Annotated in this window: 94 protein-coding genes, 4 tRNA genes and 1 pseudogene (1 of these 99 cut by a window edge); 47 read left to right on the top strand and 52 right to left on the bottom strand. The window is 59.6% G+C overall.

The features are described 5' to 3' along the window. The 6 genes from prfA to ACVWXZ_RS03375 form a co-directional block, all read left to right on the top strand. Positions 1–689, top strand: partial view of a peptide chain release factor 1 gene (prfA, locus tag ACVWXZ_RS03400; RefSeq protein WP_457482156.1) — the 3' portion only. Its footprint begins 394 nt before the window's first position; the window shows 689 of its 1,083 coding nt (coding positions 395–1,083); its start codon lies beyond the left edge, outside the window; its stop codon occupies positions 687–689. A 102-nt stretch (positions 690–791) separates the two neighbouring features. After that, positions 792–3,416, top strand: a complete 2,625-nt coding sequence (acnB, locus tag ACVWXZ_RS03395) for a bifunctional aconitate hydratase 2/2-methylisocitrate dehydratase (RefSeq protein ID WP_457482155.1) — start codon at positions 792–794, stop codon at positions 3,414–3,416. A gap of 67 nt (positions 3,417–3,483) precedes the next feature. Then, positions 3,484–3,795 carry a PepSY domain-containing protein gene (locus ACVWXZ_RS03390; protein WP_414383494.1) on the top strand — a complete coding sequence of 104 codons (312 nt, stop codon included), beginning with the start codon at positions 3,484–3,486 and terminating at the stop codon, positions 3,793–3,795. Between the two features lie 175 nt (positions 3,796–3,970). Next, positions 3,971–4,411, top strand: a complete 441-nt coding sequence (locus ACVWXZ_RS03385; RefSeq protein WP_011433199.1) for an Hsp20/alpha crystallin family protein — start codon at positions 3,971–3,973, stop codon at positions 4,409–4,411. Between the two features lie 280 nt (positions 4,412–4,691). Then, entirely contained in the window at positions 4,692–5,813 is a 1,122-nt protein-coding gene (locus tag ACVWXZ_RS03380; RefSeq protein WP_457442842.1) for an ABC transporter ATP-binding protein, read from the top strand. A 51-nt stretch (positions 5,814–5,864) separates the two neighbouring features. After that, complete coding sequence (locus tag ACVWXZ_RS03375) at positions 5,865–7,136, top strand: class I SAM-dependent methyltransferase (RefSeq protein ID WP_457482154.1); 1,272 nt, start codon at positions 5,865–5,867, stop codon at positions 7,134–7,136. A 129-nt stretch (positions 7,137–7,265) separates the two neighbouring features. Here the strand turns inward: ACVWXZ_RS03375 and ACVWXZ_RS03370 are convergent, their stop codons facing one another. Next, a complete protein-coding gene (locus ACVWXZ_RS03370; RefSeq protein WP_457482153.1) occupies positions 7,266–8,132 on the bottom strand; it encodes a hypothetical protein in 867 nt (288 codons plus the stop codon). Between the two features lie 31 nt (positions 8,133–8,163). Beyond that, on the bottom strand, positions 8,164–8,760 hold the full coding sequence (locus tag ACVWXZ_RS03365; RefSeq protein WP_143597107.1) for a hypothetical protein: 597 nt from the start codon (positions 8,758–8,760) through the stop codon (positions 8,164–8,166). A 138-nt stretch (positions 8,761–8,898) separates the two neighbouring features. Here ACVWXZ_RS03365 and ACVWXZ_RS03360 point away from each other — a divergent pair, with 138 nt between their 5' ends. The 3 genes from ACVWXZ_RS03360 to ACVWXZ_RS03350 are packed head-to-tail and all read left to right on the top strand — an operon-like array spanning position 8,899 to position 12,480. After that, on the top strand, positions 8,899–10,413 hold the full coding sequence (locus ACVWXZ_RS03360; protein ID WP_457482152.1) for an FkbM family methyltransferase: 1,515 nt from the start codon (positions 8,899–8,901) through the stop codon (positions 10,411–10,413). Positions 10,414–10,434: 21 nt separating this feature from the next. Further along, positions 10,435–11,304 carry an FkbM family methyltransferase gene (locus ACVWXZ_RS03355; RefSeq protein WP_457482151.1) on the top strand — a complete coding sequence of 290 codons (870 nt, stop codon included), beginning with the start codon at positions 10,435–10,437 and terminating at the stop codon, positions 11,302–11,304. Positions 11,305–11,325: 21 nt separating this feature from the next. Continuing rightward, positions 11,326–12,480, top strand: a complete 1,155-nt coding sequence (locus ACVWXZ_RS03350) for a hypothetical protein (RefSeq protein WP_457482150.1) — start codon at positions 11,326–11,328, stop codon at positions 12,478–12,480. Here ACVWXZ_RS03350 and ACVWXZ_RS03345 read toward each other — a convergent pair. Both ACVWXZ_RS03345 and ACVWXZ_RS03340 read right to left on the bottom strand, forming a co-directional pair. Next, positions 12,467–15,310: a tetratricopeptide repeat protein gene (locus tag ACVWXZ_RS03345; RefSeq protein WP_457482149.1), complete on the bottom strand. Its 2,844-nt coding sequence runs from the start codon at positions 15,308–15,310 to the stop codon at positions 12,467–12,469. The genes ACVWXZ_RS03350 and ACVWXZ_RS03345 overlap by 14 nt on opposite strands. 88 nt (positions 15,311–15,398) lie before the next feature. Further along, positions 15,399–16,832: a hypothetical protein gene (locus ACVWXZ_RS03340; protein ID WP_457482148.1), complete on the bottom strand. Its 1,434-nt coding sequence runs from the start codon at positions 16,830–16,832 to the stop codon at positions 15,399–15,401. A gap of 454 nt (positions 16,833–17,286) precedes the next feature. Between ACVWXZ_RS03340 and ACVWXZ_RS03335 the strand changes: the two genes are divergently transcribed. The 8 genes from ACVWXZ_RS03335 to gatA all read left to right on the top strand — a co-directional run bounded on the left by ACVWXZ_RS03335 (position 17,287) and on the right by gatA (position 21,912). After that, a complete protein-coding gene (locus tag ACVWXZ_RS03335) occupies positions 17,287–17,586 on the top strand; it encodes a ferredoxin (RefSeq protein WP_011433206.1) in 300 nt (99 codons plus the stop codon). A 173-nt stretch (positions 17,587–17,759) separates the two neighbouring features. Further along, positions 17,760–18,140 (top strand): hypothetical protein, encoded by a 381-nt coding sequence (locus tag ACVWXZ_RS03330; RefSeq protein WP_414357119.1) that lies wholly within the window; start codon positions 17,760–17,762, stop codon positions 18,138–18,140. 97 nt (positions 18,141–18,237) lie between these two features. Beyond that, positions 18,238–18,555: a hypothetical protein gene (locus ACVWXZ_RS03325; RefSeq protein ID WP_457402581.1), complete on the top strand. Its 318-nt coding sequence runs from the start codon at positions 18,238–18,240 to the stop codon at positions 18,553–18,555. 66 nt (positions 18,556–18,621) lie between these two features. Next, entirely contained in the window at positions 18,622–19,311 is a 690-nt protein-coding gene (locus tag ACVWXZ_RS03320; protein ID WP_457482147.1) for a Uma2 family endonuclease, read from the top strand. Then, positions 19,302–19,374 (top strand) — tRNA-Ala (locus ACVWXZ_RS03315). Before ACVWXZ_RS03320 ends, ACVWXZ_RS03315 begins: the two co-directional genes overlap by 10 nt. 102 nt (positions 19,375–19,476) lie before the next feature. After that, positions 19,477–19,794, top strand: a complete 318-nt coding sequence (locus ACVWXZ_RS03310; RefSeq protein ID WP_457387240.1) for a hypothetical protein — start codon at positions 19,477–19,479, stop codon at positions 19,792–19,794. A 107-nt stretch (positions 19,795–19,901) separates the two neighbouring features. Next, positions 19,902–20,198 (top strand): hypothetical protein, encoded by a 297-nt coding sequence (locus ACVWXZ_RS03305; protein ID WP_457385995.1) that lies wholly within the window; start codon positions 19,902–19,904, stop codon positions 20,196–20,198. A 181-nt stretch (positions 20,199–20,379) separates the two neighbouring features. Then, the gene (gene gatA, locus ACVWXZ_RS03300; protein WP_457402577.1) at positions 20,380–21,912 is read left to right on the top strand and encodes an Asp-tRNA(Asn)/Glu-tRNA(Gln) amidotransferase subunit GatA; all 1,533 of its coding nucleotides are present in this window, start codon (positions 20,380–20,382) and stop codon (positions 21,910–21,912) included. 17 nt (positions 21,913–21,929) lie between these two features. Here gatA and psb28 read toward each other — a convergent pair whose 3' ends face one another. The 4 genes from psb28 to gyrA form a co-directional block, all read right to left on the bottom strand. After that, positions 21,930–22,244, bottom strand: a complete 315-nt coding sequence (gene psb28 / locus ACVWXZ_RS03295; protein WP_011433213.1) for a photosystem II reaction center protein Psb28 — start codon at positions 22,242–22,244, stop codon at positions 21,930–21,932. A gap of 31 nt (positions 22,245–22,275) precedes the next feature. Then, the gene (locus ACVWXZ_RS03290) at positions 22,276–23,475 is read right to left on the bottom strand and encodes a glycerate kinase family protein (protein ID WP_457482146.1); all 1,200 of its coding nucleotides are present in this window, start codon (positions 23,473–23,475) and stop codon (positions 22,276–22,278) included. A 38-nt stretch (positions 23,476–23,513) separates the two neighbouring features. Beyond that, entirely contained in the window at positions 23,514–23,885 is a 372-nt protein-coding gene (locus tag ACVWXZ_RS03285) for a DUF760 domain-containing protein (protein ID WP_011433215.1), read from the bottom strand. 186 nt (positions 23,886–24,071) lie between these two features. After that, a complete protein-coding gene (gene gyrA / locus ACVWXZ_RS03280) occupies positions 24,072–26,600 on the bottom strand; it encodes a DNA gyrase subunit A (protein ID WP_414383942.1) in 2,529 nt (842 codons plus the stop codon). A gap of 184 nt (positions 26,601–26,784) precedes the next feature. Here gyrA and ACVWXZ_RS03275 point away from each other — a divergent pair, with 184 nt between their 5' ends. The 3 genes from ACVWXZ_RS03275 to ACVWXZ_RS03265 all read left to right on the top strand — a co-directional run bounded on the left by ACVWXZ_RS03275 (position 26,785) and on the right by ACVWXZ_RS03265 (position 30,426). Continuing rightward, positions 26,785–27,720 (top strand): ion channel, encoded by a 936-nt coding sequence (locus ACVWXZ_RS03275; RefSeq protein WP_457402571.1) that lies wholly within the window; start codon positions 26,785–26,787, stop codon positions 27,718–27,720. Positions 27,721–27,810: 90 nt separating this feature from the next. Then, positions 27,811–29,517, top strand: a complete 1,707-nt coding sequence (locus tag ACVWXZ_RS03270) for a SulP family inorganic anion transporter (RefSeq protein WP_414342307.1) — start codon at positions 27,811–27,813, stop codon at positions 29,515–29,517. A 69-nt stretch (positions 29,518–29,586) separates the two neighbouring features. Beyond that, positions 29,587–30,426 carry a DUF6671 family protein gene (locus ACVWXZ_RS03265; RefSeq protein ID WP_457482145.1) on the top strand — a complete coding sequence of 280 codons (840 nt, stop codon included), beginning with the start codon at positions 29,587–29,589 and terminating at the stop codon, positions 30,424–30,426. 127 nt (positions 30,427–30,553) lie between these two features. Here ACVWXZ_RS03265 and ACVWXZ_RS03260 read toward each other — a convergent pair whose 3' ends face one another. The 8 genes from ACVWXZ_RS03260 to groES form a co-directional block, all read right to left on the bottom strand. Then, the gene (locus ACVWXZ_RS03260; protein ID WP_457482144.1) at positions 30,554–32,137 is read right to left on the bottom strand and encodes an iron uptake porin; all 1,584 of its coding nucleotides are present in this window, start codon (positions 32,135–32,137) and stop codon (positions 30,554–30,556) included. 445 nt (positions 32,138–32,582) lie between these two features. Beyond that, on the bottom strand, positions 32,583–34,163 hold the full coding sequence (locus ACVWXZ_RS03255) for an iron uptake porin (protein ID WP_457402565.1): 1,581 nt from the start codon (positions 34,161–34,163) through the stop codon (positions 32,583–32,585). Positions 34,164–34,462: 299 nt separating this feature from the next. Beyond that, a tRNA-Val gene (locus tag ACVWXZ_RS03250) sits at positions 34,463–34,534 on the bottom strand. A 41-nt stretch (positions 34,535–34,575) separates the two neighbouring features. Beyond that, positions 34,576–35,739 carry a GuaB3 family IMP dehydrogenase-related protein gene (locus tag ACVWXZ_RS03245; RefSeq protein ID WP_457482143.1) on the bottom strand — a complete coding sequence of 388 codons (1,164 nt, stop codon included), beginning with the start codon at positions 35,737–35,739 and terminating at the stop codon, positions 34,576–34,578. 102 nt (positions 35,740–35,841) lie between these two features. Continuing rightward, a complete protein-coding gene (locus ACVWXZ_RS03240; protein ID WP_457482142.1) occupies positions 35,842–36,636 on the bottom strand; it encodes a DUF429 domain-containing protein in 795 nt (264 codons plus the stop codon). Between the two features lie 91 nt (positions 36,637–36,727). Further along, positions 36,728–36,922 (bottom strand): hypothetical protein, encoded by a 195-nt coding sequence (locus ACVWXZ_RS03235; RefSeq protein ID WP_414400084.1) that lies wholly within the window; start codon positions 36,920–36,922, stop codon positions 36,728–36,730. A gap of 50 nt (positions 36,923–36,972) precedes the next feature. Next, positions 36,973–38,607: a chaperonin GroEL gene (groL, locus tag ACVWXZ_RS03230; protein ID WP_011433224.1), complete on the bottom strand. Its 1,635-nt coding sequence runs from the start codon at positions 38,605–38,607 to the stop codon at positions 36,973–36,975. Positions 38,608–38,697: 90 nt separating this feature from the next. Beyond that, positions 38,698–39,009 carry a co-chaperone GroES gene (gene groES / locus ACVWXZ_RS03225; protein WP_011433225.1) on the bottom strand — a complete coding sequence of 104 codons (312 nt, stop codon included), beginning with the start codon at positions 39,007–39,009 and terminating at the stop codon, positions 38,698–38,700. Positions 39,010–39,223: 214 nt separating this feature from the next. Here groES and ACVWXZ_RS03220 point away from each other — a divergent pair, with 214 nt between their 5' ends. Further along, positions 39,224–40,036, top strand: coding sequence for a PhzF family phenazine biosynthesis protein (locus tag ACVWXZ_RS03220; RefSeq protein WP_457402613.1), 813 nt, complete (start codon positions 39,224–39,226; stop codon positions 40,034–40,036). Positions 40,037–40,197: 161 nt separating this feature from the next. Here ACVWXZ_RS03220 and ACVWXZ_RS03215 read toward each other — a convergent pair whose 3' ends face one another. Together ACVWXZ_RS03215 and ACVWXZ_RS03210 are read right to left on the bottom strand one after the other, a co-directional pair. After that, a complete protein-coding gene (locus tag ACVWXZ_RS03215; RefSeq protein WP_457402560.1) occupies positions 40,198–41,181 on the bottom strand; it encodes an apocytochrome f in 984 nt (327 codons plus the stop codon). 122 nt (positions 41,182–41,303) lie between these two features. Beyond that, complete coding sequence (locus ACVWXZ_RS03210) at positions 41,304–41,822, bottom strand: cytochrome b6-f complex iron-sulfur subunit (RefSeq protein ID WP_414351678.1); 519 nt, start codon at positions 41,820–41,822, stop codon at positions 41,304–41,306. 183 nt (positions 41,823–42,005) lie between these two features. Here ACVWXZ_RS03210 and ACVWXZ_RS03205 point away from each other — a divergent pair, with 183 nt between their 5' ends. Continuing rightward, positions 42,006–42,323, top strand: coding sequence for a DUF3067 family protein (locus ACVWXZ_RS03205; protein ID WP_414421662.1), 318 nt, complete (start codon positions 42,006–42,008; stop codon positions 42,321–42,323). A gap of 123 nt (positions 42,324–42,446) precedes the next feature. Here the strand turns inward: ACVWXZ_RS03205 and ACVWXZ_RS03200 are convergent, their stop codons facing one another. The 4 genes from ACVWXZ_RS03200 to ACVWXZ_RS03185 all read right to left on the bottom strand — a co-directional run bounded on the left by ACVWXZ_RS03200 (position 42,447) and on the right by ACVWXZ_RS03185 (position 46,835). Continuing rightward, entirely contained in the window at positions 42,447–43,787 is a 1,341-nt protein-coding gene (locus ACVWXZ_RS03200; protein WP_457482141.1) for a hypothetical protein, read from the bottom strand. Between the two features lie 437 nt (positions 43,788–44,224). Next, positions 44,225–44,749, bottom strand: a complete 525-nt coding sequence (locus tag ACVWXZ_RS03195; protein ID WP_414389191.1) for a hypothetical protein — start codon at positions 44,747–44,749, stop codon at positions 44,225–44,227. 98 nt (positions 44,750–44,847) lie between these two features. Further along, positions 44,848–45,402, bottom strand: a complete 555-nt coding sequence (locus ACVWXZ_RS03190) for a phycobiliprotein lyase (RefSeq protein ID WP_414400675.1) — start codon at positions 45,400–45,402, stop codon at positions 44,848–44,850. Positions 45,403–45,557: 155 nt separating this feature from the next. Beyond that, positions 45,558–46,835, bottom strand: a complete 1,278-nt coding sequence (locus ACVWXZ_RS03185) for a S41 family peptidase (protein ID WP_457402556.1) — start codon at positions 46,833–46,835, stop codon at positions 45,558–45,560. 189 nt (positions 46,836–47,024) lie between these two features. Between ACVWXZ_RS03185 and petB the strand changes: the two genes are divergently transcribed. The 3 genes from petB to leuB all read left to right on the top strand — a co-directional run bounded on the left by petB (position 47,025) and on the right by leuB (position 49,606). Continuing rightward, positions 47,025–47,672 (top strand): cytochrome b6, encoded by a 648-nt coding sequence (petB, locus tag ACVWXZ_RS03180; RefSeq protein ID WP_041436518.1) that lies wholly within the window; start codon positions 47,025–47,027, stop codon positions 47,670–47,672. Positions 47,673–47,770: 98 nt separating this feature from the next. Then, a complete protein-coding gene (gene petD / locus ACVWXZ_RS03175; protein WP_011433236.1) occupies positions 47,771–48,283 on the top strand; it encodes a cytochrome b6-f complex subunit IV in 513 nt (170 codons plus the stop codon). Between the two features lie 207 nt (positions 48,284–48,490). Continuing rightward, entirely contained in the window at positions 48,491–49,606 is a 1,116-nt protein-coding gene (gene leuB / locus ACVWXZ_RS03170; RefSeq protein WP_457402554.1) for a 3-isopropylmalate dehydrogenase, read from the top strand. A gap of 81 nt (positions 49,607–49,687) precedes the next feature. Here the strand turns inward: leuB and dusB are convergent, their stop codons facing one another. The 6 genes and pseudogenes from dusB to ACVWXZ_RS03140 form a co-directional block, all read right to left on the bottom strand. Beyond that, on the bottom strand, positions 49,688–50,773 hold the full coding sequence (dusB, locus tag ACVWXZ_RS03165) for a tRNA dihydrouridine synthase DusB (protein WP_414417759.1): 1,086 nt from the start codon (positions 50,771–50,773) through the stop codon (positions 49,688–49,690). A 16-nt stretch (positions 50,774–50,789) separates the two neighbouring features. Next, positions 50,790–51,005 (bottom strand): 30S ribosomal protein S18, encoded by a 216-nt coding sequence (gene rpsR, locus ACVWXZ_RS03160; RefSeq protein ID WP_011433239.1) that lies wholly within the window; start codon positions 51,003–51,005, stop codon positions 50,790–50,792. A gap of 29 nt (positions 51,006–51,034) precedes the next feature. Then, the gene (gene rpmG, locus ACVWXZ_RS03155) at positions 51,035–51,229 is read right to left on the bottom strand and encodes a 50S ribosomal protein L33 (RefSeq protein WP_011433240.1); all 195 of its coding nucleotides are present in this window, start codon (positions 51,227–51,229) and stop codon (positions 51,035–51,037) included. Positions 51,230–51,320: 91 nt separating this feature from the next. Then, complete coding sequence (locus tag ACVWXZ_RS03150) at positions 51,321–52,184, bottom strand: RDD family protein (RefSeq protein ID WP_457441735.1); 864 nt, start codon at positions 52,182–52,184, stop codon at positions 51,321–51,323. A gap of 29 nt (positions 52,185–52,213) precedes the next feature. After that, the gene (gene rnz, locus ACVWXZ_RS03145; RefSeq protein WP_457385202.1) at positions 52,214–53,200 is read right to left on the bottom strand and encodes a ribonuclease Z; all 987 of its coding nucleotides are present in this window, start codon (positions 53,198–53,200) and stop codon (positions 52,214–52,216) included. A gap of 85 nt (positions 53,201–53,285) precedes the next feature. Beyond that, a pseudogene (locus ACVWXZ_RS03140) lies at positions 53,286–53,469 on the bottom strand (hypothetical protein); the annotation flags it as partial. Between the two features lie 120 nt (positions 53,470–53,589). On the opposite strand from ACVWXZ_RS03140, the gene ACVWXZ_RS03135 reads away from it, so the two are divergent. Then, positions 53,590–53,946: a HesB/IscA family protein gene (locus ACVWXZ_RS03135; protein ID WP_457439701.1), complete on the top strand. Its 357-nt coding sequence runs from the start codon at positions 53,590–53,592 to the stop codon at positions 53,944–53,946. 35 nt (positions 53,947–53,981) lie between these two features. Here ACVWXZ_RS03135 and ACVWXZ_RS03130 read toward each other — a convergent pair whose 3' ends face one another. The 3 genes from ACVWXZ_RS03130 to ACVWXZ_RS03120 all read right to left on the bottom strand — a co-directional run bounded on the left by ACVWXZ_RS03130 (position 53,982) and on the right by ACVWXZ_RS03120 (position 62,608). Continuing rightward, complete coding sequence (locus ACVWXZ_RS03130; RefSeq protein ID WP_457482140.1) at positions 53,982–55,214, bottom strand: hybrid sensor histidine kinase/response regulator; 1,233 nt, start codon at positions 55,212–55,214, stop codon at positions 53,982–53,984. A gap of 34 nt (positions 55,215–55,248) precedes the next feature. Beyond that, complete coding sequence (locus ACVWXZ_RS03125; RefSeq protein WP_457482139.1) at positions 55,249–59,577, bottom strand: PAS domain S-box protein; 4,329 nt, start codon at positions 59,575–59,577, stop codon at positions 55,249–55,251. Between the two features lie 241 nt (positions 59,578–59,818). Further along, positions 59,819–62,608, bottom strand: coding sequence for a cation-translocating P-type ATPase (locus ACVWXZ_RS03120; RefSeq protein ID WP_457402545.1), 2,790 nt, complete (start codon positions 62,606–62,608; stop codon positions 59,819–59,821). Positions 62,609–62,809: 201 nt separating this feature from the next. On the opposite strand from ACVWXZ_RS03120, the gene ACVWXZ_RS03115 reads away from it, so the two are divergent. After that, positions 62,810–64,003 (top strand): RNA-guided endonuclease InsQ/TnpB family protein, encoded by a 1,194-nt coding sequence (locus ACVWXZ_RS03115; protein WP_457482138.1) that lies wholly within the window; start codon positions 62,810–62,812, stop codon positions 64,001–64,003. 12 nt (positions 64,004–64,015) lie between these two features. Here the strand turns inward: ACVWXZ_RS03115 and ACVWXZ_RS03110 are convergent. After that, a tRNA-Thr gene (locus ACVWXZ_RS03110) sits at positions 64,016–64,087 on the bottom strand. A gap of 8 nt (positions 64,088–64,095) precedes the next feature. Further along, positions 64,096–64,181, bottom strand: a tRNA-Tyr gene (locus ACVWXZ_RS03105). A gap of 221 nt (positions 64,182–64,402) precedes the next feature. Between ACVWXZ_RS03105 and lysA the strand changes: the two genes are divergently transcribed. The 3 genes from lysA (at position 64,403) to ACVWXZ_RS03090 (ending at position 67,677) form a co-directional block, all read left to right on the top strand. Then, positions 64,403–65,782, top strand: a complete 1,380-nt coding sequence (gene lysA, locus ACVWXZ_RS03100; RefSeq protein ID WP_414412578.1) for a diaminopimelate decarboxylase — start codon at positions 64,403–64,405, stop codon at positions 65,780–65,782. Between the two features lie 218 nt (positions 65,783–66,000). Beyond that, a complete protein-coding gene (cdaA, locus tag ACVWXZ_RS03095) occupies positions 66,001–66,924 on the top strand; it encodes a diadenylate cyclase CdaA (RefSeq protein WP_414328940.1) in 924 nt (307 codons plus the stop codon). Positions 66,925–66,930: 6 nt separating this feature from the next. After that, complete coding sequence (locus ACVWXZ_RS03090; protein WP_011433250.1) at positions 66,931–67,677, top strand: isoprenyl transferase; 747 nt, start codon at positions 66,931–66,933, stop codon at positions 67,675–67,677. 38 nt (positions 67,678–67,715) lie between these two features. On the opposite strand, the gene ACVWXZ_RS03085 is transcribed toward ACVWXZ_RS03090, so the two are convergent. The 5 genes from ACVWXZ_RS03085 to ACVWXZ_RS03065 all read right to left on the bottom strand — a co-directional run bounded on the left by ACVWXZ_RS03085 (position 67,716) and on the right by ACVWXZ_RS03065 (position 77,421). After that, on the bottom strand, positions 67,716–68,324 hold the full coding sequence (locus ACVWXZ_RS03085) for a CPP1-like family protein (RefSeq protein ID WP_041436527.1): 609 nt from the start codon (positions 68,322–68,324) through the stop codon (positions 67,716–67,718). Between the two features lie 59 nt (positions 68,325–68,383). After that, entirely contained in the window at positions 68,384–69,589 is a 1,206-nt protein-coding gene (locus ACVWXZ_RS03080; RefSeq protein ID WP_457482137.1) for a cysteine desulfurase family protein, read from the bottom strand. 120 nt (positions 69,590–69,709) lie between these two features. Beyond that, positions 69,710–71,020 (bottom strand): rod shape-determining protein RodA, encoded by a 1,311-nt coding sequence (rodA, locus tag ACVWXZ_RS03075; protein WP_414419476.1) that lies wholly within the window; start codon positions 71,018–71,020, stop codon positions 69,710–69,712. A 90-nt stretch (positions 71,021–71,110) separates the two neighbouring features. Continuing rightward, positions 71,111–75,766, bottom strand: coding sequence for an NINE protein (locus tag ACVWXZ_RS03070; protein WP_457482136.1), 4,656 nt, complete (start codon positions 75,764–75,766; stop codon positions 71,111–71,113). Between the two features lie 131 nt (positions 75,767–75,897). Continuing rightward, a complete protein-coding gene (locus tag ACVWXZ_RS03065) occupies positions 75,898–77,421 on the bottom strand; it encodes an ABC transporter ATP-binding protein (protein ID WP_457402535.1) in 1,524 nt (507 codons plus the stop codon). 133 nt (positions 77,422–77,554) lie between these two features. Between ACVWXZ_RS03065 and ACVWXZ_RS03060 the strand changes: the two genes are divergently transcribed. The 3 genes from ACVWXZ_RS03060 (at position 77,555) to ACVWXZ_RS03050 (ending at position 82,781) form a co-directional block, all read left to right on the top strand. After that, positions 77,555–78,553 (top strand): ribose-phosphate pyrophosphokinase, encoded by a 999-nt coding sequence (locus tag ACVWXZ_RS03060; protein WP_011433256.1) that lies wholly within the window; start codon positions 77,555–77,557, stop codon positions 78,551–78,553. A gap of 158 nt (positions 78,554–78,711) precedes the next feature. Further along, positions 78,712–81,774 carry a PAS domain S-box protein gene (locus ACVWXZ_RS03055; RefSeq protein WP_457482135.1) on the top strand — a complete coding sequence of 1,021 codons (3,063 nt, stop codon included), beginning with the start codon at positions 78,712–78,714 and terminating at the stop codon, positions 81,772–81,774. Further along, a complete protein-coding gene (locus ACVWXZ_RS03050) occupies positions 81,771–82,781 on the top strand; it encodes a response regulator (protein WP_457384780.1) in 1,011 nt (336 codons plus the stop codon). Before ACVWXZ_RS03055 ends, ACVWXZ_RS03050 begins: the two co-directional genes overlap by 4 nt. Here ACVWXZ_RS03050 and ACVWXZ_RS03045 read toward each other — a convergent pair whose 3' ends face one another. Further along, positions 82,782–83,948, bottom strand: a complete 1,167-nt coding sequence (locus ACVWXZ_RS03045; protein WP_457482134.1) for a septal ring lytic transglycosylase RlpA family protein — start codon at positions 83,946–83,948, stop codon at positions 82,782–82,784. A gap of 144 nt (positions 83,949–84,092) precedes the next feature. Between ACVWXZ_RS03045 and purM the strand changes: the two genes are divergently transcribed. From purM to ACVWXZ_RS03020, 5 genes are all read left to right on the top strand, one after another. Then, positions 84,093–85,157 (top strand): phosphoribosylformylglycinamidine cyclo-ligase, encoded by a 1,065-nt coding sequence (gene purM, locus ACVWXZ_RS03040; RefSeq protein ID WP_457482133.1) that lies wholly within the window; start codon positions 84,093–84,095, stop codon positions 85,155–85,157. 215 nt (positions 85,158–85,372) lie between these two features. After that, positions 85,373–86,383: an ABC transporter ATP-binding protein gene (locus ACVWXZ_RS03035; protein WP_414343290.1), complete on the top strand. Its 1,011-nt coding sequence runs from the start codon at positions 85,373–85,375 to the stop codon at positions 86,381–86,383. Beyond that, the gene (locus ACVWXZ_RS03030) at positions 86,380–87,165 is read left to right on the top strand and encodes an ABC transporter permease (RefSeq protein ID WP_011433262.1); all 786 of its coding nucleotides are present in this window, start codon (positions 86,380–86,382) and stop codon (positions 87,163–87,165) included. Before ACVWXZ_RS03035 ends, ACVWXZ_RS03030 begins: the two co-directional genes overlap by 4 nt. A gap of 47 nt (positions 87,166–87,212) precedes the next feature. Continuing rightward, positions 87,213–88,775 carry a GldG family protein gene (locus tag ACVWXZ_RS03025; protein ID WP_457482132.1) on the top strand — a complete coding sequence of 521 codons (1,563 nt, stop codon included), beginning with the start codon at positions 87,213–87,215 and terminating at the stop codon, positions 88,773–88,775. An 18-nt stretch (positions 88,776–88,793) separates the two neighbouring features. Next, the gene (locus ACVWXZ_RS03020; protein ID WP_457482131.1) at positions 88,794–90,269 is read left to right on the top strand and encodes a DUF4340 domain-containing protein; all 1,476 of its coding nucleotides are present in this window, start codon (positions 88,794–88,796) and stop codon (positions 90,267–90,269) included. A gap of 13 nt (positions 90,270–90,282) precedes the next feature. Here the strand turns inward: ACVWXZ_RS03020 and ACVWXZ_RS03015 are convergent, their stop codons facing one another. The 4 genes from ACVWXZ_RS03015 to rpsF all read right to left on the bottom strand — a co-directional run bounded on the left by ACVWXZ_RS03015 (position 90,283) and on the right by rpsF (position 92,514). Further along, entirely contained in the window at positions 90,283–90,816 is a 534-nt protein-coding gene (locus ACVWXZ_RS03015; RefSeq protein ID WP_414343284.1) for a universal stress protein, read from the bottom strand. A 209-nt stretch (positions 90,817–91,025) separates the two neighbouring features. Beyond that, a complete protein-coding gene (locus ACVWXZ_RS03010; protein WP_457482130.1) occupies positions 91,026–91,724 on the bottom strand; it encodes a M14 family zinc carboxypeptidase in 699 nt (232 codons plus the stop codon). 27 nt (positions 91,725–91,751) lie between these two features. Next, positions 91,752–92,150, bottom strand: a complete 399-nt coding sequence (locus tag ACVWXZ_RS03005) for a single-stranded DNA-binding protein (RefSeq protein ID WP_414332102.1) — start codon at positions 92,148–92,150, stop codon at positions 91,752–91,754. A gap of 73 nt (positions 92,151–92,223) precedes the next feature. Beyond that, a complete protein-coding gene (gene rpsF, locus ACVWXZ_RS03000) occupies positions 92,224–92,514 on the bottom strand; it encodes a 30S ribosomal protein S6 (protein WP_011433268.1) in 291 nt (96 codons plus the stop codon). A 240-nt stretch (positions 92,515–92,754) separates the two neighbouring features. Here rpsF and ACVWXZ_RS02995 point away from each other — a divergent pair, with 240 nt between their 5' ends. The 4 genes from ACVWXZ_RS02995 (at position 92,755) to ACVWXZ_RS02980 (ending at position 95,491) form a co-directional block, all read left to right on the top strand. Beyond that, positions 92,755–93,000, top strand: a complete 246-nt coding sequence (locus tag ACVWXZ_RS02995; RefSeq protein WP_041436540.1) for an acyl carrier protein — start codon at positions 92,755–92,757, stop codon at positions 92,998–93,000. Positions 93,001–93,045: 45 nt separating this feature from the next. Continuing rightward, entirely contained in the window at positions 93,046–94,326 is a 1,281-nt protein-coding gene (fabF, locus tag ACVWXZ_RS02990; protein ID WP_414419164.1) for a beta-ketoacyl-ACP synthase II, read from the top strand. 12 nt (positions 94,327–94,338) lie between these two features. After that, positions 94,339–94,608 carry a hypothetical protein gene (locus ACVWXZ_RS02985; protein ID WP_414350639.1) on the top strand — a complete coding sequence of 90 codons (270 nt, stop codon included), beginning with the start codon at positions 94,339–94,341 and terminating at the stop codon, positions 94,606–94,608. Positions 94,609–94,669: 61 nt separating this feature from the next. After that, a complete protein-coding gene (locus ACVWXZ_RS02980) occupies positions 94,670–95,491 on the top strand; it encodes an HAD family hydrolase (RefSeq protein ID WP_457402519.1) in 822 nt (273 codons plus the stop codon). Here the strand turns inward: ACVWXZ_RS02980 and queA are convergent. From queA to ACVWXZ_RS02960, 4 genes are all read right to left on the bottom strand, one after another. Then, complete coding sequence (queA, locus tag ACVWXZ_RS02975; protein WP_457441714.1) at positions 95,488–96,651, bottom strand: tRNA preQ1(34) S-adenosylmethionine ribosyltransferase-isomerase QueA; 1,164 nt, start codon at positions 96,649–96,651, stop codon at positions 95,488–95,490. The two genes, ACVWXZ_RS02980 and queA, sit on opposite strands and share 4 nt — an antisense overlap. A gap of 83 nt (positions 96,652–96,734) precedes the next feature. Beyond that, positions 96,735–97,316, bottom strand: a complete 582-nt coding sequence (gene dcd, locus ACVWXZ_RS02970; RefSeq protein WP_011433274.1) for a dCTP deaminase — start codon at positions 97,314–97,316, stop codon at positions 96,735–96,737. 73 nt (positions 97,317–97,389) lie between these two features. Then, positions 97,390–98,097, bottom strand: coding sequence for a cob(I)yrinic acid a,c-diamide adenosyltransferase (locus ACVWXZ_RS02965; protein ID WP_457441716.1), 708 nt, complete (start codon positions 98,095–98,097; stop codon positions 97,390–97,392). A 1,093-nt stretch (positions 98,098–99,190) separates the two neighbouring features. Beyond that, the gene (locus tag ACVWXZ_RS02960; protein ID WP_457441718.1) at positions 99,191–100,402 is read right to left on the bottom strand and encodes a phosphodiester glycosidase family protein; all 1,212 of its coding nucleotides are present in this window, start codon (positions 100,400–100,402) and stop codon (positions 99,191–99,193) included. 336 nt (positions 100,403–100,738) lie between these two features. Here ACVWXZ_RS02960 and ACVWXZ_RS02955 point away from each other — a divergent pair, with 336 nt between their 5' ends. Next, on the top strand, positions 100,739–101,665 hold the full coding sequence (locus ACVWXZ_RS02955; protein ID WP_457441720.1) for a D-isomer specific 2-hydroxyacid dehydrogenase family protein: 927 nt from the start codon (positions 100,739–100,741) through the stop codon (positions 101,663–101,665). Between the two features lie 57 nt (positions 101,666–101,722). Here ACVWXZ_RS02955 and ACVWXZ_RS02950 read toward each other — a convergent pair whose 3' ends face one another. The 3 genes from ACVWXZ_RS02950 to gltX all read right to left on the bottom strand — a co-directional run bounded on the left by ACVWXZ_RS02950 (position 101,723) and on the right by gltX (position 107,748). Continuing rightward, positions 101,723–102,805, bottom strand: coding sequence for an isocitrate/isopropylmalate dehydrogenase family protein (locus ACVWXZ_RS02950; RefSeq protein WP_457441722.1), 1,083 nt, complete (start codon positions 102,803–102,805; stop codon positions 101,723–101,725). A 166-nt stretch (positions 102,806–102,971) separates the two neighbouring features. Further along, positions 102,972–106,229 carry a GAF domain-containing sensor histidine kinase gene (locus ACVWXZ_RS02945; protein WP_457441724.1) on the bottom strand — a complete coding sequence of 1,086 codons (3,258 nt, stop codon included), beginning with the start codon at positions 106,227–106,229 and terminating at the stop codon, positions 102,972–102,974. A gap of 79 nt (positions 106,230–106,308) precedes the next feature. After that, positions 106,309–107,748 carry a glutamate--tRNA ligase gene (gltX, locus tag ACVWXZ_RS02940; protein WP_457482129.1) on the bottom strand — a complete coding sequence of 480 codons (1,440 nt, stop codon included), beginning with the start codon at positions 107,746–107,748 and terminating at the stop codon, positions 106,309–106,311. Between the two features lie 234 nt (positions 107,749–107,982). On the opposite strand from gltX, the gene ACVWXZ_RS02935 reads away from it, so the two are divergent. Beyond that, the gene (locus tag ACVWXZ_RS02935; RefSeq protein ID WP_414356105.1) at positions 107,983–108,333 is read left to right on the top strand and encodes a hypothetical protein; all 351 of its coding nucleotides are present in this window, start codon (positions 107,983–107,985) and stop codon (positions 108,331–108,333) included. A 286-nt stretch (positions 108,334–108,619) separates the two neighbouring features. Here the strand turns inward: ACVWXZ_RS02935 and miaB are convergent, their stop codons facing one another. Continuing rightward, positions 108,620–109,954 carry a tRNA (N6-isopentenyl adenosine(37)-C2)-methylthiotransferase MiaB gene (miaB, locus tag ACVWXZ_RS02930; RefSeq protein WP_457482128.1) on the bottom strand — a complete coding sequence of 445 codons (1,335 nt, stop codon included), beginning with the start codon at positions 109,952–109,954 and terminating at the stop codon, positions 108,620–108,622. Between the two features lie 121 nt (positions 109,955–110,075). Between miaB and ACVWXZ_RS02925 the strand changes: the two genes are divergently transcribed. From ACVWXZ_RS02925 to argB, 3 genes are all read left to right on the top strand, one after another. Then, the gene (locus ACVWXZ_RS02925; protein ID WP_414423600.1) at positions 110,076–110,510 is read left to right on the top strand and encodes a BlaI/MecI/CopY family transcriptional regulator; all 435 of its coding nucleotides are present in this window, start codon (positions 110,076–110,078) and stop codon (positions 110,508–110,510) included. Next, the gene (locus ACVWXZ_RS02920) at positions 110,507–111,388 is read left to right on the top strand and encodes a M56 family metallopeptidase (protein WP_414418523.1); all 882 of its coding nucleotides are present in this window, start codon (positions 110,507–110,509) and stop codon (positions 111,386–111,388) included. The genes ACVWXZ_RS02925 and ACVWXZ_RS02920 overlap by 4 nt, the downstream gene beginning before the upstream one ends. A 154-nt stretch (positions 111,389–111,542) precedes the next feature. Further along, the gene (gene argB, locus ACVWXZ_RS02915) at positions 111,543–112,481 is read left to right on the top strand and encodes an acetylglutamate kinase (protein WP_457482127.1); all 939 of its coding nucleotides are present in this window, start codon (positions 111,543–111,545) and stop codon (positions 112,479–112,481) included. Here the strand turns inward: argB and ACVWXZ_RS02910 are convergent. Continuing rightward, entirely contained in the window at positions 112,478–113,287 is an 810-nt protein-coding gene (locus ACVWXZ_RS02910) for a hypothetical protein (RefSeq protein WP_414355708.1), read from the bottom strand. The two genes, argB and ACVWXZ_RS02910, sit on opposite strands and share 4 nt — an antisense overlap. Between the last annotated feature and the right edge of the window lie 153 nt (positions 113,288–113,440).

Below are 113,440 nucleotides of genomic sequence, written 5' to 3'. Positions count from 1 at the left end.
GGGCGGCGGATCTGGCCCGCATGTACACCCGCTACGCCGAAAAGCTGGGCTGGTCGGTGCGTCTGGCGAGCCTCTCGGAAGGAGAGCTGGGGGGCTACAAAGAGGCGATCCTGGAGATTCAAGGGGATCAGGTGTACAGCAAGCTCAAGTTTGAAGCTGGCGTGCATCGGGTGCAGCGGGTGCCCGTCACCGAAGCGCAAGGCCGTGTCCACACCTCGACGGCCACGGTGGCGGTGATGCCAGAGGTGGACGAGGTGGAGGTGGTCATCGACCCGAAAGACATCGAAATCAAAACGGCACGTTCTGGGGGGGCAGGCGGCCAAAACGTGAACAAGGTGGAGACGGCGGTGGATCTTCTCCACAAGCCCACCGGGATCCGGGTGTTTTGTACCGAGGAGCGTTCCCAACTGCAGAACCGCCAGCGGGCCATGCAGATTTTGCGGGCCAAACTCTACGAGATGAAGCTGCAGGAGCAACAGGCCTCCATCAGCTCTGCTCGGCGCATGCAGGTGGGAACGGGATCCCGCTCGGAAAAAATTCGCACCTACAACTACAAGGACAACCGCGTTACCGACCACCGCCTTAACCAGAATTTCCCTCTGCAGCCCATCTTGGATGGGGAGCTGGACGAGTTGATCCAGGCTTGTATTGGCCTTTACCAAAAAGAGCTGTTGGCGGAGCTATCCTAGGCCAAGCTGAGTTACCGCCAGCGAATGGGATCCCTTCTCGAGGACCTTTCCTCTGCCGAGCTAGCGGTAGAATAAATACCCACGTCGAGTGCCTAAACCCCCATGCTGGCCGAATACCGCCAACACGCCGCTGCCCGCGAGGCCCAAGGGATCCCGCCGCTGCCCTTAAACGCTGCCCAGACCAGCCAGGTGTGCGAGCTCCTGAAGGCCCCGCCTGCTGGCGAAGAAGCCTTTTTGTTGCACCTCTTAACAGAGCGCGTCCCGCCGGGGGTCGATGAAGCCGCCTATGTGAAAGCGGGCTTTTTGGCCGCTGTGGCCAAGGAGGAGGTTGAATCCCCGTTGATCACTCCCCTGCGGGCGGTGGAGCTCTTGGGCACCATGCTGGGGGGCTACAACGTCCAGGTTTTGCTGGATCTGTTGCGGGATCCCCGGAGTGAGATTGCAGCGGCAGCAGCCCGCGCCCTCAGCCACACCCTGCTGGTTTTCGATGCCTTTCACGACGTGCTGGAGCTGAGCCAGTCCGGCAATGCCTATGCCCAACAGGTGATCGAGTCCTGGGCCAAGGGCGAATGGTTTACCGCCAAAGCTCCCCTGGCCGCAGCAATCACTGTAACAGTGTTCAAGGTTGCCGGCGAGATCAACACCGATGACCTTTCCCCCGCCGCCCACGCCACCACCCGCCCGGATATCCCCCTCCACGCCCAGGCCATGCTGGAGTCCCGCGCTCCGGGATCCCTGGCCGCCATTGCCGAGCTGAAGCGCCGTGGCCATCCCGTTGCCTTTGTGGGGGATGTGGTGGGCACCGGCTCCTCCCGCAAATCCGCCCTCAACTCACTCCTCTGGCACATCGGCCACGACATTCCCCATGTGCCCAACAAGCGGGCTGGGGGGGTGATCCTGGGGGGCACCATTGCGCCCATCTTCTTCAACACCGCCGAAGATGCCGGGGCCTTGCCCATCCAGTGCGATGTCTCCCGCTTGGAAACCGGCATGGTGGTTACCATTTGCCCCTACGAAGGCGTGATCCGCTCTGAGACCGGCCAGGTTCTCTCCACCTTTTCCCTGCGGCCCGTGACCCTCCCCGACGAAGTGCGGGCGGGGGGACGTATTCCCCTGTTGATTGGCCGTGCCCTCACCGACAAAACCCGCCAAGCTTTGGGTTTGCCTCCCTCCACCTTGTTTATCCGCCCCACTCCCCCGGCAGACACTGGCAAAGGCTATACCCTAGCGCAAAAAATCGTGGGCAAAGCCTGTGGGCTGCCAGGCGTGCGCCCGGGCACCAGTTGTGAGCCCCTCATTACCACGGTGGGATCCCAGGACACCACCGGCCCCATGACCCGCGATGAGCTGAAGGAGCTGGCCTGTCTGGGCTTCAACGCCGACCTAGTGCTGCAGAGCTTCTGCCACACCGCCGCCTATCCCAAGCCGGTGGACATCCAGATCCACAAAGAGCTGCCCGACTTTTTCGCTTCCCGCGGGGGCGTTGTCCTGCGTCCCGGCGATGGCATTATCCACTCCTGGCTCAACCGCATGCTCCTGCCGGATACCGTCGGCACCGGGGGCGACTCCCACACCCGCTTCCCCTTGGGGATCTCCTTCCCGGCGGGATCCGGTCTGGTGGCCTTTGCCGCCGCCATGGGGGTGATGCCCTTGGACATGCCGGAGTCGGTGCTGGTGCGCTTTAAGGGGGAACTGCAGCCGGGGATCACCCTGCGGGACATTGTCCATGCCATCCCCTACGTGGCCATTCAGAGGGGGCTGCTCACCGTTGAGAAAAAAGGCAAGAAAAACGTCTTTGCCGGGCGCATCATGGAGATCGAGGGCCTGCCGCATCTGAAGGTGGAGCAGGCCTTCGAGTTTACCGATGCCTCGGCAGAGCGCAACTGTGCCGGCTGTACCATCCAGCTGAGCCTCGAGACGGTCTCAGAATATCTGCGCTCCAACGTGGTGCTGCTGAAGAACATGATCGCCCGCGGCTATCAGGATGCGAGAACCTTGCTGCGGCGCATCGCCAAAATGGAAGCCTGGCTGGCCAACCCCAGCCTGATGGAAGCGGATGCCGACGCCGAATACGCCGAAGTCATCGAAATTGACCTCAGCACCATCACCGAGCCAATTGTCTGTGCCCCCAACGATCCCGACAAGGTGATGACCTTGAGCGAGGTCTATGCCCAACACGAAGCAGGCAATCCAGACACCCCCATCAAAATCGACGAGGTGTTCATCGGCTCCTGCATGACCAACATCGGCCACTACCGCGCCGCCGCTAAGGTTCTAGAAGGCCAAGGGCGGGCCAAGGTGCGCCAATTCTGGATCTGTCCACCCACCCGCATGGATGAGGCACAACTGCGCTCGGAAGGCGTATACGGCATCTTTGCTGCCGCCGGGGCCAGAACGGAAATGCCGGGATGCAGCTTGTGTATGGGCAACCAAGCCCGCGTGGAAGACGGGGCCACCGTCATGTCCACCTCCACCCGCAACTTCAACAACCGCATGGGCAAAGACGCGCGGGTTTATCTGGGATCCGCCGAGCTGGCCGCCGCCTGCGCCCTTTTGGGCCGGATCCCCACCCCTGAGGAGTACCGAGAGATCGTCTCCACCAAGATCCAGCCCTTTGCCGGCGAGCTGTACCGCTACCTCAACTTCCACGAGATCCCTGGCTTTGAGGACGAAGGACGGGTCATCCCGCGGCAGCACGTGGAGGAGCTGTCCAGGAGCCGTTCTTGAGCGAGAATAGGGGCTAGCTGCCCTGATAGCATGGCAGGGATCGCCCCATTGCCCTGGAGAAAGCTCAATGGCCCTGAATCCAAAGAGGATCCGCCGCATCCACCGCACCCTTGCCCCCATCCTGGCCTTGCCTTTGGTGGTAACGGTGCTGACGGGATCCCTGTATCAAATTGCCCGCCTTAACGAAAACTTCGACTACTACTGGCTGATCCAAATCCACAAAGGGCAGTGGGGCCCCCTCGACCTGCAAGCGGTTTACCCCTTCTTAAACGGACTGGGGCTGCTGGTGATGGTGGCCACCGGTCTCAGTATGTGGTTACCCACAAAACTTCATCGCCGCCCCAAACATACGGAGTCCCAGAGGGTTTTGGATGGATAAACCTGTAGGGTAAACACCTAAGAAACATTCCAGAAAACCCTACACTTCTCGGAATAGATTTGAATACACTAGAAGCATAGAGGTTTTGCTTGCACCTCTAAAGTTGAGCCCCGAAAGCTAAGCTAAAAACTCGAACTGGAAGTCAAAAAAGCAAAACAGAGGAGGAGGATGCTCTATGGCTCTTGTCCGCTGGGATCCATTTCGGGAAATTGACGAAATTCAACGGGAAATGAACCGGATGTTCGACCGGCTGATCCCTCGCACCACCGAAGCTGACGGCTTCGCCTTCATGCCGGCAGTGGAGATGCACGATGATCCCGAAACCATTACCCTGAAGCTGGAGCTGCCCGGCTTGAACCCCAACGACTTGGATATCCAAGCCACAGCCGAAGCGGTCTCCATCACTGGGGAACGGCGATTTGAGAAGCGCTCTGAAGACAAAGGGGTAACCCGGACTGAATTCCGTTACGGGCGCTTCCAACGGGTGATCCCGCTGCCGAACCGGATCAAACACGATCAGGTGAAAGCCGAATACAAAGATGGGATCCTCACCCTGACTCTGCCCAAAGCGGACTCTGAAAAAGCCCAAGTGGTTAAAGTGAGCGTTGTCTCCTGATGGCCTAGAGGTTAGGCAACTTCCTAATAGGGAAAAAGGATCCCATAGAGGTAGGCGATGAGCCTACCTTTTTTTACATTTCGGTTCAAGATTCCATGGCTTCCCAGCTCCCCTCTCCTTCTGGGAAAGGGGCCGGGGCAAGGGCAGGGGCAACGACCATAAACTGGCTTCGCTGCAGGGATCCCCAGCCTTCCCTAGCGAACTTAAACCGAACCCCATTTGACTTTTGCCCGCCGCTTTGGATAGGGTTTGAGTGCGCAACGGAGCCAAGGTTGAGAGCATGGCCAGCGTTACCTACGAACACGTTACCAAGCGCTACAGAGACACCACCGCCGTCCATGACCTGAACATCACCGTCGAAGACGGGGAATTTCTCGTCTTTGTCGGCCCCTCCGGCTGCGGCAAAACCACCTCCCTGCGCATGCTGGCCGGCTTGGAAGAAGTGAGCGCCGGATCCATCTACATCGGCGACCGGGTGGTGAACGATGTCCCCCCCAAGGATCGGGATATCGCCATGGTCTTCCAATCCTATGCCCTCTACCCCCACATGACCGTGGCCGAGAACATGGCCTTTGGCCTCAAGCTGCGCGGCCTGCCACGGGCGGAGATCGAAAGCCGGGTTAGGGGGGTGGCCAAGCGCCTTGGGATCGAACACCTGCTCAACCGCAAGCCCAAGGAACTTTCGGGTGGGCAACGGCAGCGGGTTGCCGTCGGGCGGGCCATCGTGCGCAATCCGGCGGTGTTTTTGATGGATGAGCCCCTCTCCAACTTGGATGCCAAGCTGCGGGTACAGGCGCGGGCCGAGATCAGCAAGTTGCACATGCAACTGGGCACCACCTTTATCTACGTTACCCACGACCAGGTGGAGGCCATGACCATGGGCAACCGCATCGCCGTCATGAAGGATGGCCGCCTGCAGCAGGTGGATACCCCCCACACCCTCTACACCCGCCCGGCCAACCTGTTTGTGGCCGGGTTCATCGGCAGCCCCGCCATGAATTTCTTCCAGGCCAAGCTGCGGGAGCAGGAGGGCACCCTCTGGATCGATACCGGCGCCTTCCGCGTGGCCATCCCGCCCCACCAGGCAGAGCCCTATTGGCAATACGTCGGCAAGTCGGTCATCTTCGGCATCCGCCCGGAAAACATCCACGATCCCCACTACCAACCCCCAGGGATCCAACCTGCCCCGGTGCGGGCTAAGGTCTCGGTAACGGAGCTGGTGGGCCATGAAGTAATCCTCTATCTCAGCACCAGCGACCGAGAAGGGATCCTGGCCGAGCAGGAGTTTATTGCCCGCGTGGATCCCCGTACCCAGCTGCGCGTCAACCAGTGGGCGGAAGTGATCTTCGACATGGATCGCTTCCACCTGTTCGATCCCGAAACCGAGCAGCGCCTAGGTTAAACCCTGGAATCGCTTTAGAATCCTAATAAGCTTAGAAAGGCAGGGATCCCTATGCCGGAGCAATCGACGTCCCGCTTGGTTCAGGCGCAGTTTGACGAATTTCCCTACCCGAATGTCCCGATTGAGCAGACGGTTACGGATAACTTCGCGCTGTTTGCCAACAGCCTCACCACCGCTTACTATCGCCGCAACCGCAAGGTGGTCAAACCCGAGGGCAAAGTGATGCTCAACGCCGGCTGTGGCTCCGGCTGGGAAACCCTTGTGCTGGCCACGGCCAATCCGGGTGCCACCTTCGTCGGGGTGGACATCTCGGCAGAATCCCTGAAAATGGCCCGGCAGCGCTTCGAGTTCCACCAGATCAAAGAGGCGCGTTTCGAGGTGATGGACATCACCGACCTGCAAGCCTTGGGGGAGCAATTCGATTTCATCGCCTGCAACGACGTGCTCTACCTACTGGACGATCCGGTGGCGGGGCTGAAAGGCATGCGCCAAGTCCTCAAACCGGACGGCATCATCCGCACCAATGTCCACAGCCTTTACCAGCGCCAGTTTATTTTCAACATGCAGGATGCCATGGAGCTGCTGGGGGTGATGGATGAGCCGGCTGCCAAAGCCGTTCCCATCCTCAGGGAGCTGATGGATGCCCTTCACGAGGGCAGCTTCGTCAAAAGCCACTGGCAGGGGGATGCCATCAAAACCACCAATGGGATCCTGGCCAACTTTCTGCTGCGCAGCGACAAAGGCTTTACCGTACCTCAGGTCTTTGAGATGCTCCGCCAGGCCGGGCTGGAGTTCATCAGCATGGTCAATTGGCAGCAGTGGAAGCTGGAGCGGGTCCTCACCAAGCCCGTTCCCTACGCTCTGCGCCAAATCAAAAAGCTCAACCAAGAGGAGCTGCTGCACTTTATCGAGTTAATCTTTCCTAACCTGACCCGCCTGATCGACTTCTGGTGTGGCCACCCCACCGGGGCGACTTCTCCTCAACCCTTCAGCAGCGAGGAATGGAGAAATGGCTTGGTACAGGCGCATCCTCTGCTGCTGAGGCTCAACGCCAAGGCTGCCTTTGAGAATGCCATCCGCGACAATGGCCCGGTCAACATCAACGGCTGGCCCGGCTCCGAGGGCAACATCACCATCGATCCCTTCTCGGTGCGCTGGTTGATCGATGTTTTTGGAGAAGAGCCTGTTCCTGTACAGGCCCTGGCGGCCAAGGCGCTAGATCTCATGGATTGGACCCCCGAAGAGGCCTTTAACCAAGTGGTGGCCAATCTCAAGTTCCTGGAAGAGCGGCTGGTGGTGCTGTTGGACTCTCCCCTGCGTTAACAGGACTTGCTCCCTCAGGAGCTGTCCTTCCCAATTTATGACGCCCCCTTATCTCATTCTGGGAGAAACGGTTGAGGTATGGGTGCAGTGTCCCAGTTGGAATTGCAATGGCCACACACGCTGTCCCACCTAAGGCTGGGATCCGGATCCCTCTGAGTCTGCTTTGAGTACCCTGATTTGCTCGGCCCGAATGGCCGCTGGGATCCCCCCTTCCGCATCGACATTGACGGCAAACCGAACAGTGCCTTCCATTTCCACCGCATCGCCTGGGCGCAGATCCAGCCAACTGGCAGAACGGCCAAGGCGGGTCACTTGAACATCCTCAGCGGGAACCACCGAGACCCACGTGCCCGCGTAGCGCTCCAAGCTGGGACTTACTTTCTCCAAATTGACCCCAATCCAGCCCTCCTTGCGGTTGAGCAGCCGCACCGTTCCCGTTAGCTGAAAAGGTTGAGCCTCTTCTGATAACTGGATCGGCTCGCGGAGAACCACCGTATTCAAAGGCTGCAGCCGAGCCAACTCCACCCGCCACCCTTGGGCCTGGCGATAGAGGGTAACCTCCATAACTGCGCGCAGCCGACCCTCCGGCAAAGGCTCGTAGAAGCCCAACTGAGAGCGAAAAGGGCGAAACCGGGGATCCTCCCGATCCGGCTCTGTTAAAAATCGTTGCAGCTCCTCGGCGGTGAACTGGAAACGCAAAGTCGGCACCACCGCTTCTGGCTTCAGGATTGCCTCCACCCGGAAAATGGCCGTATTGCCCACCGCTTGAATGGGGGTGAGGGTAAACTCCTCCGCTGAGGGCCACGATTGATCCAAGGCCCCCGGAGGGATCCCTTTTAGCAGCCGCGGAGTGAGCAGGGCTTCTGCGGTGGCAAAATCGCGGGCATTGGCCGCCTGGACAAACTCCCGCAGCGTTTCCTCCGCCGTTTTGGCCTGCCAGCAACCCCCCAGAGGCAGCAAAGCCAGCACCAAGAAAAACCACGCTCTCACATCCACACCCTCCCCAATCTCCCTGCAGGTAACAGTCCTAGGGGTTCTCGGTTGGAGATGCAGAATTTTCACCGGGATCCGCTGCTTCTGTCTCTTCTGGGTTTTCCGACTGGGATCCCGAAGCAGCAGGTGGCTTATCCGGCTGCCACACTTCAATTCGCCAGCCGCGATCTTGCTGGTAGAGGGTGATCTTGACGCGGGAGGTTACCGTCTCTCCCTCCAGGCGCATCCCCACCAACTGGGGGGCCAACTGCTGATAGGTCGGATCCGCCAGATCCGGCTGGGTCAAATACTTGCGCAACGTCAAGGGATCCAGCCCCAGGCGCTGGGCCGCATCCTCCAGCGAGTCGGTGCCCTCCACCCAGACATAGGCCGTCTTCCCGGTCACCTCTTGGTTGCGCACCTGCACGTTTTTCCCCACCGTGCCCCAAATCGAAGGCAGGGATCCCGGCCGGAGGGCATTGCTGAAGCGCTCCGTCAGGTAGCTGTCTGCCGTGCCCCAGTCCCCCTTCTCGGCAGCAGCGATGAAAGTGCTCACCACCTGGTCAGGAGTTTGCACAGGAGCTGCCTGGGTACAGGCGATCCCTCCTGCCAAGGCGGCAGCAGCAATCCAGACGGGGAAACGACGCACCATGAACATCCCTCAACCACAAGCGGCATCGCTCTCCTAGGCTACCAGACTTTTTCCATCTTCTCCTCTGCCTGTTTACGGAAGACCCAGTGCAGCTCCGGCAAGGTGGTAGGATAATTCAGCAGCCTAGTTAGCGAAGCCATGGGGATCCCCACCACTGCCGATGAATGTAACGAGCTGGGCATCTCTCACTGCTTGAAGGCCCAGCAAGCCAAAACCTCGCGGGAGCGACGTGCGGCTTGGGCCATGGCTCTGGCAGCTTGGCGGCAGGGTTTGGATCTCGATCCCAACCATCTCCCCTCCCAGTTCAATCGCCTCCATGCCCTTTTGGCCTTGGGAAGCGGCTACACGGCCCTCCAAGAGGGAAAAGAGCTGCTCTCCCGGCTTTTGACCCAGCGTTACCTAGAAGATCCCAGATTGGGCCTAACCGGATCCCAGCCCAGGCTGGCTTGGGATCCCCCCCGCTTGGCTTTCGCCGGCAAAAAGGCCCGCCGCTCTTCTAAGGCCGCTTCTGCTTCCCGCCTTGGCCCCCGCGAGCGCTACCTCCACACTCTGGCCCGTTGGCTGGCCCACCACAGCGGAGTCGTTTACCGACCGGAGCCATTGCCCTACTGGCGGCTGGCTGCAGCCATTGACCCAGAGGATCTAGAGGCGCAAATGGTGGTTGCCATGAATGCGGCAGCGCAGGCGCAGCCGGAAGGGGCTTTCTTGCTGCAGAAAATAGCCGACCATTTCCCTGGGCAGAAGGACAGGGCCCTGCAAGTGCTGCAACTGGCTCTAGATCGCTACATTCCGCGGCAGGATCCCTCCAAGGCGGAGTCGGATTCAGCAGAGCAAGAGTTAGAAACGCCTCCTAACGGAGATCCAGCCTCGGAGGCGGTGGCCAGTATGGAAATTTGGACTCAGTATGAGGGGTACAAGCTAAGGCTAGAGCCAGATCTTAAAAGCATTGTGACCTTCGTCCTCCTGGCTCAAGATCGCTGGTTTGAGAGTGAAATCGAGCTGTGTCGGCAAATCCTCAAGCCGGGCATGAACGCCATTGACGTTGGGGCCAACGTTGGGGTTTACACCTTTCTCTTTGCCCGCTGTGTGGGCAAGGCTGGGAAAGTCTATGCCATCGAGCCCACGCCGGGGTGTTTGCAGTGCTTGCGGGCAACTGTTGCTCAAAACCAACTCGATCCCTCTGTACAGGTCGTGGAAGCTGCAGTTGGCGAAGAGCCTCGGGAAGTTTATTTGGTTTGCGAAGGGGCCAGCGTTTTCAACCGCATCGTCACGGATCCCATGTCGGTTGTGGAAGAAACCCAGCCGGTGCAGCAAATCACCTTGGACGAGTTGTGGATCTCAGAGAGCAAGCCCACCATCGATCTGCTCAAAATTGACGCGGAAGGGGCAGAGGTTCCTGTTCTGAAGGGGGGGAGAAAGCTGATCGAGACCTGCAGCCCGGTAATCCTGTTTGAAAACCAAAATGTCGGCCAGTTTTCAGGTTTGGAGTCGGCGAAGCTTCTCGCCGAATTAGGCTATCTCATTTATGTTTACAACCCGATGATCCAAGATCTCAGTACCGTTCAGGCTTCTGTGCAACTGCCAACTGCGCTAAACTTGGTTGCCGTGCATCCGAATCGCTTTTCTCTGGCGAGCAAAGCTGGTCTGATCTAGCCGTTTCTGTGGAGTAGAACAATGCCTTTCCCGATTAGCGAGATCCTCGGCAAAGACATGCCTTTTATCCGAATTGCAGACGTGGGGGCGATGTTTCTGGGCGGCGATAACTTCGACAAGCTGGTTCAGGAAGGACATGCCCAGGTGATAGGATTTGAGCCCCAAAAAGAAGAATGCGAAAAGCTCAACGCCAGAGCCCTAGCCGAGGCTCCTCGCGCCGACAAAGTGAAGCGGCAGTACTTTCCCTACTTCATTGGGGATGGATCCCGCCGCAAGTTCTATTTCACCAATGCCGGCTACACCTCCTCTCTTTACGAGCCCGATCAGGAGCTAGCCCAGCATTTTGAGAACTTGGCGGAAGTTTCTCGGGTAACTCGGGTCGAGGAAGTCCAGACTACCCGCTTGGATGACATTCCAGAACTGGGCGAAGTGGACTTTCTCAAGATGGATGTTCAGGGAGCTGAGCTGGATGTTATCCGGGGCGCTAGAAAAACTCTACAGAGTGTTACTGTTATCCAAACAGAAGTCGAGTACATCCCTCTCTACAAAGGCCAACCTCTTTTCAGCGACGTAGATATTGCCCTTAGGGAAGAAGGCTTTCTCCTCCACGGCATGACCAGCAACTTTGGCGCCTGCCTCAAGCCTTTCTCCTCCAGAACCTATCGCCCTTACACCCAAGTGTTGTGGTGCGACTATGTTTACGTCAAAAACTTTATGCACTTGGGTCGGCTTTCCTCGCGCCAGCGGCTGGCAATGGCGGTGGTTTTGCATGAGATTTACCTGTCCTACGATCTGGTAGCTTTCATCCTGGGCGTCCATGACCAAATTGCCCAAACCCGTTACAAAGACTTCTACCTGGCCAGGATGTTTGCCGCTCTCAATGTCTCTTAAATTGCTCAGACGAGGTGGGGGATGATCGTCATTGATGGGGTTATCTGGCAGTCGGAAGGGTTTTCTCGCTCTCCACTTTTGGATCAGTCCTACCTGTGGCTGAGCCTCATTGAAGAGTGGGTCAAGGCCAAGAAGGCAACGAAGTTTGTGGTGCTCACCCGCGGGCAAACTTGGCTGCCGCCGGGAACTTTTTTTTCCGAGATCCCCCGCTTTGCTTTTGCAGAGGCAGATGAGGATCGCACCGGCCTGCAGAGCGCCTGCGACCAGCTCAAGGCTAGGCTGTTTCTCTCCACCGGCTACACCACCCCCATTTCCACCCCTTCCATCGCCTTCATCTACGACCTAGAAGCAGAGGCCGGCAGCCAGTTTCATCCAGAATACATCGAGAAGAAAAATGCCATCCTGGCTGCTGCCCACTACGTCTTCTTCTCCGATGAAGTGCTTGCTGGCTTCCGAACCCACTACCCCGGGATCCCTCCCGAGCAGATGTCGCTAGTCTACCCGGCCATTGAAGGCTGGGCCAAGCCGGCTGCTCCCGATGCCATGGCCGAGTTTCGCCGCAAGTTTCAGTTGACTCGCCCTTTTTTCTTGGCCGTCTTGCCCGAACAGCTGGCTGATTACCGTGGCATCCAGGCTGTCAGCCAAGCTTGGGAGATCCTGCAGGGCCAAAAGCTCTCCCGCACCGAGCTGGTCTTTGCCTTTCCCAGTCCTCTGAAGGTGGATCCTGTCAAAGCGCAACTGCCCCAACGAGAAGGCCTTCGCTACCTCAGCCTGAACAATCCCGAGCTTGCCTGCGCCTATTCCTCGGCTCTGGCGCTGGTTTTCCACTCCACCTTTCGGCCCAGCAGCCCCCTTGAGGCTATGGCCTGCGGCTGTCCTGTGGTGCATTACCGGGATGAGCAGCCAAATGCCTCCGGCTCGGAGTCGGCAACTGCCTCTGGAGAGAAAAAAGATAAGGATCCCTTGCAAAACCCGACAGCCCTGCTCTGCCAAGGCTCTCTTCAAGAGCTGGTTGACGCCTTGCAGCGCATCCAGAGCTACCCGGTACGCTCTCCCCTCATTGCCAAGGGGTTGGAACAGGCCAAGGAGCTGAGCTGGGCAACAGTGGCCGCCAAGCTGTGGGACATTTTCGAGCAGGTGGCTCCTTCGGAATCCGAGGAACCTACTGACCGCTGACCACCAAGTTTTTCCACATCTGCCAATAGGCCCGCTCCAGGGCGCGGGCATGGCTTTGTGGATCCCGCAGGGGCGATTTCTCCATCATGCCTCGCAGGCTGTGGCGCAAATGGCGCAGCCGCTCCAGATCACTGGCCAAGTTCACGGCAATTTCCACGTATTCTTCCGGCGTTTGGGCCACCAGCTCCGGCAGCCCCACGTTAGTGAGAATGGAGACTCCCACGCGGCAGACATGGGCATTGCCTGCCAAGACCACCACTGGCGCACCGCCCCAGAGGGTTTCACAGGTGGTGGTGGTGCCGTTGTAGGGGAAAGGATCCAGGCCGATATCAATCTCGCTGTAGATCTGGAGGTGCTCTGGAATGCTGCGGCGATCTCCCACCAGGTGCACCCGCTGCCGATCCACCCCGTGCCGCTCGAAGTGCCCCCAGAAGATCTCGCAGACGCTGCTGTCGGTGTAGCGCATGTTTTTGAGCAGGATGCGGGCATTGGGCAGCCGCTTGAGGATCTCCGCCCACACTGCCACCACGTTGGGGGTAATTTTGGTGGGGTTGTTGCAGCAGCCAAAGGTGACGTAGCCGGCAGCCAGGGCCGGCAGCTCGGAAACCGGCGGAAAGATATCCACAGGGTTGTAGCAGAGAAAGCTTTTAGGCAGGCGCATCAACTTTTCTGTGTGGTACCTTTCCGTCATGCCCGGCGGATCGGCATAGGCGTCGGTGATGCGGTAGTCCACCAAGGTTAAACCAGTGGTGTTGGGGTAGCCTAGATAGGTGGCCTGGATGGGGGCAGGTTTGAGCGCCAGCACCCCCAGGCGGTTGTAGGCGGTGTGGCCAGCCAGATCCACCAAAATGTCGATCTTGTCCTCGTGGATGATGTCGGCCACCTCCACATCGGAGCGGATCTTGTGGATGTCTCGCCAGGCATCGGCCTTTTCCTTCATCCGCTCGGTCACAATGTCCGAATACGGCCCGTTGGAATAGCAATAAATCTGGAAGCGCTCGTGGTCGTGGTGGTTATAGACATGCTCAAAAAACATGCTCACGGAGTGCAGCTTAAAGTCTCCGGAGATGTAGCCGATGCGCAGAGGCCGCTTCAGATCCCGATCCCGGTGGTAGGGCCGCCGCAGATGGGCCACCGAGGCTTGGGTGGCATCCCCCCACTTCTTGTGCTCCCGCAGGGTCTCTTCGGGATCGAAATCGGGGGCGTAGTGCAGGCCCATGAGGATGTTGCCGTGGAAAGCGATCACCCCCGGAGCCAGCTTGGCCGACTTGCGGTAGGCTTTGATGGCCTCCTCGTGGCGGCATTGCTGGAGGAAGGTGCCTGCCAACCCTGCATAGGTGGAAGGATCCTCGGGGTTGATCTCCAGGGCGCGCTGGAAAGATTCCAGTGCCTCGGTTAGGCGGTTCAGCTCTTTGTAAACGGATCCCAGGGCCCGGTGAACATCCAGGAAGTCCGGCTTGAGGCGGGCCGCTTCCTGCAAAACCGGCAGGGCCTCTTCGTTGCGGTGCTGGCTTTGCAACAACAGCCCCAAGTTGCAGTAGGCTTCTCCCAGTTCTGGGTCGTGCACCAGCGCCTGCCGATATTGAATCTCTTCTTTTTCCGGCTCGTTCAAGTGCCGATAGGCCAGGCCCAGGTTGTTGTAGGCCAGGGCAAAGTCAGGCTTGTGCTCTAGGGCCGCTTCCAGCAAGGGGATGGCTTCCTTGAATCGCAGTTGATCCAATAGCAGGCAGCCGGCCTCGAAGTAGGCCTCGGCCAGGTTGGGCCGCACACCCAGAGCGCGGCTGAGGTGGGCCATGCTGTCTAGCAGTCCATTGGAGAACACCTTGCGCAGCTTGCGATCTGACAGAAGGTTGGCCAAGCCGCGATGGGCCTCGGCGTAGTCTGGCTGCAGGCCAAGGGCCACATGGTAGTAGTCCAGCGCCCGCTGCGGCTGCTTCAGCTTGCGATAGGCTGTGGCCAGGTTGAAGTAAACCCGCGGGCGATCCGGCTGCAGCGCCAAAGCCGCCCGATAGGCTTCAATGGCCGCCTCCGGCTGTCCCTGCTCCAGCAAAGCAGTGCCCAGGTTGATGTGAGCTTCCACCAAGTGCCCATCCAGCTCCAGCGCCTGACGGAAAGCGGCAATAGCTTCCTCCCAGTTCCCTTGCTCTGCCAAGGTCAAGCCCAGGCCATTGTGCAAGGCCGCTTGCTGCGGATCCTGCTCCAGGAGCTGCCGATAGAGCTCAGCGGAGCGCTCCAACTGCCCGGCCTCGCGGCAGAGCTCTGCCAGTTCTTGCGCCCGCTCTGGGGTAAACTCTAGCGCCAGCGCCTGCTCTAGATGGTCGATGGCCGTTGCCGGCCACCCCTTCTGTCGGTAGATCTGGGCCAGCTCCGTCAGGATCTGGGCATCCTGGGGCTGCAGGGCCAGGGCCCGCCGGTAATACTCCTCGGCTTGGTCGTACTGGCCCAGTTGAAAGTGGCAGAGGCCCAGGTTGAAGAGGGCCTGCAGGTGATCGGGCTGCAGCGCCACCGCTTGGCTGTAGCATTCGATAGCTGCTTCCCGCTTGCCCAGCGCTTGATATACAGCGCCCAAGTTGCTGTGAAAAGCTGCCTGCTCTGGCCGCAGCTGAGTGGCCTTGGCCAGGTGGGCCGCGGCTTCCTGCAGCCGGCCCGTTTGGTAGCAGAGGATGCCCAGAAAGTGTAGAGCATCAGGCTGCTCCGGCTGGAGAGCCAGCACCTGCCGGTAGGCCGCCTCCGCCTGCTGCAGATCCCCCGCCTGATGGTGGCGGATGGCCACTTCCAAAGTAGCTATCAGCGCATCGGGTGTCACTTGGCCTGGATCCCTAGATTTCATAACCTCTAATCCTACACCCATCTGAGTTCCGCGAGAAAAAAACGGGCCTGAACTTTCAGGCCCGCCGAGGGGTTAAACAGCCTGCCGACTAGCGCGGGACAGTGAAAGTAATGTCCAGCCGTGGCCCGCGAGCGGTGGTGATAGGGCCAGCACCCGTACCCGTAGCCGGCTCTTTGTCGAACTCGGCCCGGCAGGTGCCCGTAGCCCCCTGGCTGATCTCAAAACCAGCCGCATTGGCCGGCGTGCCTGCCACCGTGCCGCTGGAGGTAAGGCTGGCAGTGAAGGTGGCCGAGTAGGAGAAAGTTTGGTTGGGGATAACCAGAGTCAGGTTGACCGGGCCAGTGAGCTGACTGCCAGAGGCACTGAAGACTACGTTGACGGGACCTAGATTAAGAACCGTCGGACCGGCAAATGTGAAGCTACCACCAACAAGGCTACTTACCTGTATACTCTGCGTAATGGTAGTCTGACCAGTGGGTAGGAAAGCAGTAAAGGTGCTTCCTGCAGCACTGAAGCTTACCGTAACTGGGTTGGTGGCCAGGAGGGTAATCGTGAGCGTGGCTGGGGAGGTGGAGTCAACTTGATAGGTGCTTGCAGTGGCACCTGGACCTACATCAACGGTCCCAGTGAACCCTACTGCCACAGGAGCAACCGCGTTAAATACAGGTGCTCCAGAAGCACTTGCAGAAGTTGTGGCGATAGAGGAAGCAGTTAAGGTGGCGAATACTGACGTGGCCTGGTTGTTCCACACCTCCTTGGCGCACTGCAGCCGCACCTGGTAGAAGCGCGGGCCTGGCGCCGACACCGCCCGCTGCACCCCAGGCCCCACATCCGCCAGCCGCGGCCCCGCCGATACATCGTTGTTGCCCAGCACGTTGCCCGTAAAGCTCAAAGCCACAAAGCCAGAAGTCGCCGGCGCAAAGAAGTCGCTGGACACCACGTTGTCAACCGCGCCCAGCCGCACTTCTTGGAACACCACACTGTTGGCCGGCAGGTTGTGCGGTGTCGGATCCAGGAAGAAGAAGCCCCGCCCCCGGTCGCCAAAACCAGGAATGGTGGCCGAGTCGTTGGAGGGCAACTGCACCAGCGTCAACTGCGCCCCCTGCACGATGGCGTTGCGGGGAATGGCGTCGGGAATGGGGAAGGAAAGCACCGCTCGGTAGTCAGAGTAGGTGCCCACCGGCAGGTTCTCGCCTGCGCCGGAGCGGCGGATGCCAAAGCCAACGGGAATGACAGTGGGGTTGGAGAAGACTTGTCCCCCCGGAGTGAGAGCGGCCAGTTGAGTGGGCAGAGCGCTGATGGGGCCAGCAGTGGTGGGAGTGGGAGCAGGAACAGGGGTTGGAGGTGGTGGCGGCGGAGCCGGGGGAGCCGGTGGGGGTGGTGGGGGCGGCACGGGTGTAACAGTGCTGGTGCTGCTTTCTTCGCCGCAACCGGTGAGCAGCAGGGGCAGCAGCACCACTGTGGAAGCCAGAGACAGAGACCCGAGTGACTTCAGGAGCCACTTGTGCATTGTTCCGTTCATTGTTCTCCTCTTAACCAAAAAAGTGGGGTTCGGCTGAACACTTCCCTTAACTTACCCGATCAACTCGCCCAGGGCAAGCCAGGCCGTAGGAAAGAGCCAATCGAGGAAAGACGCACACGCGCTTGGATAAGCGGCTCGTCTGTTTACTCTGCTTATCATACAAGCCCATTAGCCCGCTTTGGCAAGTACTGCCGATTTTTTCTGGACAAGATCAAAGGTGACGTGGGTCACAGACACCGGGCAGGGTCCCGGGAAGGAGTCGGGTGGCGGCTTCTGGGAGCAAAGCAGGTGGAGCCACCGGAAGAGCAGTCAGAATCCTTGCCCGGCATGGCTTTTGCGGATCCACCTGGAAAAAACCGGAAGATTTGCCTATTTCCTCACAAAAGGATGCTTGATCCGGGGCAGAAGGGTGGCAGGATGAGGAGTGGATGTTTTTTCTGGAGACACACCCAGGATGGCTACCTACAAGGTCACTCTGATCAACGAGGAGCAAGGCTTAAACGTCACCATCGATGTGCCGGATGACGAATACATTTTGGACGTGGCGGAAGAGCAAGGGATCGAGCTGCCTTATTCCTGCCGCGCCGGTGCCTGTTCGACCTGTGCCGGCAAGCTGGTGAGCGGCACGGTGGATCAAAGCGATCAGTCCTTCCTGGATGATGATCAGATCGAGCAGGGCTATGTGCTGACCTGTGTGGCTTACCCTACTTCCGACTGCACCATCATCACCCACCAAGAAGAAGCCCTTTACTGATCGAGCTTGAATTTCCGTCCTCAACCCCAGCCCCTCTTCCAAAGAGAGAGGGGTTTTTGTTTTGGGTGGCCCAAGGGGGTGTTCGAGCACTCCGCGCTGCTGAGGCCCTCACCCAGAGGGAGAGGAGAATTGGCAGTGGTAGGATTTCCTTATTCTGTAGTGCTTCAGCAACCATGACCCCTGAGCAAGAGCAGTGGCTGATTCAAGCCATCCAGGAGCTACAAGCCTCCCAGAGAGAATTGCAAGCCTCCCAGAGAGAATTGCAAGCCTCCCAAAGAGAATTGCAGGCCGCTCAGCAGGAGCTGCGCCTTGTCCAACAAAACCAGCAGGTTTTGATTCAAGAGCTGCGGGAAGGACAGGCGATGCTGGCCCAGTTTTTTCGCGAGTCAATGGATCGGTTTGATGAGCGCACCCGAGCTATTGAACGGCGCACGGAAGCTGTGGAACGCCGCACAGAAGCACTGGAACGGCGCACCGACCAGATGGCGGAAGAGATGAGGGAGATCCGGCAAGAGATTCGGGATCTGCGCCGCGATTTTTTGGAACGGCGTTAGCTTCCATCCAACCCTGGCCCAAGCGCTCACAGCCCCTTTCCCAGGGAGAAATGCAGGGTGATAGGATTTTTTTATTCTTCTGTAACCCTCGCCGACCATGACCCCTGAGCAAGAGCAGTGGCTGATTCGCGCCATCCAAGAGTTGCAAGCTGCCCAGCAGGAGCTGCGCCTTGTCCAACAAAACCAGCAGGTTTTGATTCAAGAGCTGCGGGAAGGACAGGCGATGCTGGCCCAGTTTTTTCGCGAGTCAATGGATCGGTTTGATGAGCGCACCCGGGCTATTGAACGGCGCACCGAAGCTGTGGAGCGCCGCACCGAAGCTTTGGAACGGCGCACTGACGAGATGGCCCGAGAGATGCGGGAGATCCGGCAGGAGATTCGGGATCTGCGCCGCGATTTTCTGGAACGGCGTTAGCTTCCATCCAACCCTGGCCCAAGCGCTCACAGCCCTGCTCCTAGAGGAAGAGAGGGGTTGTGCGAGATGACAAGGCTAGTATGGCAGCAAAGAGACTTTTGGCCGAGACGGTTTATGGCTTTGGCAATGGGATCCGTTTCTGCACCATCAAGAGCTCGCCTGAGTTTGGCGGAATACCTTGCTTATTCGGATGGCAGTGATACCCGCTATGAGCTGGTGGCAGGGGAGTTGGTGCCCATGGCTCTTCCAACCGGACGGCATGTGCAGATTCAAAACTTTCTCAGCCGAGTTTTCGAGGCAGAGATTGCACGGCAGCAGTTGCCCTGGACAGCGATACAGGGGAGCCCAGGGATCCAGTCGCCGCGGGGCAGCCACCGGTGGGATACGGTGCGGATCCCGGATGTGGTGGTGCTGCCTTTGGAACAGTGGCAGGAGATGGGATCCAGAGAGGCGTTGATTCGCCTGGAGGATCCGCCGCCGCTACTGGTGGTGGAGGTAGTCAGTGAGTCCAGCCGGGCAGCAGACTACCGGGCCAAGCAAGCAGAGTATTGCGTTTTGGGGATCGGCGAGTATTGGGTTGTGGATCCCTTGGAGGAGAAGGTGAGCCTGCTGCTGCTTCATGAAGGCTGGTACGATGTGCTGGAGCTGAAGGGATCCGATCCGGTATCCTCAAAGGTCTTTCCCAAGCTGGAGTTGCAGGCGGGGGAGATCTTGGCTGCGGATTCGGGTTATTCTGGTAAAGCTACGGGGAGTTAGCTCAGTTGGTAGAGCGCTGCGATCGCACCGCAGAGGTCAGGGATTCGAGTTCCCTACTCTCCATTGAGGTTTTGGATTTGGATCCCTTGCCCCCGATCCCTCTCCCAGGAGGAGAGAAGAGTTAGTGGTGGTAGGATTTCCTTATTCTGTAGTGTTTCAGTAACCATGACGCCCGAGCAAGAACAGTGGCTGATTCAAGCCATCCAAGAGTTGCAAGCCTCCCAAAAAGAATTGCAAGCTGCCCAGCAGGAGCTGCGTCTTGTCCAGCAAAACCAGCAGGTTTTGATTCAAGAGCTGCGGGAGGGACAGGCGATGCTGGCGCAGTTCTTTCGCGAGTCAATGGATCGGTTTGACGAGCGTACTCGGGCCATCGAACGCCGCACAGAAGCACTGGAACGGCGCACCGACCAGATGGCGGAGGAGATGAGAGAGATCCGGCAAGAGATTCGGGATCTGCGCCGCGATTTTTTGGAACGGCGGTAGCTTGGGCTCAAGCGCTCTGCGTTGCTAGTGTAACCATCCCCGGATCCTTCTCCCAGGAGGAGATTTAGGGTGGTAGGATTTCCTTGTTCTGTAGCGCCTTGGTAACCATGACACCTGAGCAAGAGCAGTGGCTGATTCGGGCCGTCCAGGAGTTGCAAGCTGCCCAGCAGAACCAGCAGGTTTTGATCCAAGAGCTGCGGGAAGGGCAGGCGATGCTGGCACAGTTTTTCCGGGAGGCGCTGGATCGCTTTGACGAGCGCACCCGAGCCATTGAACGGCGCACGGAAGCTGTGGAGCGCCGCACCGAAGCTTTGGAACGGCGCACTGACGAGATGGCCCGAGAGATGCGGGAGATGCGGCAGGAGATTCGGGATCTGCGCCGCGACTTTTTGGAACGGCGTTGACTGCCAACAGCCCAGGCGCTCGGCGCTGCTGATGTGATCATCCCTAGATCCTCTCCTAGCAAGAGAGGGGGATCCACGAGATCTTTAGGGAGTTAGGGTTGGGAAGGGATCCCATCTGGATTAGTCTAGAGGGAACTTGGTCTGGCCTCATCGGCGTTTGCCATTCCCTGCGAGTTTGCCTATGTCTGTGATTCGCGCCCTACACAGCCAGTTGGTAACCAAAGAGCGCTCTGCCGAAGAGATCGCCCGCGAGTACCTGGAGCGCCTGGCCCAACTGGAGCCGCAGCTCAAGAGCTTTATTACTGTGACCGAGGAACTGGCTCTGCAACAGGCCAGGGCGGTGGACGCCCGCATTCGGGCCGGGGAAGAGATTGGCCCTTTGGCCGGGATCCCGCTTGCCGTGAAAGACAACCTCTGCACCCAAGGGATCCGCACCACCTGCGCTTCCCGGATGCTGGAGGGGTTCATTCCCCCCTACGAGTCAACAGTGACGGCGCGGCTGGCGGCTGCGGGCATGGTGACGGTGGGCAAGACCAACCTAGACGAGTTTGCCATGGGCAGCTCCACGGAAAACTCCGCCTTTCAGCGCACCGCCAATCCCTGGGATCTGACGCGGGTGCCAGGGGGATCCTCTGGGGGATCGGCGGCGGCGGTGGCTGCCGACCAAGCGGTGGTGGCTCTGGGCTCGGATACGGGGGGATCCATCCGCCAACCGGCAGCTTTTTGTGGGGTGGTGGGCCTCAAGCCCACCTACGGGCTGGTGTCTCGCTACGGGCTGGTGGCCTTTGCTTCGTCTTTGGATCAGGTGGGGCCGTTTGGGCGCACGGTGGAGGATGTGGCCTTGCTGCTGCAGGGGATCGCCGGCCATGACCCGATGGACTCCACCAGCCTGAAGGTGGATATCCCGGACTATAGCCAGGCTCTGATCCCGGACATCAAGGGCTTCAAAATCGGGGTGATCCGCGACTTGCTGGGAGAAGGATGTGGGGAGGAGACCCGCGCTGCCGTCCAAGCAGCCATTCAACATCTGCAAGAACTGGGGGCCGAGATCCTGGAGATCGACTGCCCCAGTTTTCGCTACGGCCTTGCCACCTATTACATCATTGCCCCTTCGGAAGCCTCTGCCAACTTGGCCCGCTACGACGGGGTGAAATACGGCCTGCGGGAACCTGCCGACTCGCTGCTGGCCATGTATGGCAAGACCCGCGCCCACGGCTTTGGGCCAGAAGTCAAGCGGCGCATCATGATCGGCACCTATGCCCTCTCCTCGGGGTACTACGACGCCTACTACCTCAAGGCTCAGAAGGTGCGCACCCTCATCAAGCAGGACTTCCTCAAGGCTTTCGAGAAGGTGGATGTGCTGGTCAGCCCCACCACCCCCACCCCGGCGTTCAAGATCGGCGAGCGGGAGGATCCCCTCAGCATGTACCTCTGCGACCTGATGACGATCCCGGTGAACCTGGCGGGTTTGCCGGGGCTGAGCCTGCCCTGCGGGTTTGCCGATGGGCTGCCCATTGGCCTGCAAATTGTGGGCAATGCCCTACAGGAGAGCAAGGTGCTGCGGGTGGCCTATGCCTATGAGCAAAGCACCGACTGGCACAAGCGACGGCCGCCGCTGGGGCAGCCCTCAGTTGAAGAGGGCCAGGGATCCGATCCCGGCCAACCTCAAGCCAAGCGCAGATCCGGCAAGAGGAGCAAAAAATCCAAAAGCTGAGGCGGGAAGGGCGGCAACTAGGCCATGCCCATCTGGTTGGCCGCTGAAAAGCGTTCCATAAAGCGCAGGAAGCGATCCCACTCTGCCTCGGTTTCCATGTCGTAGGTCACTTCCAGGGCTTTGAATTCCCCGTTCAGGAACTTGGCCCTGATGTTGCGGGTGGTCAGCTCCCCTTCCTCATCGATCATCCGCATGCCGAGGATGTTTTGCGTATCGGATTTTAGATCCTCGAAGCGGAAAATCGCGGATCCCCGGTTGCCGGTCTTGGATTTCAGCACTCGCACCTGGGTGGGCACCTCTTGGATGCCGGGGGAGAACTCGATACTGGCCATGATGTCCTACGAAACACGATGATTTAAGCCATTATAACCGGCCAATCCCCGCATCCTGCTCCAGAAAATCTCTCAGCTCCTGGGCCGTCATCTGCTCCAGGTGATGGCCGGCCTGCCGTTGGGCTTCTGCCACATCGGGGATCCGGTCGCACAGGGCGCCAACCCGAAGGGGAAGAGGCTGGGCTGCCAACCCAGCGCGCGCTGCCGGAGTCACCTGGCCACAGAGGATGAGCAGGGGTTTTTGGGCTTGGATAGCCTGCTCCAGCACGGCCCCCACCACCTTTCCCATCGTGCTTTGTTCGTCGAGGCAGCCCTCTCCGGTGACGACCAGATGGCAGCGGCGGATGCGCTCCGGCAGGGCCAATTGCTGCGCCAAGAGCTGGATCCCGGACTCCAGAGTGGCCTCCAAAAAAGCCACCAGACCTGCTCCTAAGCCGCCTGCGGCTCCGGCCCCCGGGATCCCGGCCACGGCCTGGCCCAAATCTCGCTCCACCACTTGAGCCCACTGCTGCAGCGCCTGCTCCAACTGCTGCACCTGGGAAGGGGTGGCGCCCTTCTGGGGGGCAAAGACGGCGGCGGCTCCCAACGGGCCGGTGAGGGGGTTTTGCACATCGCAGAGGCCGCGGACCCGTTTCCCCTGCCAAACAGGCTGTTCGGGGGGCTCGATGCGCGCCAGCCGGGCCAGCTCCGCCCCACCCCAGCCGATGGGATCCCCAGCTCCATCCAACAGGCGATAGCCTAAGGCCTGCGCCATGCCCGCCCCTCCATCCACGGTGGCGGATCCCCCCAGTCCTATCCAGATCTCGGCAATAGGCTCTCGGCAGACGGCCCGCAGCAGCTCCCCCAGGCCGTAGGTGGTGGTGCGGGTGGGATCCCGCCGCTCCGGTGGCACCAAGGTCAGGCCAGCCACCTGGGCCAGCTCCAACAGGGCCAGCTCTCCTGCCACCCCGTACTCCGCCCAGACGGGATCCCCCAGGGGGCCGGTGACCCACAGACCCTTTTTCTCTCCCCCCAGCGTCGGCAGCAATACCTCTAGGGTGCCCTCTCCCCCATCCGCCAAGGGGAGCCGCTCCACCTCGACTTCCGGCAGCACCTGTTGGATCCCATGGGCTATGTGCTCTGCCGCTTCTGGTGCCCTCAGGGATCCCTTAAAACTATCCGGGCAAACCAAAATCCGCCGCGGTGGGCTGCTGAACTGGGATCCCTTTGCCTGGAAACCCGCATCCAGCATGGAACCTCCTCGGCGGCGCTAAAAGGTGGATTGCAAGCCTAGCCCTCCTCCTCTGCTGGCGAAGGCTGATCCGCGCTGGCAGGCTGGGAGGCACTGCCCAAAGATTGCTCCAGGGCTAGGCGCTGCTCCATGACCCGCAGGAAATAGCCGCCCATCATCGCGCCGGAGAGCATTTTGGCCAAGCTCTCGCGGTTGGTGATGATCTGAACCCCGAATTGATCGGAGGGCAAGCTCCCCACCAAGCTGCGGATGTTGTGGCCCAAGATCTCCAGCACTTCCGGAGAAGAATTGCGGGCAATATCCTGAAAGACGCTGGGATCCTGAGATTGCAGGTATTGCCAGAGCCGGTTGTCGGGGCTCGGAGTTTGCACTGCCTCAAAACCAGGGATGAAGTTCAACGGGCTCGCCATGGAGTAACCCAGCTCCACAAACACAGCAGGTGTAGCCCAAACTAGGGCGCTCGGCCTGATCCCACAGGCCTTTGCCGTTCCCGGAATTTGGGCTATCCCAAAGGTAACACCCCATCCTCACCCTCTCCGGTACGGGATCCCACCCTTCTGCGGCGGCAAATGCCGTACCTAAGTAACGGCCGGGGATCAAGCGCTGGCTTCTGAGGTCTCCTCCTCGGCAACCAAGGCAGCGGGTACCACTGTAACTCCCACAATGCTGTCTTCCGGATCCAGGCGCTGCACCAGCACCCCGGTCGCCTCGCGGGACTGGGTGGGAATGGCCTTGGCCAACTGGCGCATGACAATGCCCCTGGCGGTTACCAACAGGATCTCGTCTTCGGCATTGACGATGCGCAGGGCCGCCAGCTCGTCCGACGCCTGGCGGAACTTGGTGGCGATCACCCCCTTGCCGCCGCGGTTTTGCTGGCGGAAATTGTCGATGGCCGAGCGCTTGCCCCGCCCTTCTTTGGTGATCACCAGCACCCAAGGGTTAGCCAGCTTCTCCCCCTCTCGCTCGGCAGCCATCACCGATTCGGCAGAGATAATATCCATGCTGACGATGTCATCGCCGGCGTTGAGGGTAATGGCCCGCACGCCCCGGGTGGCCCGTCCCAGAGGGCGCAGTTGCTCGTCATCCGCCGGGAAGCGAATGGACATGCCTTGGCGGGTCGCCATGACCACATCATCGCTGGAGCGGGCGCGGCGCACCCAGCGCAGTTCGTCGTTTTCTTCCAGAGAGATGGCAATCAGGCCGTTGGAGCGTACATTGGCAAAGGCGCTGAGGGCCGTTTTTTTGATGTAGCCGCCGCGGGTGAGCATCACCAGATATTCGTCGTCGCTGAACTGGCTCACCGGCACCATGGACGTAACCCGCTCTTCCCGGGTGATCGGCAGCAACTGAACGATGGCGCTGCCGCGGGCGGCGCGGCTCCCCTGGGGGATCTGGTGGGCGGGCAGGGTATAGACTACGCCCCGATTGGTGAAAAAGAGGATGGTGTCGTGGCTGCGACAGGCAAAAAACTGTTCGATGGCATCGTCTTCTTTGATGCGGGCGCCGGCTTTGCCGCGGGTGGCTCGCCCCTGCACCTGGAACTCCTCAAGGCCCATGCGCTTGATATAGCCCTGCTCGGTTAGAAAGATAACCGTCTCCCGATTTTCGATCAGATCATCCGTTCCCAGCTCCCCATCCTCCAAACAGAGGCGGGAACGGCGCGGGCTGGCAAAGCGGGCTTTGAGCTGCTGCAGCTCTTCGCTGATGATCTGCATCACCCGTTCTCGGCGGGCCAGAATATCCCGCAGGTCGGCAATTTGCCTCACCAAGTCTTCGTGCTCGGCCTGGATTTTTTCCGCTTCCAGGGCGGTGAGGCGGCGCAGCTGCATCTGCAGGATCCCGTCGGCTTGGGCTTCACTCAGGCCCAACACCGCCTGCAATTCCTCTCGGGCTGTGGCGGTATCGGCGGCTCCCCGAATGAGGGCAATCACCCGATCCAACTGCCCCAAAGCCAAGAGATAGCCCTGCAGCAGGTGATCCCGCTCTTCGGCTTTTTGCAGCTCGTAGCGGGTGCGCCGCTCGATCACCTCTTCCCGAAAATCCAGAAAAGCCTGCAGCGCGTCCCGCAGGGTCAGGGTGCGCGGCTCGCCGTTGAGGATGGCCAGCATGTTGACCCCGAAGTTGGCCTGCAGGGGGGTTTGCTTGTAGAGGTTGTTGAGCACCACCTGCGGCTGGGCATCCCGCTTTAGCTCGATCACCACCCGCATGCCGCTGCGGTCGCTCTCGTCGCGGATGTCGGCAATGCCTTCCAGTTTTTTCTCGTTGACCAGCTCGGCGATCTTCTCAATCATGGCTGCCTTGTTGGTCTGGTAGGGCAGTTCGGTGATGATGATGGCGTCCCGAACCGGTCGGCCCCGCTGCTCGATCGTCTCCACCCTGGCCACCCCCCGCAGGGTGATGGAGCCGCGCCCGGTGGTGTAGGCTTCGCGGATGCCCTCCTGGCCCATGATCAGCGCCCCGGTGGGGAAGTCGGGGGCGGGGATCCACTGCATCAACTCCAGGCTGGTCAGGTTGGGGTTGTGGATGAGGGCAATCAGGCCGTCCACCAATTCGCTCAAGTTGTGAGGCGGGATGTTGGTGGCCATGCCCACGGCGATGCCGGAAGAGCCGTTTAAGAGCAATTGCGGGATCCGCGCCGGCAGCACCAGCGGCTCTTGCTGGGATCCGTCGTAGTTGCCCACAAAATCGACGGTGTTGGCGTCGATATCCTGCAGCAGGGCTTCTTGGGCAAAGGCGGTCAGCCGACACTCGGTGTAGCGCATGGCCGCCGGCGGGTCGTTGTCTACAGAGCCGAAGTTGCCATGCCCATCCACCAGCCGCTCCCGCATGGAGAAATCTTGAGCCATGCGCACCAGCGCATCATAGACGGCCTGATCCCCGTGGGGATGGTATTTCCCGATCACATCCCCCACCACGCGGGCACACTTGCGGAAGGGGCGATCCGCCGTCAGGCCCAACTCGTGCATAGCGTAGAGAATGCGGCGGTGCACCGGCTTCAGGCCATCCCGCGCATCTGGCAAAGCCCTCCCGACGATCACGCTCATGGCGTATTCCAGGTAGGACTGCGACATCTCCCGCTGCAGGTCGGTGGAGATGATGCGCGCCGTCGATTCGTTGTCGCTCATGGGGTTGGGTTATCGTTGAGGGATCCCAGTCGGCCTTGGCGCAGTGGGTTCATGGAAGTTTATCGGGAAGTAAACCCTGACCGTGGCAGACTGAGGGTGATTGAGTTAAGCAAAGAATTTTTGTACTCCTAGTCTACCATTCGCCCTTTGTGAAGGCCGGCTGACTTCCAGCAGGAGATGCCCAGTGGTTCATCAGCAGCCCCAATCTGCAGCTTCTCAGGGATCCCGTCCCATCCGCATGGGACAACCGGGTGGCCATCGCCCTTTGGTGCGTCGTGGGATCCCTTCCCAGAGGTTGCGGGATCTGTATCACCTGTTGTTGACCCTCTCCTGGCCAGGTTTTTTGGGGGTGTTGGCTGGGGGGTATATCTTGGCCAATGTCGGCTTTGCATTGCTCTATTTGATCGGTACCAACAACATTGCCAATGCCCGTTCAGGCCACTTTGGGGATGCGTTTTTCTTCAGCGTGCAGACAATGGCCAGCATCGGGTACGGGGCTATGTATCCCCTCAGCCTTTACGCCAATCTCCTAGTTACCCTAGAAGCCATGTTGGGGGTGGCGGGCACGGCAGTGGCGACAGGTTTGGTCTTTGCTCGTATTTCTCGGCCCACCGCTCGGGTCATGTTTAGCCGGGTCGCCGTTATTCGGGTTCAAGATGGCTACCCCACCCTGATGTTTCGGGCTGCTAACCAACGCTTTAACCAGATTGTCGAGGCTCAGATTCGCCTTACCTTGGCCTGCAACCAAATCTCAGCAGAAGGGGAGTGGATGCGGCGGCTTTATGATCTGCGACTGGTACGCTCCACGTCTCCCATTTTTGCCATCACCTGGACGGTGATGCACCGGATTGAGCCGGATAGCCCTCTCTACGGCCTCACGGATCAGGATTTACAGATGGGCCAAGCGGAGCTGATCATTACCCTGACCGGCATCGACGACACCTTTTCCCAAACCATCCATGCTCGCCACTCCTACTTGGCCGATGAGATTCTCTGGAACCACCGATTTGCCGATATTCTCCACCTGGACAGCAATGGGCATCGCTATGTGGACTACTCTCACTTTCACACAACTCTACCGGCTCAAGCCCCATGCCCTCGCTTGGAGGGGAATCCTTGAGGGAAACTATAGAAGAAAATCTATTCTCTAGCATGATCTCTATAGTAACGTTCAATGATAGGCTGCCCATAGCGTGGAGGGCTTTGGGGCATGCTGAGCCAAGCGAAAGAACAACAGTCCGGCGGCAAGAGATTTCTGGATTGGCACCGACGTCTGAGCCTAGACAACTGGCGCGGGGATCTCTTCGGCGGGCTGACGACAGCGATTGTTTCCTTGCCGATGGCCTTGGCCTTTGGGGTGGCTTCGGGGGCAGGGCCGGTGGCGGGCTTGTACGGAGCAGTATGCGTGGGCTTTTTTGCGGCTCTGTTTGGGGGTACGCCCACGCTCATCTCCGAACCCACCGGGCCGATGACTGTGATGATGACGGCGGTGGTTGCTAATGTTACAGCTCGTTACCCGGAGCAGGGGCTGGGGCCGGCCTTCACCGTGGTGATGCTGGGGGGCTTATTTCAGATCCTGTTTGGATCCCTGAAACTGGGTAAATACATCACCCTCATGCCCTACAGCGTTATTTCCGGCTTTATGTCCGGGATCGGCTGGATCATGATTTTGCTGCAGATCCCGCCGCTTTTGGGCCACGCCAGCCAGGGGGGAGTGATTGGGGCGGTGCAGAACCTGCCGACCTACCTGCTCAACCTTAAGATGCCAGAGCTGGGGCTGGGGCTGCTGACGCTTGCCATCCTTTTTGGCTATCCCAAGCCCTGGCGACGGGTGGTGCCGCCGCAGTTGGTGGCTTTGGTGTTGGGAACGCTGGTGGCCAGCTTGTTCATGGCCGATTGGGATTTGCGGCGCATTGGCCCTATCCCCACCGGTTTGCCGCAGTTGCAGTGGCCGCAGTTGCCCTTTGCTTCCCTGGCCAACTTGGTGCTGGATGGGGTGGTGCTGGGGATGCTGGGCTGCATCGACACCCTCTTAACGGCAGTCATTGCCGATAACCTCACCCGCACCCGCCACGACTCCGACCAAGAGCTGATCGGGCAGGGGATCGCTAACTTGGTGTCCGGCTTCATGGGAGGGCTGCCGGGAGCAGGGGCAACCATGGGCACGGTGGTGAATATCCAGTCGGGGGGACGTACCCCTCTGGCGGGCGTCACCCGCGCCCTCATTCTGTTGATGGTGGTGCTGTTTGCCGCTCCCCTCACGCAAGGGATCCCAATGGCGGTGCTGGCAGGGATCGCCTTTAAGGTGGGGGTGGATATCCTCGACTGGAGCTTCCTCAAGCGGGCCCACCGCCTTTCCCTCAAAGGGGCAGCCATCATGTACGGAGTGATGTTCATGACGGTGTTTGTGGATCTCATCGCTGCAGTGGGAGTGGGAGTGTTTGTGGCCAACTTGCTCACCATTCAACGCCTCAGCGAGATCCACTCCGAAGAGGTGAAAGCCATTACCGATGCCGATGATGCGGTGGATCTCACTCCCCGTGAGAGGGAATTGCTGCGCCAGGGATGCGGGCAGGTGTTGCTGTTTTACCTGAGCGGGCCGATGATCTTCGGGGTTTCCCAAGCCATTTCCCGCCAACATCAGGCGGTGGCCTCCTGCCAAGCGCTGGTGGTGGATCTATCAGATGTGCCGATGCTGGGAGTTTCGGCGACGCTATCCTTGGAAAATGCCATCCGCGAGGCCCTGGATCGGGGCAAACAGGTGTGGATTGTTGGGGCCAAGGGCCGGATCCGGCAGCGCCTGGAAAACCTACATTTGCCGCTGCCCCCAGAGCGGTTTGTGGACAGCCGTGAGGTGGCTTTGGCCGAGGCTGTTGCCCAGTTGGGCTTGCCGCTCGAGGCCAGTCCCCTGGTTTGAGTAACCCCAATTGGCCTGAGCCACAAAGCTGCGGGATCCGTTTGCCAGATCCAGGTTAAGTCTAAGTCTATGCAATGGAAGGGTCGGGTCGCCTACTTGGCAACCATGCATCGCAAAGAGCAGGTCATCGGCCCTCTCTTGGCCGAACATTTGGGGATTCAAGTTCAAGTAGTAGCTTTCGACACCGACCAACTGGGCACCTTCTCGCGGGAGCGGCCCCGACCGGGGGATCCCATCCACACTCTGCGCCTGAAGATTGCAAGGGCTTTGCAGGATCATCCTGAAGCTCTGGGCTTGGCCAGCGAGGGGTCCTTTGGCCCCCACCCTCAGATTCCCTGGATCCCTTGGAATCAGGAGTGGGTCATGCTCAGGGTTTTTGAACCCGGCGCGGAGCCCTTGGAGCTGGTCGGCTATGCAGAGAGCACCCAAACCAATTTCAGCCATCGCTGGGTGCAGAGCTGGGCAGAAGCGCTGGACTTTGCCCAAAGGGCGGGTTTTCCCCAGCACGCCCTGATCGCCCTCGACCAGCCAGAAAAGCCCCAGGTTATCCACAAAGGAATCCAAGACGAAGCAACCCTGAAGCAGGTGGTGGGGGAGATCCTGACTCGGCAGGGTGGCCTGCATCTGGAAACCGACATGCGGGCCATGTGCAACCCAACCCGGCTCCAGGTTATCGCAGCCGCCACCCAAAACCTAATCGCCAAAGCCCAAAGCCTGTGCCCGGCCTGCGGCACTCCTGGCTACTGGCAGATCCGCTCGGTCTCTGGACTGCCCTGCGGCCAATGTGGCGCCCCCACCCCCGTGGCCAAGGCTTGGGTATATGGCTGTTCCCGCTGTTCCCACACCCACACCGAGCCTGTGGCAGAGCCCTGGGCGGATCCCGCTCAGTGTGCCTTTTGTAATCCCTAGCTTTGTCCCAAGCTTGACGTCAAGCCCAGGCTTTCATCCCCCCAGAGGGGCTGATGTAAGAAAATAGGGATCCAACCCAGTGGATCCCTACTTAGCAACTTGGATGTCAGCGCAGGGATTTTAAGAACTAGAAAGTAAACACAGCTCGCAAGACACCCACGCCGATGGTTGGATCGGTATCCCCAGACTTGCTAGGCCCACCATTGGGATTGCTCACAAAGTAGGCTGCCGGGGTAAGGGTGAGGTACTCGTTCACCGGGAAGCTGTAGTAAACATCCACGATGAAAGGACGGCTGTCAAAAACTCCCTCCTCGGTGCTGACAATCGGTTGGCCAAACACCACACCGCCCTGAGCACCCTCAATGAAGAGATCCGGGAAAGCAAAGCCAAACAGGAACCCGTTGAAATCTTCATCACCCGGATCAATGGTGCCAGCCGGTACCACGTTGGGCAAGTTGTAATCCACATTGCCAGCAGTAAACCAGCCGGATACGGTAATTCGAGGGCTAAGCTCCCAGTTGGCTGCCACCGAGAAAGCATTGACACGGGCAGAAACATCTACCGTCGTCGTCCGCAGAGGGCCACGGAAAAGGGCTGTACCGTTGGCCAAGAACTCAGGGCCATCGTTTGCCTTCTGCAGATAGGTACTGGCAAACTGCAGGTAGATCTCCAGGTTTTCGTTCGGCAGGAAGCCCAGCTCCACCGCGTGGGCACTGTCGCTACCGGTTATACCGCTGTCGCCGAAGCCCTTGCCCAAGGCTTGAGCGTTCCTGGTGCTGTAGCTGTAGGCCAAGCGTAGTTGATCCGAGAGTCGGTAGCGGAAGCCAAACAGAGCTCCACCTGGCACGTCCGCCGTGGAGTTGGGAGCATCAGCAAAGTCGGAGAGAGCTTCGAAGGGTGTGCTGTAGTTGAATACATCGAACACACCTGAGCCAACGATACCCGTGTAGATGGTAGCTGCTCGGTTGAAAGCTGGGAATTGGTAGATCAGCTTGGCCAGGGTGAAAGTGCCGCCGCCACGGCCGCCAAACTCGAGGCCGGGATCCCCATCAAAGAACTCAGTCACAGCATCGCGAGCTTGGAGACGAATGCGCAGGCGATCGCGACCCACAAAAGAAGCATCGAAGTTCAAGCGTACCCGATAGGGAAGAGTCATGTTGGCTTGGTTTTGCTCTGCTACTACCCTCCCATCAACAACTCTGTCTTCCGTGAGAGCGCTGCCTACAACAGCGGCGATGACTTGGGCATTCAACTTGGTAACCGGGTTGAAGACCTTCCCTTTCAAATCAGTAACATCGGCTTCCAGGGCATCCACCCGCCCGCGCAGGGCTGCCAGCTCAGCAGCAAATTCCTCTTGCAAGCGCTGCAGAGTGGCCAAGTCTTCCTTGGAGACTTTGTCGGCCAAACCGGCTGCAATCAACTCATTGATGCGATCCAAGCAGGCGTTCATACCGGCGGCAAACTCAAAGCGAGTCATAGCCCGGTTGCCGCGGAAGGTGCGGTCAGGGTAGCCGGCAATACAACCGTAGCGCTCCACCAAGGATTGCAGGGCTTGGAAGGCCCAGTCGGTGGGCTGCACATCCGAAAGCTCAGAGATGGAGGTGACCGGCCCGGTAGCTTGGGCATAAGCCACTCCAGGGGTCAGAATCGCTGCTGCACCCAGAGTGCCGGCCAGCAGCGTTTTCCAGTAGTTCGCGTGTTTCGCGGGCATGTTTCTCTCCTTGTTCTTTTCCTCACACCTTTTTGGCTGTAGGGATGTCTTCTAGAGGTAACCAATTGCCTAACTCAAGAACAAGTCTGGCAACTGCGGACTTCGGTGAAGACATGATGTGGAGATTATGATACAGCCGAAGTCCACATCCTCTTGCTGTCCGGCCTGCCCTACAGTTAATGCGGTGTCCCCACATCTGTGGCCAAGACATGGGTATCTGTTCCCGCCATTCTCACACCTACACCGAGCCTGTGGCAAAGACCTGGGCAGATCTCACGCAGTGCGCTTTTTGTAGCCCATGGCCTCGTCTTAAGCTCAACCTCAAGCTCTTCAATGCCAGCATCCTTATCCCCACAGAGGAGTTGATTATTCTTATTCAATGAAGGGATCCAACCCAGTGGATCCCTACTTAGCAACTTGGATGTCAGCGCAGGGATTTTAAGAACTAGAAAGTAAACACAGCTCGCAAAGCCCCCACGCCAATGGTTGGGTCGTTGTCTCCGGGTCTGCCGCCATTGGGGTTGCTCACAAAGTAGGCAGCAGGCGTTAGAGTAATGTACTCGTTGACCGGGAAGCTGTAGTAGACGTCCACAACGAAGGGGCGAGTATCCCACACTCCGTCGTTGTCTGTGGTCACGATTGGCTGCCCAAATACAATCCCGCCTTTGGCACCCTCCACGAAGAGGTCGGGGAAAACAAAGCCAAGGAGGAAACCGTTAAAGTCTTCCTCTCCCGGATCCACAGTACCAGCCGGTACCACATTGGGCAGGTTGTAATCCACATTGCCAGCCGTAAACCAGCCAGACAAGGTAATGCGAGGGCTGATCTCCCAGTTGGCTGCGAACGTAAAAGCATTCACCCGTGCAGAGACATTGACCTGCGTTCTTCTTACCGGCCCGCGGAAGAGACTTTTACCCGTGGCCAGGAAGGTAGGACCGTCATTTGCTTGCTGCAGGTAGGTGGAAGCAAACTGAAGGTAAAACTCCAAGCCCTTGGTTGGCAAGAAGCCCAGCTCGACGGTGTGAGCGCTATCATCACCTGTCAAGCCACTGTCGCCAAAGCCTCTCCCCAGAGCTTGACCTCTTCTGGTGCTGTAGGCGTAGGCTAAACGAAACTGGTCGCTCAAACGGTAGCGAAAACCAAATAGGGTTCCGCTGGGCACATCTGCCGTAGAGTTGGGAGCATCGGCAAAGTCCGACAGAGCATCAAAGGGCGTGCTGTACTGCAGAACGCTAGACACCCCTGTACCTGTAATACCTGTGTAGATGGTAGCAGCGCGGTCGAAAGCAGGAAATTGATAAACCAGCTGGGCAAGAGTAAAGGTACCGCCCGCACCTCCTTGGAAGCCAACGCCTGGGTCACCCTCAAAGAAGGTAGTAACCGCATCGCGAGCTTGTAGGCGGATACGCAAGCGATCCCGGCCAACAAAGGAGGCATCGAAGTTCAGGCGTACCCGATAGGGAAGAGTCATGTTTGCCTGATTTTGCTCGGCTACCACTCTTCCTTGTACGACCCGGTCTTCTGTAAGAGCGCTGCCGAGAATTGCGGTAATGACCTGAGCGTTAAGCTTGGTAACTGGGTTGAAGATCTTCCCTTTCAGATCGTTAATCTCAGCCTCTGCCGCATCCACCCGCCCGCGCAGGGCTGCCAGCTCAGCAGCAAATTCCTCTTGCAAGCGCTGCAGAGTGGCCAAGTCTTCCTTGGAGACTTTGTCGGCCAAACCGGCTGCAATCAACTCATTGATGCGATCCAAGCAGGCGTTCATACCGGCGGCAAACTCAAAGCGAGTCATAGCCCGGTTGCCGCGGAAGGTGCGGTCAGGGTAGCCGGCAATACAACCGTAGCGCTCCACCAAGGATTGCAGGGCTTGGAAGGCCCAGTCGGTGGGCTGCACATCCGAAAGCTCAGAGATGGAGGTGACCGGCCCGGTAGCTTGGGCATAAGCCACTCCAGGGGTCAGGATCGCTGCTGCACCCAGAGTGCCGGCCAGCAGCGTTTTCCAGTAGTTCGCGTGTTTCGCGGGCATGTTTCTCTCCTTGTTCTTTTCCTCACACCTTTTTGGCTGTAGGGATGTCCTCATAGAAGCGACAAACTGCCTACCTCAACAACGAGCCTGGCAATTGGGGACTCTGGGAAGACATAATACAGCCGAAGTCCACATCGTCTACCACTTTACACACTTTCTGGGCAAGACTCAATGCAAGACCCAACTGCGGTAGATGATCGAGGCTCGATATCCACTACTCTACCTCAGGGATCCGGCTCTGGCTAGCGGGTGTATCCCAAACCAAGACAGAGCTCCTAAGCCACAAACTCTGGTGGAAATGGGCGGTACCGGACTCGAACCAGTGACATCCTGCTTGTAAGGCAGGCGCTCTACCGCTGAGCTAACCGCCCCCGAGGGATCCCAGCCCACCGAGTTTAGCATTCCCAAGGGACTATTTCCCCATACCCAAGCTCTGCGCCTTCTGGTACACCTTCCCCTCTGTGAGCAGGGAAGGGGCAATGCAGATCTCCACCTGCTGCATTTCTCGGAGATTGGCAGCCCCCAGGGTGGCCATGCTGGTGCGCAGGGCGCCCAAGAGGTTGTGGGTACCGTCGTCCAGGCGGGCGGGGCCGCGCAAGATTTCTTCCAAGGTGCCGGTGGATCCCACGCGGATGCGGGTGCCGCGGGGCAAGATGGGGCTGGGGGTAGCCATGCCCCAGTGAAAGCCGCGACCGGGGGCCTCATAGGCGCGGGCCAAGGGGGATCCGATCATCACTGCGTCCGCTCCACAGGCGATGGCCTTGCAAATATCGCCGCCGGTCACCAATCCGCCATCGGCAATGATGGGAACGTAGGCGCCGGTTTCCGCCAAAAACTGCTCCCGTGCAGCGGCACAGTCGGCAATCGCTGTAGCCTGTGGTACCCCCACCCCCAACACGCCGCGGGAGGTACAGGCAGCCCCCGGGCCGATCCCCACCAAGACGCCAGCAGCTCCGGCCTGCATCAGCTCCAGAGCGACATCGTAGGTAACACAGTTGCCCACCACAACAGGAATGGGCATTGACCGGCAAAATCGGGCCAGATCCAGCAGTTCCATGCCTTCGGGAACCTTGTGGTGAACGGAAACCACCGTGGCCTGGACGAAAAACAGATCCCCCCCGGCTTCCGCCACCAGGGGGCCGTATTGGGCGGCGTGGGCGGGCACACTGCTGGCTGCTGCAATGGCGCCACCGGCCTTGATTTGGCGGATGCGCTCTTGAATCAGATCCGGCTTTACAGGTTCGCTGTAGAGGCGCTGCATTAGGGGCACAAACTCGTCTTTGCCCACCGACGCAATCTGATCCAACACCTCATCGGGATCGGCGTAGCGGGTTTGGATCCCATCCAGGTTCAGCACCCCGAAGGCCCCCAGCTCCGAGAGCAAAATGGCCATTCGCACATCCACCACGCCATCCATGGCGCTGGCGATGATGGGGATTTGCCGTTGGATCCCTCCCAGAGTGAAGTGGGTATCCACCAGGCTGGGATCCAGCGTTCGTCTGCCTGGGGCCAGCGCGATTTCATCCAGCCCGTAAGCGCGTCTTGCCTGCCGATTGCGGCCCAGTTGCACGTCCATTTTTCCCCTGTTCTGCGGATCCCTTGTTTTTATCATGCCGCCAAGGAGGGATCCAAGGCCAGCGAGAGTCTTGTTCTCTTGGCTGCGATCCCGGAGCGGGTCTCAATCCGCCCCAAAGGTTCGAGGGGGCAAGGGCGTGAAAATGTGCCCTTCTTGCAGGTTGCCGAAACTGCGGCAGCGCTCGGATCCCCAGCGGAACCCGTAGAGGGCGATGTAAGCACACATCAACGCATCCACTTGATCTTCGTAGTTTTTGAGCCGACGGCTCTTGAGGGATCCCACCTCCACTTGGAGCAGCTCTTCGTGATCCTGGAGAGCCGGGTCAGCGGCAGCTAGAGAGCGCAGATGATGCTGGTAAAGTTGCCAAGCTTGTTGCCGTTCCGGCCAGGTGCGTCGAGGGCGGGCCTTGTATTTTAGAGTGCGGCTGAGGCCAAAGAGGCTGACCAAGGCGCTGTGGGGGAAGACCTCGGTCACTTGGCGGGTAAGTTTTCCTCGCTCGATGCTGGCCTGCTCCCGAAAGCCATAACTGGCTAGGGCTTGCACCAAGGCTTCCCCTCTCACCTGGCCGTTTTTTTCTAGAAGCCGGCGGTTGGCTGGGTGGGCCCCGGCTGCATAGGCGCGAAACACCCGGTTCAGTTCGGCCTCGGCCCGTCGCTGTCCGCTGAGGTTGGGGACGCGCAGGGGGGCATCCACCGCCACCAAGCAGGGATCCCCTCCCGCCTGAGCTTGAATGTAGTCCAGGATCTCCTCATCCGTTTGGAGAATGCGGCTATCGACCAGATGGCCTGTCAAGTTCTGCCTGCCGGGATCCCCGAGCTGGACTCGCAGCGTGGCCAGACCGGAAGGGTTGCGGGTTGACCAGGCCAGATCCAGGCCAATGCAAATCAACTGAGCCACACCGCCTTCCCCTTTTCCTCAAGTTCGACAGATCAAAGCCATTTCCAAGAGCCAGTTTGAGGCAGTTCCCGATTGCATGGCTCCGGCGCCCTCACCCCCAGCCCCTCTCCCAAAGGTAGAGGGGGATCAACGTCACAGACAGTTGCGCTGCTGTTGCATGGGTATTGGGAATGATCCCGCCAGCTCGCCTGTCTTGATAAAAAATAAAAATCCATAAAAAAGGGATCCCACCAGGGGATCCCGAAAGATTCATCCAAGATGCCTGGCCAGGAAGCGAAGTGCCCATGGGCTCTTCGGTGAGCCTCAGGGATCCACCTCGCTGTGGCGGTCAACGGATTAGTAGTCGTAGTCACTCATGCCGCTGCCGCTGCTTGCCGGTGTGTTGGTTTTGGGCTCCGGCTTGTCCACCACGATCGCTTCAGTGGTCAGCACCATCCCCGCAATGGAAGCAGCGTTTTGCAGGGCGGAACGGGTAACCTTGGCCGGGTCTACAATGCCCGCCTCGAACATATCCACGAAGGCGTCGTTCTGAGCATCGTAGCCGGTGTTGAAGGGCTTATCTTTCACCCGCTCCAGCACAATGGAGCCGTTTTGGCCGGCGTTCTCAGCAATGCGGCGCAGCGGAGCGCCCAGAGCGCGGGCGACCAGGTTGGCCCCCACCAGTTCATCGCCGGACAGGTTGGCTTGCGCCCACTCGGTTACCACTGGGATCAGGTGTGCCAAGGTGGTACCGCCGCCGGGAACGATCCCTTCTTCTACCGCCGCTTTGGTGGCGTTGATGGCATCTTCCAGGCGCAACTTGCGGTCTTTCATCTCGGTTTCAGTGGCCGCGCCCACTTTGATCACCGCTACACCGCCGGAGAGCTTGGCCAGGCGCTCTTGCAGTTTTTCTTTGTCGTAGGTGGAGTCGGTTTCCTCAATTTGGCGACGAATTTGCTCGCAACGGGCTTTCACGGCCGCTTCGTTGCCTTCCGCCACGATGGTGGTATTGTCTTTGGTTACCGTGACGCGACGGGCAGTGCCGAAGGAATCGAGGCGAGCGTTCTCCAGCTTCAGGCCGCGCTCTTCGCTGATTACCTCACCACCGGTCAGGATGGCGATGTCTTCCAGCATGGCCTTGCGGCGATCCCCAAAGCCAGGCGCTTTCACCGCCACCACGCTCAGCACACCCCGCAGCTTGTTCACCACCAGGGTGGCCAGCGCTTCTTTCTCAATGTCTTCGGCGATAATCAGCAGGGGACGACCGGCGCGAGCCACTTGCTCCAAAACCGGTACCAGGTCTTGAACCAGGGTGATCTTCTTGTCGGTGATGAGGATGTAGGGGTTTTCCAGAACCGCCTCCATCCGCTCGGTATCGGTGACGAAGTAAGGAGAGATGTAGCCCTTGTCGAAGCGCATCCCTTCCGTCACTTCCAGCTCGGTGGTCATGGACTTGCCTTCTTCCAGGGAGATCACCCCTTCGCGGCCCACCTTGTCCATGGCCTCGGCAATCATACGGCCCACTTCTTCATCGTTACCGGCGGAAATGGCCGCCACCTGGGCAATGGCTTTGGAATCTTCGACCGGGCGGGCATGCTCGGCGATTTTGTCTACCAAAAACTTCACCGCCTTGTCGATCCCTCGCTTCAGGGCAATTGGGTTGGCGCCGGCAGCCACGTTTTTCAGACCTTCCTTCACCATGGCGTGGGCCAAGACCGTGGCCGTGGTGGTGCCATCCCCAGCCGTGTCATTGGTCTTGGAAGCCGCCTGCCGGATCAAGGAGACGCCGGTGTTCTCAATGTGGTCTTCCAGCTCGATTTCTTTGGCAATGGTTACCCCGTCGTTGATGATTTGGGGGGCGCCAAACTTCTTCTCCAGCACGACGTTGCGCCCTTTGGGACCCAGGGTAACGGCTACGGCTTCTGCCAAGATATCCATGCCGTGCTCTAGAGCGCGACGGGCTTCTTCACTGAAGATGATTGATTTGGCCATAGTCAACCTCTCCGATGCAAATGCAGGTAAGGGTGAAATAGAGTCTCAAGGATTCAATCGTTCGTTGAACTGCTGCTGAATCACTGACCATTACTGAACAATGGCGAGAATGTCCCGCTCGGCCAACAGCACATATTCATCGCTGCCCAGCTTGACTTCGGTTCCGGCATACTTGGAGTAGAGCACTTTGTCGCCGGCTTTCAGTTCCATCGGGATCAGCTTGCCCTCGTCGTTGCGCTTGCCAGGGCCAACAGCAACCACTTCCCCCACCTGGGGCTTTTCCTTGGCAGTGTCCGGCAAGAAGATCCCACCTGCGGTTTTCTCGTCCTGCTGAGCGATTTTGACCAGCACGCGGTCGCCCAGCGGCTTCAGGGTAGAGACGTTAAGAGCCACTGCAGCCATGACGAATGTCCTCCTCTTTCCATTAATTCCGCTTCCCGAGGGGAAGCGACTTAGCACTCTCGACTTACGAGTGCTAGTTTATCAGCCAACTTTCTGGCCTGACAATAGCCTTTGTCAGCGGGATCCCGCTTTTGGCAGGTGCGGTCGGGGTGCGGATCCCCCTACTTTGGGGTCTGCTGTGGGATCATGACCTGAGTTGGGCTTGGTTGAGAAGGTGTGGATCCCGTTTTTTCAGGTGGATGCATTTACGGCGGTGCCTTTCGGCGGCAATCCGGCAGCGGTGTGTCTGCTGCCCCAGGAGTTGCCAGAGGCGCTGATGCAAGCCATTGCGGCGGAGAACAATGTATCGGAGACGGCTTTTTTACTTCCCCAGGGATCCCAGGGCGAGGTTCCCCACTATGGGCTGCGCTGGTTTACGCCGACGACGGAGGTGGATCTCTGTGGCCACGCCACCTTGGCTGGTGCCCATGTGCTGTTCACCGAGGTGCATCCTGAGGCGGAGAGGGTAGCCTTTTCCACCCGCAGTGGCCTGTTGCAGGTGCGGCGGCAAGGGGATCGCCTGGCCATGGATTTTCCTGCTCGCAGTCCGGAACCTTGGCCAGAAGCCAAGGAGCAGGTGGCAGCGGCTTTGGGGATCCCACCTGTGGAGCTGTACCGCGGGGGTATGGGGGTGGCGGTGCTGGCTTCGGCGGGACAGGTGCAGCAGGTGCAACCGGATCTGGCCCAGGTTCAAGCACTCCCCGTTCCGGGGTTGATCGTCACAGCCTCTGGGTCGGATCTAGAGGATGGGCCGGATTTCGTCTGCCGCGTTTTTGCCCCTCGGCTGGGGATCCCGGAGGATCCGGTGACGGGATCCGCCCAGTGTCTTTTGATGCCCTATTGGGCCAAACGCCTGGGCCGACTTGATTTGAAGGCTCACCAGCTCTCGGCCCGCGGGGGCGAGCTGTGGTGCCGAGATCGAGGCTCACGGGTGGAGATTGCTGGGCAAGCGGTGCTGGTGATCAGAGGAGAGCTGAGGCTGCCTTAGAACCGTTGTCGACTAGGGTGCTAGCGGCAGGGAACAAGGCCTCCGGCCCGCTAGGGCGAGCAGTTGAAATAGATGGTAATAAAAACCACGACTGCTATCAGCCCTACAGAACAAAAAACACCTCGGATACCTCCGAGGTGCAGGCCAGGAAAGAGCTTGAGCTAGCCAAGGATTTCGGCGGCTTGAATGAGCTCCACCTGCTTTTTCTTGAGCACCAATAAGAGCTGGGCAATCGTAACGGCTGCCAGGAAAGCCACCAGCCATTTCACCCGCTCCGGGCTTTGCAGCACCAGATCCCGCTCCACCTGGCCAAAGCCGCCCACATTGGGATTGTTGGTGACGGGATCCCCTTCTTTGACGCTGTCGCCAACAGCAACCACCAGTTCCGGCCCAGGCGGCACCACCAGGTTTTGGATCCCACTTTCGCTCTCGAAGCTGAGAACCCGCGTGCCCGGCAGCTCGTATTCCGGGGGCACCAGGCTGGCCAATTCAGCCGGCAGATCGCTGATATCGGAGTTGAGGGTGGCGATGTTGACTAGACGCCCGGTGGCCGGAGCGCGGAAAACGTTGTTGTTGCTGAGGCTGCCGTCGGGGTTAAGCTGACCGCGACCTCGGTTGGCCCCGATGTAAACGCGATACTTCATGAAGGCCACCGAGGGATCCTCTTTCGGGTCAGGGGCCACCACTGGAAAGACGATTTCTTGATGCTGCTCGCCCGGCAAAGGCCCGACCAGGAGGATGTTGGGCTTCGCGTCGCTGTAGGGGGTGATGTAGGTCTCGGCAGTTTCTTGCCGTTGTTCCTCGGTCATCTCGGCTTCGGTGGCTAAACGGAAGCCCTCCGGCAAGACCACCACCGCGCCCACATTCAACCCACCCTTGCTGCCGTCTGCCAGCACCTGCTGCTTGCTCAGGTCATAAGGGATCCCAACTTTGATGGTGAACACCTGGCCGGGGGTGACGGCCTGGGGCACCTCGGCGCGAGTGGGCATGGCGTTCAGGTGGCAGTTGGCACAGACAATTTTTCCAGTCGCCTCGCGGGGGTTGTCGTAGGCCATCTGGGCATAGTAGGGGTAGGCTGCCGCCGGACGTGCCCCCATCCCCAGCAACAGCAGCAGCCCACAGAAGGCCAAGCAGATTCGCTTCATAACTCTCAGCTCAGAATGAATTTCCATCACAGGTTTAGGACACAGTCTTGGAACAGCCATCTCGACAATTTGCCCCAAATCGTTCGGCAAAAGCCGGCACAGCCAGCGGGATCCCTTGCCCTTTAGGTTTCCCGGAAATCGGGGCCTTGCCAAGGGCTGAAGCGGACGTTGTCGCCATCCACAGTGGCGCTCACCAGCTCCAGCGAGCGGGGAGCCGGTCCCCGGATCACCTTGCCATTGGCCGCATACTGGGATCCGTGGCAAGGGCACTTAAACAAGTTTTCCCCCACATTCCAGGGCACCACGCAACCGAGGTGGGTACAAACCGCGTTGAGGCCATAGTTGGCCACCGCCCCGTTGTCGATCACGATGTAGGTGGGATCCCCTTTCAAACCTTGGGCCAGCACCCGGTCCGTGGCAGCATGGGTGGCCAACAGCTCACTGACACTGATGGGCTTGCCGAGAGCGTCCTGAGCTATGAGGCCCTCACCCCCTCCACCGGAAGAGGGCGGGATAAAGTACTTCACCACCGGGTAGAGGGCGCCCACCACCACGACTCCCACAGAGCCGCTGAGCAGGGCATTGAGAAGAACCCGCCGGCTCATGGGGGGCGCTTCAAAGTTGCTAACCGCTTCCGTCATAATGGCAAATGCAGACCTGAGAAGTTTTAACGTTCGTTGACAAGCGACATCATCCTAACCGACCCCTCTGGCCAATATCGTTAAGAAATGCAACGCTGTAAGAGGCCGTGGCCTTCCTTCCCAAGGTGAGCGGCCCACCCAGCGCGATTGGAGCCAGATCCAAGCCAGCCTCAGACAAGTCTGATGAAGGGATCCGACTTTCAAGCTTTGTTGCGCGAGAAGTGGGGCTGTTCCTACGACGTACAGTTGCGCCGTATCCAGCAGAAGGTGGTGCTGCTGGTGATGTGGCGCTACCTGGAGCAGCCCTCCTTTCCCTTGAGCGAGGCGGAGTATCTGGCCCACTTGGAGAACGTGCTGGCCCATTTGCAGGCTTGGGGGGTGTGGGAAGCGGTGCGTCGGGAAATCGAAGCCACCCGTCAGAGACCTCGTATGGGCAAGGCGGTGGCCATTCCTCTGGATTTGCAGAAGGTGGGGGAGCGGGTCTCCGAGTGGTTGCTGTGAGTTCTCCGGGGGAGAAAAAAGTCCAAGCAAACCCAAGCGCCGGATTCTCCGGCTGGGCAAGAAACTCGAATGGGTCTCAGCTCAAACGGCAGACCGGGAGTTTGCCCAACGGCCATGACCTCTCTAGAGGGGACGCGGCTTGCGCACTTGTTCGGTTTCGGGGCGATCCTGCTGAGCTTTGGATTCCAAAAGTTGGCGGAATGCCGGCTCGTCCAGACGGTAGTCCCGCTGCTCGATCAAATCCCGGTCGGTTGAGTAAATGGTGTCCGACTCTGGCACAACTTCTTGACGGCGGAAGCGGCGGGCAAAGTTGAGTTTGCGCAGCAGCGCCTCTGTGGGATGCTGCAGATGCTCTCGCCAAAGCTGCCGGACACGATTGCGACGCTCCACTCCCTGGTTGCGGATTTGCAAGGTCAACCACCGAACGGCGGGCACCGCCAAAAACAGCGTGCCGTAGAGGAAGAGGAAGCCGATCAACGGGTAGATGAAGGCCAAAAAAGCATTGCTGCCGGCTGCCGCTGCCACCTCCTCCCGTGCCCCATAGAGAATGGCGGCCAGAAAGAAATTGAGAACTCCCAAGCCTCCTGCCAGGGTCAGTTGACCAGGCGTGGCCCGGCTGAACACCCAAGGTTTCTCCTGCAACACCTCAGGGATCCCCTTGGGCTTGCGCTCTGAGGCGGCCACCTGCAGCTCTGGGAAGCGGTAGACAATGTCCCCATCCTCGCTGACCTCCGGCTGGCCGTCGAACTTGAGCAAAATGGGCAGCATGTAATCTTCGTATTCCAAGGCCGGGGATCCCGGCTCCACATCCAGGTAGGGCAACACCTGTTCCGCTGCGATCACCCCCCCATTGGCACGAATCAGTTGGCCAATGAGGGCATAGCGCTCCTCCTCCAGGTTGGCATTGGGATCCCCGTCCCCAAAGAGGAAGCTGTACACCGCTTCCAGGAAGTTCAGCTCGGATTTTTGCGGCTGGTGGGGGCGCGTCCGACCGGAGTAGCTGCCATAGTAGGGATAGGGATCCCAGAAGGGGTTGCCGATCCAAAGGTTGGGGAAGTAATAAAACCCTATCCCCCGCGATCGGCTGCGATTGTCCTGCTCGCGGCTGCTGGCCATTTGCAAGGCAATCAACGCTAGGACAATCAAGACAATTGACACCACCAGCAGAATGCCAAAGGAGATGCGCAACCCATAGAGGAAGCCCCCCCACAACCGGCGACGCAGGGCTGCTAGCCGATCCTGCTGCTCCTTGCGCTTGAGAATGCTGCGAAAATCCGGTGGAAAAACGTAGGTAATCTCCCCCTGCCGGGAAACCTGGAGATGCCCCTCCGCCTTTTGGGCCAAATTCAGCAGCTCTTGTTTGGCCTCGTGTAGAGCCAAGCCCGTGCTGGATGCAATATCTCCCAGCGTGACCCGCAGGCCCAACTGCTCCACTGCATCCATCACCAATGTTTGTGTAGCCACTCTTAACCTCCGCTTTCTGCCCCAATTGCCGAGGAGCCTGTCGGGATCCCTGGACGCAGATCCGCTCCCCTGAGCTAGACCTAGCGTCTCCTCTATTCCCAGTATCTGATACATTCACGCTGAACTCTCCTGAACATGGTTCAGGAAAGAAGCGATCGCATCCTGCCTATCTCTGTTCGCGTCAGCGGGACGGAGTCCAAACAGGAAGGCGGTATCCCGCAAAGCCCTGAGGAATACCCCCCGAGCGCTTTCCCCCTTCACTTCCCGGCAACCGTTGCGGTGGACTCAAGGATCAGGGGGAAACTTGGTCTACTATATCCCTCTCAATGACTTTTGCCAAACCGCCTAAAGCTCAGTAAATTCAGCAAAGTTCAGGGTTTTGGGGGTTAGAGGCATGCTCCCCACTAACCCAGCAGCGGCGAGGGTTATACCCCCCTCTAGGGCAGCCAAGCCATCACGGCCAGCAGGGTCGAGAGGATCCCGATCAACACCCAGATGAGGGGCTTAGTGTCCAGCGGGGGATCCGCTGCCCGGCGGCTGAGGGGATCCCCAGAAGGAGCGCCAGATCTTGGGGAAGGGCCTTTGCGTTGGGAGCGCCCATAGGCCAAGCGGTACTCTGGGGGATCAGCTTCCTCCAGCCGGCTGAGATCGGGAATTTCGCTCAACCACTCCGCTGGACGCCGCAGACGAGGGGCTTGCCAGATGCCCAAGACATAGCGAGCCTGCTGGGCAACTTCTGGATCTGGGTTGCGCAGCAAGGTTTGGGCCAACAGGATGGCCTCCTGCGTTTCGCCAAGGGCTTCTTGGGCCAGGGCCTGCCAGAGCCGTAGCTTACCCGACTGCGGATAGCGGCTTTGGGCCTGCTTAACCTCCTCTAGCGCCTGCCGGTATTGTCCTCGCTCGAACCTCAACTGGATCAGAGCCAAGTGCTGAGACAATCTCAGGTCTTTGGGAAGCGTCATGCTCAGGATCCGCAGGTTAGCTAGACCGCCGGGAAGCCCCGTCCTCTCTCGCTTTAGCGGCGCGGAGCGCTTTGCATCAGCATGAGTGCGGGAGTAGGTCACGTCAGCTTCTGTTCTACCCCAAACCCCACCAGCAACAGCTCCTGCAAAGGCTGACCCTGAGGGGGACGTTGGTAGGTAAGGATCTGCCGCAGGCGCAGGCGCGGATTCAGTAGAGTGATGGTATCTACAGCAACCACACGAGTGTAGGTGGTGGTCATCACCAGTTGCAGGGATCCAGGATCAAACCGGAAAGCCGCCACCATCGGGCGATCTTCCTCGTAGGCCCGATCCCGCAGGTAGTCTCCCTGCAGCCCCAGGGGGGTTTCCTGCCGAGGGACGAACAGCATGTTCAGCTCTTGCCCGGCCTCCTCCCCCGTTTCGGAAACGGTCTCAAAAGCCAAGTGAAAGCCCAAAAAACCATCCACGTTGTGGTTGGGGTAGTTGTTGTCGGTGAGCACCTTGTGCTTGAGCTCAGGGGTGAGAGTGCGAATGGTGAACTCGGTGCGGGAGCGCTCCACCTCGCCACGGTCTAGGTAATGGTAGGTGCGCTCTGTGCGCCAAGCCCCAATGCAGCAGTTGAAAAAGTGGTGAAATTGCTGGATAGCGTTCATGCGGGCGGGAGCGGACAGAGTCAGAAACCGGCGCTGGAGCCGAGAAGTGGCCCAGAAAACCCTGCCTCTGATCCTAAAACGAATCGAAAACAACCAGGAATCCAAATCCTGAATGCCAACGATTGAGATCTGGGTCTGGAGCGGGATCTCCTCCCTCACCCGCTTTTGGCCACCGGGATCCCTTGGGTCTGCCCCAACAACTCCAAGGCTCGCTGGAGCTGGATGTCCTCCGGCCCGGCCAAGGTTTCCGCCGTCAGAGGAACGGATCCCTCCGCCACCACCACATCGGGCTGGATCCCCTGGCGATGGATGTCGTGGCCGCTGGGGGTAAGGTACTTGGCCGTGGTCACCGCCAGCCCCGATCCATCCGCCAGCTCCAGCAGGGATTGAATCAGACCCTTGCCAAAGGTGCGCGTTCCCACCAGTTGAGCTCGCCCACTGTCCTGAAGTGCCCCGGCCAACACTTCACTGGCACTGGCGCTGCCCTGGTTCACCAAGACCACCAGCGGCGCCTCTGTGAGCACCTCGCCGGTGGCGGGAATGCTGTCTTGAATGCCGTGGCGATCCGTCACCAGCACAATGTCACCCTTGGGGATCCAGAAGCGGGCGATCTCAATGGCCGCCTGCAAGAGTCCCCCCGGATTGTTGCGCAAATCGAGAATGTAGCCCCGCACCCCTTGAGCTTCTGCGGCCCGAATGGCTTGGCGGACTTGAGCGGCAGCATTGCCGTTGAACTGGCTGAGGCGAATGTAGGCCACCGATCCCTGAGGCAGCTCAAAAAAACGGGTGCGCACGGGGTTGATGGTGATCGATTGGCGTACCAGCTCCACCTCCCAAATGCGATCCTGCCGCTTCAGCTTCAAGGTAACCGGCGTGCCACTGCGCCCCCGCATCCGCTCGGCCACTTCGTCCAGGCTCAGCCCCGCCACCGGCACCCGATCCACCGCCAAAATCTCATCCTGGGGTTGGATCCCGGCCTGCTCGGCAGGAGTGCCTTCCATGGGGGCAATCACCCGCACCGCCCCCTGCTCATCGATGGCAATCTGCAAGCCGACACCGCTCAGCTCGCCGGCTGTGGAGGTCTGCAGGCTGAGGTAGTGCTCTTTATCCAGAAAGCGAGTAAAGGGATCCCCCAGAGTGGCCAACATCTCCTCAATGGCCTGATAGGTCTGCTTGCGCTCCTTTAAGGGCCGGGAGAGAAACCGTTGCCGCACCTGCCACCAGTTTTGCCCGTTAAACCCCGGATCCACATAGGCCCGATCCACATAGGCCCAAGCCTGCGCCAGCAGTTGCTGCTCTTCTCCCCAGCGGCTGGCCTGCCCTGGACAGGCGCCAATGCCCAAACTCGCCCAGAGCAAACACCCAAGCAAGACAATGCGGATCCCCCACCCTCTCCAGCGGATCCCTGTGTATCTCGGCTTCTGCACAACCATCGATCCCAAAAAAACATTAAGAAACATGAACAAAACGCAATATCGAAAACTTGCCTGGCCTCCTGGGATCGAGATCTTCGTCCCCAAGCTGAGCCCGACGCCAGGATGGTGTTAAAAGATTGTGTTACATTGCTGAGTGGAGTGGGCTTGCCCCGCCCTCGAGATCCAATTTCAAGAATTGCAGGCATTATGAGCAAAGTTTACGACTGGTTGGACGAGCGGCTGGAGATTACGCCTTTCGTCGACGACGCAACGGGAAAATTCATTCCGCCTCACGTTAACATCTTCTACTGCCTCGGCGGGGTGACGCTGGTGTGCTTCTTAATTCAGTTTGCCACCGGCTTCGCCATGACGTTTTACTATCGTCCGACGGTGGCCGAGGCTTTTGAGTCGGTGAACTACATCATGACCCAGGTGAACTTCGGCTGGCTGTTGCGCTCCATCCACCGTTGGAGCGCCTCCATGATGGTGCTGATGATGATCCTACACACCTTCCGGGTCTATCTGACAGGGGGATTCAAAAAGCCCCGTGAGCTGACCTGGGTAACCGGCGTGATCTTGGCGGTGCTGACCGTCTCCTTTGGCGTTACCGGCTACTCCCTGCCCTGGGATCAGGTGGGCTACTGGGCAGTCAAGATCGTCTCAGGTGTGCCCAGTGCCATTCCGGTGGTGGGCGACTTGTTGGTGCAACTGATCCGGGGCGGCGAAGCGGTTGGTCAAGCTACCCTGACTCGCTTCTACAGCTTGCACACTTTCGTGCTACCCTGGCTGACCGCAGTCTTTATGACCATGCACTTTTTGATGATCCGCCGCCAAGGCATTTCTGGGCCTTTGTGAGCAAGGTTTGACTCCCAGACGCCTTTGACTTTCCTGGTAACTGGGATCTCTAACTGCCCCTTTTTCAGAACTTTTGTCCCTAGATAAGGAGAACTCTCATGGCTGTCTCAAAACAGGTGATAGCGACCGAGGCCATTACCCGCAAGGTTGATCTAGACAACCCCAAAGTTGTAGCCAAGCTGAAGAAAAACATGGGCCACATGACCTATGGTGAGCCCGCTTGGCCCAACGATTTGCTCTTTATGTTTCCGGTGGTGATCCTGGGCACTATTGGAGTGATCGTTGGCCTGTCAGTCATGGATCCGGCAGGTGTAGGGGAGCCGGCGGATCCCTTTGCTACGCCTCTGGAAATTCTGCCGGAATGGTATCTCTACCCCGCCTTCCACATCCTGCGGATTGCTCCCAACAAGCTGTTGGGAATTGCTCTGATGTCTGCCATTCCTGTGGGTCTCTTGTTTGTGCCCTTCATCGAAAACGTCAACAAGTTCCAAAACCCCTTGCGCCGCCCAGTGGCGACAACGGTGTTCCTGATCGGCACCTTGGTCACCCTCTACCTGGGCATAGGTGCCACCTTGCCCTTGGATAAGTGGGTCACCTTGGGCTTGTTCTAAAAGAACATCTGGGACTCCCGCTTGATGGGTTGATCGTCATCATCACCATCAGAATCACCATCAGAGTGCAGCAGGTTGGTGGCCAGGCTGCACTTTCTCTTTTGGAGAGCTTTTTAGAGGAGTTGTCTGCAAACCTGTGTGCCAAGGGATGGGCAAGTCCGCCGAAATGGTAGTATCTCTACGCCCTCATCTTCAGCTTGACCGCTCATGAGCACTTCTTCTTCAACTGCTCGAACCTATCGGATCACAGCCCTTGCCGGAGATGGCATCGGCCCCGAAATCATGCGGGTGGGACGAGCCGTTTTGGATGCAGTTGCCCGGCAGATGGGATTTGCTCTCCAGTGGCAAGAGGGCCTAATCGGCGGGGCTGCCTACGACCAGACTGGGGATCCCTTGCCGGCAGAAACCCTGAAAATGGCTCAAGAGAGCGATGCCGTTTATCTGGCTGCTGTCGGCGACTTCAAGTATGACGCTCTGCCTCCTGAGAAACGCCCGGAGCGGGCCTTGTTGGGCTTGAGGGCGGGGCTGGGGCTGTTTGCCAACTTGCGCCCGGTAAAAGTCTTCCCTCAACTGGTGGGGGCTTCCTCCCTGAAGCCAGAGGTGATCTCGGGGATCGACCTGGTGGTGGTGCGGGAGCTGACGGGGGGCATTTACTTCGGCCAGCCCAAGGGAATCTTCACGGATGCCCAGGGATCCCGGCGTGGCGTGAACACCATGGTCTACAGCGAAGCTGAGGTGGATCGGATTGCCCGAGTTGCCTTTGAGCTGGCCCGCAAACGCCGGCGCAAGCTCTGCTCGGTGGACAAAGCCAACGTTCTCGAGGTGTCGCAACTGTGGCGGGAGCGGGTCAATGTCATTGCGGCTGAGTACCCGGAGGTGGAACTTTCCCACCTGTACATCGACAATGCCGCCATGCAGTTGGTGCGCTGGCCCAAGCAGTTCGACGTCATCCTCACGGGCAATCTCTTCGGCGATATCCTCTCCGATGAAGCGGCCATGCTGACCGGCTCTATTGGTATGCTGCCCTCTGCCTCTCTGGGATCCTCTGGCCCCGGCCTATACGAGCCGGTACATGGGTCGGCTCCCGACATTGCCGGACAAGACAAAGCCAACCCCATTGCCCAGGTGCTCTCCGGCGCCCTGATGCTCCGCTACTCCCTGGATCAGCCGCAAGCTGCCGACCGCATCGAACAGGCGGTAGAAGCCGTTTTGGCGCAAGGGTACCGCACCCCAGACCTCTACTCTGAGGGAATGACTTTAGTGGGTTGCCAGGAAATGGGGGAAAAGTTGGTGGCAGCCCTGTTCCAGCAGCAGGCGCAATAGCCTTTTTCGGGGCCACAGGCTACAGCCAAGGCAGACGTGCGGCGATTTCCAAGCGATTTCCAATTGCAGGGATCACCGGAGCTACGCCCAACCGGCTTCAGGGAGAAGGTCGACCTCCTCGGTGGTTTTAATGGCCTCTTCCGGTCGAGGTGTGGCTTCTTGGCAGCGCTCCATGGCTTGAAGAAGCAGGGCTTCCCCTTCCTGCACCGTCTCAATGCGACAGAGGAGAGCACGGAATTGAGAGGCTCCGGCAAAGTCTTTGATGTACCAAGTCATGTGCTTGCGGGCCTGACGGATGCCACGTTCTCCCTTGTACTCCCAGAGACCGCGCAGATGCTCTAAGGCCATTTGAATCCGCTCCAGGGGAGTGGGGGCCGGTCTTTCTTGACCGGTTTTCAGGAAGTGATCGATTTCCCCCACCAGAAAGGGATAGCCCATGGTGCCGCGGGAGCACATCACCCCATCGGCGCCGGTTTCCTCCAAACACTTCACCGCTGCGGCTGTCGAGAAAATATCCCCATTGGCGATGACGGGAATGCGCAGGTGCTGTTTGACGCGGCGGATCCAGTCCCAGCGGGCTTTGCCGTTGAAGCCTTGGGCGCGTGTTCGGGCATGCAGGGTGAGCAGTTGCGCCCCTGCCTCCTGCAGACGGTGGGCAAAATCCAAAATGTTGATCTCCTGATCTGACCAGCCCAGGCGCGTTTTCACGGTTACGGGCACCTCCACTGCGTTGGCCACCGCCTCCACAATTCGCGCTGCCGTGTCGGGATCGCGGAGCAGAGAAGAGCCGCCGCCGTTTTTGGTAATCTTGTTCACCGGGCAGCCCATGTTGATGTCCACCAAGGTCGCCCCTTCGTCCACAGCCATGCGGGCTGCTTCCGCCAGAAAGTCGGGCCGACAATCAAACAGTTGGATGCCAATAGGCTGCTCCCCCTCGCCAACCTCCATGATGCGGGGCAACTGGCGGGCATAGCGCAAGCCGGTCGCGCTGACCATTTCCGTGTAAACCAAGCTGTGGGGGGCAAAACGGCGCACCAGCCCTCGAAAGACTTGGTCGGTTACCCCTGACAGCGGCGCCTGAAAAACGCGGCTCAAAACTTTTACCCCGCCGATATTGAGGGGCTGGGACAAGCGGGCTTGGAGTTCCGGCGAAAGCTGCAGGCCCATTGGGATCCGGAGAAAGCTATCCCTCTTTGTTGACAAAGTAAAGAAGACCCATGATGCGCGCTCGTTTGATCGCGGCGGTGAGCTCTCGCTGTTGTTTGGCAGTCAGGCCGGTGATGCGGCGGGGCAAGATCTTGCCACGCTCGGTAACAAATTTCTTGAGCAGCTCCACATCGGTGTACCTAATGGGCTCTCCCGGCTTAATGGGAGACAGGCGGCGGCGAGCGTAAACCATAGGTCAGGAGAACGGCGAAACGGCTTGAACTACTTAATCTCTTTGTGGACGGTGTGGCGGTTGCAGTGGGGGCAGAATTTCTTCAGCTCTAAGCGGGCTGTTGTGTTGCGGCGGTTTTTGGTGGTGGTGTAGCGGTTCACGCCTGGAGAGCGCTTGTTGACGTTGGTGCGGCACTCCGTGCACTCCAGAGTAATGATGATGCGGGCACCCTTTGCTTTGGCCATGACGGATCCCAAGACGAAGGTAAACGGCAATGAGGAAACTGCAATCCCAGATCCTGAGGCTGGAGGTGGGGGTTTACCTCGATAAGCGCGATCACCAATTATCCAACTTTTCCTTGACGGAATCAACCCAAGTTTTCACTTGCTTGCCCGTTTGTTGCCGTAGGCTACGGGCGTTGCGATCCACATCTTTGCTCAGGCGCTGCAACTGCTTGGACAGATCCCGCACGGTGTCATTGCGCTGGGCTTGGCGCAGCAGGTCGCGAGCAGCCGATTTGACGTCGTCAGCAGCGTCCCCCTCTAGGATGTCCTGCAAAAACCGCAAGACTTTTTCATCCAGGTGATAGCCCCGCTCCGCTTCCACCACTAGGGTGCGTCCGGCGCGGTCGTGAATGGTTTGGCGTTTTTCCTTGTCGAAGACGGCAAACAGCCCATCCGCAGCCAGAGGCACCAGCAGGGCCTCCGTGAGCACAAAGAGGGAGAGCACTCCCTCTCGAGCCAGAGAACGAACCAGGTGCGGCGAGGCTTCGGTTTCGGGATCCAGGGTTTTGATGTTCAGCAGCCATTTGCCGAGGCTTTGGCCCTCAGGACGGGATTGGAAATAGCCGCGGTTCACCAGCCAGGTGGCGAAGAAGGCGAGATAGCCGGTCATGTCCACGGCGCCTGCATTGGCCCCTACCAGAGCAGCCAAGCCTTGGGCTAGGTAGGAGATCCCCAGCCCCAGCCCAAAGTCGAGGGCAAAAGCCCCAATTCGTTTACTCCAGGGAGCCAATTTTGGCAGGGTTTCCCCCTCAGCAGCCGTTTGCGGGGCTGGCCGCTCGGCTTGAACCGGGGGCAGAGAAGTGGCAGGGGGCAAAGCGCTGAAGGTTCGCCACTCGTTGGCAGTTTGATCCAGTTGTTCGGTTTTGGGCCGCTCTGGAAATTGGGGACGTTCGGGGTAGGGTCTGGGATCCGTCATTGCCGGTTGAGACAGTCAGTTCTACCATTCTAGCGAGGCAAGCCCACACCCACCGGCAGAGGGGAGGGGCTGCGACGGGGGATCTCGTAGGTCAGCCGATCGCGGGCCAGCAGGGTATTGGGAAAAATGGCCTGAGCTTCTGCCAGCAGGTCTTCCAAGGTAATGGGGGCTTCTGGGGTGTAGCGGGGGCTGAAGTGGGTGAGGATCAAAGCTTGGGCCTTGGCTTCGGCGGCCACTTGGGCGGCCATGGCGGCGGTGGAATGCTTAGAGCGGCGGGCCAGCTCCAAGTCAGCCTGAGCGTAGGTAGCCTCGTGGATGACCAGATCCGCAGCCCGGGAGAGATCGACGGCGTTGCGGCAGAAAATCGTGTCGGTGCAGTAGGAGAATTTGCGGCCCGGAATGGGATCCCCGACATAATCCCGTCCGTGAAAGCAGCGGCCCTGCCAGATGATGGATTGGCCGGCCTTGAGCTGCCCATACAGAGGGCCAAAGGGGATCCCATCGGCTTGGGCTTTGGCTGCATTGAAGCTGCCTGGCCGATCCTGTTCCACCACGCGGTAGCCGAAGGCGGGCACCCGGTGATCCAAGGGCGCGCAGAAGACGGAGTATTCCGGCTCTTGCAGGATGAGACCGGTTTCGACGGTGTGAACGCGGAAGCCGTAGGGGATGCGCGTCTCGCTGTAGCGCAACACGGCCTTCAGGTACTCTTCCAGGCCCGGCGGGCCGTAGATATCGATGTGCTCAGGGGTGCTGCCCAAGCCACAGGAGGCCAACAGCCCCGGCAGGCCGTAGATGTGATCCCCGTGCATGTGGGTGATGAAAATGCGGCGCAACTGGCTGGGGCGCAGCTCGTCTAGGCGCAGCAACTGGTGCTGGGTGCCCTCGCCACAATCGAACAGCCACCATTCCGACCGCTGGGGAAACTGCACCGCCACCCCAGAGACATTGCGCTGGCGGGTGGGCATGCCGGAGCTGGTGCCCAAAAAGGTGATCCGAATGGCATTGGGATCTGTCACAGGGGCAAGACCTCAGGGATTGGGATCCCTAGCTTACCAATTGCTGATACATTTACGCTGAACACTGCTGAACATCACTGTTCAACTATGCAGCGATAGCATTCTGTTTGTTTCCAACCAGAATGGCGGTATCCCGCAAAGCTTTGAGTAGAATACCCAAAGCGCAGTTTCCGTGTCGTCTTACTACCAATTTTCTGCTTTGCTTTGGCTACCATGTTGGCAGACTCGAAAGTAAACAGAAAGATCAACTGGTAGTAATCCGTACTGAACATATTATACATTATTTTCAGTATAGTTGAGCTTATTATTGACTAGAGTCATGCTCTCGCTGGCCGAGAAAAAACCCTTGATAGGATGGGGAGTAGAACGTACCCTTGAGCCTTCTCGTCATGATCACCCTGACCGATAGCGCCATCCAAGAGTTGAAGCGCCTGCGCAGCAAGTACGAAAAAGAGGGATCCCAGCCCATCCTGCGTCTGGGGGTCAAGCCGAGCGGCTGCTCTGGCCTCTCTTACGTAATGAACTTCGAGTCTCAGGCCAACCCTGACGATCACACCTTCGACTTTGGGGATATCCAGGTGGCGGTGGATCCCTTGAGCATGACCTTGATCAGCGGCACCACCGTCGATTTTTCCGAGGATCTGCTGGGGGGCGGTTTCCGCTTCAGGAACCCCAACGCAGTCGCCAGTTGTGGGTGTGGCACCTCCTTTGCCACTGCTGAGACTGCTGCTGTCGTTGGTCACTAAAGTCTCAATCGCTGCCTCCCACCCGCCTTTGGGCGTCAACGGTTGGAGGGCTCTAGGCTGGGCAGCCAAAGGACAAACCAAGTCCATCCCTTCTGGCTGGTGACCCGGACTTGGCCCTGCAGATACTCCACCCACTGCTTCACCAAGGCCAGTCCAAGGCCGCTGCCCGGCTGCGCCCAGGGATCCTCAGAGGGCACCCGGTAAAAGCGTTCGAAAAGGTGGGGCAGGTGTTCAGGCTCGATTTGGGCGGTGTTGCCAATCCTTAGCTCAACCCCACCGGGAAAGGCTTGCACCTCCAAGCGGAGGGTTCCGCCCGGCTGGGTAAACTTGCAGGCATTTTCCAGCAGTTCCTTCAGGATCAGGGTTAGCTGCTGCGGGTAGCTGTAGAGCACTGCCGGGAATGAGGTCAGCTCCGCCATCTCCAGCTTTAGTTGCCGAGCCTGAGCCCGTTCTCGCACCCCATTGAGTAGGCTTGTGCAAAAGCTGTGGAGATCGATGGCGGCAGCCGCAGAGCTCAACTCTTTGGCTTCCAGGCCCTGCAGATCCAGCAACTTGTTGATCAGCTCAATTTCAGCCTGACACTCTTCCAAAGCGATGCGGTGGTATTGGCACTGCTTCTCGTTGAGAGGAGTGCGGCCCAACAGTTCCAGGGCCAACTTGATCTTGGTGAGGGGAGTGCGCAGCTCGTGGGAAACGCTGGCCAGAAAGCTATCCTTAAGGCGGCTGAGCTGCTGCAGATCCTGCACCTGGCAGGCCAGCTGGGCGGTACGTTCCTGCACTTTGGCTTCTAGGGCTTGGTTGAGTTCCCGCAGGTGGCGTTGGGCTTGGCTGGCCTGGATCAGGTGGCGGATGCGCCGCTTCAAAACCGACCAGCGAATGGGTTTGGAAATGTAATCGCTGGCCCCGGCAGCAAAGGCTTCATCCACGCAGGACTCATCTTCCAGCGCCGTGACGATGAGAATGGGCAGATCCGAGTTTTGAGCATGGAGGCGGCGACAGCACTCAAACCCATCCACATCCGGCATGACCGCATCCAGCAAGACCATATCCACTGGGTGTTGAGCGGCTAGCTGCAGACAGACTTCGCCGCTGCTGGCTTCCAGGACTTGGTAGCCTTCTCGCTCAAGGGCGTAGCGAACCAAGAGTCGCTGGCTGGGCTCATCGTCCGCGATCAACAACAACGGCTTCTTTTCAGGAGAGGGGGATCCCGCCTGGGCCTCAGGAACCGCCGGCGAGCTGGCCGGAGGATGGGGATTAGGCCTCAGCATAGGCATTGAGAGGAGAGGGAGAAAGGCTCTGCACTCAGGAGGAGAGACTGAGGGTAACTTGCCGATATGCCACCTCCAGCTGCTGCACGGCTTGCTCTATAGTATCCCATTTTACAGAACTGGCTGGCTCGGCATGAACCAGCTTTTCCAACTGCTGACACAGCTCGGCCAGACGTTTGGCGCCCAGGGTGCTGCTGCTGCCCTTGAGGCGGTGGGCCAACCGAGCAATGGCTTGGGGATCCCGCTGCTCTAGGGCCTGCCGCAGGGATCCCAATAGAGCTTCGCTGTCCTGCCGGTAGGTTTGGATCATCTCCTGCCAGGCTTCTGGAGAGCTGAAGACTGCCCGCACCTGGGCGAGGATAACGGGGTCGAGGGGCGGATCCTCTTCTTGGCTGGCCGGGATGGGAAGGGGAAGGGATCCCTGAAGAACCCGGACTAGGGCGGCTGGCTCCAAGGGTTTGGTTAGATAGCCATCTACCCCAGCAGCTTGGGCAGCAGCACGGCCTTCCGAAAACACATTGGCCGTGAGGACAACAATGCGAGGCTGGCGCTCAGGAGGCAGTTCAGCGCGGATGCGACGGGTGGCCGCAAGACCATCCAGCTCCGGCATTTGCATGTCCATCAACACCAGATCGTAGGGTCGCAGGCGCAGAGCTTGGACGGCTTCCAGACCGTTGCCGACTATGTCGGGCCGGTAGCCCAATCGCTCCAGCATGAGGCGAATCACCTTCTGGTTAACCGGGTTATCCTCTGCCACCAGGATCTGAAGCGGGTAGCGGCTGGCCAGGGTCGCGTCCCAAATGGAGGGAGGAGCGGCGGGAGAGGAAGATAAGGAGGAAGGAGCTTTTTCTCCCACAAGCCCCAGCAGCAGCTTCCGCAGTTGGGAGGCTTTGACCGGCTTGGCCAAAGTGGGGAGAGGGTCTGCTGTGGAGATGAAGTTGCGCCCCGTCAGCACTAGCGGTAACAGGCGGGGTTGCGCTGTCTGCAGGTCAGCCGCCAGGGTCAAGCCATCCCGGTCTGGCAGGGTGGCATCCAGAAGGGCCAGGTCAAAAGGACGAGTTCTAACTGCAGCCTGGGCTTCTGCCGCCAAGGCACAACAGGTTACCTCCATGCCCCAAGCGCTCAGCAGTCGGGATAGCAACTGCCGTTGACTGGCGTTGTCTTCCACCAGCAAGATCTGCTTACCGGCCAAGCTGGGATCCGGTGCGGCGGTTGGCAACAGCTCCTGGTCTGGCCTCTTTAGGGGGATGCGAAAGCGAAAAGTGGATCCCTGGCCCGGCTGACTTTCCACCCCGATTGCTCCCCCCATGAGCTGGCAGAGACGCTGGCTGATGGCCAAGCCCAGGCCGGTGCCCCCAAACTGGCGGCTGATGGAGCTATCCACCTGGCTGAAGGGCTTGAAGAGGCGATCCAATTTTTCGGGGGGAATGCCAATGCCTGTATCCCGCACCTGAACGTTGACCCATTGCTTTTCAGGATCCCTCTCCCCGGCCTCGACGGTCACCACCACCTCTCCCTGGGGGGTGAACTTGATGGCGTTGCTGAGCAGATTGGCCAGGATTTGGCGCAGCCGGTTGGGATCCCCTATCAAGGTTGGCGGCAGGCTGGGATCCACCCAGGCCATCAGCTCCAGCTCCTTGCTCTGGGCTTGGGCTGCCATCAGATCCAGCAGCTCCTCCACCAACTGCAGCAAGGAAAAGGGTATTTCCTCCAGTTCCAGCTTCTGGGACTCGATCTTGGAGAAATCGAGGATGTCGTTGATTAGGTTCAGCAGCACCTCGCCTCCATAGCGGATGGTCTGTACCCAATCCTGCTGCTGCGGATCCAAGGAGGTGTCCAGGAGTAGACTGGTCATCCCCAAAATGGCGTTGATGGGGGTGCGGATCTCGTGGCTGATGGTGGCCAGGAACTCGCTCTTGGCCCGGCTGGCGGCTTCGGCAGCTTCCTTGGCTGCTTTCATCTGCTCTTCTGCCAGCTTGGCTAGGGTGATATCCCGTCCGGCGGCGTAGAACAGGGATCCGGCCAAAGAGGCTCGCCACTCGATGAAACGATAGCTGCCGTCCTGGGTGCGGTAGCGGTTGACAAAGTGATCCAGCCGTTTCTCTTCGATAAGCTGCTGCATGGCCGCCTGCGTGGCGGGGAGGTCGTCCGGGTGAACCCACTCCAAAAAGGGTCGGCTCTGCAGCTCCTGCAGAGAATAGCCCAGCGTAGTCTCCCAGGCTCGGTTAAGACGGCGAAAGTACCCTTGGGCATCGGCAATGCAGAGCAAATCCAGAGCTACCGAGAAAAACTGCTCCAGCTCCGCTTCTGCCGACTTGCGGGCAGTGATGTCCACCGCGGTAAACACCCAACACGGGATCCCGCGCAAGACAAGGGGCTGCACAAACACGTCTTCCCAGACAACTCGGCCATCCTGCCGCTGCCATTGCCACTCAAAGCGGGCGGATCCCTGCTGGCGGGCCTGCTCCAAGTAGAACTGCAGCGAGAACTCCCCGCCCCGAAGAGCCTGGCGATAGGGAGACTGCTCGGAAGCGTCGAAGGCTCGCAGCTCCTCCAAACTGGAGAAGCCATAGGCCGAAATGGCTTGGGAGTTGGCCTCCAGGATCTCGCCGGTCTCGGCATGGCGGATGAGGATGGCCACAGCGGCATTCTCAAACAGCGCCCGGAACTTCTGCTCGCTTTCCTGGACGGCCTGCTGGGATCGCACCCTGTCGGTTACATCGCGGACGATCACCACCACCTCTTGGGGGTTGAGGGGCACAATGCGCACCTCTTCGTGGCGGGTCTCCCCTTCAATCTCGATGCTTTGGTCGTAGCGCTGCCGCGTCTGGGTGCTCAGGGCCTGCCGAATAAAGAAAAGCCGCCGCTCGGCCAACTCCGGTGGCAAAAGCTCCTGCAGGGATCGGCCCACGTAGGTGTCGGGTGAGCCATAGAGAAGAACCTCGCCCCCCGAGATAAAGCTCAAGCAAATGCCCTGGCTATCAAGGCGGAAGATCAAGTCAGGAATGGCTTCTAGAATGGCTCGCTGCAGCTGTTCAGCGGCTTTCAAGGCCAGCTCCGCCTGCTTGGCTTCTGTAATATCCCGCACGATCACCAGGACTTCCTGGCTGTTGAGAGGGACAATGCGGGCCTCTTCGTAGCGTACCTCCCCTTGAACTTCAATGCTGTACTCGTAGCGCTGTTGGGTTTGGGTGGCCAGGGCTTGCTGAACATAGAAAAGCCGCTGCTCGGCCAGCGCTGGCGGCAGAATCTCCTGGAGGGATCGACCTAAGTGGCGCTCTGCTGGGCAGTAAAGATGGACATCGCCTCCGGGAATAGAGCTCAGGCAGATGCCCTGGCTATTCAGGCGAAGGATGAGGTCGGGGATGGCTTGGAGAATGGCCCGCTGGGTGGCTTCCATTTCTCTAAGGGCCAACTCCGCCTGTTTCCGCTCGGTGATATCTCGCACCAGGATGTAAACTTTGTCTCTCCCGTGAGCGACAACGCAGGCTCTCCGATAGCAGCGGATCCCCGGCTCAATCTCAACTTCGTACTCTAGGTACTGCGGCGTCTGGCTGACCAAGGCCCCCTCCGCCAGAGATGGATACTGCTCTTTCAGCGAGCCAGTAAACACGTCTTGGGCGCGGCAACCCACGTAAAACTCAGGCGGATGTCGGGTGGGAACGTAAGGGGAAGGCTTGCAATGAAGAATGACTCCCTCGGCGCTGAGCTCAAAAATCAAGTCGGGAATGGCCTCGTAGAGGGCGCGGTAGCGAGACTCGCTTTCCTGTAGAGCCCGCTCCATCTTGACCCGCTCGCTGATGTCGCGGCTGGTGATGAGGATCCCATCGCCCACCGGCACCACTTGGTGATGGATCCAACTGGCCTTCAAGCCCGGCTGCCCCGAAATGGGGAACTCCTCTTCCAGAGGAATGCCGGTTTCCACCACTCGCTTGTATTTCTCAAAAAAGCCCCCCCAGCGGTTGATGGGCAGCAGCTCGCACAGCCGCTGGCCGATGATCTGCCGGCGCTGGAGGGAAATGAGCTCTTCCCCCTTGGCGTTGACATCCACAAAGACAAAGTCGCGGATCTCGCGGGTAACGGGATCCCGCACCGCCTCCAGCAGGTAAATAGCATCCAAGCTGGCTTCCAAGGCTGCCCGAAAACGAGCCTCTGGGCTGGGGGTGCCTCTAGGAGGTTGGAAGGGAAATCTTCGAGAAAGGGATCCCAGGATCCCTCTGAAGACAGAAAGCGGCTGACTTTCCCCCAGGCTGACGCCAAGCAGCAGGAGAGCCAAGAAGAGGGATCCCAGCAGCCAAAAGGCAAGGCCAGAGGGATCCACCAGGCCCACCGTTTTCCCTACCGCCCATAGCTCTCTGTGCATAGAACCCAGAGATTCCTGCCCCCTTTCCACAGTATCCCAGCAAGTCTTTCCAGCTTATCTTGGAGATCAAAAGGGGAAGCTCAGCTAACTTGCGGAAATGGCCTCTATGCAATGGGCAGGATTCCTCAAGAGTGGCTTTTTGGGGAAATGAGTCTTGGCTCAAAGCTTTGTTTCTGGGTGCAGTAGGGAGAGAGACTCTTTATTGTGAAGATGCTTTATTGTGAAAAATAATTGTGAAGATTCAGCGGGATCCCTTGCGCCAGCGGCAATAGAGTTTTTCCAACTCCACCCAGACCATAACCACGGTGCTAGAGCCCAAGCAGATCAAAAGTTCAGTGCGGGTTAGCTCCTCTGTGCCAAAGAAGCTGCGCAAGAAAGGCACATAGAGCAGAGCCAATTGCAAGAGCAGAGTGGTCAGGACCGCGCCCAGCAGGTAGGGGTTGGAAAAAGGGTTGGTCTCGATGGTGAGCTTCTCGTTGGAGCGCACGGCCAGCGCATGGCCCATCTGGGCGATACACAGGGTGGTGAGGACCATCGTGCGCCAGTGGGGGATGTAGGCTTCCACAATGACCATCATGAGGATTGTGGAGATGGCAAAAACCACGCCGATGCGCACCATGTAGGCTCCCAGCCCCTGGGCGAAGATGCTCTCTTTGGGGTTGAAGGGGGGGCGCTGCATCACCCCTGGCTCCGCCGGTTCCAAAGCCAAGGCCAGAGCGGGCAGGCCATCGGTCACCAAGTTCATCCACAAGATCTGTAGGGGCGTCAGCGGCACATCCCCCAAGCCCAGGATGGGGGCAGCAGCCACCGTCAGCACTTCGCCGATGTTGCTGCCCAAAATGTACTTCACAAAGCGGCGGATGTTGCTGTAAACCACTCGCCCTTCTTCAATGGCTGCCACGATGGTGGCGAAGTTGTCGTCCAGCAGCACCATGTCGCTGGCCTCTTTGCTCACATCGGTGCCCGTGATGCCCATGGCGATGCCAATATCCGCTTGGCGCAGGGCAGGGGCGTCGTTGACCCCATCCCCGGTCATGGCCACAAACTCGTTTTGCTTTTGCAGGGCTTGCACAATGCGCAGCTTGTGTTCGGGGGCGACGCGGGCATAGACCCTGACGGTTTGTACCGTTTGCAGCAGCTCCTCGAAACTCAAGCGGGAGAGGGTACGCCCGTCAATCGCCTGATCCTCCGACTCGAGAATGCCCAGCTGGCGGGCAATGGCAACAGCTGTCAGTTGGTGGTCGCCGGTAATCATCAACGTGCGGATCCCAGCTTCTCGGCAGCGGGCCACGGCCTCTCGTGCCTCTGGTCGCGGAGCATCGTGCATCCCCATCAGGCCCAGCCAAACCAGGTTGTGCTCCACCTCTTCCCCGTTGTCCGGGATCCGCTCTAGCCTCTGGGTGGCTACCCCCAGAACCCGGATACCTTGGGCGGCCAGGCGGTTATTGGTGCCGAGGATGGCTTGGCGATCGGTTTCCGACAGTTCCTGCCAAGTGCCCCCTTTCTGGATGCGATCACACCGCTCCAGCACCAGCTCTGGGGATCCCTTGGTGTAGACGCAGTAGCCGCCGTTTTCTTGGATCACCACGCTCATGCGCTTGCGTTCTGAGCTGAAGGGGAGCTCCTGCACCCGTGGGTAGCGCTCCTGTAAAGAGCCTTTGTGGAGGTTGGCCTTGGCGGCTGCCACCAGCAGGGCGGCCTCGGTGGGATCCCCCAGGATGGACCAGGTGGGCGTTGAAGGGGGAGAAGAAACTGCAGACCGAGGGTTACGCCCGGCAACAGGTTGGAGACTGGCCTGCAACAGGGCATCGTTGCAGAACACCACGGCCCGCAAGATGGCCTGCAGATCCGGGGCGCTCCCGGGATCTACGGGCTGGCCGCCGCAGTAGAAGGATCCCTTGGGAATGTAACCGGTGCCGCTGACGTGGTAATGGCGGTCGGGGGTAACGATGTCGGTTACCACCATTTTGTTTTCCGTGAGGGTGCCGGTTTTGTCGGAGCAGATGGTGGTGACGGATCCCAGGGTCTCTACTGCCGGCAGGCGGCGGATGAGGGCGTGGCGGCGCACCATGCGTTGGGTGCCAATGGCCAGGGTGACAGTGATAACCGCGGGCAGCCCCTCTGGTACCACGGCCACGGCCATGCTCAAGGAAGTTTCCAGAAGCGAGGTAAAGGGGGCCATACTCCCGGCTTGCAGCAACCCTATCCCCACCACCAAGGCCACCAAAGCCAGGGATCCCGACACCAGCACATTGCCCAGTTGGCTCATGCGCCGCTGCAGGGGAGTGGGCTCGTTTTCCACCGTTTGCAGCAGCTTCGCCACCTTGCCCAGCTCCGTGTTCATGCCGGTGGCAGTAACCAAGAGGATCCCTCGCCCCTGAATCACTTCGGTGCCCATGAAGGCCATGTTGCGCCGTTCCCCCAGCTCGATGTCCGGCGGGAGTACGCAATCTGCCTGTTTGGTTACAGGGGTGGCTTCTCCGGTCAAAGCTGCTTCCCGCACCTGCAGGTTCACGGCCTCGGCCAAGCGCCCATCGGCTGGGATCTGTACCCCGGCTTCCAGCAGCACGCGATCCCCCGGCACCAGTTGGCTGGCTGGAACTTCTTGCCACAGGCCATCCCGCTCCACCCGCACAGTAGGGGAGGCCAGTTTTTTCAGGGCCGCCAGCGCTTTTTCCGCCCGACTTTCTTGCAAATAGCCCAGGCCACCGTTAAGGCCAACGATCAACAAAATGGCCAGGGCATCTTTGGGAAACTCGCCTTCTTGCAAGTCCAAAGTGGCTGAGATCGCCGCTACGGCGATCAGCATCAGCAGCATGATGTTGCGGAATTGATCCAGCAGGACTTGCCAGGAGCTACGGCCAGAAGTGGTGATCAGCTCATTGGGGCCATATTGCCGCTGCCTCTGGATCACCTGCTGAGTGGTGAGGCCACGATCGGGATCGGTCTGCAACTTCTGGATGGCAGCGGCGAGGGTGAGGCTATGCCAGGCAGGAACAGAAGCAAGGGGGGATCCATCCGGTGGGATCATCGCGACCACTCGAGGGTTCTTGCCGCATTTTGACATACTCCCCGCCCTCGAGGGGGAGGATTCTTGTCATCTCCCCAGTTGTTCGGGCCATAGCTCTTCTGGCGCCAGCGGCTGGGATCATCTTCAGCTAGAAATCGCAGGAGCCCCGCACTGTACCCGTAGGGTCAGTGTCGGGAAGAATGCGGAAGTTATGATAGAACCATGACCCAAGTCCTGACTGTAGCTTGCAAACTCAAGGTGTCCCAGTCGCAAGCCGCCAAATTGGACGCGACAATGGATGCCTTTGTGCAGGCGTTGAACTGGGTCAACCAAAACACACCAGAAAAAGTAGTCAACGCAGTCAAACTCCAATCCCTTTGCTATTACCAGATTCGCGCTCGGTTTGGCTTGTCCAGTAATCTGGCCCAGCAGGTCTGCAGACGGGTGGCAGGCGCTCGCAAAGTGGCGAGACAGCGCAACCGTCCAGTTAAAGAGTTCAAGCGTAGGTTCGTTACCTACGATGCACGTATCTTCTCGTTTCGCGAGAAAGACTGGACAGTGTCGCTTGCCACGGTTGATGGAAGAGAACGCTTTGAGCTAGCCATTGGCAACTACCAGAGGGGAATGCTGGCTGGCTCTAACCCCAAATCGGCCACCCTAGTCCGGCGGAAGGACGGCTCCTACTCCATCCAGATTTGTGTCGAGGCAGAGCCCCCCAAGCAACAGAACACCGACAAGGTGATTGGTGTTGACCTGGGACGGCGAGACATTACACATACCTCCGAAGGAGACAACTGGAATGGACAGCAGCTGAACAAAGTCCGAGATCACTACTGTCGGTTAAGAGCGTCTCTTCAGCGCAAGGCCAGTAAGGGCACCCGCAGTTGCAGGCGGCGATGCCGTCAACTGCTGCAACGGCTGTCTGGCAAAGAGAGACGCTTTCAAGCTTGGGTGAACCACAGTATCGCTAAGCGCATCGTTAAAGCAGCTCAATCTCTTTCTGCCTGCATTGGGATTGAGGACTTAAGCGGCATTCGAGAACGCACCAATCAACACCCCCGCAGTCGTGAGGAGCGGCGGCGTAGCAATAGCTGGGCGTTCTACCAGCTGCGGCGGTTTATCGAATACAAGGCTGTGAGGGCGGGTGTCAAAGTGGTAGCTGTCCCTGCGGCCTATACCTCGCAGATCTGCCACAAGTGCCTGCATATTCATCCCGACTCCGCTCAATCCTATCGCAAGGGTAAGCAGTTCAAATGCGGGCACTGCGGTTGGGAAGGGGATGCGGATTTTAACGGTGCGAAGGTGATTGCGCTTTTGGGGGCTGCCGTAAACCAGCCTGGAGGTTCGTGGTTGGCTTGCCAACTGCAGGGCTACCAAAAGCCCGCCCTGTACTGCGAAGCAGTCAGGGTCGGGTAGTTTACAGCGCCAAGCCCACGACGAGGATCGAACTCGTGACCTCCCCCTTACCAAGGGGGTGCTCTACCACTGAGCCACGTGGGCAAAGCCGATGGTGGGCCGAGTTGGATTCGAACCAACGTAGGCGTAAGCCAGCGGATTTACAGTCCGCCCCCTTTAACCCCTCGGGCATCGACCCGTTGACACCGGTCTTTCATCATAGCAGAAGGTGTTGCGTAAGTCAGACACACTCCCACTGTGCCAATTGTCAGCCATCTCAAAACCGAAGAGTCAGAGTCGAAGCGGAACGAGGCAGCCCCAGAGCTGGGTATAAAGGGATCGGGTTAGGGCTGGGCACTTTTCAAGACAAACTGAATAAGGAACTTGATATCGTTTAAGACAGTTTTCTGACTCCTGACCATGATTTCGACCCTCGGCACTCCCACCCATCCAGAGCAGACCCTTTCCCCCAACCAGTCTTTGCGCCCCTTGACCAGCCGTATCAACAGCCGGGGGCACTTGGAAATTGGGGGGTGCGACGTGGTGGAGCTGGTGCGCCAGTTTGGATCCCCTCTCTACATCCTGGACGAATGGACGCTGCGCCGCGCCTGCCAGCTTTACCGCGACACCTGGGCCCGCTGCTACGCCGGGGGATCCCGGGTTTTGTACGCCACGAAAGCCTGGAACTGCCTGGCCATCTGTGCATTGGCGCTGCAAGAAGGGCTGGGGTTGGATGTGGCTTCCGGCGGGGAGCTGTACACAGCCCTGCAGGCGGGGGCCAAAGGTGAAGATCTCTATCTGCACGGCAACGCCAAGTCTCTCGACGAGCTGAACTTGGCCCTGGAGACGGGCTGTACTTTGGTGGTCGATAGCCTGTACGAACTGCAGCAGGTGTCGGCCCTGACCACGCCCGCACGGCCAGCGCGGCTGCTCCTGCGGGTTAACCCTGGTATTGACGTCCACACCCACGAGTACATCCGCACCGGACAAACCGACAGCAAATTCGGCATTGGCCAATGGCAACTGCCGGAGGTGTTTGACTTTTTGGCAGCCCATCCCCAACTGCAGTGCGTTGGGCTCCATGCCCACATTGGGTCACAGATTTTTGATCTACAGGGCCACCGCGACCTGGCGGGGGTGCTGGCCCAGATCTGGCGGCAAGGGCTGGGCAGAGGGTTGCCCCTACAAGAGCTGAATGTGGGTGGGGGCCTGGGGATCCGCTATGTCGAATCCGATGATCCCCCCTCCATCCCGGAGTGGGTGGAAACTGTGGCAACGGCGGTGCAACAAGCCTTTGCCCAGTCCGGGATCCCTTTGCCCAAGGTGCTCTGCGAGCCTGGACGATCTGTGATTGGGCCGGCTGCCGTGACCGCCTACACCCTGGGAGGGCAAAAGCGGATCCCTCCCAGCGATGACCTGCCCCAGGGACGCACCTACATCACCATCGACGGTGGTATGTCCGACAACCCGCGCCCGATCACCTATCAAGCCCGCTATACCGCCCTTCTGGCCAACCGACCAGAGGCAGAGGCCACGCAGCGGGTAACGGTGGCCGGCAAGCACTGCGAGTCGGGGGATGTGCTGTTGAAGGATGTGCTTCTGCCCGCCCCAATGGCAGGAGAAGTGTTGGTGGTTTTGGCGACGGGGGCCTACAACTACAGCATGGCTTCCAATTACAATCGCTTCCCTCGGCCAGCCGCGGTGCTGGTCAACGAGGGAGAGGCCCAGTTGATTGTGCGGCGAGAAACTTATGCCGACTTAATCCGTCAGGATGTTCTGCCGGAGCGGTTGCTGCGTTGAAGGGGAAGTTTGCCCATACCCATCTGGTCAGTAGAGGCACAGCCTTTCCTGGCAGCGCCGACCGCAGCCAACGCACCTCATGCGAGAAAGACTGGAAGACAGCCAGGAGGTGAGTGGTAGGCTGGTCTGGGGGCCGCAGTCCAACAGGGGTTCTGAGGTGCAGAACGGCACCAGGCAGAAGGTCCGCAATGAGGGGAGCGTGAACGGGGTTTTTCGCCATGCTGGCGGCCTTATGGGCTTGGCTACAGCAGTTTAACTTTCTCAGCCTCTTGGACTGGGCTCTGGCTGTCTTTCTGTTGGCTTTGGCTCTCTACTACACCCGCGAAAGTCGTGCTGGGGTGCTGGTGAGGGGATTTATAGTGCTGCTGGTGCTGTACCTGGCCACAGCCTCTCTCCCCTTGGTTCACCTGATCTTGGATCGCCTGCTCCTGGGCGCAGCTGTAGCCATGGGCGTGCTCTTTCAACCGGAGTTTCGCCGGCTGCTGGAGCAATTGGCAAGAGCCATCCGCATGGAGTGGCCGAGCAACGCAGGCGATGACGAGGAGGATCCTGAGGAAGATTTGGTGGAAGAACTGGTGCAAGCAGTGCGAGAACTTTCCCAAAACCGCACAGGAGCGCTGATTGTGATCGAGCCGGAGCAGCCAATTGACTCGCGGGTATTTACCGACAAAGGAGTACCTCTCCAGGCGCGGGTGTCGCGGGAGATCTTGCAGACCATTTTCCAGACTTCAACTTTGTTGCATGATGGGGCTGTGGTCATCCATCGGAATCGCATTCGCGCAGCGGGGGTCATCCTGCCGGTTTCGGAGCGGGCCGCCTCCCGACAGCTGGGCACACGGCACCGCGCTGCGATGGGGATCACAGAGCAGACCAATTGCTTGTGTATTGTGGTCTCAGAAGAAACGGGATCCATTTCCCTGGCGGAGGGTGGGCGCATCGAGCGGCCTCTGACCAGTGCCAAGTTACACGAACTGCTGGTACAGCGGTTGCGCAATCCCCGCGATGCCAAAAAACGAGATGCTCCGCTAAAGGGATTGTGGGCCCACCCCTGGTTTCGCAATGGGCCGCTGCGCTGGTGGGGATCCCTTGCCGATCTGACTAAACTCTTTCGCAAACCTGAGAAAACCCTCCCCGAAGACTGAATCTCCATGACCCTTTCTCCTGCCCATCTTCTGCAGTTGCCTGCCGACCTAGATCCGCAGTTGTTGCCCCGCCATGTGGCGGTGGTGATGGATGGCAACGGGCGTTGGGCGCAAAAACGGGGCTTACCCCGCAGTGTTGGGCATCAGCGAGGGGTAGCGGCCCTGAAGGAGCTGCTGCGCTGTTGTGATGACTGGGGGATCCCAGCCCTTACCGCCTACGCCTTCTCCACCGAGAACTGGGGCCGGGCCCGCGAGGAGGTGGATTTCCTCATGACGTTGTTCGAGCAGGTGCTGTGGCAGGAATTGGGGGAAATGGTGCAGCAGGGGGTGCGCATCCAGTTTGCCGGCCAGTTGTCGGCTCTGCCCCACTCTCTGCAGGAAACCATCGTGCATGCGGTGGCCTGCACCCAGCACAACAAGGGCATTTGCCTGACGGTGGCCCTCAACTACGGGGGACGACAGGAGATCCTACAAGCCTGCCGCTCCATTGCCACCTTGGTGCAGCAGGGGCTGCTGCAGCCGGATCAGATTGACGAGGCCCTCTTTTCCCAATTTCTCTACACCACCGGCTTATCGGATCCTGATCTGCTGATCCGTACCAGCGGCGAGATGCGCATCAGCAACTTCCTGCTCTGGCAGATGGCCTACACCGAGCAGTATTTCACCCCCATCCTCTGGCCGGATTTCGACCGAGCCGCTTTTCACCAAGCCTTGCTTAGCTATCAGTCGCGGCAGCGGCGGTTTGGCAGGTGAGGATGATCCCTGGTTGGATATCCGTTGCCAACCGGCAGCTAGCGCAGAAAGCTGGTCACCAACCACATCACCGTAAACGTGATCCCCACCAACAGCGCACCAGGAGCATCGCCACCGGTGAGAGGAAGGGCAATGCCGTAGGCCAACATCAGCCCCAGGCTCAGGCCCGCCAGGGCCAAGAGAAAAGCGCGAATGAAGCGGCGCTCTTTGCGGTACAGGAAATAGATACAAGCCATCAGCCCCAAGGCCAGTTGCAGCGAGGGGTACTCATCGGGAGCCAGGATAACCCAACCCCCCAGCCCACCCAGCAGCGCCGCAGGCCAGAGGGCATCGGCGGTAGAGGGGGTATCCAACCAGCGGCTGACCCAGGGGGGATTTTGGGCAGCAGGGCGGGGCAAACTCAGCTCCGGCTCAGGATGGGCAGCCCGTTGTTCGGCGTAGCGAATGCGATCGGGAACGGCGATTTTGCCCTCTTTGCGCAGGCGCAGGCGCTGCATCAGGATGGCATCGTAGGCTTGCTCCACCCGCTCTTGCTGCTGTTCATCGGCGCCCAAGCTGGCCAGGAGCCGAGCCCGCGCCGATTGAATCTCTTCAAAAGAGGCTTCTTCGCTAATTCCCAACACCTGATACGGACTCATCTCAGCCATAGCGACCAGCCCTGTAACTCTTTATCACCTTAACCCAGCCTGCCCGACCTTCGATCCGGCTACGCGACAGGAACCGACAACGGGGATTGAGTTGCCCCATCCTCCAGGGATCCGGATTCGGAGGTCGAGGCAATTACTGCCTGCAGACATCGGGCTACATACTCGACCGCAGCGTAGGTGGTGGCTTTGCCAAGGCTAAGGCGAATGGATCCCAGTGCCTCGGCTTCCGAATAGCCCATGGCCAAGAGGATGCGGCTGGGGATCAGTTGGCCGCTGCTACAGGCGGAGCCGGCGCTAATGGCGATCCCCTGGCGGCTCAGAGCCCTGACCAGCACATTCCCCGGGATCCCTGCGGTGCAGTAGCTGAGGTGGTGGGGCAGACGCTGCTCCAAATCCACAGGGCCGGTCAGCCGCAAACCGGGCACCTCCGCTAGCAACTGGGCCAAATGCCGTTGCAATTGCCGCAGGCGGGCCGTTTCTTGAGATAGCTCTTGGGCCGCCAAAGCTGCCGCCACTCCCAAGCCGACAATGCCCGGGATCCCTTGGGTGCCAGCCCGCAGCCGCCGTTCTTGCCCGCCCCCCCGCAGCAGCGGTCGCAGCTCCACCCCTGGGCGCACGTACAGCGCCCCCACCCCCTGGGGCCCGTAGAGTTTATGCCCGGAAAGGGAGAGCAGATCCACCGGCAGTTGTGTCAGATCCAGCGGGATCCGCCCCACCGTCTGCACAGCGTCGGTGTGGAAGAGCACCCCCGCCTGGCGACAGATCTGACCCAGCTCTGCAATGGGCTGCAGGGATCCCACCTCATTTTGGCCGTGGACGATGGAGACCAAAACGGTATTGGGTTGCAGCGCCTGGATCAAAGTCTGGGGATCCACCTGGCCGGCGGCGTTCACCAGCAGACGGGTGACCTGCCAGCCTTGGGACTGCAACTGGCGGGCAGCATTCTCCACCGAGGCGTGCTCGACGCTGGAGATGATGAGATGTTGGGGAGTAGAGTAGCGCTGGGCCACCCCAAACAGGGCCAAGTTGTTGGACTCCGTCCCGCCTGAGGTAAACAGCAGCGCCTCCGGCTCACAGTTAAGCAGCTCGGCCACCTGCTGCCGCGCCCGCTCCATGGCCATGGCGGCCCGTTCTCCCCACCCGTGCAAGCTGGAGGGGTTGCCCCAGCTTTCCTGCATCGCCATCTGCATGGCCTCGATCACCTCAGGCCGAGGCGGAGTGGTGGCGCTGTGGTCAAAGTAGAGGGCAGGATCCAAACGCAACATGCCAGCTCGACCAGCCGGGGCTCCGTGTTCCTATCTTAAGATCCTTGGCCAGTGTTGCCCAACGCTGGCAGCAGCTTCCCCTTGTTGAGGCCAAACCCGCTGGAGGCAAATTGAGCCTGCCTACTTGAAAAGACTAGTACGCTGGCGGTGCATCACCACCGACTCCACCAAGCCAATGGCCAGAAAATTGGTCAGCAGAGCCGAGCGGCCATAACTTAGAAAAGGCAAAGGCAAGCCGGTAATGGGGGCCAGGCCGATGGTCATGCTGATGTTCACCACCGCCTGAAAGAGGATCATCGCCAGCACCCCAATGGCAATCAGGGATCCAAAATTGTCCTTGGCCCCTTGGGCAATCCAGATCAGCCGCGCACACAGGATCCAGAACAGGATCAGCACCGTCAGGGTGCCGATAAAACCCATCTCTTCCCCAATGGCCGAGAAAATAAAATCCGTGTGCTGTTCGGGGATGAAGTCCAGCTGGGTTTGGGTGCCCTGCTGGATACCGCGGCCCCAGAGGCCGCCGGCTCCGATGGCAATGCGGGATTGAATGAGGTGATAGCCGGCTCCCCAGGGCTCTTGCATGGGATCGATAAAAATCTCCAGCCGCCGCCGCTGATAGGGCTTGAGAAGGTGCCAAGCTAGCTGACCCAACTGCCCCGAGAGCAGGTTGATTACCCCAAAAGTTACGGCCCCCGTCCACTGCCAGGGGAGACGCCAAGCAGCCAACCCCGCCATTCCCAGACACCAGAGCAGCCAAACCCAAAGCATCCAGCTCAGCTCTGGGCGAGTGTGTAAGCCATAGAGAATGGCTCCCACCCCCGGCGACAGGAGCAAGAGGATCCAACTGCCCTTGGCTCCGGCCCAGTAGAGCATGACCAGGACAATCACCACAAACACCAGGGCAGTGCCCAGGTTGGGCTGCAGGAAAATCAAGATCCAGGGAGGAGCAATGACGGCAACGGCCACCCAAATCTGGCTGAAGTACTTGATCGGCCAGTGGTGCAGGAGAGCAGCCAGGGTAACAATTACCCCCAGCTTGGCAAACTCAGAAGGCTGCACCTGAAAGCCAGCGATGGAGAGCCAGCGCTCCGCCCCTCCCCCCGCCGTGCCGAAAAAGAGCACTGCAATTAAACCTGCCAAGGTCAGGAAGTAGGTGAACCAGTGCCAGCGCAAAAGCCGCTCATACGGGATCCGGGCTACCATTCCCAAAAACACCAGGCTGATCCCGGCCATGATCAACTGCTGCAGCCAATAGTGGCTGATGGGACGCTCCCAGACTGCGCTGCGGATGGCAAGAATGCCGATGCCTGTCAAGGCCAGCACCGTGGCCAGCAACATGCCATCGAACTCGCGCCAAGGAGCCAAGATCTGCCGCAGAAGCTTTTTCCACCTAGGCTGAGAAGACACCTTTGGGTCAACGTTGCCCAGCAATAGACCCCATCCTCCAAAGCAAGGCCAGCACCAGTTTGACATGCCCCTTGCCCCACTGGCTCACTCTCGACCCCTCTCCCACGGGGGGAGCTATTCCCAGCTCTGCAGTTGCCCTAGCCAAGCGGAGAGGCGGGATCCCACCTCTTCTCGACGCCCTTCAAGATTGGCTGCCGTCCAAATGAGGAGCAGGCCCAGCAGGATCCCAGTGGCCCAGAGCAGCAGCGCATCAGTTGTTACCAACAGCCATCCCTGCCGCAGGATCCCCAGCCCAAAAGCCAGCGTGCCCACGAAGAGATAGGCTCTTACCCGCAAGGCCAAGCCCAGCAGACCCAAGGCCAAACCCAACCCTACCGGCCAAAAGCCCGTCCACCGTTGCCCGTGAGTTTCCACCAGCACCACCAGCAGCCATGTGCCCAAGGAAACCAGCCGCAGCCAATGTCGCCCCTGTCGCCCGCTGGCTTCCTGTAATCCCGGATCCACCTGAGCCACATAGAGCAGGGATCCCACCAGGGGCAGGGCATAGAACGTCAGGGAAGCCCAATCCTGATGCCAGCCGTAACTCCACAGGATCCAGTTGCTCAAGAACAGGCTGACATAGCCCAGGCGCACTTGGGATCTCCAGATAGCCAGCAGGGCATAGTAGGTTGCCCCCAGCAGCAGATTAAGGGTGTTATTTCCTCCCGCGGTTACCAGAAAAGCGGCCAGGGGCAGCACCAAGGCTGTATTCTGCCAGGGATCCGACGGCCAGCCCCACCCTCGCCAGGGCAAGCCATGGTAAACCAGCCCCAGCCCACAGAGCAGGGATCCGGCCCACCGCGCTATGGATAGCTGCGGCAGCCCCAGGAACACACCGCCCAGCAGAACCCCAGCCCCCTGCCATGCGCTGAGGTAACCCCAGACCGTTGGCGCCCAATTTCGCTCTGTTGGAGATTCTAGAGTTGAGGTTCTCCCCTGTCCGGCGGCATAGGCCACCAGGCCGGATCCCGTCAGCACCCAGAGGAGCTGTCCCCAACGGCTGAGGCGAGGATCGAAAAGGGCAGACCAGAGGACAAGGCTGGCCAGAGCCCAGTTGGCCAAGGCCATCCAGCGCAACCCAGCTCTTTTAAGCTGCAGGGTCGCCGCCAGCCAAGGGGGACAAAAGCCGTAGCCCCAGGCCAAGCTCAGCCCTAACAGAGCGATCAACACCAACCCATTTGCCAGGGATCCCCCAGTTCGCTGGCTGAGGAAGTAAACCCAGCTCTCGTAGGCGGCCACAGACACGCCCCAAGCGCCCAGGAGCCCTTTCCAGTTGGCAGGACGGAGGTCTTCCCGGCCTTGCTCTTGCGCCCGTTGGACCGCCTGTCGACGCCCCAGGCCCAGCAGCACGATGGAGAGACCTAAGCTGCCCAAGCCCGTTACCTCACTCCACTGGGCATGGGATCCCAGCCAGCCCAACCCTGCATAGATCAAAGGCCCCGTCCGCCAGAAGCTCAGGGCCCTGACCTGTTGCAGGAGCTGCCCCCCCAAAGACTTTGTCCCGCCAGCGCGAGCGGCCCCCTCAAGCAAGAGTTTTTCCGGCCCAATCCAAAAGAGGATCCCCAGGCTCAGATTGATGACGGCAAGCAGAGGGGCAACAGGACGGGATCCCTGTACCACCCACAAGAGGCTGCTGGCCACCAACAGCTCCAAAGCCCAGATCAGCCCATAGGACAGCCTCTCCATTACAGACCATGAGATGGCCGACGAAGCCTCCTGACCGCTGCCGCCAGTTGAGACATCCTCCGCCCTGGAAGGAGACGGGCTTTCGCTCTCCAAGCCAGCAGGATGGACACCGCCGTCGCGATAAAAAGCGGGAGCCACTTCCACCCAAAGCCGCAAAACAATGGCCACCAGGACAGTCCCAGAGGCCAGGGTCAGAGCCACTGGGGAATCCAGGTACTTTCCACCACCGATGCGACCTGCTTCTGGCTGCAATGTCTGCAACGTTAGGGAAAGTAAAAGTACGATCCCCAGCAGAAAGCCAAAGCCATCCAGCACCGGTCGGTAAGCTGCCCGAAGGCGGGGAGAGAGGTAGTGGAACGGAGTCCCTAGGCTGTAGCGACAGCCGCTAGTGCTCCGCACCGCTGTCGCGAACAACAGCAGCACCCCCAAGGCCGTCAGCCATTCTGACTCCGTTAAAGCGGGGAACAGCCGATGGATTCCCACCAGACCGAACCCCCAGCCAAACGTCACTGTCAACAGCACCTCTGCTGGAACAACTGCGTTGGCGGTGTGGAGCTCATGGTCGGCGGAGGGGAAAGAGGCCCACACCCACACCTGAGTGGCCATCAGCAGCAACCCCAAGCCCAGACCCAGAAACTCAACCCCCGGCCTTCCAAAGGTGAGTAACTGGGCCAGCAAAAGGGAGAGAACTGCCGGGAAACGCAAAGACCCGCGCTCCGGGATCCCCTGCTGCCAGGAAAGGGATCCCAATCCCCCTTGCTCTGGGCTCTGCAGCCAGCGGGGCATGAACTCCAGGGGGGGCAGGGCCAATACCTGAGCTGCCGTTAAAGCAAGAGGCACCAGCAGCCACAGCCAGCCCATGGATTGTTCACCCGTCGCAGACGAATCAAGGAACCGTTGCAGCAAAAACGCCAAGTAGCTGGATCCCACCAGCACCAGCCCTATGCCATCTGCACTTCGCTGCCACAGCTCCGCAGGCACTCCCCAAAAAAAGCGCTCTGACCCACCCAGAGCCACCCGCCCTGCCCATTGCAATAGGCCCACCAGCAGCAGAACCACTCCCCAACTGGACAGGCTAGTGCTCCGCACCGCTGGCGCGAACAAGTCGGGCAAAAGCCAGCGGATCCCGGCTAGCAGTGCCCCCACTCCGTAGGCGTGGGTCAGGAGTACCCAAAGAAAGTTGGAAGTTTCTCCTGATCTGGACTTTTGTTGTAGCCACCAGGCCAGGATCCCGGCGCTCAAAAGCAAGTGCCAAAAGCGAATGGCCGGATAGGGAAGGCTCAAGAGCAGCAGGGATCCCCCTAGCCCCAAAACCAAGCGCTCTGTTGGTTCCACCAGCCCAGAAAAGCCTGTCTCACCGGCTTCTGGACCGCTCCTCTGCCAGCGGGCCGCCAACCCCAGCCACAGCACCTCGTAGGGCAGCAGCGCCAACCCCAGCAAGCCCCAAGGGGAATCAAGGGGCTGAAACCAGTTGGTTACTGTAGCTACAACCTCTTGCCGCCAGCTTGCTGGCCACACCTGCCAAAAAGCCCAGCAAGTTTCCAGGCCCAGCAAGAACAGCAACGTCAAATGCACCCTAAGGACTTCGTCCCGCTGGGGCGACTGGGTGTGTCGGCGCAAGCGCCCGATTAAGACATGGATCCCCAGCAGGCTAATCCCCAGCAACTGCCAGCCGCTGAAAGGGCTCTCCGCCAAGCCAATGGCAGCCAGCAGCCAGCCCACCACCAACAGCACCCAGCTCCCCTCCCACCAGCGGGAGAGCGTCCCCTCCTGAGCGCCTTCTGCTACGATGTGCGGGGATCCCTGGGGCCATTCCGCTGCTAGCCAACCCAACAGGGCCACCGCCAACCCCAACTGCGGCACTTGGACATGCCCAGACAGCAGCCCCCGTAGGATTAACAGGGATCCGGCAGCCCCGATTAGCCAGATCTTGGAGCCCCGTAATTCCCGAGACCGGCGGCTCCAGGTGTAAATCACGGTGCTGAGGATCCCCAGATACAGGATCCCCAGGACAAAAGCAGGGCGAAGCTCCTGCGGCCCCAAGCTCCAGAAAGCGTGCAAGCCAGAGAGGGCCAAAAAGTTCACCAAGGTTCCGTAAAAGGCATTGGGCTCCACACCGCTGTCGCGAAAGCCGGCACCTGAACCCAGCGAGCGCACCCGACCCTCAGCCGTCAACGGGATCCCCAGCAGCAAGCCCAGCGCCAGGATGCGGATCCCCCAAGGGATCCCCAGCCCATCCAGGGCCCACACGTTCACCGGCACCAGCAGCAGGGCAATAGCCTCCAAGGTTTGACCGGTTAGACGCAGCCCTTCCTGCCGTTGGATCCATCCAGCACCTACCCCAAAAGCCGCCGTATAGGCCAAGAGCACCCCATACTGAGCAGTTGGAGAAAATTGCTCCCAGTGGCTGGCCGCCAGCACCCCCGAGGACACCACCACCAAAAACAGGCCCAGCAGCAACAGCCAAGCCACGCTCAGCTCTGACAGCAAGTTCCGCAGCAAAACAGCCAGCGCCGGGGTAGGGGGGGGCAAGGACTCCGTCCGAGTAGCGCGAGTGGATTGAGGGGCAGCTTGGGGCTCTTCTCCCGCCTCAACTCCAGATCCAGCCAGGCGAGCATTTCTTTCTCGCACCATCCCCGGGATCCAAATCAAATCCAGGAGCTGACCGATCCCCAGCAGCCCAAAGGTCAACAGCCAGAGCAAACCCGTCCGCCAGCGGCCCAGATAAAAACGGTGCAGGCCACAGATGCCAAACAAACCCAAAATCCAGAGCACGTAGGCCGAGCCAAGACGAGCCGGGATCTCGTCGCTGGGGGAAACTGCCGCTGACCTTGGTTCCTCCCCCTCTAGCCGATACTGCTCCACCAGCAAGCGAAAGTGCTCTGGAGTCAGCAAGCTCAGCTCCAGCCAGGCCCGCAAACCCTGCAAGACTTGCTGCCGGGATCCCCGAACAGTGAGCTGCAAAAGGACGTCGTCCGAGGAGCGCGAACGGTCAGATTGCGGCTCCTCTGTTCCTGAGGGCGGAGCGCGATCCTGGGATCCCATGGCCAGATTCCTTGAGCAAAAGGCTTGGGGCTACTGCTACTCTAAGCCTTGCTCTGTCCGGTTGCCATGCTGTTCTCAAATCCTTCTCCTGCTGCGGCAGAGTGTCAGTTCCTGCTGATGCGACCAGCCCTCTAAACCTCAGTCGGGATCCCTGGGATCTCGCTGCTGTGAGTGCTGCGCAAGACGGGAAGTGTCATCATCTGCCCCAGCCGCGAAACGGTGAGCTCCGCCGCCGGAATGGGTTCCGAGACCTGTCCGCCGCTGAACACCATCACCCGGTCGCTGTACTGCAGGATCTCGTCCAAATCCGCCGAGGCAAAAAGAATAGCCGTACCCGCTTGGGTGCGTTCCAGCAATTGCCCCCAGACCCACAGCGCCGACTCGATGTCCAACCCTCGCGTTGGGTGCTCCATCAGCAAAAGACTCAGGGGTGTGGGCAAGAGAGCCAACTGACTGCGCTGTTGGTTGCCCCCCGAGAGTTGCTCCACCCGGCTGTAGGGGTGACCCCGAATGCTGAAGTGTTCGATGGCCGCTTGGGTCTGCTGACGGGCCAGAGCCCAGTTGATCCAGGGATCCTGCTGCTGGAGGGCAAAATGCTCCTGCAAGGTTAAGCCGGGGATCAGCCCTTCCCGCAGCCGATCCGCCGGAGAAAACCCCACCCCACAGCGCAGATAGTCGCCGTAAGGACGGCCTGTCATCTCCTGCCCCCCCAACAGAATCCGGCCACGCCTGGGCGGCAACAACCCTGCACAGGTGAGCAGGAAAGAGCGTTGCCCACTGCCTTCCAAACCGGCCAACCCAATCACTTCCCCCGGCTGCACCGCCAGATCTGGCAAAGCCAAGGCAAACGGCTCATGCCGCACCACCAGAGAGCGCAACTCCAACAGGGGATCCGCCCTCCTTTGCGGAGAATGGGGCCGAGCCGGGGGTGCCAACTCCCGCCCGAACATCCAATCGATCAACCGCTGTTCCAGCAGGGCAATGTCCTCACCTCTAACAGGCAGCTCCCCCACCACCTCCCCCTGCCGCATCACCGTCACCCGATCGCAAAGGCACTCCACATCGGCCAGCTTGTGGGAGACGAAGATCACCGATTTGCCCTGCTCCGCCAACCTTCTCAGAGCCGCGAACAGAAGATCTTTTTGCGCTGCAGAAATGCCCGTCGTTGGCTCATCCAAAATCAAGGTGTTGATCCCCAGGGAAAGCAACCGCAGCATTTCCAGTTGTTGCCGTTCCCCCACCGTCAAACTGCCGATGGCTCCATCGGGGTTGAGATTAAAACCAAACTCTTCACAGGCTTTCTCGAGACGTCTTCGGCTTTCCCGCAGCCCCAAGCCCAAGCGCCCTCGTTGCCCGGCAATAAAGTTTTCTAGTACCGTCAGAGAAGGAAAATCCAAGGGATCCTGGTGCAACATGCCAATGCCCAGGCGAATGGCTGCTGCAGGGCTGTCGATGCGAACCGGTTGCCCATCGATCCAAATCTCCCCCTGATCGCAGCGCAGAAAGCCGCTCAGGATCTTAACTAAGGTACTTTTGCCGGCCCCATTCTCCCCAAGCAGGCCGTGGATTGTGCCCGCCTCCACCCGCAAGGACACATCGCGGTTCGCCTGTACCGCCCCAAAACGCTTGTGGATGTGCAGCAGCTCGACCTTCATCTTGACTATGGTAACTTGCTCCCCCCAAACTCAAAATCCGGAAGAATACACTTGCTGAGGTTGCAAGCGCCAGTGCTACGATAGCGGCAGCTCGCCGTTAGGCGTTGGCTACGGACGAGTTCAGCATCGATCTGTGGTTCGCCCTGCACCCCTTCTTCGCCCTTCTCCCCTGCCACCCATCTCGGATAGCAACCGCCTCAAAATCTTCTCAGGCAGCGCCAACCCGGCTCTGGCTCAGGAGGTGGCGCGTTACTTGGGCATGGATCTGGGCCCGATGTTGCGCAAGCGCTTTGCCGATGGCGAGCTGTACATCCAAATCCAAGAGTCGATCCGGGGTGCTGATGTCTACTTGGTGCAGCCCACTTGCCGCCCCGTCAACGACCACCTGATGGAACTGCTGGTGATCATCGATGCCTGTCGCCGCGCCTCTGCCCGGCAGATCACCGCTGTCTTGCCCTACTACGGCTACGCTCGCGCCGACCGCAAAACGGCAGGCCGAGAAGCGATCACCGCCAAGCTGGTGGCCAACATGATTACCCAGGCGGGAGCTCACCGCGTGCTGGCTATGGATCTGCACTCGGCCCAGATTCAAGGCTACTTCGACATTCCCCTCGACCACGTCTACGCCCAGCCGGTATTACAGGCTTACCTCAAGGAAAAGGGCTTGCTCGACGAAGACATTGTGGTCGTCTCTCCCGATGTGGGGGGTGTGGCTCGTGCCCGTGCCTTTGCCAAAAAGCTCAAGGAAGCCCCTCTGGCAATCATCGACAAGCGCCGTCAAGCCCACAACGATGTGGAAGTCATGAATCTGATTGGGGATGTGCGGGGGAAAACTGCCATCCTTGTGGATGACATGATCGATACCGCAGGCACCATCTCGGAAGGGGCAAAATTGCTGCGCAAGCTGGGAGCCAAAGCGGTTTATGCCTGCGCCATTCATCCTGTTTTTTCTGAGCCGGCCATTCAACGCCTGCGGGGTGGTCTATTTGAAGAGGTGATCGTCACCAACACCATCCCTATCCCTCCAGAGCAGCACTTTCCCGAGTTAACCGTTCTCTCGGTAGCCAATGTGCTGGGGGAAGCGATCTGGCGCATCCATGAAGATAGCTCCGTCAGCAGCATGTTTCACTAAAGTAAGTTTCAAAGTAAGTTTCTCCAGAGTATCGCTAGAGTAGAGTGGGTGCAGAATGGGTGCGCCTGCTCCTTTTCCCTGTGGAGATCAGCCCAACCAGGCACCCCCGATCTGTCGTGATGGACTGGGTTGAGCCAGCTCCTCGGCCAGGTTTTCCCATGTCACCTCCCATTTCTCGCTCGCCAAGATCCGTTGTGCACGGTTTTGCTTTCCCGCGGACTGCTCCCAGGGAAGGGCAGTCCCTTCAAACCGAACTGGGTACAGCGCTGTACCCGCTGTTGCAATTACTGGGTCAACTGCTGAAAGTGCCCTTGGTCTATCTGGAACTGGATCAGCCGGGATCGGATCCCCACTCGTCTTCAAAAGGGATCCTCTACCGGGATCCGCAAGGGATCCCAGCCGGAGAACCTTTCAACCCCGATGTCGGCTCTGAGCAATGGCCTTTTCATGAGTCCTTTCTCTTGCAAACTGAGCAGGGGATCCGGTTGGCCGATCTGCACCTGCTCGACTGCCATCCTCGCCAACTGAGTTCCTTTGAACGGGAACAGATTGACCTCGTTGCCCTCAGCCTGAAGCACATTCTTCTCCAAGCCCAGGAGCATCGGCAAACCCTCGAGCAGCTCCAATCCCAACTGCAGGACAGCCGCAGCACTGCTGCCCGCTACCAGCAGATCTTCGAGAACGCCGTCGAAGGCATTTTTCAAACCACCCTAGAGGGCAAATATCTGGTTGCCAACCCGGCCTTGGCCCATATTTTCGGCTACGAATCCCCTGAGGATTTGATGCACAACGTCTCCGATATTGGCACCCAAATCTATAGCGATCCGGAGCAACGAGCCGAATTCATCCAGCGCATGCTGAGAGAAGGTCAAGTTGTGAATTTTGAACACCAAGTCTGCTGCAAAGATGGCAGGCTAATTTGGATTTCTTTAAATGCCCGTACCATCTACAACGACCAAGGGGATCCCCTCTATTTTGAAGGATTTGTTACCGACATCACAGCATCCCGTCAACTGAAAGAACGACAACAACAATTGGAAGAGGCCCGCCGAGAGAGCGAGCATCGTTTTCTGCAACTGGCAGAGAATACGCAGCAACTGTTTTGGATTACAACGGTCTACAGCAAAGAGCTGATCTACGTCAGCCCAGCCTGTGAAGCCATTTGGGGCCGCTCCGCCGAAGAGGCCTACGCCAACCCCCAAGCCTGGATCCGCCAGATCCACCCCGACGACCGCTGGTTGTTCCCCACCATCCTCAAAGCCCAATCGGAGGGCAAATCCACCGATGTTGTCTTCCGCATTTATCACACTGATGGCCGCCTGATTTGGCTGCGAGAACGCACCTTTCCCATCGCCGACAAAGAGGGCAAAATCTATCGGGTGGCAGGGATCGTCGAAGACATCACTGAGTCCAAGCAACTGGAAGCCGAACGGCGTCGTGTAGAGCAAGCCTGGCAACAAAGCGCCAACCATTTTCGGCAGATTTTTGAGCTGGCCCCCAATGGAATTGCCCTTGTGGACTTGCAGGGGCGATTTATCCAGGTCAACGATGCCTTTGCCCAGATTGTCGGCTACACCCCCGAAGAATTGAAACATCGGCAACAACTGGACATTCTCCACCCCGAAGATGTCAACCCACTGCTGGGGGCCAATGAGGCTTTGCTGGCAGGGAAGGTCTCTGTCAGCCAGCGCCAGATTCGCTACACCCACCGTTCCGGCCAGGTTGTTCATGTGCTGTTTCAGGCCACCCTGCTCACCGACGAGGAAGGACAGCCCACCCAGTTTCTCAACCAGGTGATCGACATCAGCGCCCGCGTGGAGGCAGAAATTGCCCTCAAAGAAAGTGAAGAACGCTTCCGCCAATCCTTTGAATGGGCCCCCATTGCCAAGGCCATGACCCACGTGGATGGCACCTATTTGCAAATCAACGCCGCTTTTACCGAAACCCTGGGCTACACCCTGGAGGATCTCAAAGGGAAAACCGTCCTCGACATCACCCATCCCGACGACATCGCCACCACTCTGGAAAACAGCAACCGCCTGCTGGCCGGCCAGGTGCATCAGTGCGAACAGGAACAACGCTACATCCACAAGAACGGCCAAATAGTCTATGCCATTCTTCGCATCACCCTGGTGCGCACGGCCCAAGGGGATCCCAGCTACTTTCTAAGCCAGATTTTGGACATTACCGAGCGCAAGCAAGCCGAGGCAGCCCTTCGCCAAAGTGAGCTGAGTTTACGGGGCATCTTCCAGCAGTCAGCCCTGGGCATTTCCATCGTCGATCATTGGGGCCATTACCTAAAAGTGAACCCCGCTCTGGAAGAGATCTTGGGCTATAGCGCTGCCGAACTGACCCACATGAGCTTCTGCGACCTCACCCATCCCGAGGACATTCAGGAAGATTGGCAACTCTTCCAGGAGGTTTTGAACGGCCAACGGGATCGCTACCACCTGGAAAAACGCTACATCCACCGCAGCGGAAAGGTGGTTTGGTGCCGCCTGGCAGTCTCTGCAGTCCGGGATCCCGAGGGCAAAAACCTCTTCATCATCGGCATTTGCGAAGACATTACCGAAGAAAAACGGGCAAAGCTGCAGATCCAGGCCGCCCTTCAGGAAAAAGAAGTCCTGCTGCGGGAGATTCACCACCGCGTCAAAAACAACCTGCAAATCATCTCCAGCCTGCTGCGGCTCCAAGCTGACCAAATCAAAAGCCGCAAGTACGCCCGCGTTTTTAAGGATGCCGGCAGCCGTATTCAAGCCATGTCTTTGATCCACGAAGGTTTGTACCAATCCAACAATCTGGCCGCTGTGGATCTCAAGCAGTACCTACACAATTTGATCTCCAACCTCTTTCACTCTTACGGGGTAAACCCCGAGAGCATTCGCGCCAACATCCGCGCCGAAGGGATCCGCCTCAACCTGGACGATGCGGTCTTGTGTGGCCTGATCATCAACGAGTTGGTGACCAACAGCCTCAAGTATGCCTTCCCGAAGGGCCGCAGCGGGGAGATAGAGATTCATTTCAGCCAAACCCGCAAATATACTCAGTTGCGAGTCTCCGACAATGGCGTTGGCTTGCCCCCGAACTTTGACTTCAAGGAAACTCAATCTCTGGGTTTACAACTGGTTGCAACCCTCACCGATCAGCTACAGGGCAAGATACAATTGAGGAGCAAACCGGGTACCACCTTCATCATTACCTTTCCGAGGAGCGAGCCTTGAAGAGAGTTCCACCCCTTGTCAAAGGCAGTATTCTGGTCGTCGAAGACGAGAAGATCATCGCCAAGGACATTGCCAACGTTCTGAAAAAATTTGGCTACGCTGTGCCCGCCATTGCTTCTTCCGGGGAAGAAGCGATCCGAAGGCTGGAAGAGATGCCGGTGGACTTGGTCTTGATGGATATCGTCCTAAAAGGCGATATCGATGGCATAGAAGCCGCCAAGCGGATCACCGAGCGCTTCAACATTCCGGTGGTGCATCTGACGGCCTACGCCGACGAAGACACCCTCTCCCGCGTCAAAGAGACCCGACCCTTTGGCTACATCATCAAACCCTTCAAAGAGCGGGAACTCTACACCACCATTGAAATTGCCCTGCACAACCACCGCCAGAGCCTCGAGAACCGCAAGCTGGAAGAGAAAAGAATCGAGGAGCTGCGGCAAAAACTGCAGCAGTTGCAGCAGTTCACGGACGTGAAGGGCACTCTGTTCAAGAAATTCTTGCAGGATCTGAGCGAGCCCCTCTCGAACCTCAGCTTTGCCTTGGGGCTGCTCAAAGATGCCGAGTCGGAGCAGAAGCGGGAACACTACCTGCAGGTGCTGGAGGATGAGTTTCGCCGTGAGCTGGAGCTGATCCACCAGACCTCTAACCTGGAAAATCTTTTAAACCTGGAAAATGTTGGCCTGTTGAGCCAGTTCAGCCTGCTGCGTCCCCAGGAGCCCAGCCGTAGTCACCGGTTGGAGGAGGAAGCGCCCACCCCTGCAGCCACGGCCCCCCAAGAGTCGGCAGGCTCTGCCCCCACACCCAGCCCCACCGCCGTTACGGCGCCACGGGCACCGCTGCGCCCCCTCAACCAGACTCAGTTGGCGGAACGTTTGGGGGTGGTGGTTTCCGCCATTACCTATTGGAAATTCAAAACCGGGTTTCCGGAGTGGAGCCGCAGCCGGGATCCCGACGGCATTTCTTGGCGCTATTCCCCCGATTCCAAGCGCTTTTCGCCCGTGCCCTAGCTAGCGTTGCAGCACTTCCACCCGCACAGGTGCCAGCCCCGAGCGCACCATCCCCAACACCTCTGCCGCCCGCAGGGAGAGGTCGATGATCCGACCGGGAATAAAAGGGCCGCGATCGTTGATGCGCACCACGGCCTGGCGGCCATTTTTCAGGTTGGTCACCCGTACCTCGGTGCCAAAGGGCAGGGTGGGGTGGGCAGCCGTCATCTCATGGCGGGTTGGGTGCAGGTCATACCAAGAAGCAATGCCCTCTTGCACAGGCCCAACCACACGGACAGGGGTGGGTTCCTGCTGAGGGGCTGTTTTCGGCTTGGAACCTGCCATGGTGGCTTTGGCGGTCAGAGCAGCCGGTTGAGGCAGGGCCGGAGCTGAAATGGGCGGGGCATCGAGCAGCAGACGGCGCAGACGATTGGCGGCCAAAACAGCCACATCCACCGGGCGCTGGTTATCGATCAACAGCACTCCAGCGTCGATGCGCAGCAATTCCTTGTTGTTGACCTGAATGGTGTAGAGAGGAACACCCAAGCCTTGTTCGGCCAATTCCAGATCTGCCCAACCTAAGGTGATGGTGGTGTCTTTCAGGGATCCCTGGGCCATTTGGTTGAGCTGGGCCACAAGGGTGCTGGCCCGCATCAGCGGTGGCTCCAGCCCAGGGTGCTCGACAAAACTGACAATGGGCAGATCCCGCACATAGACAGTAACCACCTGTTGCCCGTCCATCTGATAGTCGTAGAGGGTGGAGATGGGCTGGTTTGTGTGCTGCTGTTGTTCGCCGATCTTGAGAATGGGTTCTTCTGCTCGACGGGGCAGGATCGCCTGGCGAGATCGGTTCAAGGGATGATCCAAGTTCAGGGTACCCAGTTTGGCAGGGGCAAGACCCTCGTGGCCGGAGATAGGGGTTTGGGGGGTTCTCGGCAGCGTTCTGACTGGGGCTGCGGCAGCAGGGAGGGGTTGGGAAGGGGTGGCCGGGGAGGGCAATTGGGAGTCAGATGACAGCTTCGCTGCTCGGGTGTTGGGGGATCCGGTTCGCGTCGAGGCTTGTGCTCGCGAAGTCAAGCCGCCCAACATGCCTGCCGGCAAGCCCAAAGCCGTGACACAGAGACAGCTGACCAAGCCCATTTTGCGGGCGGGATCCAGTCCCTGTCCAAGCTGTTTCCAATTTCGCATGAGGCCGCGCTCCTCTCCAATCTCGTACAACTTCCAGTGCGACGGTTAAAACAGAAGTTAATGTACCATAGGTTTCTGAGTTGACCCGTTTGTACGGTCGGACACAGGAGCTCAAGTCTTGATAGCATAAGGGGTTTCGGCATCTTGGACTACCGCTCAGCAGGGGTTGACATCGATCTGGGCCAGGCCTTTGTCAGGGGGATCCGCGAGCGCGTTGAACGGATTCAAGTTCCGTCTTCAGGTTCTTCAGAAACCTTGGGTGGCATCGGCGGCTTTGCCGGCCTGTTTGAGCTGCCGACAGGGTATCAAGCGCCGGTGTTGGTGGCGGGCACCGATGGGGTGGGGACAAAGCTGGACATTGCCCAGCAGTGGGGTCAGCACCAGGGGGTGGGCGTCGATCTGGTGGCGATGTGCGTCAACGACGTGCTGACGGTGGGGGCCCGGCCGCTGTTTTTCTTGGACTATGTGGCCACTGGCAAGCTGGAGCCAGAAGCCCTGTGGCAGGTGATCGACGGCATCTTGGCGGGCTGCCAGGAGGCGGGCTGCCAACTGCTGGGCGGGGAAACGGCGGAGATGCCGGGGTTCTATCCCCCTGGGAAATACGACCTGGCCGGGTTTTGTGTGGGAATTGTGGAGAAGGCGGCCATTCTGGATGGGTCGCGGGTGCAGTTGGGGGATCGGCTGTTGGCTTTGCCCAGCAGCGGCCTACACAGCAACGGCTACAGCTTGGTGCGGCGGATTGTGGCCGACCGGGGTTGGCGCTGGGATCACCGGCCTCCCGGCTGGGATCGGCCTTTGGCGGAAGTATTCCTCACCCCCACCCGCATCTACGTGCAGGCGGTGCAGCGGCTGCAGGCAGCAGGGATCGCCATCCACGGCATGGCCCACATCACTGGCGGCGGGATCCCGGAAAACTTGCCCCGCTGTTTGGCCCCCAACCAGGCGGCGCGGCTGCAGCCCCATAGCTGGCCCATCCCACGGGAGTTTCTTTGGCTCCAAGAGCAGGGCCAGGTGGAGACCTTGGAGATGTTCCGCACCTTCAACCTGGGGGTGGGCTATGTGCTGGTGATCCCCCCCGAGGCGGAAAATCAGGTGAGATCCCTGCTCCCCGAAGCCTTCCCCATTGGGGAGGTGGTGGCGGCCTGTCCAGGGGAAAGCCGCGTTCTGGGACTGGAACAGTGGGGATCCCTCACAAGCCCTGCCGACTAGCCAACCGATGGATCCCCACCAAAAGGGGGAAAGGGATCCCAGTTCCCTCGACTCATCCTCGCCGTCGCTATGCTAAGTTGGCATGTGGCCTCAGCGCTGTTGCCCGCCTTCTTGCCCGAGCCTGCTTCCCGACATTTGTCCTCTTTGGGAATAGGGGTAACTCGGCCTTGGACCGTTTGCTAATCGCTGCTGACCCTCTAGGTTAGGAGTTGCTGATGACAGGTTTACCCACTGCTCGTGCAACCGCGGGTGCCATCGAAGTTGAGCATCTGAGCAAAACCTACGGCAGCTTTACTGCCATTCGCGATGTTTCCTTCCAGGTGAACGCCGGCGAGATCATGGGTTTTTTGGGGCCGAATGGGGCTGGCAAGACCACTTCCATGCGCATTTTGGCGGGGTATCTGCCTGCCAGCGAGGGGACGGCGCGGGTGGCCGGGTTTGATGTTCACGAAAACTCGATGGCGGTGCGGCAGCGCATTGGCTATCTGCCGGAAAACCCACCCCTCTACCCCGACATGACGGTGGAGGCGTACCTGCACTTTGTGGCCCAGATCAAGCGGGTCAGCGCTGGCGATCGGCCCAGGCGGGTGGACGAGGCGATCCGGCGGTGCAGCCTGGAAGAAAAGCGCCACACCCTCATCCGCAAGCTCTCCAAGGGGTTTAAGCAGCGGGTGGGCATCGCCCAAGCTCTGGTTCACGACCCGCCGGTGATCATCCTGGATGAGCCCACCATTGGGCTGGATCCCAAGCAGATTATCGAGGTGCGCAAGCTCATCAAGAGCCTGGCGGGGGAGCACACCATCATCCTCTCCACCCACATCCTGCCCGAGGTGAGCATGACCTGCGACCGAGTGGTGATCATCAACCGCGGCCAGGTGGCGGCCATTGGCACGCCTGCCGAGCTGACAGCCCAGCTCCAGGATCGGCAGCAGGCAAAGCTGGTGGTGGGGGCAACCGAGGCAATGGCCATCCGGACGGCCCTGCAGCCTTTGCCCCAAGTGGAGGTGGTGAGCCTACAGCCCTTGGCGGCGGATCCCTCCCGCTGGCAGGTGCAGCTCAAGAGCAACGCTGCCGCGGACGGCTGGATCCCGGAGGTGGCCAGGGTGCTGGTGCAGGCAGGGATCGACCTCTACGAGATAGGCCGCCCGCAGGCTTCTTTGGAAGAGATTTTCCTGCAGCTCACTACGCAAGAGGGATCTGAGGGCGCATTGGAGGAAGCGGCATGAACGGAGTGGTTGCCATTTTTCGCAAAGAGCTGCGCGGCTACTTCACCTCCCCCATTGCCTATGTGGTGGCCGCGGTGTTTTGGGGACTGGCGGGGTTTTTCTTCTTTAATATTCTGGTGCGGGTGATCAGCTTTTCTCAGCAGGTGGATCTTTTCGCCCAGTTCGGCCAGGAGAACAATTTCGACGCGGCCACCATCCTGTCACAGCAGTTTCTCAACCTCTTGGGCACCCTCTCCTTATTTCTATTGCCCATCTTCACCATGAGCTCCTATGCCGAGGAGCGGCGGCGAGGCACGATGGAGCTGCTGGCTACTTCTCCCATCACCAACTTGGAGGTGGCCCTGGGCAAATGGTTGGCGGTCTGGGTGTTTTTCATCACGCTGCTGCTGCCGCCGCTGGTCTACCATGTGCTGGTGCTGAGCAGCGCCAACCCGGCAGTGGACTACCGCCTGACCTTGATGGGCTATGTGGGCCTAACCCTGCTGGCGGGCAGTGTCATGGCCTTGGGGTTGTTTATCTCGTCTCTGACAGACAGCACCCTCATCGCAGCAGTGGCCACCTTTGGCTTGATTTTGTTGCTCTGGGTGATCGACGCGGCAGCCGGCCAGGAGGAGAACTGGATTGCCGCGACGCTGCGGCATGTGTCTTTGCTGCAGCAATATAGCAACTGGGTGCAAGGGATCCTCAGCAGCAGCAGCCTCATTCTTTTCTTGAGCATCATCGTCCTGGGGCTGTTTGCCACGGTGCAATCGGTGGAAAGCCTGCGCTGGCAACAGAGCTAGGGTCAGATGGGAGGAGTGTGGTGTTTGCGGCAGCGGTGCGGAGCATTATGAAGGACTGGCGCGCGTTATTGGACTGGACAGGGATCCTGGGCATTGGCGTCATCGCCATTGGCCTGGTGGTGGGATCCGCCTTTACCGGTTGGACGGCTGTGCCCCTGAGCATGCTGGAAACGGGCCTGGCCCTGCTGGTGGCTTGGGGCATCACCCACCGGCAGGAGGTGGGGGTCTTCCTCGGTTTGCGTTCCACCCAGACCAACGCCAACATCCTGGTGGCGGCGGCGGCGATGGCCGTCATTCTGGTGCTGGTGAATGTGGTGGCGGTGCGCTACGACCTGCGGCTGGATCTCACCGAGGAGGGCCTGTTTACCCTGTCGCCCCAAACCCGGCAATTGGTGCAGGGATTGGCGCAGCCGGTCAAAGTTTGGGTGGCAACCACAGCGCCGGATCCCAACTTGCGGGAACAACTGGAGCGCTATCGCCGCCTCAACCCCAACCGCTTCCAGTTTGAGTTTGTGGATCCCAACCGGGATCCCTTGACCATTCAGCGGCTGCAGGTGACCCAGAACAACACCCTGGTGGTGGAGGCCGGAGAAAGCCGGCAACAACTGCCTCAGCCCCCTGCCCCTGATCTGGAGAGCAAACTGACCCCCGTCCTGTCCAAAGTGGTCAACCGAGGGGAGTTGCTGGCCTATTTCGTGCAAGGGCACGGGGAAGTGGGGCTGGAAGCGAGGGAAGGTACTCCAACTCTGGCCCAGGCGGCGGCAGCCCTGGGTCAGGAAGGCTATCGGGTAGAGCCCCTCAACTTGGTGCAATCGGGGATCCCAGAAGAGGCGGATGTCCTGGTGCTGGAGGGGCCACAGCGGGCTTTGTTCCCCGGCGAGGTGGAGAAACTGCAGGATTATCTGGCGAAAGGCGGACGGCTGCTGTTGCTGATCGGGCCGCGGGTGGAGGCTGGCCTGGATCCCTTGCTGGAAGAGTGGGGCGTGGTCTTGGGGGATGACATCCTCATTGAGGTGAGCAGCGTCAGCCAACTGTTGGGGACAGGGCCGGCGGTTGCCCTGGTTACTACCTACGGGGATCACCCCATCACCGCCCCCTTGGCGGCCCAGCGGCTAATGACCCTGTTCCCCCTGGCCCGCTCTGTGGAAACCGAAGCCCGCGAAGGGATCCAAGCCACGCCCCTACTGCGCACCAGCCCGCAAAGCTGGGGGGAGACCAGTCCTGACCTGGAAAGTGGCCCCCTGCAGTTCGATCCGGAGCAGGACAAGCCTGGCCCCCTTACCCTGGGCGTTGCTTTAACCCGCCGTCTGGACACCGACCCAGAACAGGGCTCGGGATCCCGGCAGGAGGCCCGCCTGGTGGTGATCGGCAATGTCAACTTTGCCCTCAACGGCAACTTGCGGCAGCAGGGCAACCGGGATCTCTTCTTGAACACCCTCAACTGGCTGACTGAGCAAACGGAGCAGATCTCCATCCGCCCCAAATCCATCACGGATCGCCGTCTCACCCTGACCGGTCAAAACTTCCGCTGGCTGGTGCTGGGATCGACGGTCCTTTTGCCCTTGGCGGCCCTGGGTTCCGGAGCTGCCCTGTGGTGGCAAAGACGGTAGAGCTGGAGGAAAGCAGGCATGTTCAAGCGAACCACCTGGATTCTCCTGGGTTTGGCGGTGGCCTGTTTGCTGGGCTACTTCCTCTTGGACAACATCCGGCAACTGCGTCAGGAGCAACAGGCGGAGCGAGCGCGGCTGTTCCACTTTGCCACCGACACCATCGCCCGCATTGAAATCCGCCAACAGAAAGAGGGGGAACCCGTTCGCGGCAGCGGTGCGGAGTACTTGGAAATCCTTTTGGAGCGCAATCCAGAAGAAGAGGGATCCCGCTGGCGGATTGTCAGTCCCATTCAGTCAGCGGCGCTGGACTTCCCCATTGAGCAGTTGCTCAACACCTTCTCCCGCCTCACCCCCCAAATCACCCTAGAGGGGGCCACCGACCTAGCCGCTTTTGGCCTGGATCAGCCGCGACACCAAATTGCCCTTTTCCCCAAGGAAGGGGATCCCTACCGCCTAGCCATCGGCAACGACAACTTCGATGGCTCCGGCTTCTACGCCCAGCCCGAAGGGGGACAGGTGGTGCTTCTAAGCAGTGCCCAGAAGGGATCCCTGTTGCCCTCCCTACTGGCTTTGCGGGACAAGACTTTGCTTCGGTTTGACACTGCCGAGGTGAAGGCCCTGCAAGTGCAGTTGGCAGAGGCGGAGCCGGAAGTTGTTCGCCTGCAGCGGCAAGACGTTCGCGCCAGCGGTGCGGAGCACTTTACTTGGCAGATTGTCCAGCCCAGAGAGCTGCCTGCCGATGAGATCAACGTCAACCGCTTGCTCAATACTCTGGCCCGCCTGCAGGCCGTGGAGTTCCCCGCCGAGACCAAAGACGAGCTCGCCCCCTATGGCCTGGAGCAGCCTTCCGCCCGCCTGACGGTGGAGCTGGAGGGCGGCAAAACCCTGAACGTCGCTTTGGGATCGGAGAAAGATGGCCAGGTGTACGTCATCACCTCTGAGCACCCGGCAGTAGCCACCTTGCTCACCTCCACCGCCGATATTCTCCGCTCCGACTTGGAAGAGCTGCGGGATCACCGCATTGCCCGCCTCAACGCCAACCAAGTGGGCCAAGTCACCTTAGAATCCCAAGGGGAAAAGGTCACCCTCACCCCTCGGCCTTCAGAGAAGGGATCCCTGGAGCTGCGCTGGGAAAACCCGGAGCGACCGGGCCAGCCTGTGGATCTCGGCTCTCTGTTCTCCAGCCTGAATGCTGCCCGCGCCAAGGAGTTTGTGGAACAGGCCGACGCGGAAGCCCAAAGGGTGTTGTCTGAGCCCGACCTACGGCTGACCTTTGAGCCCAAACCCGACGCCGAGCAGGATCCCTTAACCCTGACCTTGGCCGCCTCTGGCTTGCGGGCCTACGTGCAAAGCAGCCGCCAGCCGGACATTGCCGTGATCGAGCTGAGCACCTTCAACAGCCTGGAAACCGAAGTGAATCGCCTCTTGGAGGGCCAGCCGGAGAGCAAGGACTCTGCCCCACTCACGCGACCAGATCCCACTCCCTCGCCCTAGAGTTCCTAGAGCCTTAGCCAGCAGAGGTAGCTGTCTTCTCCTCCGCGGTTTGGGTTGCTTTTTTCAGAGCTTCCCCTTGTATCGTCAACACCGAGCAGGGAGCGCGGTGCAGCACGTAGTTGCTAACGCTGCCCAGAAACAGCTCGCTCAGGCCGGAGTGGCCGCGGCGGCCCACCACCACCAAGTCCGCATCCCAAGAGCGGGCCAGATCGCAGATGACCCGACCGGGGTTGCCGTAGTTGAGGGTGTACTCAGCGCGGATCCCGTGCTCAGCCGCTTTCTCCACCAGCGAGCGCAGGTAGTCCATCTGGTTTTGCTCGAAGATGGCACATTGCTCCCGATAGGACTGCCACAGCTCGGCGCTGATGGTGGAGCTGTAATCTACCCCCAGGATCATCGGCGGCTCTGGGGCGCCCGGCTCTTCCTGAGACAGAACATGGAGAATCATCATCTGCGCCTGCATGGCCTTGGCCACTTGGACGGCCTTTTGAAATACTCCCTGGCTCAGCTCCGACCGATCCACTGCCACCAAAATCCTGCTGAACATATCGGCTTCCTCCAGATGGCTAACAGCGGGGCACAAGGCAGAAGCAGCGTGACTTCGGGGTTGACCTCTGACCCCTTTTCCCTCGACTCCAAGCTCCCCTCTGCTCTGCCCCACCTATCTGTGTTGTAGAAGATTTGGGCGAGAAAACCCCAGATATCTTGAACGAACTAGGCAGATTGGCAACGAAAGTTCAGAGATCTTGACACCGGTCAGAAGGCATCGCCTTGAGCTGCCCACTCCAACACCGCCTGCAGCGCCTCGGCCTGCTCTTGCCAGACTTGATCGAGGGGAGTGCCCCGCAGGATTTCCAGCGTTAGGGTTGGGATGTGCCGTTCCTGCCCTGCCCAAGTGCCCAGAGAACCAGGGGTAGGGTAGCCAATGTCGGCGGTAATGGGCAAGCCGTTGCAAGCGGCCATCACCTGGGCCAGCTCAAGGGCAGGGCCGTTGTAGTTCACACAGGGGTGCGCCTGGCAGGAGTGGGCAGAAAGGATAAACTGGGGCTGAATCCGGGCCAAACTCGTCAACAACACTTGCGTTTCGGGCTCGGAGCCTGGGGCCGATCCGGGCGGATAGCGAGCTTCCAAAGAGGCCGGGATCCAATCTTGGGTGGGCAGATTGCGGTTGAGATCCACACCGTTGGCATTGAGACGTTGCCCCAGGGCACAGCCATCCGGGTTCAAGCGAGGGATTGCCCATAGGGTCGCTTTCCCGGCCAGGGATCCCCATTTCCCAGAAGCCACATAGCGCTCGATCAGGGCATAGCCCTCCACCTCATCCCCATGTACCCCGCCGATCAGCAGCAAGGAGCGGCTCCCTTGGGTGAGCTGCCAAAGGTGAATAGGACGTCCCTGCACCGAGTAGCCGATGGCCTGCAGGGATCCCAAGGGTTCGCCAAGTTTTTGAGACATGGGGGATCCCGGCAAGTCTCACAACCTCTAGAACGGGAGATCGTCCGGCTCCGGTGGGGAAACCACATCCCCCTCAGAGGATTCCACAATCGCCGGTTCGCCCATCCCCGTCAGAGAGAGGACGCGAGCGGATCCCAGCTGATGGACACGGCGCGCGGTGATCTCGGCCAGCTTTTCCTTGCGCCCATCTCGCTCCACCACATTCATGTGCAGTTGGCCTTCCACTGTGATTTGGTCGCCCACATGGCAGGTGTCCACCACCCTTTTGGCCAGTTCTCCAAAAGAGGAAACGCGCACCCGGTAGGGCGGCTCATCCGGGCGCAAGCTGGGAAAGCCAATCACCAAGGACGCAACAGCTAAGTTATCAGGGGTGTAGCGCAGCTCTGGCTCAGACAGAACCTCGCCCATCAACACAATCGAGTTCATAACGGAGCCATCCAGGGATAAGGGGCAGCTCAGCGCACTTCCATCATGCCCGCAGGCGGGGATCCCGTCAAACCTAGCCGACGCGGAGAGTCATGTGGCGCAGCACACTCTCGTTGATGCGCAGGTTTTTCTCCCAGGCAGCCACCGCATTGGGTTCGGCTTCGTAGTTGAACTGGATGTACAGACCCTCCTTGAACTTTTTCATCTCAAACCCGGCAAAGCGGCGCTTGCCCCTATTGGTAATCTCCACGTGGGTTACTCCGTTCTCTCGCAGGATTGCCTCCTGACTGCTGAGCAGTTGTTCGAGGGGTTCATCTGACAGATCAGGACGCACAATCAGCATCGTTTCGTAAGCGCGGGGCATGGAAGCGAGTTCTCCTTGAGGATCCAGTTGTAGAGATGCAGTAGACTATACTAGCTTTTCTTTCCTGCAACCGAAAAGGCCGCGGCTCAATCCCCACACCTCCATACTCTGGCCGCAGCGGCAAATGCAGGTGAGGCTGCTCACAAGAGGGGATCCATTGTCCGATACAATAGGGATTGCTTCATTGGCCGCTGGTTGGCCCGGCCAAGACACGCTGAATCGAGAGTTGGGATTCCAAGCATGAGCGCAGACGAAGTTTACAGCCGTGTTCGTAAGATCGTGTCCGATCAACTGGGCGTGGAAGATGACAAAGTGACCCCAGAAGCCAATTTCCAGAACGACCTGGGGGCCGACAGCCTTGATACGGTGGAGCTGGTCATGGCTTTTGAAGAGGAATTCGACCTGGAGATCCCCGATGAAGATGCAGAGGGGATCGCCACCGTGCAAGACGCTGTTAACTACATCCTCTCGAAGAAAGCTGCCTAGTCTGCCCCCAGTTCTGACTCTATACCCCCGGGCTAACACCGGACGATGGCTACCACAGATCCCGCCACTGCTTACAGACCAACCCGCCGCGTTGTGATTACGGGCCTGGGTGCGGTCACCCCTATCGGCAACTCTCCTGCCGAGTTTTGGCAGAGCTTGCTGGCAGGGCGCTCCGGCATTGGGCCGATTACCCATTTCGATGCCTCCCGCCACGACTGCCGTATTGCCGGAGAGGTGAAGGGATTTGATCCCCTCGACTACTTGGATCGCAAGGATGTCAAGCGCACCGACCGCTTTGTGCACCTGGCGATGGCGGCCACCCGGCAAGCCTTGGAGGACGCTGACTTTCGCATCACCGCTCTCAACGCCGAGCAAGTGGGGGTGATCTTGGGCACCGGCATCGGCGGCATCCGCGTCTTGGAAGAGCAGCAGACCATCTATCTGCAGAAAGGGCCGGATCGCTGTAGCCCCTTCATGGTGCCCATGATGATTGCCAATATGGCTGCGGGTCACCTGGCCATTCATTTTGGCGCCAAAGGCCCCAATTCCTGCACAGTTACGGCCTGTGCCTCTGGCTCCAACGCCATTGGCGATGCCTTTCGGCTCATCCAGAGGGGAGAGGTGCAAGCGGCGATTACAGGTGGCACGGAAGCGGCGGTTACCCCTTTGTCCATGGCGGGGTTTAGTGCCATGAAGGCCCTTTCCACCCGCAACGACACCCCGGAGCAAGCCTGTAGGCCCTTCGATCGGGATCGGGATGGCTTTGTCATGGGGGAAGGAGCAGGGATCCTGGTGCTGGAGGAGTTGGAGCACGCCCGCGCCCGCGGGGCCAAGATCTATGCGGAGATAGTCGGCTATGGCCTCACCTGCGATGCCCACCACATGACCAACCCTGCCCCCGGCGGCGAGGGAGCGGCCCGGGCGATGCGGCTGGCCCTCAAGGATGCCGGGCTTCAGCCTGGGGATGTGCAACACATCAATGCCCATGCCACCAGCACCCCTGTAGGGGATATCGCCGAGGTCCAGGCCATCAAGTCGGTCTTTGGCGAGCATGCCCCCCGTTTGGCCATCAGCGCCACCAAGTCCATGACCGGCCACCTGTTGGGGGGAGCGGGCGGCATTGCCACGGTGGCCACAGCTTTGGCCATCCACCACGGCTGGGTTCCTCCCACCCTCAACTTGGACAACCCCGATCCCGAGTGCGAAGGGCTGGATTTTGTCCCCCACAAGGGGCGGCAGATGGCTGTCGAGGCCGCTTTGGTGAATGCCTTTGGGTTTGGTGGGCACAACGTCACGCTGGCCTTGCGCCGCTACTCTCCCGCTTGAAGGGCTTGGCCTATGTCTTCTCCCGAAAGTTCACTGCCCTCAGTTCGCCAACAAGCCTTGGCCGCTTTGACGGCGGAGCTGGCGCAGCAGGGTCACCCGCCCGAATATGCTCAGCACATGGCGGCGGCGGTTATTTTTCAAGCGGATTTGGATCTGTGTGCAGCTCAATTGGCGCGGGTGCTCAGTTGGCTGAAGCAAAACCATCCTCAGCTCTATCCAGAGGCAGTGCAATTGGTGGACACCACTCGGGAAGAGTTCGAGCGTCGCGTCCAAAATGGATAGACAAGCCATCTGCTTTGATGCAGTTGGGTTGCGGTCGTTAGCAGAGGGTGATGTCCCCCCTATGGGACTGCAAGGGGTGATCTTGAGCTGGAGTGGAGTGGTGGCCGATGACGAGAACTTGCACCTGCAGGCCATCAACCAACTGCTGGTGGAAGAGAACCTGCGCCCCTGGAACCTCTGCTGGCCTCAGTCGGGATCCCCTGGGCAGCGGGAGCTCTATCGGCTGCAATACCTGGGCCGACCGGATCGAGAGCGCCTGCCGGCTCTGTGGGGGGATCAAGGGCGGGTGCTCAGCCCCAAACAACTGGAAGAGCTGCTGAAACGCAAGGCCCTATACTACCGACAGGCTTTGCAGGGGCAGAGGGAATTGCCTCTCATTCCCGGTTTGGCGGAAACTTTGGAGACGCTGGAGCGGCTGCAACTGAAGGTCGGCCTGCTGTGCGGCCAATCGGCAGCCGAGGTGACCGCTTTTCTGGAGCGTTTCCAGTCCTGTTGCCCGGCCCTGATACGGTTGACCGATGTGGGCTCCTATCGAGTGACGGGGGATGATGCAGGCCCAATATTTTCCCCAGGACACTTGCACCGCCTGCTTTTGCAGCGGATGGAATTGCCTGCCCAGGCGTGTTTGAGCATTGAAGCCACCTACTCCGGCATTCAGGCAGCCCGTTCGGCAGGGATCCCGGTGCTGGCTCTGGCCACCTTCTTTCCTCTGCACATGCTGCAGCGGCGGGCCAATTGGGCGGTGGACGGCTACCATCAGGTGGAATGGGATCGCATCCGGAACTGGTTTGCCGGCGGGCAAAACCGTCCTTCGACCCCAGTTGAAGCAGAAGCGGAGGCCGGTTCCTTCAAGGGATCCCAGGGAGGTCAGCCCCAGCCCTAGGGCAGGATCAGCATGCCATCCCCAAAGGAATAGAAGCGATACCCCTGGTCGACGGCCTCTCGGTAGAGATCCAGCAGCCTTTGCCGCCCGATCAGCGCAGCCACCAGCATCATCAGGCTGGAGCGGGGCAGATGAAAATTGGTGACCAGTCCTTGAATCACCCGCCAGGAGTAGCCGGGGTAGATGAAGAGATCGCTTTTCCCCTGCCAAGGCTGCAAGGTGCCAGAGGCTGCCGCGGTTTCCAAAGAGCGCACCACAGTCGTTCCCACCGCGATCACCTGCCCCCCGCGGGCTTGGGCTTTTTGGATGGCTGCCACCGTTTCTGCCGGCACCTTGAGCCACTCGCTGTGGAGACGATGCTCGGTTACCCGCTCCGCTTCCACCGGTCGGAAGGTACCCAGGCCGATGTTCAGGGTGATGTAGGCGGTTTGGATCCCTTTTTGGGCCAGCCGCTCCAGCAGCTCCTGGGTAAAATGCAGCCCTGCCGTGGGAGCAGCCACCGAGCCGGGGTGTTTGGCCCAGAGGGTTTGGTAGTCTTGAGGGCGAACCTGTCCGGAAGCCTTGATGTAGGGAGGAAGCGGGATCCGGCCCACCTGTTCCAGGATTTCCTCAAAAGGTTGCGCCCCTTCCCACTCAAACTGCACCACTCGCCCGCCGGTTTCCAGATCCAAAGCCAGAACGGTGGCCCTCAGCCCAGAGGGGGATCCCTGCTTGCTCCAAAAACCAATCCGATCCCCCACCTTCACCCGTTTGCCCGGCCTGACCAAAACCCGCCAGTTCCACGCCTGATCCGGCAGAGGTTGGGCGGCGGCAGGGATCCCTTCCAGGCAAGGCTCCAGCAGCAACACTTCGACCCGCGCCCCAGAGGGTTCCTTAGCCCCGAACAGGCGGGCCGGGATCACCTTGGTATCGTTGAGAACCAGCAGATCCCCCTCCCGCAGGTAGTCGGGCAGATGGCAGAAGCGGCGATGCTCGTGCCTATCCGGGTACACCACCAGCATCCGCGCCTGATCCCTGGGCTCCACCGGCGTTTGCGCAATCCGATCTGGAGGGAGGGTGTAGTCGTAGGAAGCTGTGAGCAGATCCGGATTGGGTTCCCTATCGCCCAAAGGCTCAGCCTCACCGGGGGGAGCGGCAGCAGGCGAAAAAGAGTCAGGCATGGAGATGAATCAAGATGGGGTTCTACGTGGATCCAGCATAGCCAACCGGATCCCGCCAACCCTCTCCCTTTTGAGGGAAGCAGCTAAACCTTGGCCACCACCACCTGCTGCGGCTGATCCTGATACTTGCCAGCGCGGTCGGCGTAGGTCACTTGGCAGGGATCCCCTTCCAGAAAAAGAAGCTGGACCACCCCTTCGTTGGCGTACACACGGCAGTCGGCGCTGGAGGCGTTGGAAAACTCCAGGGTGAGATAACCCCGCCATCCCGCCTCAGCGGGCGTCAGGTTGGCAATCAGGCCCACCCTGGCATAGGAAGATTTGCCAATGCAGATCACGGTAATGTTATCCGGAACTTGCAGCCGCTCCAAAGACACCCCCAACCCATAGGAGTGGGCCGGGATGATAAAGTAATCCCCCATCTCGTCGTGGTGCAGCTCCACCGCTTCCAGATTCTTGGGGTTAAACCGCTTGGGATCCACCACCGTGCCGGGCACATGGCGAAAGATCTTGAACTCCACCGGCGACAGGCGGATGTCGTAGCCATAGGAGGACAGCCCGTAACTCAAAACAGGCCGAGACTCAACAGCGCGCACCAGCTCAGGGCAGAACGGCTCGATCATCCCTCGCCGCGCTTGCTCACAGATCCAGCGGTCGTTTTTTAACATGGATGCAGCCGGTTCCCTAGGGAGTGGGGGGAAAAGCAACAGTTACCATATGTACTGTTTCTGTCAGCTTCTGTCAGCGGTGCGGAGCAACATGGGCTGCTGTAGGCATAGCACCTGTGCCGCTGACTTGAGGGGGATCCAGAGAGCAGGCAAAATTCGCATCGGCAGTGCGCAGCCCTGGGCCTGGGGTTCCACGTAGGCGCAACTGCGTGATCAAGTCGGCCCGCTCCAGAAACGAATCTGGCATCTCCGGCCCGGTGATCACCATGTCCATGGAGATGGGGCGTTGGTCGATTAAGCTCAGCACTTCCGCTTCTGAGATCAGGCCCAACTTCACAGCCAAGCTCAGCTCATCCAACACCACCAAGTCATAGCGGCCACTCCTGACAGCCTCCTGGGTAAATTGCCACAGCTCATCCAATGCCACCCGCTCCTCAGGCTCTAGGTGAGGTGTATCGATGCACCGGTGCAGGCGACAACGAACCCACTCCAAGGATCTGCCCAGGGAGAGACGATTTTTGGGCCCCTGATTGATCCCACCCTTGAGAAATTGCACGATCAGCACCCGCGTTCCCTGGCCTGCCAAGCGCATCGCCTGAGCCATGACGGGCGTAAACATGCCTCGGCTGGGGTGGGTGTAAAGCTGCAGGGATCCCTGGGGAACCAACTGGGCGGAGAGGGATCCATTCTGCTGAAGGAAAAGCTCGCCGGCAGCAGGGCTGGCTTGAGCCGCAGGCTGTTTGGCGCGGGCTACAGGAGCGGCATCCTTGGAGGAAGGCATAGGATTTGGAGAAGCAGTGCAAACCACGTTCTATCTCGCGAGCAGGCTAGAGAACACGGCCCTAGGTTACAAGGCCTACAAGTGGTGGAGAGCGTCGGCTATGGATTCCATGAAACACCACCTGTGCGTATCCGTCAATGAGTCGGTTCTGCTTCTAGCTGGCATACAAATCATCCCCAATAGAGTAATAGAAAATACAATCCTTGCCCATCCTAGCCTTTTGGCACAAGAGGCAATACCTGAAAAGCTTTGACAGGGGATCTCAATAAAATTTCAGGCCTAGCCCAGAAGCTTGTGTGTGGGGCTATCTCACTTGAGTATAGAGGTGCTCTATAAAAATTTGAGAAAAAGATCAATTTCTTCCAAATAAGATTAACTCTCACAAACAGGAATGCCAGTACCAGCAGCCCACCCACGAGAGAGGAGCAAGGGTCAACCTACCCCAAAAGCCTTGTCCACCAGGAGAGATAGTCATTTTTAAAATAACTATACATTTGGTCGGGAGCCGGGTAGGCCTACACATTAGCGAACATTCGTAGTAGAGAGAATTGTAACCAAAAGTCCAAGGAGTTAATTTCTAACCTCGAGAGTGAAGAAATATAAATTCGTCAATCATCTTCGTCAAAAAATGGATTATTGACAATACTTTTTTGAAAACCAGCATCTGATTTAGCAGAAGCGTAAAGAATTGCGTGCCTTTTATACTCTGAGGTCGTCTTCTTCAAGAGATCGCCTCTTTGATCATTTTTCTTACCGGTCTCAAGGCCAATGTTTTCTACTTAATTTAATCTCTATTTCTTGAGAAATGAGCATTGGGCGTTCAGTTTGGATCCCATTTAAGATTGACCTGCACAAGCTCCGGAGCTTTGGGTGCCGAGATTGCCGGGATCCCATTGCGCAATCAAAGCCTGCGCAATCAAAGCCGAGTCCTTCCTCTGGCGGGGGGAGAGATCTTTTTCTTGAGAAGGTAGATCCAATCCTGGAGAATACCTGCCCCCTCCTCCAATCAGCCAGGAAGCCCGGGGATCCCACCCTCGATCCCTGGATCAAAAAGACACTTCCTGCCAGTACGAAAGGCTGCCTTTGTTCTCTGCTACCGACTTGGACTTGGGAAAAATCCCAAGCCATTGTGAACTCGGGGTGTACGCCGCCGGGAGGGACTGGGATCCGTCTCACTGTTGGGTGGGCTGGCTTCTGGGTGCCGGTGTTCCCAATTGACGGCCTCTCCCCCCAGCACCAAGGTGGAAGCATTGCCCCCATCCAAGTTCAAGGCATGGCGACAGCCCAATTGCTGCATCAACTGCGCCATCTCCAGCAGGGTAAGCCCTTGGTTTTCCTGGGCATTGCCGGCGGTCACCAGCAGCAAATGTCCGCTGTCCAGTTGGCCAATGGCACTGCGGGCGGCTCGCTGCCTGCGAAAGAGGGGTTGAAATGCCTCCAATCGGGCATCCAAAACCACCTGCCCATCCAAGAGCAAGAGCGGCCCTGCCCCTAGGATGTGGGGATAGACCTCCAGCTCGGGCGGATCCAAGCGCAGATGAAGGCTGAGGCGATCCCCAGGAACCAGCTTGCGGGCTTCTAGGGCACCTTCTAGCCCCCGCCCTGCCAATACATACCCCTCACTGGGAATCTGTACCGTTAAACTGCCGGCCAGGCCAGCCACCAGAATTTCTTGCACCTGATCCTGCCGCACCATCACGAGCATTTCGTCGTCCGTTTGGGTGGTGTAGGTGGATCCCCAGTCGGGGGTGAACTGGGAGATGCCGGGCAGGATATAGCCTGTATTGATGCCCACCACCGGGATCCGGTCCCCAATGGCATTGCGCAGCTCTGCTTGCATCTGCAGACGGGCAAAGCGCACGGATCCCCCTTCTTGCCCTGCCGTCCCATCCGACCAAGCGATGACCCCACGGCCCAAAGTGGGGCTGGAGATCCAGCGGCCATCCCGACGAATCGCCCCCAGCGGCTGACGGGTGTTGCGGTTGAAAAACCCACCGTTAATGGCGGCTACTGCTCCCTGTTCGGGGCCAAAGGAAGACAGCTCCCCCAGACCCACCAGCCCCGCAGGTGCAGCCCAGATAGGCCGCAGTTGGCCCGCTGCGAGAGAAACCACCACGATGGAAACTGGGATCCGATTGTCCTCAATCCAGACTTCCTTCTGGTACAAAGGGATCCCTTGCACCACCCGCACCGGCTGCCCGCCAAGGGCCATCTGAGCTTGAGCAGCCACGCTGGGCAAAAAGAGAGCAGCAGTGCAGGCTAACCCCCAGCCCATGACCCAGGCGCTCAGCTTGGTTTTGGACATGTCTTCACGTCTTTAGGGCTTCACCATTGTCATTGGGAGATGATTATCCCCCTGCGGCAAAGGTTCCCATCACAATGAGCGACAACAGGATCCCGGGAAAGAGCAGCGTCACCAAGATCAGCAGTTCGGATAGGGTCATTGGGGAATGCTACCTACTTAAGGATTGAGCCAACACAGCAGCCCTAATTTTCACCCTAGCGATCCTATGGAAGTGGCCCAGGATCCCTTTGGGATCCCTTAACACTCGATCACCGGTTTTTGCGGCTGCCCGTGCATGCCATCTCTCGCTCTGCCGACAGTATCCTGGCAAGGGGAAAGCCTCATCCAACGGTTCCTATGGGCATCCAAGGCAAACGCATTGCCGTCGAACCCGGCCATCTTCGCCCCTGGCTCAAAGAGGCTGTTTTGGCGGGGGGCGGCGAAATTGTGCCCCTGGCAGAAGCAGAAGCCTTGGTCTGGGCCGATGCCTTTGATGTGCCTGGCCTGAAGCGTTGTCTGGCGGAAGGGAAAGGGATCCGCTGGGTGCAGCTGCCCTGGGCAGGGGTGGAACCCTTTGTTCGGGCAGGGGTTTTGCATCCTGCCTATGTGTGGACTTGTGGCAAGGGGGTCTATGCCCAGCCAGTGGCGGAACATGCCTTGGCCTTGACCTTGGCCGGCTTGCGCGACTTGAAGATCCGCGCCTTGGCCCAAACTTGGCAGGAGGGCTCCGGTACCAGCCTCTGGGGTAGCCGTGTGGTCATTTTCGGGGCCGGGGGCATCGCCCAAGAGTTGATCAAGCTGTTGCAGCCTTTTCAATGCTCCGTCGACGTGGTGCGTCGCAAGGCGGATCCCTTGCCGGGGGCCACGCGGGTGGTGACACTCGCGGAACGGCAAACGGTGTTGGCAGGGGCAGATGTGGTGATCCTGGCTTTGGCCCTCACGCCGGAAACCGAGGGGATCATCGCCCAAGCTGAGTTGGAGCAGATGGGATCCCAGTGTTGGTTGGTGAATGTGGCGCGAGGAAAACACATCGTGACCCCCGACTTGGTGGCCGCCCTGCAGCAGAGGGTCATTCGCGGGGCTGCCTTGGATGTTACGGATCCCGAGCCCCTACCGGATGGGCATCCCCTCTGGAGCTTGCCCAACTGCCTGATTACCCCCCACACTGCTCTTACCGATGCCATGATTGTCCCAGCCCTCTCTAAGCGGGTGCGAGAAAATGTGCGGCGCTTCCGGGCCGGGGATCCCTTGCTGGGGGTGGTGGATCTGGCTTTGGGGTACTGAGGCCCCCAGTCCCTCCCTTTTGAGGAGCCTGGGATCAGAAACATTTGACGCCAAACCCTACTGCGGAGCCATCTCCTGCACGCGGGCAGCAATGGCCTCTGCCATCTCCTGAGTGCCGACGGGATCCCCTGTGGCCAGGTCATAGGTGACCTGCTTGCCCTCGGCGATCACCGCCTGCACCGCCGCCTCCACCCTTGCGGCAGCCTCCCGCTCTCCTAGGTAGCGCAGCATCATCGCCCCGGAGAGGATCAGAGCGCAGGGGTTGACTTTGTTTTGGCCGGCATATTTGGGAGCAGAGCCGTGAATGGCCTCAAAAACCGCAATGCCGTCGCCGATGTTGGCCCCCGGCGCCACCCCCAGCCCGCCGATCATCCCCGCGCACAAGTCGGAAATGATGTCCCCATAGAGGTTGGTGAGCACCAGCACATCGTAGAGCTGCGGCTTTTGCATCAGTTGCATGCACATGTTGTCCACGATGCGATCTTCAAACTCGATGTCGGGGTACTCCTGGGCCACCTCCCGCGCCACCTGCAAAAACAAGCCATCGGTGAATTTCATGATGTTGGCTTTGTGCACTGCCGTCACCTTCTTGCGGCCATTCTGGCGGGCGTACTCAAAGGCAAATTTGACAATGCGGCGGCTGCCGAAGTCCGAAATGGGCTTGATGCCGATGGCGGATCCCTCGCGGATGGGTTTGCCGGAAAGGCGCATCATTTCCTCCCGCGCCTGGATGGCTTCCGGCGTGCCCCGTTCAAACTCGATCCCGGCATAGAGATCTTCGGTATTTTCCCGCACCACCACTAGGTCGATGTCTTGAAAAGGGCTTTTGACACCGAGCATGGATTTGGCCGGGCGCAGGTTGGCGAAAAGATCCAGCTCCTTGCGAATGGCCACGTTGACCGAACGAAAGCCAGTACCTACGGGAGTACCAATCGGCCCTTTGATCGCCACTTTGGTTTCCCGAATGGACTCCAACACCTGGGGTGGCAAGGGGGTGCCGTATTTCTCGATCACCTCCACTCCTGCTTCTACCGGGATCCATTCGAACCGAACCCCAGTAGCCTCCAAGACCGTGGTCATCGCCTTGGCCACTTCCGGGCCAATGCCATCCCCAGGGATCAAAGTCACACGATAGGCCACAGATGCTTCTCCTCGCAGTGTTAACGACAGCGCAAAAACTCCGCCTTGCCAGCGTGAGAGGATCCCCTACAAACGGGTCAGACAACCGGGGATCCGTTGAGCTTAAACGACTATAGAACAGGTTGAGACTGAAAATGCTGCGTCTGCTACCTCAGAAAAGGGGGGGCTAGCCGCAAGATCGGGGACTCGGCGGCAGAGGGACTCGCAGCTCTACAACTGTGCCACTGCCAAAGCGGCGATTACGCCAAGCAATGCTTGCCCCGATCAACTCGGCTCGGTAGCGCATGTTGAGCAACCCGTGTCCATGGCCAGACGGCTGGGCGGGATCCACCCCACTCTTGGACGCCGGCATACCGCAGCCATCGTCGATGATCTTCAGCTCCAAGTGGGTGTAGGGAGCCTGAGGGTTGATAGAGGAACCGGCGTCCTGTTGCGCCTTGGGCTGAATGATGAGATCGATGCGCCGTGCCCCCGCGTGTTTGACGATGTTGTTCAGAGCCTCCTGCACGATGCGGAAAATGTTGCTCTGGCAGGTGGGGCTGAGACGGGAGAGCAGGCCATCGGCTTGGTTGTCGAAACGGGTGAGGAGAGGATGGGGGGAACGTTGGGCGGCCCGTTCCAGGAGACTGCGCAGAGCCGGGCCAAGGTTAAAGGCCCGCATGGCCGTCGGCTGCAAATCTTCCACGATCCCGCGCAATTCGGCCATGGTCTCTCGCAGTTGGGCGCTCATGGCCCGCAACTGAGCCTGTCCGGCTGGGCCAATGGTCGGATCGCCGGATAGCTCTTGGATCTGGCGAGACAAAGCTCCCAGATCTGCCAAGGTTTGGTCGTGCAAATCGGCGGCCAACCGACGACTTTCCGCCTCTCGCCCCTCGGTTAGGCCCCGCAAAGCTGCTGCCGTCGCCTCCTGACGGCGAACCTGCTCGTAGAAAGAGGCCCGCTGCAAGGCTACTGCCGCAATGTCCGCCAGCGCGTTCACCAAGTCCGTATCTCTGGGGGAAAATCCGGCGGCTTCTGAGGCGATATCGGCGGTTTTGCTTCCCCGAACTGCCGGCTCAAACGGCGGCATGAAGGCGCAAAGCACCCCGGCCACCTGGCGAGCATCGGTGACTATCGGCACACCCAACAGGGAGCGGATGCCCTTTTGCAGCAGATGGCGGCGGGCGTGGGCAGACAATGGGAAGGTGTTGACATCTGGAATCAGCAGCGTGTTCAGGTGGCTGTAGCAATTGACCCAGAGGAGCTGGCTTAGCTCAGGGGGCAGCGTCTGTCCCCTTTGGGAAGGGATCCCCGGCTGACGGCAATACTCTTGGATGATGGCCAGAGGTTCTGCAGGAGCGCCGGCCAAGGGTTGCTGAGCCAAAGGACTCCGTCCCGCCTCTGGTGGGGCTGTTGCTCTGCCTACGGCAGGGGAAGGGGAACCGCAAGGCTGTCGCGACGAGGCTGCGAACGGCTCATGGCCACTGCAGGGCGCCACAAAACTGCACCGCTCAACCTGCAAAGCCTCTGCCATGCCCTCGAGGGCAATCTGCACCACCTCCTGGGGATTGTAGGTGCCGCTGAGGCGCTGGGCAATCTGGCGCAAAAGGCTTTCCCGCTGGGCAGAGCTACGGGTTTGCTCGTAAAGCCGCGCTTGCTTGAGGGCGATCCCCGCCTGCTCGGCCACGGCTTCTGCCAACTCCAGATCCTCCGGCTGCCAAGGACGAGGGGTCAGGGAATCGCTGCCAGGGTAGCGGATTAGGGCAATGCCCCCCAACAGTTCTTGGGGCCTGTCCGGATGCTCAGAAGCAAATAGGGGCACCAACAACAGCCCACTCCCCTGGCTCTGAGGCTTTAGATCGGCCCAGGACTGAGCCGTCTGCGGCTCCGGCACCACCACAGGCCCCCTCAAGGTGGCGAGCAAACTGGCCCCCAAGCGCAACTTGGCTCGAATCGTCTCCGGCAAGTCCGGCGGGATCCCAGGCTCAACCCAGGGGCAATCTGGGGATCCCACCAACGGCCCCCTTGTCGGCAACAGAGTGTCCAGCAACGACTCCGTCCCGCCCACGCGAACGGTGGGGGAAAGCTGCGGCGCATAAAGGCCAACAGGGTGTAGCAGCTCCTGCTCCGGCTGCCAGAGGGCCAAGATACACACATCTGCCTGAAAAGCCGCCCCGATCTGCTGGGTGATCGCATGGAAGAGGGTGGTGGGCTCCAGGCTGGAGCGAATCGCCGCCGTGATCGAGTGCAACAGAGCCAGCCGTTCCGTCTGCTGATGGGCATGCTCGAACAGGCTGGAACGGGTGAGGGCAATGGCCAGTTGAGAGGCCACCGAGCGCAACAGCTCGATCTCCTCCGGCTGCCAAAGGTGGGGTGTGGTGACGTACACTCCCAACAACCCAATCATCTCCCCTGGCTCTGCAGCCAAACCGGGCCGTCCCCCATCCTTCCCGCCAACCTCCGAAAGCCCTACTCCTGCCGAGCCCACCGACTGCACCGGGATCAGCACCGCCGAGCAAGCCTGCAGCGCCTGGAGAGCGGCCAACCCCTCTGGGGTCAGGAGATCTCGATCCGGCAGCAGAGGCAAGGCTATTTGCACCACCTGCCCCGTCCGCAGGCGCTCGCACAGCGAGCCAAAGTCCTGGATCCGGTACACCTCTCCTAGGGAGGGGGTTAGCCCAGGGCTCAGGGCCTCATGGCTGACCCGAACCGTCTGCTGATCCGGGCTGAGACTGTAAAAACAGCAGCGGCTCAGCCCCTTCACCCCTTTCGAGAGAAAGGCCTGCTGCAGCTCCTTCAGGGCAGTGCTGACGATTTGATCCCACTGCAAAAAGCGGTGAACAGTGCTGGTGATGCGGTTGAGCAGCGCCTCCCGCACCGCCTGCCGTCGGCTGCGCTCCAGCAGCTTGGCATTGATGATGGCGCTGGCGATATAGGAACAGAGGAACTTCACCACTTCCAGAAAGCTGGCTTCCAGAGGTGTCCGGCTCAACAGAGCCAAAGCCCCCAGCCGCTCCTCCCCCCGGTTAATCGGGTAGGCAACAAAGCCTCGCAAGCCATTGGCCTTCACCCACTCCGGGGCGGGCATCCAGGCTTCTTGGGCGGGATTGTTGCTCAAAAGCGGCAGCCCCTCCTGGGCCACCCGTCCCAAAGGGCTGTCGTCAGGATAGATCCGCTGAATTTGGTCGTGAGCAGGACTGAGCAGGCCGGCATGGGCCACCGACTGAAAACATCCTTCCTGCGGGTCGAAAAACCAAAGGCGAGCTGAGGCTGCACCCAGACGATCCACCATCTGCCGTACCAAGGTCTGGGCCAACTTGAGCACACACTGCTCCAGCTCCCTCGTCTCTACAGAGTCCGAAGAGGATGGGGAAGATAACTGAGAAGAGAGCAGCACCAGTTCTTGGACAATTTGGTTTGCAGCCTGTAGCTGGCGTGACAGCATGGGATCCCGATTGCGGCAGCGGTGCGGAGCACTTTCAACAGAGGCAACCGAAGGCATGACAGCAAGAGATGGGCTTCCATCAACAAGGAACCAACTTCTGCACAGCCTCTAACCGCCCCAAAGCCCAGCCCCGCCGCTGGAGAAGGGCAAAAGATTCCAGCAAATCCGGCCCCTGCAGATCCCCTGTCAGGGCAGCCCGCAAACTCTTCATCAGCAGGCCCTTTTTCATGTTCTGGCCCTTGGCCACCTGATCCACCAGCGGTTTTAAGCTGTCCGCCGAAACCTGGGGCAGCTCGGCAGCAGCCAACGTGGTGGCCATTGCAGCCATAGCCTCTGCCACCCCAGGCAGGCGCAACTGTTCCAGAGCTGGCAACGTGTAGCTGAGGGGCTCCTGAAACAAAAAGCGGCTGAGCGGAGGAGCCTCTGCCAGGCGGTCGATACCATCGGCAATCAGGCGGGCCACATCTTCCAACCAGGTGGGATCCGGCACCTCGGAAAGGTCAAACCCTGCCGCCTGCCAAAAGGGGGTGAGCCGCTCCACCAGTTCTGGCGGGGAAAGCCGCTTGATGTACTGGCTGTTGATCCAGTTGAGCTTGTCCCAGTCAAAGCGGGCAGCCGCACGGTTAACCCGGTCAAAGTCGAACAGCGCAGCCGCCTTTTCCAGAGAGAAAAGCTCTTCCCCATCTGGAGGAGACCAACTGAGCAAGGCCAAATAGTTCTTGAGAGCTTCTGGCAAAAAGCCCAGCTGCTGGAACTCCGTCACCGAAGTTGCCCCATCCCGTTTGGAGAGCTTTTTCCCTTCCGGGTTCAGGATTAAAGGAGAATGGGCAAACTGGGGAGGTTCGTGGCCAAGAGCACGGTAGAGCAAAATCTGCTTGGGGGTATTGCCGATGTGATCTTCGCCGCGAATCACATGGGTGATGCCCATGTCGATGTCATCCACCACCACCGCCAAGTTGTAGAGAGGGTAGCCATCCGCTCGGGCAATGACCATGTCTCCTCCCAAGTCCTGGGTGTTCCAGGTAATGGGGCCGCGAATGAGATCCACCCAAGACACTTCCAGGGGCTCCTCGATTTTGAAGCGGATCACCGGCTGCCGACCCTCGGCTTCGTAGGCCCGTCGCTGGGCTTCGGTGAGAAAGCGGTGGCGGTTGTCGTAGCGGGGGGCTTTGCCGGCGGCCTTCTGGGCAGCGCGCATCTCCTCCAGCTCCGCCTCGCTGACGTAGCAGCGGTAGGCCAACCCTCGATCCAGAAGCTGCTGTACCACCGCTTGATAGCGCTCGATGCGCTTGGATTGGTAGATCGGCCCTTCGTCCCAGTCTAGGCCCAACCAGGCCAGGCCCGCCAAAATGTTGCGGGTGTAGCGGGGCAAAGAGCGGTCGCGGTCGGTGTCCTCGATGCGCAAAATGAACCGGCCACCGTGGCGACGGGCATACAGCCAGTTGAACACTGCCGTTCGGGCGGTGCCGATGTGCAGATTTCCGGTTGGGCTGGGGGCAATGCGAACACAAACACTCACAGGTCTAAGGATCCCAAGCAGAGCATCCTGATCCTAGTCGGCGGCGAGATCCTTTGTCATGTTGGCCCTCCATTGGGTTGCAGGCGGTTGCCAATTGAGGCATTTCGAGTAGAATCCGCTCTAGCCGCCGGTCAAAAGGTAGGCTGCACGGGGATCAAGGTTGATTGGCAACGTCCAACCCCCCCTTTTTTCCGGTGTTGAGGAAAAGCTGTAGCGCAGGAGGAATCCCAGCACATGCGTCTGACTTCGGCCATTCTTCTGGGTTGTCTGTCCGCCGGGATCCCGATTGGATCCGCCTTGGCCCAAATTGCCTATCCTTCCTATCCGGTGGGAGATGCCCTGGATAGGATCCTGTTGGATACAGGCAGGAATGTGGATCCGGTCATTTTCCCTGAGGAGGTGGTGCGCTCCCAGGCCCGGCAGACCACCGCCTTCTTCACCACGCTGCTGAACCAGCGCACCAACATCCCACCCCTGCGCTCGCTGGATTTGCCCAGTCCCTATCAGGCTTCGGTTCGTACCCAGGCCGGGTACTACCGCGTGACCCAGACAGAGCCCGTTTTGGATTTTGAAATCTTGCGCTAGGCAGGGCAGGTATTCGGGGCCTGTTCCAGCGCCGGCCTGTTGCTGTTGCCAAAACGTTGTGTATGAAGCTCCGTTCTACTGCTGCGCGGAAGAAAGCTAGCTAGGGCGGTGGTTGTGCCCTGGTCGGCGTGGCGGAAAGGGCAGTGACTGCCTGGCGGTTGCCTTAAAGCTGTTCACCCAGGAGGGCATGGTTTTTCTCAGCGAAACAGCTCCCTGGAGAGGCGCTCCGCCGGCGCAATCGGACAAGAGGGAACTGGGGAAAGTTGTGTTTGTGAGAGCCTTCATCCTATGGCCCGCTCGCGCGGACGGTAACTGCCTCTCCGGTCAGCGAAAAAGCTCGCGTGGCGGTAATGCGCACCGGCACCAGGGATCCCTGCAGTTGCTCCGGATCCCCTTCGAAGAACACCAAGCGATTGCCGCGGGTACGCCCCATCGCCTGGCGGGGGTTTTTCGGGTTGGGGCCTTCCACCAGCACCTCTTGCACCTGGCCTAGGAGTCGGGCACTGCGGGCGGCGGCCACCTCGGCCACCAGTCGGTTCAGCCGTTGCAGGCGGTCGCTTTTTTCCTCCTCGGGCACTTGGTCGGGCCACTCAGCGGCGGGGGTGCCGGGACGAGGGGAGTAGGCGGCGGTGTTCACTTGGTCAAAGCCAATGTCCTGCACCAGTTGCAGGGTTTCTTGGAACTGAGCTTCGGTCTCTCCCGGGAAGCCGACAATGGCATCGGCGCTGATGGCGGCTTCGGGCATGTATTGGCGGATGAGCTGGATGATCTGGCGATAGCGCTCGTGGGTGTAGCCGCGCCGCATCCCCTTGAGCACTTCGTTGCTGCCCGCCTGGAAGGGGATGTGGAAGTGCTCGCAGACTTTGGGCAGCTCGGCGCAGGTGGCGATCAGCTCCTCGGTAAAGTAGCGCGGGTGGCTGGTGGCAAAGCGAATCCGTTCAATACCTTCCACCGAATGGACGAAGCGCAACAAGCTGGCCAGGTTGGTTTTCGGATCCAGATCCCGTCCGTAGGCATCGATGTTCTGCCCCAGCAACGTCACCTCTCGATAGCCTGCTCTGGCCACGTCTTCGATTTCGGCGCGGATGGCCTGGGGCTGGCGGGACTGCTCTTGCCCTCGCACCCGCGGCACGATGCAGTAGGTGCAGCGCTCGTTGCAACCGTAGATAACGTTGATCCAAGCAGTGACCTGGCTGTCGCGACGGGGCTTGGTGATGTCTTCTGGGATCTCAACCGGCTCGGTGGCCACCACCTGGTTTCCGGCTTCCACCTGCGCCAACAGATCCCCAAGGCAGTTCACGTACTGGGGGCCCATGACCAGATCCAGCTCAGGGACGCGGCGCAACAATTTCTCCCCTTCCTGCTGGGCCACACAGCCGGCCACAATGAGCTTGATGGCCGGGTTCTTGCGCTTGCGCTGTGCCTGGATGCCCAGGTAGGAATAGACCTTTTGCTCAGCATTGTCGCGGATGGTGCAGGTGTTGTAGAGAACTAAGTCCGCCTGCAACTCATCTTCGGTGGCCACATACCCCAGGGACTCCAGGATCCCGGCCATGCGCTCGGTATCGGCGCGGTTCATTTGGCAGCCGAAGGTGATGGTGTGGTAGGTGGGAGCAGCCATGGGAAGAAACAGTACGAAGAACCACCATCTTCGAGCTTAGCGGATCCTTAAAATGGCTGCGGGGCTTGAGACTCCAACAGTTAATCTAGCTAGATAGAAATTCCTACACCGGCAAAGGCTCATGTTGCCCAAGCATCGTCCCAAGCAACTGTCGCTGGGCCCTCTGGAATCGGAAATCTTGGAGATCCTCTGGGATCTGGGCAGCGCCAGCACCCGTCAAATCCACGAGCGCATCTTGGCCGATCCGGATCGGGAGCTGGCCTATGCCTCTGTGACTACAGTTTTGCAGCGCTTGAGCCAGAAGGGCTGGGTGAGCTGTGAGCGCCGCACCGATCCCCAAGGGCGGCATTTGCCGATGCTGTGGCGGCCTCGTCTTTCTCGTCAGGAAGCGGCCAGCCTCAGGGCCTTCACCCACCTGCAGCAGTTTTTGGCTGTAGGGGATCCCGATACGGTGGCAGCCTTTGCCGATAGCCTGGATCAGGCCAGCGTGTCCCAGTTGCAGGCGATTGCCGAACGGCTGCGGGCAGCCCGTCAAGCCAGGAGGGATCCGCGATGAGCCACTTGGGCATGTTATTGCTGGGCTTGGGCCTCAGTTGCCTGTGGCGAGCCCAGGTGCGCCTGGACAGGAGTGGGGGATGGGGCCGACGTTGGCAGCGGGCTTGGATCCACTTCTTGCTGCCCCCGCTGCTGTTGCTGACCACTGCTTTGGCCTTGGCCTGGATGGGGCCGTGGGGACAAATGGCCGGAGCGGGGGGCTGGTTCTGCTACGGCTGTGCCCTGCTGTTGCTGGCTGTGGCTGGCGGCGTGGCCTTGCACTGGATTTGGGAATACTGGCGCTCCTATCGACGCGCCCACCTGCAAGCTCTGGCCCAGGTGGATTTGCATGGCTCTCCGGCCTACGTGCTGGATTTGGAGATTCCTTTTGCTGCTCAAGTGGGGGTGTGGAATGCCCAGTTGGTGGTCAGCCGCGGCCTGCTGGAGCAGTTGGATGATGAGCACTTGCGGGCTGTAATCGCTCACGAAGAAGCCCATCGCCACTACCGCGACACCCTGTGGATGTTTGGGGTGGGCTGGCTGCGACGCCTCACCGGCTGGCTGCCCAACACCGAGGCCCTCTGGCAGGAATTGCTCACTCTGCGGGAACTGCGGGCGGATCGCTGGGCGGCCCAACGGGTGGATCCCTTGCTGTTGGGAGAGGCCCTGCTGCAGGTGGTGGGCTATGGCGTGGTGGAGCAACCGGCGGCGGCCTGGGTTGGCTTTGCAATGGCCGTGAGTTCAGACTCAGGGCAACGGCTGCAGGAGCGTATCGATGCCCTGCTGCAGCAGGCAGAGTCAGGGCCCGTCGATCCCCTACCCCATTCTTCTTCCATTCGGGGTTGGGCCTGGTTGGGGTTGTCCCTATTGCCTTTGCTGGCGATCCCGTTCCATACCTGAAGATTGACGGCGATTCCTCAACCAAATTGTCCTTGGGTTGGGGAAGCGAGCTTGAAAAAAAACCACCAGTTGACGCCCAAAGCCTGAGATCTGCTTTGCAAGCAGAATGGGATACTCTAGGTCAGGTTTTCTGGACTTCTAGGGACTTACAGCAGTGCAAACCAACTCTTCCCTTTCTGAGGCGACCGGGTCGGCGTGTGATCCCCTCACGCGGGCGCAGATCCTCATCGAGGCTTTACCCTACATTCAGCAGTACCAGGGCCGCGTTATTGTCATCAAATACGGCGGCGCAGCCATGGTGCACCAAGAGCGACGGGCCGAGGTGCTCCGAGACATCGTCTTTCTGGCCTGTGTGGGGATCCGCCCGGTGTTGGTGCATGGGGGGGGGCCGGAGATCAACAGTTGGCTACAAAAACTGGACATTCCCTTCAAGTTTGTGGATGGCTTGCGGGTTACCGATGCCGCCACCATGGAAGTAGTGGAGATGGTGTTGGTGGGCAAGGTTAATAAGCAGATCGTCCAGCTCATCAGCTTGGCCGGCGGATCGGCGGTGGGGCTGTGCGGGCGAGATGGCAACTTGATCAAGGCGCGATCCCAGGGCCGGGCGGAGATTGGCTTTGTTGGGGAAGTGAGCAGCATCAACCCCCAGTTGCTGCAAACCCTGTTGGAAGGTGGACAGATTCCGGTGATCTCCAGCGTGGCTGCCGATGAGACAGGCCAAGCCTACAACATCAACGCCGATACGGTGGCGGGAGAACTGGCGGCCTCTCTGGGGGCAGAAAAGCTGATTTTGCTCACCGACACCCCTGGCATTCTCCGGGATCCCCAGGATCCCAGCTCCCTGATTACCCTGCTGGACATCGAGATGGCCCGCCAGCTTATCCAAACAGGTGTGGTCAGGGGCGGCATGATCCCTAAGGTGCAGTGTTGCATTCGCGCCCTGGCACAAGGGGTGCGGGCGGCCCACATTCTGGATGGGGGATCCCCTCATTCCCTATTGCTGGAGCTGCTGACCGATGCCGGCGTGGGCACCAAGCTGGTTCCTTCTCAATTTGCCGCCCAGTTGGAAGGGCTGAACAACGGATCCTGCTAGGCTTCCTTGATGAAGCGCAGGATCTCCCGCACATGGCCGAGAAACTGGCTATCCACACTGAGCTGAGCCACAGCTTGGTGGGTCTCCTGGCGCAATTGCCTGTGCTCCAGCTCGTTGCTGGCCCGGAACTGTTCCAGTTGGGCTTTGAGCGCGGCCAGCTCCTGCCGCAGGTAGCGCCGGGTTTCTTCCTCCTGTTGGGCCCAAGAACCGGGCTTGCCGGGATCCCATTGCTCCTGCAACTGCTCGACTTGGCGTGTCAACTGCTTTATCCGCTCGGCCAACTCGATGGCATCTTCGCGAGGGATCTGGATTTGCCCTTGCAACTGGGCCAAGCGGTCGGCCAAATACTCGTAGCCCCGGATGGCCGGGCGCAGAGCCGTTAACAACACCGCAGCCACGGCGCTGGGGTAGCCAATGGGGGTGACTTGCCCAACGGCCAAGCCATAGAAAGCCAGAGCCGACAGCCCATGCAGGGCAATGGCCACGCGCAACGACCAGCGGCTGAGCTTTTGTAGGAAAGCCAAGGTTGAATCTTCCACCGGGATCCCTCGTTCCTGAGACACAACCGCCTCCTGCTGAACGGCCTTGGCCTGAAAGTAGAGGTTCCAGGGAAGGGTGACGATCACCACCAGCCACCAAAAGCTGGCGATCCCAATGGCCCAATCGGCCAGCTCCCCAATAGGTAGCCCAAAAGCCCGCAACAGGCCAAACAGGATCCCGCCGCCGATCAACAACAGCAGCCCCGCCACCCAAACTGGGAAAAAGATTTTCGAGTAAGACACGGAGTAAGAGGTTGAGTAAGACATTGCCGGTTTCTCCTCATCAAGCTGCCTACAGCCTGCCCGAACCGAGCGGCCAGAAGCTCGTAAACTACCCGACTCCGACCGCTAAGCGGTACGGAGCGGGCTTTCAGTAGCCCTGAGCCTGCTCTGCTCTGCCAGAGAACAAAACAGGCCCGA

It is taken from the genome of Thermostichus sp. MS-CIW-38, from assembly GCF_054058415.1.
The sequence above is the reverse complement of the archived record's forward strand: the minus strand, read 5'-3'. Positions and strand labels throughout refer to the sequence as shown.

Excerpts from the sequence above, each read along its gene's own strand:
- ACVWXZ_RS03325 (WP_457402581.1), top strand. The coding sequence starts at position 18,238 with ATGACCCCTGAGCAAGAGCAGTGGCTGATTCGCGCCATCCAAGAGTTG.
- fabF (WP_414419164.1), top strand. The coding sequence starts at position 93,046 with ATGGCTACCACAGATCCCGCCACTGCTTACAGACCAACCCGCCGCGTT.
- ACVWXZ_RS03285 (WP_011433215.1), bottom strand. The coding sequence starts at position 23,885 with ATGGCGAGCCCGTTGAACTTCATCCCTGGTTTTGAGGCAGTGCAAACT.
- ACVWXZ_RS03380 (WP_457442842.1), top strand. The coding sequence starts at position 4,692 with ATGGCCAGCGTTACCTACGAACACGTTACCAAGCGCTACAGAGACACC.
- ACVWXZ_RS03135 (WP_457439701.1), top strand. The coding sequence starts at position 53,590 with ATGATCACCCTGACCGATAGCGCCATCCAAGAGTTGAAGCGCCTGCGC.
- ACVWXZ_RS03045 (WP_457482134.1), bottom strand. The coding sequence starts at position 83,948 with ATGCGAAATTGGAAACAGCTTGGACAGGGACTGGATCCCGCCCGCAAA.
- ACVWXZ_RS03130 (WP_457482140.1), bottom strand. The coding sequence starts at position 55,214 with ATGCTGAGGCCTAATCCCCATCCTCCGGCCAGCTCGCCGGCGGTTCCT.
- ACVWXZ_RS02980 (WP_457402519.1), top strand. The coding sequence starts at position 94,670 with ATGGGACTGCAAGGGGTGATCTTGAGCTGGAGTGGAGTGGTGGCCGAT.
- ACVWXZ_RS03070 (WP_457482136.1), bottom strand. The coding sequence starts at position 75,766 with ATGGGATCCCAGGATCGCGCTCCGCCCTCAGGAACAGAGGAGCCGCAA.
- groES (WP_011433225.1), bottom strand. The coding sequence starts at position 39,009 with ATGGCTGCAGTGGCTCTTAACGTCTCTACCCTGAAGCCGCTGGGCGAC.
- cdaA (WP_414328940.1), top strand. The coding sequence starts at position 66,001 with ATGCTGGCGGCCTTATGGGCTTGGCTACAGCAGTTTAACTTTCTCAGC.
- ACVWXZ_RS03215 (WP_457402560.1), bottom strand. The coding sequence starts at position 41,181 with ATGAAGCGAATCTGCTTGGCCTTCTGTGGGCTGCTGCTGTTGCTGGGG.
- ACVWXZ_RS03330 (WP_414357119.1), top strand. The coding sequence starts at position 17,760 with ATGACCCCTGAGCAAGAGCAGTGGCTGATTCAAGCCATCCAGGAGCTA.
- ACVWXZ_RS02945 (WP_457441724.1), bottom strand. The coding sequence starts at position 106,229 with ATGCTGTCACGCCAGCTACAGGCTGCAAACCAAATTGTCCAAGAACTG.
- ACVWXZ_RS03080 (WP_457482137.1), bottom strand. The coding sequence starts at position 69,589 with ATGTTGCGTTTGGATCCTGCCCTCTACTTTGACCACAGCGCCACCACT.
- ACVWXZ_RS02935 (WP_414356105.1), top strand. The coding sequence starts at position 107,983 with ATGCGTCTGACTTCGGCCATTCTTCTGGGTTGTCTGTCCGCCGGGATC.
- ACVWXZ_RS02920 (WP_414418523.1), top strand. The coding sequence starts at position 110,507 with ATGAGCCACTTGGGCATGTTATTGCTGGGCTTGGGCCTCAGTTGCCTG.
- petB (WP_041436518.1), top strand. The coding sequence starts at position 47,025 with ATGAGCAAAGTTTACGACTGGTTGGACGAGCGGCTGGAGATTACGCCT.
- ACVWXZ_RS03360 (WP_457482152.1), top strand. The coding sequence starts at position 8,899 with ATGGGGATCCCCACCACTGCCGATGAATGTAACGAGCTGGGCATCTCT.
- ACVWXZ_RS03065 (WP_457402535.1), bottom strand. The coding sequence starts at position 77,421 with ATGAAGGTCGAGCTGCTGCACATCCACAAGCGTTTTGGGGCGGTACAG.
- rpsF (WP_011433268.1), bottom strand. The coding sequence starts at position 92,514 with ATGCCCCGCGCTTACGAAACGATGCTGATTGTGCGTCCTGATCTGTCA.
- ACVWXZ_RS03350 (WP_457482150.1), top strand. The coding sequence starts at position 11,326 with ATGATCGTCATTGATGGGGTTATCTGGCAGTCGGAAGGGTTTTCTCGC.
- ACVWXZ_RS03310 (WP_457387240.1), top strand. The coding sequence starts at position 19,477 with ATGACGCCCGAGCAAGAACAGTGGCTGATTCAAGCCATCCAAGAGTTG.
- ACVWXZ_RS03375 (WP_457482154.1), top strand. The coding sequence starts at position 5,865 with ATGCCGGAGCAATCGACGTCCCGCTTGGTTCAGGCGCAGTTTGACGAA.
- gatA (WP_457402577.1), top strand. The coding sequence starts at position 20,380 with ATGTCTGTGATTCGCGCCCTACACAGCCAGTTGGTAACCAAAGAGCGC.
- ACVWXZ_RS03255 (WP_457402565.1), bottom strand. The coding sequence starts at position 34,163 with ATGCCCGCGAAACACGCGAACTACTGGAAAACGCTGCTGGCCGGCACT.
- ACVWXZ_RS03115 (WP_457482138.1), top strand. The coding sequence starts at position 62,810 with ATGACCCAAGTCCTGACTGTAGCTTGCAAACTCAAGGTGTCCCAGTCG.
- ACVWXZ_RS02960 (WP_457441718.1), bottom strand. The coding sequence starts at position 100,402 with ATGTCCAAAACCAAGCTGAGCGCCTGGGTCATGGGCTGGGGGTTAGCC.
- miaB (WP_457482128.1), bottom strand. The coding sequence starts at position 109,954 with ATGGCTGCTCCCACCTACCACACCATCACCTTCGGCTGCCAAATGAAC.
- rpmG (WP_011433240.1), bottom strand. The coding sequence starts at position 51,229 with ATGGCCAAAGCAAAGGGTGCCCGCATCATCATTACTCTGGAGTGCACG.
- ACVWXZ_RS03195 (WP_414389191.1), bottom strand. The coding sequence starts at position 44,749 with ATGACGCTTCCCAAAGACCTGAGATTGTCTCAGCACTTGGCTCTGATC.
- rpsR (WP_011433239.1), bottom strand. The coding sequence starts at position 51,005 with ATGGTTTACGCTCGCCGCCGCCTGTCTCCCATTAAGCCGGGAGAGCCC.
- ACVWXZ_RS03090 (WP_011433250.1), top strand. The coding sequence starts at position 66,931 with ATGACCCTTTCTCCTGCCCATCTTCTGCAGTTGCCTGCCGACCTAGAT.
- ACVWXZ_RS02965 (WP_457441716.1), bottom strand. The coding sequence starts at position 98,097 with ATGCCTTCCTCCAAGGATGCCGCTCCTGTAGCCCGCGCCAAACAGCCT.
- ACVWXZ_RS03305 (WP_457385995.1), top strand. The coding sequence starts at position 19,902 with ATGACACCTGAGCAAGAGCAGTGGCTGATTCGGGCCGTCCAGGAGTTG.
- ACVWXZ_RS03025 (WP_457482132.1), top strand. The coding sequence starts at position 87,213 with ATGAAGGACTGGCGCGCGTTATTGGACTGGACAGGGATCCTGGGCATT.
- ACVWXZ_RS03270 (WP_414342307.1), top strand. The coding sequence starts at position 27,811 with ATGCTGAGCCAAGCGAAAGAACAACAGTCCGGCGGCAAGAGATTTCTG.
- ACVWXZ_RS03340 (WP_457482148.1), bottom strand. The coding sequence starts at position 16,832 with ATGAACGGAACAATGCACAAGTGGCTCCTGAAGTCACTCGGGTCTCTG.
- ACVWXZ_RS03120 (WP_457402545.1), bottom strand. The coding sequence starts at position 62,608 with ATGATCCCACCGGATGGATCCCCCCTTGCTTCTGTTCCTGCCTGGCAT.
- ACVWXZ_RS03125 (WP_457482139.1), bottom strand. The coding sequence starts at position 59,577 with ATGCACAGAGAGCTATGGGCGGTAGGGAAAACGGTGGGCCTGGTGGAT.
- ACVWXZ_RS03030 (WP_011433262.1), top strand. The coding sequence starts at position 86,380 with ATGAACGGAGTGGTTGCCATTTTTCGCAAAGAGCTGCGCGGCTACTTC.
- dusB (WP_414417759.1), bottom strand. The coding sequence starts at position 50,773 with ATGGGCCTGCAGCTTTCGCCGGAACTCCAAGCCCGCTTGTCCCAGCCC.
- leuB (WP_457402554.1), top strand. The coding sequence starts at position 48,491 with ATGAGCACTTCTTCTTCAACTGCTCGAACCTATCGGATCACAGCCCTT.
- ACVWXZ_RS03335 (WP_011433206.1), top strand. The coding sequence starts at position 17,287 with ATGGCTACCTACAAGGTCACTCTGATCAACGAGGAGCAAGGCTTAAAC.
- ACVWXZ_RS02955 (WP_457441720.1), top strand. The coding sequence starts at position 100,739 with ATGGGCATCCAAGGCAAACGCATTGCCGTCGAACCCGGCCATCTTCGC.
- ACVWXZ_RS03150 (WP_457441735.1), bottom strand. The coding sequence starts at position 52,184 with ATGACGGATCCCAGACCCTACCCCGAACGTCCCCAATTTCCAGAGCGG.
- ACVWXZ_RS03385 (WP_011433199.1), top strand. The coding sequence starts at position 3,971 with ATGGCTCTTGTCCGCTGGGATCCATTTCGGGAAATTGACGAAATTCAA.
- lysA (WP_414412578.1), top strand. The coding sequence starts at position 64,403 with ATGATTTCGACCCTCGGCACTCCCACCCATCCAGAGCAGACCCTTTCC.
- ACVWXZ_RS03210 (WP_414351678.1), bottom strand. The coding sequence starts at position 41,822 with ATGACGGAAGCGGTTAGCAACTTTGAAGCGCCCCCCATGAGCCGGCGG.
- ACVWXZ_RS03245 (WP_457482143.1), bottom strand. The coding sequence starts at position 35,739 with ATGGACGTGCAACTGGGCCGCAATCGGCAGGCAAGACGCGCTTACGGG.
- ACVWXZ_RS02925 (WP_414423600.1), top strand. The coding sequence starts at position 110,076 with ATGTTGCCCAAGCATCGTCCCAAGCAACTGTCGCTGGGCCCTCTGGAA.
- ACVWXZ_RS03320 (WP_457482147.1), top strand. The coding sequence starts at position 18,622 with ATGACAAGGCTAGTATGGCAGCAAAGAGACTTTTGGCCGAGACGGTTT.
- gyrA (WP_414383942.1), bottom strand. The coding sequence starts at position 26,600 with ATGAGCGACAACGAATCGACGGCGCGCATCATCTCCACCGACCTGCAG.
- petD (WP_011433236.1), top strand. The coding sequence starts at position 47,771 with ATGGCTGTCTCAAAACAGGTGATAGCGACCGAGGCCATTACCCGCAAG.
- ACVWXZ_RS02985 (WP_414350639.1), top strand. The coding sequence starts at position 94,339 with ATGTCTTCTCCCGAAAGTTCACTGCCCTCAGTTCGCCAACAAGCCTTG.
- ACVWXZ_RS03355 (WP_457482151.1), top strand. The coding sequence starts at position 10,435 with ATGCCTTTCCCGATTAGCGAGATCCTCGGCAAAGACATGCCTTTTATC.
- psb28 (WP_011433213.1), bottom strand. The coding sequence starts at position 22,244 with ATGGCCAGTATCGAGTTCTCCCCCGGCATCCAAGAGGTGCCCACCCAG.
- ACVWXZ_RS03365 (WP_143597107.1), bottom strand. The coding sequence starts at position 8,760 with ATGGTGCGTCGTTTCCCCGTCTGGATTGCTGCTGCCGCCTTGGCAGGA.
- ACVWXZ_RS03390 (WP_414383494.1), top strand. The coding sequence starts at position 3,484 with ATGGCCCTGAATCCAAAGAGGATCCGCCGCATCCACCGCACCCTTGCC.
- ACVWXZ_RS03190 (WP_414400675.1), bottom strand. The coding sequence starts at position 45,402 with ATGAACGCTATCCAGCAATTTCACCACTTTTTCAACTGCTGCATTGGG.
- ACVWXZ_RS03020 (WP_457482131.1), top strand. The coding sequence starts at position 88,794 with ATGTTCAAGCGAACCACCTGGATTCTCCTGGGTTTGGCGGTGGCCTGT.
- ACVWXZ_RS03290 (WP_457482146.1), bottom strand. The coding sequence starts at position 23,475 with ATGCTGGATGCGGGTTTCCAGGCAAAGGGATCCCAGTTCAGCAGCCCA.
- ACVWXZ_RS03010 (WP_457482130.1), bottom strand. The coding sequence starts at position 91,724 with ATGTCTCAAAAACTTGGCGAACCCTTGGGATCCCTGCAGGCCATCGGC.
- ACVWXZ_RS03085 (WP_041436527.1), bottom strand. The coding sequence starts at position 68,324 with ATGGCTGAGATGAGTCCGTATCAGGTGTTGGGAATTAGCGAAGAAGCC.
- ACVWXZ_RS03235 (WP_414400084.1), bottom strand. The coding sequence starts at position 36,922 with ATGGGCACTTCGCTTCCTGGCCAGGCATCTTGGATGAATCTTTCGGGA.
- ACVWXZ_RS03260 (WP_457482144.1), bottom strand. The coding sequence starts at position 32,137 with ATGCCCGCGAAACACGCGAACTACTGGAAAACGCTGCTGGCCGGCACT.
- ACVWXZ_RS02910 (WP_414355708.1), bottom strand. The coding sequence starts at position 113,287 with ATGTCTTACTCAACCTCTTACTCCGTGTCTTACTCGAAAATCTTTTTC.
- ACVWXZ_RS03015 (WP_414343284.1), bottom strand. The coding sequence starts at position 90,816 with ATGTTCAGCAGGATTTTGGTGGCAGTGGATCGGTCGGAGCTGAGCCAG.
- ACVWXZ_RS03035 (WP_414343290.1), top strand. The coding sequence starts at position 85,373 with ATGACAGGTTTACCCACTGCTCGTGCAACCGCGGGTGCCATCGAAGTT.
- acnB (WP_457482155.1), top strand. The coding sequence starts at position 792 with ATGCTGGCCGAATACCGCCAACACGCCGCTGCCCGCGAGGCCCAAGGG.
- ACVWXZ_RS03345 (WP_457482149.1), bottom strand. The coding sequence starts at position 15,310 with ATGAAATCTAGGGATCCAGGCCAAGTGACACCCGATGCGCTGATAGCT.
- ACVWXZ_RS03185 (WP_457402556.1), bottom strand. The coding sequence starts at position 46,835 with ATGGTTGTGCAGAAGCCGAGATACACAGGGATCCGCTGGAGAGGGTGG.
- queA (WP_457441714.1), bottom strand. The coding sequence starts at position 96,651 with ATGCCTGACTCTTTTTCGCCTGCTGCCGCTCCCCCCGGTGAGGCTGAG.
- ACVWXZ_RS03205 (WP_414421662.1), top strand. The coding sequence starts at position 42,006 with ATGAAGGGATCCGACTTTCAAGCTTTGTTGCGCGAGAAGTGGGGCTGT.
- ACVWXZ_RS03055 (WP_457482135.1), top strand. The coding sequence starts at position 78,712 with ATGTCACCTCCCATTTCTCGCTCGCCAAGATCCGTTGTGCACGGTTTT.
- ACVWXZ_RS03265 (WP_457482145.1), top strand. The coding sequence starts at position 29,587 with ATGCAATGGAAGGGTCGGGTCGCCTACTTGGCAACCATGCATCGCAAA.
- ACVWXZ_RS03005 (WP_414332102.1), bottom strand. The coding sequence starts at position 92,150 with ATGAACTCGATTGTGTTGATGGGCGAGGTTCTGTCTGAGCCAGAGCTG.
- ACVWXZ_RS02995 (WP_041436540.1), top strand. The coding sequence starts at position 92,755 with ATGAGCGCAGACGAAGTTTACAGCCGTGTTCGTAAGATCGTGTCCGAT.
- groL (WP_011433224.1), bottom strand. The coding sequence starts at position 38,607 with ATGGCCAAATCAATCATCTTCAGTGAAGAAGCCCGTCGCGCTCTAGAG.
- dcd (WP_011433274.1), bottom strand. The coding sequence starts at position 97,316 with ATGTTAAAAAACGACCGCTGGATCTGTGAGCAAGCGCGGCGAGGGATG.